Here is a 91109-nt window from a genome sequence, read left to right as displayed (position 1 = left end):
TCACGAGAGCTTCGCGGTTGCTTGCCCGCTCGCCCTGGTCGGCAGCGCCTCATATCCGGTTCTTGTTCATCGGCCCGCGGCTTCGATCCGCGCTTCCTCCCCACGGTCGGTCGCCCTTCCGCAGTTGCGCTTCACTTCGCTCGCCGTGATCAGCTTACGGTGGGACTTCCACCCACAAGAGAACGCCCATGCTGGGCGCACAAGCAAAACGGCCGCCGGAGTTGCCCCCGGCGGCCGTCGCTTCAAACCGATCCCCTCCGCTCGCGCGCCTCAGCGGAAGCTGAGCGTGACGATCTCGTACATCTTGGAGCCGCCGGGGGTGGAGACCTCCACGCTGTCGCCGACGGACTTGTTGATGAGGGCGCGGGCGAGCGGGGCCTGGATGGAGAGTAGGCCCTGCTTGATGTCGCTCTCGTCCTGGCCGACGATCTGGTAGGTGATCTCCTCGTCGGTGTCCTCGTCGGCGAGCGTGACGGTCGCGCCGAACTTGACGGTATCGCCCGAGAGCTTGGCCGGGTCGATCACCTCGGCGCGGCTGATCTTGTCCTCGAGTTCGGCCACCCGACCCTCGATGAAGCTCTGGCGCTCGCGCGCCGCGTGGTACTCCGCGTTCTCGGACAGGTCGCCGTGCTCGCGGGCCTCGGCGATCTGCTTGATGACGTTGGGCCGCTCCACGCTCTTCAGGTGCTTCAACTCTTCAACAAGGCGGTTGTAACCCGCCGCGGTCATCGGAACTTTTTCCATGGGTCGCGGTCCACTACCGATTTCAGCCGAAAACATCGTCAAACGGGGCAGCAGGGAAAGAGACGGCGCGGCGGGGATGCCGCCGCGCCGTCTCGAACCCTCAATACGATCCGTTAAGGTACGACTGAAGCGGCGCGACTTCAAGACTGCCATTCCGCAGCGCCTCGATGGCTTCCACCGCCGCGCGCGCGCCGGCCACGGTGGTGTAGTACGGAATGTTGTAGGTCAGCGCCGTGCGCCGCAGGCTGAAGCTGTCGGCCAGCGCCTGCGCGCCCTCGGTGGTGTTGAGCACGAGCTGCACGTCGCCGTTGATCATCGCGTCCACGATGTGCGGCTGGCCCTCGACCACCTTGTTGATCGGCTCGACCGGCAGGTCGGCCGCGCGCAGCGCCTTGGCGGTGCCAGCCGAGGCGATGATGCGGAAGCCCATGGCGTGCAGCTTGCGGGCGACCGGCACCAGGGCCGGCTTGTCGCGGTCCTTGACCGAGATGAAGACGCAGCCAGTGATCGGCAGGTTCACCCCGGCGCCGAGCTGCGACTTGGCGAAGGCCAGGGCGAAGCTGTGATCCAGCCCCATGACCTCGCCCGTGGACTTCATCTCCGGGCCGAGCACGATGTCCACGCCGGGGAAGCGGGCGAAGGGGAAGACGGCTTCCTTCACGGCGGTGTGCGGCGGGTTGGGGCCGTTCAGCGTGAAGGAGGACAGCTTTTCCCCGGCCATGACGCGGGCGGCGATCTTGGCGATGGCGGTGCCGGTGGCCTTGGCGACGAAGGGCACCGTGCGCGAGGCGCGCGGGTTGACCTCGAGGATGTAGACGTCGCCGTCCTTCACCGCGAACTGCACGTTCATCAGCCCGACGACCTTCAGCGCGCGGGCCAGCGCCTCGCCCTGGCGGCCGATCTCGGCGATGACGTCCTTGGCCAGCGAGTAGGGCGGCAGGGCGCAGGCGCTGTCGCCCGAATGGATGCCGGCCTCCTCGATGTGCTCCATGACACCGGCGATGTAGACCTCCGTGCCGTCCGACACCACGTCCACGTCCACCTCGATGGCGTCCTGGAGGTAGCTGTCGATCAGCACCGGGTTCTTGCCGGACACCTTCACGGCGGTGCCCATGTAGCGCTGGAGCCCGGCCATGTCGTGGACGATCTCCATCGCCCGGCCGCCCAGCACGTAGGAGGGGCGGATGACGACGGGGAAGCCGATGGTCTCCGCCACCTTCTCCGCTTCTTCCAGCGAGCGGGCCAGCCCGTTGGCCGGCTGCTTCAGCTTCAGCTCGTGCAGCAGCTTCTGGAAGCGCTCGCGGTCCTCCGCCAGGTCGATGGCGTCCGGCGAGGTGCCGAGGATCGGGATGCCCGCCTTCTCCAGCGCGGCCGCCAGCTTCAGCGGGGTCTGGCCGCCGAACTGCACGATGCAGCCGAGCACCGTCCCCTTGCTCTGCTCGACGCGCACCAGCTCCACCACGTCCTCGGCCGTCAGCGGCTCGAAATAGAGGCGGTCGGCGGTGTCGTAGTCGGTCGAGACGGTCTCGGGGTTGCAGTTGACCATGATCGTCTCGATGCCGGCCTCGCGGAGCGCGTAGACGGCGTGGACGCAGCAATAGTCGAACTCGATGCCCTGGCCGATTCGGTTCGGGCCGCCGCCGAGGATGACGACCTTGCGGCGCTCCGTCGGGTCGGATTCGCACTCGGCCTCGCCGCTGCCGTCCGTCTCGTAGGTCGAGTACATGTAGGGCGTGCGCGAGGCGAATTCGGCGGCGCAGGTGTCGATGCGCTTGTAGACGGGCTTCACGCCGGCGGCGCGGCGCGCCTCGGACACCTCGTCCTCCGTCGTGCCGGTCAACTCGGCGAGGCGGGCGTCGGCGAAGCCCATCTGCTTCAGCCGCAGCCAGCCGGCGTGGCTGGTGGGCAGGCCGTCCGCGCGGATCGCCGCCTCGCGGTCGGTGATGGCCTTGATCTGCTCCAGGAACCAGGGGTCGTACTTGGAGACCTGCTGGACCTCGGCGACCGAGAAGCCGTGGCGGAAGGCCTGGGCGATGACCAGCAGCCGGTCCGGAGTCGGCTTGGCGAGCGCGCCGCGGATGGTGGTGGGGTCCGGCTCATCCAGCCCGCCGATCTTCAGCTCGTTGAAGCCGGTCAGGCCGGTCTCCATGGAGCGCAGCGCCTTCTGCACCGATTCCTGGAAGGTGCGGCCGATCGACATGGCCTCGCCGACCGACTTCATCGAGGTGGTCAGCAGCGGTTCGGTGCCGGCGAACTTCTCGAAGGTGAAGCGCGGCATCTTCGTGACGACATAGTCGATCGTCGGCTCGAAGCTGGCCGGGGTGGTGCCGGTGATGTCGTTGGTCAGCTCGTCCAGCGTGTAGCCGACGGCGAGCTTCGCCGCGATCTTGGCGATCGGGAAGCCCGTGGCCTTGGAGGCCAGCGCCGAGGAGCGCGACACGCGCGGGTTCATCTCGATGACGATGAGGCGGCCGGTGTTCGGGTTGACCGCGAACTGCACGTTCGAGCCGCCCGTCTCCACCCCGATCTCGCGCAGCACCGCGATCGAGGCGTTGCGCATGATCTGGTATTCCTTGTCCGTCAGCGTCAGCGCCGGTGCGACCGTGATCGAGTCGCCGGTGTGGACGCCCATCGGATCGATGTTCTCGATGGCGCAGACGATGATGCAGTTGTCCGCCTTGTCGCGGACGACCTCCATCTCATACTCCTTCCAGCCCAGCACCGACTCCTCGATCAGCACCTCGCCGACCGGGCTGGCGCGCAGGCCGCCGCGCACGATCTCCTCGAACTCCTGACGGTTGTAGGCGATGCCGCCGCCGGTGCCGGCCAGCGTGAAGCTCGGGCGGATGATCGCCGGCAGCCCGACCAGCTCCAGCGCTTCCAGCGCCTGGTCGAAGGTCTTGACCATGCGCGAGCGCGGGCTTTCGAGGCCCAGCGCGTCCATGGCGTCGCGGAACAGGATGCGGTCCTCGGCCTTGGCGATGACGTCGCGCTTGGCGCCGATCATCTCCACGCCCAGCCGCTCCAGCGTGCCGTCGTCGGACAGCGCCATGGCGGTGTTCAGCGCGGTCTGGCCGCCCATGGTCGGCAGCAGGGCGTCGGGGCGCTCCTTCTCCAGGATCTTCGTCACCACGGCCGGGGTGATCGGCTCGATGTAGGTGGCATCGGCGAGGCCCGGATCGGTCATGATGGTGGCCGGGTTCGAGTTCACCAGGATGACCCGGTAGCCCTCTTCGCGCAGCGCCTTGCACGCCTGGACGCCGGAGTAATCGAACTCGCATGCCTGGCCGATAACGATCGGCCCCGCGCCGACAATGAGGATGGATTTGATATCAGTGCGCTTGGGCATGGGTCCGCTTCTCGACGTTCGGTCAGCAAAAGCCCCCTCCCTTCGTGGCGCGGAGGGAGAAGGCGGGGGTGATGTCGTTGCGAGGCCCCTTTATAGGGATTAACCCCGCCCTGGGGAAGTGCCGGGTGCGATCAATGTGCGCATGCCTGAAAATCGCGCGCGGGCACGCATGCGAGGCAAGGATAGGACAGGGGCCCGCGGGCCGGGGATGCCGAAAACCCACAGGGCTGGGACAAAGCGCCGGGCGAGCGAGGCGGCGCTTGAACCCCCGCCGAAAGCCCGGCATCAATCGGGCTATTCCCGTCTGGAGTTCCGCCCCCATGAGCCACGCCTTTGCGAAGGACAGCCGCGCCTGCGCCGCCTGCATCTCGTGGGCCGGCGAGCGCGCGCTGTCGGACGACCACACGCTCGTCCATGTCGAGCGCTACAGCGTCGAGGGCGAGTGCCGCACGGCGAGCAGCCAGGACTACCGGAAGGTCACCAAGGGCTATCACACCTGCACGGCCTGGTCGGCCCTGCCGATGATGAAGAAGCACGGCGGCCTGCCGGAGCGCCAGCCGCCGGCATCCCGCCCGGAACCGGCCCTGGCGCTGGCGGGCGCCGCCCCCGTAGTGGCCGTGCAGGCGCCGGTGCAGGCCCCGGTGCAGGCAATGGCACAGACGGTGGCGCGCCCGGCGCCGGTCCAGCCCGCGCCGCAGCCCGTCACGGTGCCGGTCCCCGCGCCGGCCCCGGCGGCAGCGCCGGAGCCCGTGATCTGCCGCTCCGACCGGCTGGAGCTGGACCGCATCCCACCGGCAGCGCAGATCCTCCACGCCTACTGGCTGCGCCTGCGGCAGAAGCGCGGCGCCCTGCCGCGCGCCGCCGAGATCGACACCGCGCAGCTGCGCGACGGGCTGCCCCGCCTCGCCCTGCTGGAGCCGGTGCCCGGCAGCTTCGATTTCGTCTACCGCTCCTGCGGCCGCTCCCTCCAGCGCCGCATGGGCCTGCGCCCGGCCGCCCGGCTGGTGAGCGCCTGCCATCCCGCCGACGCGGCACTCCGCCTTCAGCGCGACCTGCGCGCCTGCCTCGCCGAGGGCGATGCCCAGGCCTTCCTCGTCCGCGACGACCCCATGCTGCCGGGCGTGCGCTTCGTGGACCTGCTCCTCCCGCTCGCCGACGCCGACGGCCGCCCGGCCATGGTGCTCGCCTACCGGCATGTGCCGGGGGCGTGAGGTTGCCTTTTGGATTGATGCAGCAGCAGGCACTGCCATACACTGGAATGCGGAGTGGTTCGCTGGTGTCTGGTCCGGCCGTGCGCTTGATCAGCGTCGTGATCACCCGAAGGCCGAAAGCCAACGGTTGAAGATCACACTCCGCTCCCTTTCGGAGAACACGCCACGAACTGCGCTCGTCGCTTTGGATGTTCTCAATCAAAGCAGAGCAGAAAGCCTTCTCCCGTCCCGGGAGAGGGCCTCTCGCGCAAACGGAGTTTGCGCTGTCGGCGGCAGGCGAATGCTTTAGGCATTCGCCAAGAGCCGGGGTGAGGGTGGAAAATTAGGCAAGGAGCCTCTGGCTCCTTTGTGGCGTCCTCCGGACGCCGGCCCTCACCTTCCCAGCCCTTACGGGCTGGGCCCCTTCCTCTCCCCGGAGGGGAGAGGGAATTCACGGCCGACCGACATCAAAACAGCTGGTCCGTGCCCTGTCAATACAGCGACTTCAGCAGCCGCTCCGCCAGCGACCGGCTGTACTCCTCTCCGCCTTCCTGGCCGTTGCTGGCCTCGGCCAGCAGGGCGCCGGTGGAGGGGAGGGTGGCGCGGTCGATGCGGCTGTCCGGGTTCCAGAGGCCGCTGCGCAGCAGGGCGCGGGCGCACTGGAAGAAGACGGACTCGATGGTGACGACGGCCACCGTCCTCGGGGCCTTGCCGTCCACGGCGAAGCTCTCGCGGAGCGCCGGGTCGGCGGTGACGCCGGCGCGGCCGTTGACGCGCAGGGTCTCGTCCATGCCGGGGATGAGGAAGAGCAGGGCGACGCGCGGGTCGCGGACGATGTTGCGCAGGCTGTCGATGCGGTTGTTGCCGCGCCGGTCCGGGATCAGCAGCGTGCGCTCGTCCGCCACGCGGACGAAGCCCGGCGCGTCGCCGCGCGGGGAGCAGTCCAGCCCTTCCGGACCGGATGTGGCCAGCACCAGGAAGGGAGAGGCCTCGATCAGCGCGCGGTAGCCGGAGGTCAGAAAGCCGACCTCCTTCCTCAGCGACGGCGCGCCGGGCGAACCGTAGAGCGCGTCCAGTTCGGCGGGATCGCTGATGAAACCCGAATCGGACGCGCTCATGGGACTCTCCCTTATCTTTCCAGCAGGAAGTAGAGGAAGTCGAGGACCGGCGCCTCCCGGCCGAACTGGCTCAGCAGCGTGTGAGCCTGGCCGCGGTGGTGGGTCTGGTGATTGAAGACGTGCGTCAGCACCGGGCCGAGCGGCATCTCCACCTCCTGGCCCCGGAAGTTGCGGTAGGCGAGGATGCTCTCCAGCCGGGCCTCGTCCAGACTGGAAACGAGGCGGAGCATGCGCTCGTCCTCCGCCTCGCGGGCGGCGCGCAGCTCGTCGAGCCCGTCGAAGAGGATCTCGTCGAGCGACGACGGCTGCGGACCCGTGCCCTCGATGCGCCGCAGCCAGATGCGGTCGGCGACCAGCAGGTGGTTCAGCGTCCCCCGCAGAGAGCCGAAGAAGGCTCCGCGGTCCTCTCGGTACTGCGCGTCGGACAGCGCCGCCACGCCTTCATAGAGGCGCCGGTTGGCCCACCGGTTGTAGCGGGCCAGCCGTTCGAAATGCGCGGCGCCGTCCATGGCCGGCCGCCCCCTTACACGCCCGCGCGCTTGGCCGAGAGGCCGGCGGCGGAGAGCAGCACCTCGCGCTTGCCCTGGTGGTTGGCGGCGCTGACCACCCGCTCGGTCTCCATGCGCTCGACCAGCCGGGCGGCACGGTTGTAGCCGATCTGGAGCTGGCGCTGGATGAAGCTGACCGACACCTTGCCCTCGCGCACCACGAGGTTGACGGCCTGCATGTAGAGGTCGTCGCCCGTGGCCCCGCCGGCGCCATCCTCCTCCTCGTCGGCGAAGGCCTCCTCCTCCTCCTCGGTGATGGCGGTGACGTAGTTGGGGGCACCCTGCGCCTTCACGAACTGGACGATCTCCTCGACCTCCGAGTCCGAGACGAAGGGGCCGTGGACGCGGGTGATGCGGCCGCCGCCCTGCATGTAGAGCATGTCGCCCTGGCCGAGCAGCTGCTCCGCCCCGGCCTCGCCGAGGATGGTGCGGCTGTCGATCTTGGAGGTGACCTGGAAGCTGATGCGGGTCGGGAAGTTGGCCTTGATGGTGCCGGTGATGACGTCCACCGACGGGCGCTGGGTCGCCATGATCAGGTGGATGCCCGCCGCGCGCGCCATCTGCGCCAGCCGCTGGATCGCCGCCTCGATCTCCTTGCCGGCCACCAGCATCAGGTCGGCCATCTCGTCCACGATGACCACGATGTAGGGGAGCGCCATCGGCTCCTGCGGGGTCAGGTCGAAGACCGTCTCGGCGTCGCCGCCCGCCGGGCTGCGGCGCGGCATCTTCTCGCCGTTGGCGATCATCTCCGCCATGCGGGCGTTGTAGCCCTCGATGTTGCGCACGCCGAGCTTGGACATCGCCTCGTAGCGGCTCTCCATCTCGCGCACGGCCCAGCGCAGCGCGATCACCGCCTTCTTTGGGTCGGTGACGACGGGGGTCAGCAGGTGCGGGATGCCGTCATAGACCGACAGCTCCAGCATCTTCGGGTCTACCATGATGAAGCGGCAGCGCTCCGGCGGCAGCCGGTAGAGCAGCGAAAGGATCATGGTGTTGATCGCCACCGACTTGCCCGAGCCGGTCGTGCCGGCCACCAGCAGGTGCGGCATGCGGGCGAGGTCGGCCACCACCGGCTCCCCGCTGATGTCCTTGCCGAGCGCGATGGCGAGCTGCGCCTGCGTGCCGCGGAAGGTGTCGTGGTCGAACATCTCCCGCAGATAGACCATCTCGCGCACGGGATTCGGCAGCTCCACGCCGATGACGCTGCGGCCGGGCACGATGGCGATGCGGGCGGTGATCACGCTCATGGAGCGCGCGATGTCGTCGGTCAGGTTGATGACCGTGGCCGACTTGGTGCCGGGCGCCGGCTCCAGCTCGTAGAGCGTCACGACGGGGCCGGGACGCACGTCCATGATCTCGCCGCGCACGCGGAAGTTCCGCAGCACCGTCTCCAGCGTGCGGGCGTTCAGCGCCAGCACCGTCTCGTCATGCTGCTGCGGCGGGCGCGGCGGCGGCGCCTGGAGCAGCCTGACCGAGGGCAGGGCGTAGCCCTCGCCCGGGACGGACAGGGGCTCGTCAGGCTCCACCGGTGTCCCCGCCACCGTGATGGCGGGAATGCCCGGATAGGGCAGAACCGTGGCCGAGTGTAGGGGCTCCGCGACGGCCGGTTCCGGAGCGTGCGGGGCCTCGGCCACGGAAGCCGGTTCGGCGGCTCGCGGGGAGGAGGCGGTAACCGGGGCGGCCTCCTGCTCGGTGGGGCGCGCCTCGTAGGCCCACTCCACGCCGGACAGGAAGGCGAAGCCCGCCACCACGGCCAGCGGCTCCTCGGCGAGGTTGGTCGAATAGACCGTGCCGGCGCGCGGCGTTCCCGGCAGCACCTCCACGTCCCACAGCAGTCGGCCGTCCGGCCGGGCGTTGGGGACGAGGTTGAAGGGGCGGCCGTTCAGCGCGCACCACAGATTGAACTCGTCGGCGGTGACGACGCCCGACTGGGTGAGGGGAGCGGAGAGATGGGGCGTGCGCGTCATGCCGGGAAATCCGGTTGCTGTGTGGAAGTGGGCTTGCCGTCCTGGAGGCCGTCCTCCGTCCGCGGCGTTTCGCCGCGTGGCGCGTCCCCAGGCGGCTCGCCGGGCAGCGGTTCGCCGGGCAGCGGCTCGGCGCCGATGGGGGCGGCGCCGGCCGGTTCGGCGCCGATCGGCGCGCCGTCGGCCGGCGGTGCCGCGTCCGGTTCATCCGGTCCAGCGGACGCGTCCTCGGCCGGAGCGCTCCGCTCCGCCGGTGCGTCCGTCCGGGCCGGATCGGCCGGTTCCGAGTCCACCGGTTCCGTTTCCGCCGTCTCGCCGTTTCCGGGCTGGGCGGGCGAAACGTCCGGCGCCTCTTCGGCGGCCGGCGCGAGGGACGACTCGGCCACGTCGGGGGGGGCGATGTCGGCGGGAGCGATTTCGGAGGGGGCGATCTCGTAGGCGGCGACCAGCAGCTTGTCGATCTCCTCGCCGTCGCTGGACATGGGCAGGACCAGCCGCTCCCAGGTCCGCGTCACGCCGCTGAAATCGGCCGTGTAGACGCGCGCGATGGGCAGGCGCTCGCGCCGTACCGTCGCGTATTCCGGGTAGAGGATGGCGCGCTGCTCCGCCGGCAATTCGTCCAGCGTGGCGCCCAGCCGGGAATGGCCGAAGGCCTCGGCCAACGCCTTGCCGTAATAGGAATAGACGAAGTCATCCTCTCCGATGACTTCGAAGACGACAATATTGTCCTTCCACGGCCGCAGATCGGCCGGAGCGATCGAGGAGGACACGGGTGGTGTCCCCTGCGCGCTCTTGGTGAGCCAGAAGTCGAGCAGGCCGCTCAGGGCGGGCGTGGCCAGCTCGTTTCTTTCCTTCATCATGGTGTTTGATGCGGTGTTCGCGGGCGGCGCCCGGGGGAGAACCCCTGGAGCTTTCATGGACCGCCGGAACCATACCCGCAACGCCCGCCGCGAAGCAACCGCGAGGGATTACCCCCTTCGCCGGGAAGCAAGCCTGTCTCCCGAATGTCTCACTCGGGTTTGCCCCACCCCCGGCCGGGGGCTCGCGTCACACCGGGCAGGTCACGCCGGTGCCGCCCAGGCCGCAATAGCCGTCGGGATTCTTGGCGAGATACTGCTGGTGGTAATGCTCCGCGTAGTAGAAGGGCAGGGCGTCGGCGATCTCCGTGGTGATGGGGCCGTAGCCGGCCTCCCGCAGCCGGGCCTGGAAGGCCTCGCGCGTCGCCTCGGCGGCCCGGCGCTGGGCCTCGTTGTGGACGTAGATGGCCGAGCGGTACTGGGTGCCGACGTCGTTGCCCTGGCGCATGCCCTGGGTCGGGTCGTGCGCCTCCCAGAAGGCGCGCAGGATCTCCTCGGTGCTGACCTTGGCCGGGTCGTAGACGACGCGCACCGCCTCGGTGTGGCCGGTCCGGCCCGAGCAGACCTCCTCGTAGGTGGCGTTGGGCGTGTAGCCGCCCTGGTAGCCGACCGCCGTGGTCCAGACGCCGGGGATCTTCCAGAACTTGCGCTCCGCCCCCCAGAAGCAGCCGAGCCCGAGGTCCAGCACCTCCATCCCCGCCGGGAAGGGCGGCTTCAACGGGTTGCCGAGGATGAAGTGCCCGGCGGGCACCGCCACCTCCTCGCCGCGGCCCGGCAGGGCCTCCTCCGGGCGGGGCATTTCGGGGGACTTGCGCAGATACTGGGCGAACATGGGGGTGCCTTCCTTCCGGCCGGATCCCTGGGGATCCAACATCTTGCGGCGCGATGGCGACTCAATTTCGTGCGCTCCGCCCCGCAATACAAGCCCACCCCCGCCGCCGTCCGGAACCCGGCGCGGGCGTGGCGGTTGGCGGCATGCACCACGGCCATGGAGGGATGCGCTGAAGCCGCTCCTGCACCCGCAGCTCGTCAACCCGCCCTTCGGGGACCCCGGCCTGCTCGTGGACCTGCGGTTCGAGCGGCGCTGCCTGCTGTTCGACCTCGGCGATCTGGAGCCGGTGCCGGCGCGGCGGCTGCTGCGCGTCGGCCACGCCTTCGTCTCCCACGCCCACATGGACCATTTCGCCGGATTCGACCGGCTGCTGCGCCTCTGCCTGGGGCGGGAGAAGGCGCTTCACCTGTTCGGCCCGCCGGGCTTCGTGGACAACGTCGCCGGCAAGTTCGCCGCCTACACATGGAACCTGGCACCGGGCTACGCCGCCGACTTCGCCGTCACCGCCACCGCGCTGGAGGAGGACGGCTCCGCCCTGACCGCTGCCTTCCACAGCCGCCGCCGCTTCGTGCGCGAGGGAGAGCGCCGCATCCGGTTCGAGGACGGGGTGCTGGTCCGGGAGGAGGCGCTGACCGTCCGCTACGCGACACTCGACCATGGCATCCCGAGCCTCGCCTACCGCGTCGAGGAGCCGGCGCACGTCAACGTCTTCAAGGACCGGCTGGAGGCGATGGGCCTCGCCGTCGGCCCCTGGCTGCGCGCGCTGAAGCGCGCGGTGCTGCGCGGCGATCCGGACGACCGGCCGGTGGCGGCGCCGGGCCGCGACGGGACGGAGACTGTGCTGCCCCTGGGCCGGCTGCGGGCGGAGGCGCTGTTGGTCACGGCAGGGCAGGCCATCGCCTATGTGGTGGACACGGCCTTCACGCCCCAGACGGCGGCGCGCATCGCCGATCTGGCGCGCGGGGTGGACGTGCTGTTCATCGAGTCGCCCTTCCGCGCCGCCGACACGGAGCTGGCCGCTCTCAAGCGGCACCTGACCACCGGACAGGCCGGCCGGCTCGCCGCCATGGCCGGGGCGAAGCGGGTCGTGCCCTTCCATTTCTCCCCGCGCTACCAGGGGCAGGAGGAGGAGATGCGGCGGGAGGTCGAAACGGCCTTCCGCCATCCCATGTGAAGGAAGACACAGGTGAAAGAGGACCCATTTCAAAGACAGGCGTGCCGCGAGGGACCCGCCAGCGGGCTCCCGCGTTGACCGCACGCAACCGACGCTCAAGGGACAACCCCGGATCAGGAGAGGAAGCATGCAGATCGACGACGCCACCCGGACGCGCCTCCGCACCCTCGGCAAGCAGAACGGCAACCGCATCAGCGTGGAGCAGCTCGGCCAGATCCTGCCGGTGGACAACCTGTCGCCGGGCGAGATCGCCGTGCTGGTGGAGGAGCTGGAGCGGGAGGGGATCGACGTCGATCTGGACGAGGAGTGGCTGAAGAACCGCCCGAAATCCTCCGACTACAACCGCGGCGACGGGGTCGTTACCATGGCGAGCTACGCCGCCCCGGCCGTCTCCGCCCCCGGCGCGGTGCCCTCGAAGCACGGCTTCGCCGACGACGGCCCCGGCGAGCGCACCGGACACGGGCACGGCCATGGGCACGGCTCCAGGAAGGCCCCGACCTGGGACCATGACGGGGTGGACCTGCTTCCCATTGCCTGCGTCGCCGGCGTGGCGCTGGTGCTGATGATCGCGCTCGCGCCGTAGATCGACGCCCCGGGCCTACCGCCCCGCCGCCAGCGCGTGAATGATGATGGCGGCGGTGGCGGCGACGTTCAGGGACTGGACGAGGCCGCTGCCGGGGATGGTCACGATCTCCTCGCAGGCGGCGAGCGTGGCGGCGGGGATGCCCTCCTCCTCGTTGCCCAGAATCACGGCGGCGGGCTTGGCCCCCTTGGCGAGGCCCGCCACGTCGGTCACTTGGCGGCCCTGGCCGAGCGCCGTGCCGACCGTGCGGTAGGTGCCACGCAGCCGCTTCAGCGCGAGCGGCAGGTCGGTGGCCTGGTACAGCTCCACCCATTCGAAGCCGCCCTCGGCGACGCGGTAGGCGGCCTCCGACGGCAGGGCCTGGCCCGGATGGCCGGACACCACGAGGCGGCGCAGCCCGAAGAAGGCGGCGGTGCGCAGGATGGCGCCGAGATTGTGCGGGTTGCCGACGCCGTCCAGGATCAGCAGGGGCTGCCCGTCCTCCGCCGCCCAGCGCCGCGCCGCTTCCGTGTCGAAGGCGGGCACGGGGCGCGGCGCGATCAGGGCGACGATGCCGCCATGCAGCACCGTGCCGGCGACCTTCGACAGCTCCTCCGCATCGACCATCCGGTAGGGCTTGCGCGCCGCCGCCAGCGCCTTGCAGAAGGCGCCGGCCTGCGGCTTGAACCGCTCCTCGAAGAACAGCCGCTCCACCCGTGCCGGCTCATGCTCGAACAGGGCCGAGACGGCGGGCAGCCCGGCCACGCGGAACAGCTTGCGCGGCTCCTCGCCGCCCGCATGGCTGCCGGGTCCAGCGCCCGGGCGGGCCGGCGGGCGGCCGGGAGCGTGGTCGGGCTTGCGGGCGCGGGAAGGGGCGGGCGTGCGCCCGCGCGGCGGCGCCGGTCTCGGCATCTCTGGTCTCTTGAACGGAAAATCGCCCTGATGGCGGGGGCGGCATTCTGGACGAAGCCGCCCCCTTCCTCAATGCCCGCTTCTCGCCGGCAGCGCGCTCAGTGCCGGCGGTGGCGCGGCTTGGCGAGGCTGGAATAGGCCGTGGCGGCGGCCACCGCGACGCCGGCCATCACCACGGGCGACATCCAGGAGGGCGGCGGGGTGCGGAAACCGCCCTCCACGCCGCGCCCGGCCTCGACCGGCTCGAAGAGGTTGCCGTCGGTCCTGGGGGCGGGCGGGGTCCGCTCGAAATGGCGCTTCATGCCCAGCCCGGCGACCTTCTCCACCAGCCGGGGTGCGACCGCGTTGCCGAGCCGGGCCAGCGGGGTCAGCAGCCCGACCATCGCGTGGCGGCGCGGCTTGAGCGCGACCTCCACGATCGTCTCCGCCACGTCCATCGGGTCGTCGTAGAAGGGGCTTTCCGGTTCCAGCTCGTGGCCGGTGTAGTTGGCGGCGTGCCGCATGCCCGGCGTGTCGGTGAAGGACGGGTAGACGCCGCAGACCTGGATGGCGGGGGTGTCGGCCAGCTCCGCCCGCAGGCTCTCGATCAGCCCTTCCAGCCCGAACTTCGCGGCGGCGTAGGCGGCGGCGAAGGGGGCGGGGGTGAAGGCGCCGACCGAGACGGTGTTGATCAGCACGCCCCGGCCCTGGCGGCGGAAGACCGGCAGCACGGCATGGGCGCCGTAGAGCGGGCCGAACAGGTTCGTCTCGATCACGCGGCGGTGCGCCTCGACCGGCGTCTCGTCGAAGCGGCCGAGCGCGCCGGTGCCGGCGTTGCTGACCCAGACGTCGATCCCGCCGAAGGCCTCCTCCACCCGCGCGGCGAGATGCCTCAGCGCGTCCGGCTGGGTGACGTCGGTCGGCACCACCAGGGCGGCGGCACCGAGCGCGCGGCACTCCTCCGCCACCTCCTGAAGCAGCTCGACCCGGCGTGCCGCCAGCGCTACCCGTGCCCCACGCCGGGCGAAGGCGATCGCGGTGCCGCGCCCGATCCCGCTCGACGCGCCGGTGATCACCACCGACGCACCCTGCAAGCTTTCCATCCTGTCCACTCCCGCGAGTTCACGTTTCGCAGGGCAACAGCGTGGAGCGGCAAAGGGTTCGATGACGGGGCTACATCACGTAGCGGACCGCGACGAAGCCGCCCATCACCAGCACGAAGAACAGGGTGGCGAGCCAGGCCAGGTTCCGCTCGATGAAGGCGCGGATCGGCGGGCCGAACCACCACATCAGCCCGGCGATCAGGAAGAAGCGGGCGCCGCGCGACACGACCGAGGCGACCATGAAGGTGGTGAAGCTCAGCTCCGCGACGCCGCTGGCGATGGTGATCACCTTGTAGGGGAAGGGGGTGAAGCCCGCCCCGGCGACGATCCAGAAGCCCCAGGCCTCGTACAGCCCCTTGAACTGCTCGAACTTCTCGGCATAGCCGTAGAAATCGACGATGGCCTGGCCGATCGCCTCCCACAGGAAATAGCCGATGGCGTAGCCGGCCGCTCCGCCCAGAACCGAGGCGGCGGTGCAGACAGTCGCGTACCACCAGGCCCGCTCGCGCCGCGCCACCGCCATGGGCAGCAGCACCGCGTCGGGCGGCACGGGGAAGAAGGAGCTTTCGACGAAGGAGACGAGAGCGAGAGCCCAGGTGGCGTGGCGGTGGCCCGCCAGACGCAGGGTCCAGTCGTAAAGCGCGCGCAGCAAGGATCGTCCTATCGAAAGGGGTGGCTGGCGCGCTTGTACCAGCGCTGGGATGCGGCGTCCACGGATCGACCGGACGCGGCGGCGGCGCACAAGGGGAGCGCCGAAAGATAGGGGCGAGGAAGGGGGTATCTGGGCCGGTGGTGCGGGCGGTCGGACTCGAACCGACACTCCTTTCGGAACCGGATTTTGAGTCCGGCGCGTCTACCAATTTCACCACGCCCGCATGGCCGGGAAAAGCTGACCAGCAAGGGCTGATCGAACCGGAGACGGTTGCTATATAAAGGGAAATCGGCCAGCCGCCAAAGCCTTTTTGTTGTGGCGTTCCCGTCGGGGCTGGCCGTCGCCGAAATGTGATTCGCCCCGTCTGGCCGCGCGCGGCCGGCCGCGTTAAGCTCCCCGCCCATGACGACCCGCACCACCTTCGCCGATCAGGCCGCCGATCCGACCGCCCCCGCCCTGCTGCTCGCGCTCGCCAGCGCCGGCACGCTGGGAGCGGCTCTCTTCTTCCAGTACGTGCTGGGCTATGCCCCCTGCGTCCTGTGCATCTGGCAGCGCTGGCCCTATGTGGGGGTGATGGCGCTGGCCGTCCTGGCGCTGCTGTTCCGGCGGCGGGGCAGGGCCGGGGCCCTGCTGCTGGGGCTGTGCGGCCTGCTTCTGCTCGCTGGGGCGGGGGTGGCCGTCTTCCATGTGGGGGTGGAGCAGCACTGGTGGGCTGGCACCGCCGGCTGCGGCGCCACCGGATCGGCCAGCTCGCTGGAGGAACTGCGCGCCCAGGTGATGGCGGCGCCGGTGGTGCGCTGCGACGAAGCGGCCTGGTCGCTGTTCGGCGTGTCGATGGCCGGCTACAATGTCCTGATCTCGCTGGCCCTGTCCCTCTTCGCCTTCGCGGCGGCACGCGCCGCGTGGCCCATGTCCCCGGTTTCCAGGAAAGCCGCATGACGACCCCGAACGCCCACAACGCCGTTTCCACCGTCTCCGCCGTCTCCCCCGCGCCGAAGCCGGCCCCGAACCCGGTCATGGCGAACGCGCCCCGGCCCAAGCGCGGTGCTCTTCCCGGCGACCCGCGGCCGGACCAGCGGCTGGCGCGGCTGGTGCGCGTGGACCATGCGGGGGAGTACGGCGCCAAGCGCATCTACGAGGGGCAGATCGCCGTCATGGGCAAGGGCCGGCACGGCCGGCTGCTGCGCCACATGGCCGCCCAGGAGGCGGTGCATCTGCGCTATTTCGAAAACCAGCTCGTGCAGCGGCGCGTGCGGCCGACCCTGTTGCAGCCCTTCTGGCATGTGGCCGGTTATCTGCTGGGCGCCGGGACGGCGCTGCTGGGAGAGCGCGCGGCGATGGCCTGCACCGTGGCGGTGGAGGAGGTCATCGACGGCCATTACGAGCGGCAGCTCGAGGAACTCGGCCCCGAGGAGGCTGAGCTGAAGGACTCCATCCGCCAGTTTCAGGCGGAAGAGCTGGAGCACCGCGACCACGGGCTCGCCAACGAGGCGGAAATGGCGCCCGCCTACCCGGCGCTCTCCGCGGCCATCAAGGCCGGCACCCGCGCCGCCATCTGGCTGTCGGAGCGGTTCTAAAAGCGTTCTGAGTTGTTCTTAAGTATCAGTTTTACGAGAAAAGGGGGAGGCGGCATGAGTGGAGGGCGTGCGTCAAAGAGCAAGGCGAAGCATGTTCCTCGCGCGCTCGAAATAAAAGGCATGTACTTAAACCCAGTTACTAATGAGGTGGAGATCAATTACACTGGCGTTGCTGGATGGTACATTCTTAAGGTTCCTGTTGAGGAAATATTCAAAGCGGAAGATTGGTTCATAAGTATTAGGTCGCATTTAGGGCAGGCTATGCGGGCACGAAGAGAGGGAAAGGATGAGTAGATTAGGTAAATTCTACAATGCGCGCTATATCTTCTAGGCTGCCAAGTTCTACGAAAAATGGGCTCATCTCTGCATTATGATAAGCAGGAGGGATTGCGACTAAGCGGTGCTCTGACTGATACATGTATTCGAAATCTTTAATGAAGTACATTTCCGGAGAGTTCCCAGGAAGTAAAGTTGTTATGAAATAAGGGTCCATGTATTCTGCTGGACCCATGCTTACGTGCCAATTTTGTAATTTCTGTGATACTGCATTGACTAGACGGGTTTTAAACTCCTCCTGATTATGTATGCAGATACATGCATTGCATCCAAAGTCAAAAAAATATCTTAGATCAAAGCTCACGGAAATGCAAAAAAGGTAGTGATCGCTCGGCTTTTTCTGGTCAATGAACATATGGCAACGTTCGGGTGCAATTCTAAGATAGTATGGATCTATGAACCCAAGATCGTAATCATAAGGCGATATAAAAGATTTTATTGTCAATTCATCATCTTTGATCGCTGAATTATATGAGGCGTTATTGTAGGAAGATGCTGGCGCGATCCGCATAAGGCCCTTACGAAGAAAGCTTTCCGCATACTCTTTCTGAGTGTATTTATAGTAGCCCGGTTTGCCGCTCCATGCCTTATGCAAGGAAGCATTCCTTTTTGCTATTTCGAGTGAACCCTTCTGTAGAAAAGGAATGCCCGACAAATCCGAGTCCAAATCTACAGGATCAATGCCGCGGCGCGAGCACTCTGTTATTAAGTCAGTCATTTTCTGTGACCAAAGCACACTCTTCCCTCCTAAGCCATGAACTGAAATCAGGCCTTCTGGAGAGACTGTGGTAAGATTTCTCATTATGACAGCCAGTCGCTGCCCGAGGGCATCTTCCTTCAAAAATCGTAGATACGGCCTGATGCGGTACTGAAAAATCCAGCCGTCATTTCGAGAAAACCGTTTTTCTTTTATAGGCAATTTTCATTCAACCTTCTGCTTCTGCGGAAATTTGCTTAAAGATTTGTCTTTGCCCTATATGGGGAGAATTATCATACAAAAAATAAGCAATCTTTAGAAAGACAGAAATTTACTTAGATGTGTCGATGGGCGTGCGCAGATTAAGGCTTGCACACTGTTTTCTATCATCTTCCACGGATCTGTGACGCATCCTTATAGAGCTAAGGTGCGTACAAAAGTAATATTAACCCTGAAATTTAGGATTTTATAGCATCCTAAGTCATAGACCCTCCAATCTCGAGCAAAACCGCCTCAGAGCGGATCCAATTCCGAGTCCCAATAAAGAAAATCCCGCCAACTTTCGTGAAGAAAATTTGGCGGGAAGGCTCGTCCATGCTCTTGCAGCACGTAGGCGGTCGGCTGGAAGGGAGGACTTAGGGGTATCATTCCGCAGACATGCGGCATCCGGTTTCCCTTGGCCAGATTGCAGGCCGAACAGGAGGTCACGACATTCTCCCAGGTCGTGCGCCCGCCGCGCGAGCGCGGGGTGACATGGTCGAAGGTCAGTTCCTGGGTCGGGAAATGCTGGCCGCAATACTGGCAGGTGAAGCGGTCGCGCAGGAACACGTTGAATCGGGTGAAGGCCGGTTTCCGCGTCGCCGGGATGAACTCCTTCAGGGAGATCACGCTTGGAAGGCGGACCTCGAAGCTGGGGGAGCGCACCACGCGGTCATATTCGGAGATGATGTTGACCCGGTCGAGGAAGACGGCCTTCACGGCCTCCTGCCAGGACCAGAGCGACAGCGGGAAGTAGCTGAGCGGGCGGAAGTCCGCGTTCAGCACCAGAGCCGGACAGTGATCGGGTGATGGAGCCAATGGCCACTCCCTGACTTGCGTCTCGACTGCACCCCTGCCGGCCGAAGGGCCGGCTACGAGAGGTACACTAGATACATAGATTATTTGGAGAAAGAACTCAATATGTCGGGGTGTTTCGGCGCGTAATCGTAACCAAAGCGTCAAGCAGCCTTCATCCTCACCTTCGAACGGATGAGTCCTCACCCGGCCGGAGGTGTGACAAATAGAGATTCGCGGCGCACCGGCGGAATCCCGCTTTGGCTGGTTACGTGGCGTTAACCATAGGCTGGCAAGGTGACCCGGTATTCCACGGGGAAACATCATGAGCGCCACGATCATCGATTTTGCCGACAAGCTCCGCGAACGTGAAGAGCGGGACCGCCAGCGCCGCATCGACGCCTTCGACCAGGAGCTTCGGCGCCGTCTGGCGCTCTACCTCGAGGGCGAGGAAATCCCGGTCGAGCCGATCAAGGACAATCCTTATTTCTGATCGGGCCCTATTTCTGATCGGACCCTATTTCTGATCGGGGCTTGTTCATGATCCGGGTCCGCTCCTGATCAGGTCCATCGGCTCTTGTGGTCCCGGGGGGAACCGCCGGGGCCGGTGGGTGCGTCCGAAAAGTCGCGGTACACCGCCCCTCAAGGCTTCGGCTATAAGGCGGGCATGACCGAGACCGTCACCCGCTTCGCCCCGAGCCCGACCGGGCATCTGCATCTCGGGCACGCGCATTCGGCCCTGTTCGGCTGGCGCGCAGCCCGCATGGCCGGGGGACGCTTTCTCCTGCGCATCGAAGACATCGACGCCGGGCGCTGCCGGCCGGTCTTCGAGTCCGACCTCATGGACGACCTGGCCTGGCTGGGGCTGGACTGGGATGGGCCGGTGCGCCGGCAGTCGGACCATTTCGACGACTACCGCGCGGCGCTCGCCCGGCTCCAGGCGCTGGGTCTCGTCTATCCCTGCTTCTGCACCCGCAAGGAGATCGCGGCGGAGGCGGCCCGCGCCGGACAGGCGCCGCACGGGCCGGACGGGCTGCTCTATCCCGGCACCTGCCGGCACTTGCCCGAGAGCTTGCGCGCCGAACGGCTGGCGGCCGGCGGCCCCTACGCCCTGCGGCTTGACGTGGCGGCGGCCAAGGCGCTGGCCGGCCCGCTGCGCTGGCACGACCGGGCACAGGGCTGGCAGGAGGCGGCGCCGGAAATCCTCGGCGACGTGGTGCTCGCCCGCAAGGACACGCCGACCAGCTATCACCTGAGCGTCACGGTGGACGATGATCTGCAGGGGATCACGCTGGTGACGCGGGGGCAGGACCTGTTCTTTGCGACCCACCTGCACCGGCTGCTCCAGGCGCTGCTCGGGCTCGCCGTGCCGGACTATCACCATCACGGGCTGCTGGTGAACGAGCGCGGCGAACGGCTCGCCAAGCGCGACGGTGCCAGATCGCTGCGCACGCTGCGCGAGGCCGGGCACAGCCCCGCCGAGGTGCGGGCGATGGCGGGATTCCCGGATTGAAGGGGATGGGAAGGGCGAGGCACTTCTGCCGCAAATAGACTTGCGCGTCATCCCCGCGAAAGCGGGGATCCAGGAGTCTCGCGCAAGTCGGATCAGGCCGTAATTCTGGGTCCCCGCTTTCGCGGGGATGACGGCTCATTTGTGATGTACTGCGGAATGGCGACCACAGGTGCTGGACTTCGCTGAGTGGCTTTCGCCCTGCTCACCAGCTCCGCCGCAGCCCCTTCACGATCTCCACATAATCCGGCTCCTCCGGGGTGAGCCAGCCGTGGCGGACGAGGAAGTCGATGACCACGAGGTTCACGTTGAACTTCCAGTCCCCGCTGGTGCGGACCGATTCGGCGACGCGGTCCAGCGGCCACAGCTCGAAGACCTCGACCTCGCCGTCGGTGTTGCGCGGCACGACGTCGGGGGAGAGTTCCAGGTCATAGACGAAGAGCGTGTCGGGCTTCAGCCCGAGCCGCGAGTCCATCAGGTAGGAGATGACGCCCACGGGCACGGCGCGGGCCGCCAGCTCCGGGCCGATGTCCGCCTCTTCCCGGGCTTCCTTGGCGAGGTTCTCGGCCAGGGACAGGCCAATGGGCTGCCCGCCGGCGATGAGGTTGTCGTACTGGCCGGGCGCGATCTCCCGGTCGCGGGCGCGGCGGCCGACCCACATGGACAGGCTGCCGTCTTCTCCCCGGACATAGCCGTTGACGTGCAGCCCGAAGGAGGCGACGCCGAAGGGCGCCACGATGGCGCGGTCCACCCGCAGCAGCGGCTCCGCCCCCCACCTCTCCATCACCGGGTAATATTCGTTGCGCAGCGAGGCGAGGTCGCCGCGCTCCAGCAGATATTCGGCCGCGTGCTGCAGCACCGTGGAGCGCGCCTCGAAGTCGCGCAGCTCCGGCGCCAGCGTCACATGGCCGGGGGTGGTGACGAAGCCGGGATCGACGCCGGGCAGCTCCTCGGCGAGCGCGTGGCGGACCCAGCCGAGCCGCCGCCCCTCCAGCACGAAGGGACGGTAGGCCGAGAAGTCGTGCGCGTTGCACGCGCGGATGTGGTCGAGGAAGCTCATGGATCCGGTGTATCCCCGCCTCACCCCCAGCGCAATGCTTCTTCCGGAGGGGCGCGCCGCCGGTGCGGCACATTGCCGCCGCCGCGGGCTCCCGGCCGGTACCTTAGGATGAAGGGGTTTTCCCGGCACCGGGCACCGCGCGGGCAAGCCGTTGATTTGGTTCGGGCAACGGATGGTTGTGGCGAAGGCTTGGCCGTTCGGCTGCCTCCAAAAGGCCTAAATTTCGCCTTGTCGATGTACGGAGATTCGCCTCACCATCTTCCATAGGAATGGGTGGATCAGCGGCCCGCACCGTGCGTTAATCGAATCCAGGAGAAATCAGGCCTTAGTCGCCCCGGCACGGCAGTGAGTTTTTAATCTTTGCAGGTTCATTCTTTTTGTTAACCTCGGCTGTCGTTTCGGCGACGGCGGACGGATTGCTCCGGAGGATGATGGCGTGATCGAATGCGGTCAGCGAATCCCGAACGAGCGGCAGGCGGCACCCCCCGCCTCGGCCGGGAGGATGGCTCCGTCACGGCATCAACAACGCTTTACGAAAAACATCAGTTTTTTTGAATGGTCTTTTGAACGTTCCTTCGGACGTTCCGGCCCGGCGCCAGTAACGGCGGGCCCAAGCGGCTGCGGTACCACCGCGAGCATTTCGCCGCAGGATGAGGTTTGGCTGGAAAGCTCAAGGTCCAGCACCACATTCAGATTCAGCACATTCAGGCACAGCGGTTCCGCGAGGTCGCCTCATTTGGAAAGCAATCGCACAAAACTGCTTGTTTTCGGCAAGGAGCGGATCCGTCAAGGGGGCGCTACCCCCCTGACCGATCGTTTCGCGCCGGCTCTGCTTGCGCCGGAGGGTGTCCCACCCGATGGCAGCCCCAACGCATCGGACTAAGAAATACGGAGCGAGGAATGTTCCCGGCCGACGAACTGTTCACGCGCTACACGCAGTCCTACGAGGGGCGCCGCGAGACTGAGATGAGCCTCATGGAATATCTCCAGGCTTGTCGCGACGATCCCATGATGTATTCCTCCGCACCGGAACGCATCCTCGCCGCCATCGGCGAGCCGGAGGTGGTCGACACCGCCAAGGATCCGCGTCTGGGGCGGATCTTCATGAACCGGACCATCAAGGTCTATCCCGCCTTCTCCGACTTCTACGGCATGGAAGAGACGATCGAGCGCATCGTCGGCTTCTTCCGCCACGCTGCCCAGGGTCTGGAGGAGCGCAAGCAGATCCTCTACCTGCTGGGCCCGGTGGGCGGCGGCAAGTCCTCGCTCGCCGAGCGGCTGAAGTCGCTGATGGAAAAGCACCCGATCTACGCGCTGAAGGCCGGCAAGGAGATCAGCCCGATCTTCGAAAGCCCGCTCGGGCTCTTCAACCCGGAGGAGATGGGCGAGATCCTGGAGGAGCGCTACGGCATCCCGCGCCGCCGCCTGACCGGCCTGATGAGCCCCTGGGCCGTCAAGCGGCTGGACGAGTTCGGCGGCGACATCTCCAAGTTCAAGGTGGTGAAGCTGCACCCGTCGAAGCTGCGGCAGATCTGCATCTCCAAGACCGAGCCGGGCGACGAGAACAACCAGGACATCTCCTCGCTGGTCGGCAAGGTCGACATCCGCAAGCTGGAGATGTACAGCCAGAACGACCCCGACGCCTACAGCTTCTCCGGCGGCCTGAACCGCGCCAGCCAGGGCGTGCTGGAATTCGTCGAGATGTTCAAGGCCCCGATCAAGATGCTCCACCCGCTGCTGACGGCGACGCAGGAGGGCAACTATGTCGGGTCGGAGAACATCGGCGCCATTCCCTTCCAGGGCATCATCCTGGCCCACTCGAACGAGGCCGAGTGGCAGACCTTCAAGAACAACAAGAACAACGAAGCCTTCATCGACCGCATCTGCGTGATCAAGGTCCCCTACTGCCTGCGGGTGGCGGAGGAGAACAAGATCTACGAGAAGCTGGTCCAGACCTCCGACCTGGCGACGGCCCCCTGCGCGCCGGCGACGCTGGAGATGCTGGCGCGCTTCTCGGTCCTGTCGCGCCTGCGCGAGCACCCGAACTCCAGCTTCTATTCCAAGATGCGGGTCTATGACGGCGAGAGCGTCAAGGAGACCGACCCCAAGGCCAAGTCCATGCAGGAGTACAAGGACCAAGCCGGCGTGGACGAGGGCATGGACGGCATCTCCACCCGCTTCGCTTTCAAGGTGCTGGCGGCGACCTTCAACTACGACAGCAACGAGATCGCGGCGGATCCGGTCCACCTGATGTATGTGCTGGAGCAGTCGATCAAGCGCGAGCAGTTCCCGGAGGACACGGAGAAGCGGTACCTGGAGTTCATCAAGGCCGAGCTGGCCCCGCGCTACGCGGAGTTCATCGGCAACGAAATCCAGAAGGCCTATCTGGAATCCTACCACGACTATGGCCAGAACCTGTTCGACCGCTATGTCGATTACGCGGACGCATGGATCGAGGACCAGGACTTCAAGGACTCCGACACGGGCCAGCTGCTCAACCGCGAGCTTCTGAACCAGGAGCTGACGAAGGTCGAGAAGCCGGCCGGCATCGCCAACCCGAAGGACTTCCGCAACGAGGTCGTCAAGTTCGCGCTTCGGGCGCGGGCGGCGAACGGCGGGCGCAACCCCTCCTGGACCTCCTACGAGAAGATCCGCGAAGTGATCGAGAAGCGCATGTTCTCGCAGGTCGAGGATCTGCTGCCGGTCATCAGCTTCGGCTCGAAGAAGGACGGCGACACCGAGAAAAAGCACACGGAGTTCGTGTCGCGGATGATGACGCGCGGCTACACCGAGCGGCAGGTCCGGCGTCTCGTGGAATGGTACATGCGCGTCAAGCAGGCCGGCTGACGGCCCGAAGCGCGGCTTACTAAGGCAGGAGGGGTTCCCCCTTGATGAACATCATCGACCGACGCCTGAACCCGCAAGGCAAGAGCCTGGCCAACCGCCAGCGCTTCCTGCGGCGCGCCAAGGAACAGGTGGTCAAGGCGGTGCGGGATGCCTCGGGCAAGCGGGGCATCCAGGACATCGAGAACGGTGAGAAGGTCACCATCTCGACGGGTGGCGTGCGGGAGCCCTCCTTCCACCGCTCCGGCTCCGGGGGCGTGCGCGACTACGTCGTCCCCGGAAACAAGGAGTATGTGGAAGGCGACACGATCGCGCGCCCCGAGCAGCAGGGCGGCGGCCGCGGCAACGAGGGCAGCGCCGACGGGGAGGGCGAGGACGATTTCCGCTTCGTCCTCAGCCGCGAGGAGTTCCTGGACATCTTCCTGGAGGACCTGGAACTCCCCGACCTGGTGAAGCAGAAGGTCAAGCAGTCGGAATCCTACTCCGTCACCCGCGCCGGATATTCGGTCACGGGCTCGCCGGCCAACCTCAACCTGGTGCGCACCATGCGCAACAGCCTGAGCCGCCGCATCGCGCTCAAACGGCCCAAGCCGGCGGAGATGGAGGAAATGGAGCGGCTGCTGGCCGAGGCGGAGGCGCGCGGCGAGGATCTGGAACGGCTCCAGGAGATGCGCGAGCAGCTGGAACGCTTCCACATGCGGTCCAAGCGCATCCCCTTCATCGACCCGATCGATGTCCGCTACAACCGCTTCGAGACGGTGCCCAAGCCGATCGCGCAGGCCGTCATGTTCTGCCTGATGGACGTGTCCGGCTCCATGACGGAGCACATGAAGGACCTCGCCAAGCGCTTCTTCATGCTGCTCTACCTGTTCTTGAAGCGGCGCTACCGTTCCGTGGACATCGTCTTCATCCGCCACACCCACGAGGCGAAGGAGGTGGACGAGGAGACCTTCTTCTACTCGACGGAGACCGGCGGCACCGTCGTGTCCACCGCGCTGGAGGAGATGCAGCGCGTCGTCCAGGAGCGCTACCCGGAGAGCGAGTGGAACATCTACGCCGCGCAGGCGTCGGACGGCGACAACATGTCGTCGGACAACGCCCGCTCGGCGGCGCTGCTGCGCGACGTGATCGTGCCCATGTGCCAGTATTTCGCCTACATCGAGGTGGCGGCGGAGCACAACATGGGGCTGTCCGCGCTCGGCCGCGAGACGGAGCTGTGGCGCACCTACAAGACGGTGCAGAGCCCCGAGCTGCCGCTCGCCATGCGGCGCGTGCGGTCGCGCCGCGAGATCTTCCCGGTCTTCCGTGACCTGTTCGCCCGCGAGAAGGCCGGCGCCTGAAGCCGGCCCGACCCCTAGGGAGTGCCCAAGAATGAGCGCCGTCATCAGCAAGCCCGAAGGCCTCCTCTACGACGGGGCCGACTGGGACTACGACAAGATCAAGCGGGTCTACGACGCGATCGACCACATCGCGATCAAGGAGATGGGCCTCAACGTCTACCCGAACCAGATCGAGGTCATCACGGCCGAGCAGATGCTCGACGCCTATTCCTCGATCGGCATGCCCCTGATGTACAAGCACTGGTCGTTCGGCAAGCATTTCGCCCGCGACGAGATGATGTACCGCAAGGGCTTCCGCGGCCTCGCCTACGAGATCGTCATCAATTCCAGCCCCTGCATCAGCTACATCATGGAAGAGAACACCATGACGATGCAGACGCTGGTGATCGCGCACGCGGCCTTCGGGCACAACCACTTCTTCAAGAACAACCAGCTCTTCCTGCAATGGACGGACGCCGAGGGCATCCTCGACTATCTGGAGTTCGCCAAGGCCTACATCGCCCAGTGCGAGGAGCGCTACGGCTACGCCGCGGTGGAGCGGGTGCTGGACGCCGCCCACGCGCTGATGAACCAGGGCGTGCACAAATACCCGAAGAAGCGGGCGCTCGACCTGCGGCTGGAGCAGAAGCGCGAGCGTGAGCGCCAGCAGTACCAGGACGAGACCTTCAACGACCTCTGGCGCACGGTGCCAAAGCCGGCCCCCGGCCAGAAGCCGCCGCGCAGCGTGTCGGAGCGCAAGAAGCTGCTCGGCCTGCCCGAGGAGAACCTGCTCTATTTCCTGGAGAAGAAGGCTCCGCGGCTGGAGCACTGGCAGCGCGAGATCCTGCGCATCGTCCGCCACGTCTCCCAGTATTTCTACCCGCAGAAGCAGACCAAGCTGATGAACGAGGGCTGCGCCACCTTCGTCCATTACCACATCATGAACCGGCTGCATCAGACCGGGCGGATCAGCGACGGGGCGATGCTGGAGTTCCTGCATTCGCACACCTCGGTCGTCTTCCAGCCGGAATTCGACGACCAGCGCTTCTCGGGCATCAACCCGTACGCGCTGGGCTTCGCGATGATGCAGGACATCTCCCGCATCGCCGAGAACCCGACGGAGGAGGACCGCTACTGGTTCCCGGATCTCGCCGGGAGCGGCGACGGGCTGGAGGCGGTGCGCCACGCCTGGGCGAACTACCGCGACGAGAGCTTCGTCCTGCAGTATCTCAGCCCGCACATGATCCGGAAGCACAAGCTGTTCAGCGTGCGCGACGACGCCGAGGATCCCTATCTGCTGGTCGAGCACATCCACAACGAGCGCGGCTACCGCAACGTCCGCAAGCTGCTGGCCCGCCAGTACGACCTGGGCTATCTGGAGCCGGACATCCAGATCGTGGACGTGGACCTGGCCGGCGACCGCAAGCTGATCCTCCAGCACCGCGTCACCAACGGCGTGCTGCTGGACGAAAACGACGCCAAGGCCGTGCTGCGCCACATCGCCAACCTCTGGGGCTACGAGGTCCAGCTCGTCGAGGTCTCGGCCACGTCGGAGGCGGTGCTGAAGGAACATGCCGTCGCGGCACCCAGCGGGAGCGTGGCGTAAGGTCCGGAGCTCTCTTCGGGCGCTTGCCTTGAGACGAAGAAGGCCCCGCCGCTTGTTCCAGCGGCGGGGCCTTTCCTTTGGGGCGCGCGTCTCTTTCGCCGGCTATTGCAGCGTCACGTCCAGGAACATCATGACGCTCAGGCCCACCATCAGGCCGGCGGTGCCGACATGCTGGTGCCCCTTGCGGTGGGTTTCCGGAATGATCTCGTGGGAGATCACGAACAGCATCGCGCCTGCGGCGAAGCCGAGGCCCCAGGGCAGCATGAACTGGCCGGCCGAGGCCGCCGCCACGCCGATGAAGCCGCCGATGGGCTCGACCATGCCCGTCGCGAGCGCCAGCAGGCAGGCCACCAGCCGGCCGTAGCCGAGCGCCACCAGCGAGGCGGCGACCGCCAGCCCTTCCGGCATGTTCTGGAGGCCGATGGCGAGCGCCAGGGTCCAGCCCCGCGTCGGATCGCCGCTGCCGAAGCCGACCCCGACCGCCAGCCCTTCGGGCACGTTGTGCAGGGTGATGGCGATGACGAACAGCCAGATCCGCCGCACCTGCGCGGTCATCTTGCCCTGGCGGCCGGCGATGAAATGCTCGTGCGGGGCGTAGCGGTCGATGGCCCACAGGGCGCCCGCGCCCAGCAGGATCGCCGCGATCACGACCAGCGCCGCCAAGGGGCGGCTGTGCAGCACCTTCTCCCCCTCTTCCAGGCCCGGAATGATCAGGGAGAAGAAGGAGGCGGCGAGCATCACCCCGGCGGCGAAGCCGAGCAGCGTGGTCTGCACCTTGTCCGAAAGGCCGCGGACGGCGAGAAGGGGGAGGGCGCCGAGCCCGGTCGCGGCGCCCGCCGCGGCACTGCCGCCGACGCCGATCAATATCGTGGACCAATCCATGGGGTGTGAAACACGCGGGAAATGGGATCGGCTTCGATCCGGGGGAGAGAAGGGGAGGGAAAAGCTAGCGGCGCGGTTTCGCGCGCGCGGTCGGTTCCGCCTCCAGCGGGTTGTCGGGCCAGTAATGCTTGGGATACTGGCCCTTGAGGTCGGCCTTCACCGCCTTGTAGGCGTTGGACCAGAAGCTGGCGAGGTCGCGCGTCACCTGCACCGGGCGGCGGGCCGGCGACAGGAGGTGCAGCAGGAGCGGCGCCCGCCCGCCGGCGATGCGCGGCGTTTCGGCCAGCCCGAACATCTCCTGCAACCGCACGGCAAGGACCGGTTCGTCCCCGGAATAATCGATCGGCACGCGGGATCCGCTGGGCACCTCGACATGGGTCGGCGCCTCCTCGTCCAGCCGCTTCTGCATGGCCCAGGGCAGCAGGGAACGCAGGGCGCTGGACAGGTCGATCCGGTCCAGATGCGCACGGCGCGACAGCCCGTCGAGGAAGGGCAGCAACCAGTCCTCAAGCGTATCGGTCAGCGCCGCGTCGGAGACGTCGGGCCATTCCTCGCCCTCCATGCGGCGCAGGAAACCCACGCGCGCCTGCCACTTGCGCAGTTCGTCCGTCCAGGGCAGGCAGGCGAGACCCATCTCCCGCACGCCTTCCAGCAGGGCGGCGGCGATGCGGTCGGCGGGTGGCTTGGGCAGCCGCTCGTCCTTCAGCACCAGCGCGAACAGCATCCGCCGCCGCCGCGCCAGCACCGCCTGCTCGCGCCCGTCCCAGATGACGATCGTTTCGGTCCGGATATGATCGGCGAAGGCCTCCTCCAGCTCCGCCAAGCCCAGCGGGGCCGCCAGGAAGATGCGGGATTCGCGCGCGGCGCCGTCCAGGTCGGCGACGGCGAGCCAGTCCTCGGCGGCGAGCGGCTCCGGCTCCGCGAAGAAGGCGCCACGCCCGCCCGACAGGCGGTACTGGGCGGCGGCACCGCCCGTTCCGCTTCCGGAACGGCGCTGGCCGATGCGGTCGGGGTAGGCCAGCGCCACCAGCAGCCCGGTGGAGGACACCGCCCCCTGGCCCGCCCTGGCGCCGAGCTGCCGCTGCCACTGGCGCGCCTGCCTCAAGGCCTGCTGCGCCCCGCCGCGCTCGACCGACAGGCCGCGCCCGGCGCGCAGCCGCCCCTCGTCGTCCAGCCCGCGCAGCAGCTCGACCCGCAGCCGCAGGTCGGCGTCGCGGAAGCCCGGCTGCGCCTTGACGATGTCGCGCTCTCCCAGCAGCGCCGCCACCTCGCAGGCCAGCCCGCCGAGCCCCAGTTCCTTGCCCTTCAGCATCATGTGGGCCAGCCGGGGATGCACGCCGAAACCGGCCATGCGGCGGCCGTGGGGGGTGATGCGGCCGTCGGCGTCCAGCGCGCCCAGTTCGCGCAGCAGCTCGCGCGCCTGGGCCAGCGAGGCCGGCGGGGGCGGGTCGAGCCAGGCCAGCGACCCGGCATCGGCCACGCCCCAAGCCGCCAGCTCCAGCGCCAGCGGGGCGAGGTCGGCGTCGAGGATCTCGGGCGCGGTGAAGGGGGCGAGCGCCCGGTGCGCGGGCTCCGGCCAGAGGCGGTAGCAGACGCCCGGCTCCAGCCGGCCGGCGCGGCCGCGCCGCTGCTCGGCCGACGCCTGGGACACCTTGGCGGTGACCAGCCGGGTCATGCCGCTGCGCGGGTCGAAGCGCGGCACGCGCATCAGCCCGCCGTCCACCACGACGCGGATGCCCTCGATGGTCAGGCTGGTCTCGGCGATGGGGGTGGCCAGAACGATCTTGCGGGTGCCCGGCGGGCTCGGTGCGATGGCGCGGTCCTGCACCTCGGCCGGAAGGTCGCCGTAGAGCGGAACGACCAGCGTGCCGGGGCCGAGGTCGGCGCCTTCAAGCTGGCTCTGCACGCGCCGGATCTCGCCGGCGCCGGGCAGGAAGACCAGCAGGTTGCCCGTCTCCTCCCGCAGGGCGCGGCGCACGGTGGCGGCCACCGCGTCGTCGATGCGGGCGCCCGGCGCCGGGGCGTCGAGGTGGCGCGTCTCCACGGGGAAGGCGCGGCCCTCGCTGGTGACCATCGGCGCGTCGCCGAGCAGCGCCGCCACGGGTCCGGCGTCCAGCGTCGCCGACATCACCACCAGACGCAGGTCGTCGCGCAAGGCGCCGCGCGTCTCCTGCACCAGCGCCAGCGCGAGGTCGCTGTCGATGCCGCGTTCGTGGAACTCGTCGAACAGCACCGCGCCGACGGCGGGAAGCTCGGCGTCCTCCTGGAGCTGGCGCAGGAAGAGGCCGTCGGTCACCACCTCGATCCGCGTCCTGGGTCCGACCTTGGTGTCCAGCCGCACGCGGTAGCCGACCGTTTCGCCCACGGATTCGCCGAGCATCGCCGCCATCCGCCGGGCGGCGGCGCGGGCGGCGAGCCGCCGCGGCTCCAGCACGATGATCTTGCGCCCCTTCAGCCAGGGCCGGTCGAGCAGCGCCAGCGGCACGCGCGTGGTCTTGCCGGCGCCCGGCGGGGCCTGGAGCACGGCGACGCCGCGCCCGTCCAGCGCCTCGACCAGGGCGGGCAGGACGGGATCGATCGGCAGGGGCGGCAGGGGCGGCGGCGCGGGCGGGGGAAGGACAGGCGGGTTCATGCCCCCTGTGCTGGCGCGAAACCGTCCGGAAATCAATGGTCCTGTTCGGTCCGCGCCGGCGGCGGGATCAGTCCGCGACCTTGAACAGCTTGTGCAGCTTGGCGACGGAGATCAGCCGGCGCACGTCGTCGCGGGCGCCGCGCAGGGAGAAGTCGAGCTTCTTCTTCTCGGCCGTCTCGCGCGCGATGATGAACATGCCGAGCCCCGAGGAATCCACGAAATCGAGCCCCGACAGATCGAACACCATCCGGTGGCCCGGCGGGCCGTCGAAGGCGGCGATCACGTCGCGGAAGGATTCATGGTCGGCGAAGGTCATGCTGCCTTTCAGCTGGATTTCGGTGCCGGCATCGGCGTTGCGGATCGAGAAGTCCATGGCGGGGCTCCGCTGCTGTTTTCGGTTCCGGCCGCGGCGCCGGCGGAGCACATTAGTGCCCGGCTTTTTTGTTACGCCGTTGAAGGTTTGGTTTCGATTTTTTGACATACCGGCATATGGCGAACGGCCAGGGTCAAGATCCGGCGAAGACCCGGACGGAGGCAGGGGAGGGGGCATGCTGGAACGGGAGAAGGTCTGGGCGCGCGGGCTGAAGCGGGACGTGCTCGCCCTCTATCTGGCCGGGCGGGATCCGCGCGTGCCCTGGCACGCGAAGGCGCTGGCGCTGGCGACCGCCGCCTACGCGCTCAGCCCCATCGACCTGATCCCCGACTTCATTCCGCTGCTGGGCTATCTGGACGATCTGGTGATCCTGCCGCTCGCCATCCTCGCCACCGTGCGGCTGATTCCGCCCTCGGTCATGGCCGATCTGCGGCGGGAGGCCGACCTCCGTCTTGCCGGACGGCGGCCGCGCAGCGTGGCGGGGGCGGCCGTCATCGTTGGCCTATGGCTGGCTTTCTCCCTGGCAGCACTGTGGCTGCTTTGGTGACATCCGCGGCGGCCGTGGCTCCGGCGCTGTCGGCGCGGGCCTCGCCGGCCGCGCTGGCGGGGATGACGGTGCCGCTCAGCGCCACCTCGTCGGCGGGCGTGATGCCCAGCGTCTCGGCGATGGTGCCGGCCATCCAGGCGGAATAGGCCTCGCGCCCCTTGGGACCGAGCCCGCCGTTTCCGCAATAGTCCGCGTCCCGCCGGATCTCCTCCGGGAAGCGCCAGAGCGGCAGGGCGGTGCCGGCGGCGGTCTTTTCCAGCAGGGCCGGGTCCGGCGCGCCCGCCCGGCGCAGCCGCTCCTCCAGATCCGGAGAGCGGCGGAGCTGCACCAGCGCCACCCGTATCCCGGCCTGGCCGGCCCGCTCCGCGAAGCCCTGGAGCCGGGCGAAGGACGTCGAATCGGCGCGGACGTCCAGCGCGCCGCTCATCCGTTCCGCGACTGCCCCGGGCGTGGCCATCGTGGCCGGCGTGGCGCCATTCTGCGCGGCACCCCCATCGGGACAGGCCCGCCGGTACTGCACCGCCATCTGGTCCTGGAAATACTCCTGTCCTTCGAGCGCGAAGCCGGTGACCGCGTCCATGTAACGCCACGCGTCCGCGGTCGCGTGGCGCTCGCGGAAGCCGAGGTCGAGATCGAGCAGAACGAGGTCCGGCTTCAGCGCCAGGATGCGGTCCAGCATCGGCGTGAAATCGTCGAACTCGGCGTCGTCCTTCACGATGCGCAGGAAATGCAGGTTCCCGATCCCCTCGCGCCGCCCCAGCTCCGCCATGGCGCGCTCGTCGAGCGTGGCGTCGCGCAGCGCGCCGTCGCCCAGCGCCACCACCGTGATGCCCTCGATCGTGCGCGAGGACCGGTCGGCCACGGCGGCGATGCGGTTCAGGTTGTACCAGGCGAAGGGCTGGTCGTAGAGCCGGTATCCCGTCCAGGCCGCCCCCAGCGCCCCGGCGGTCAGCAGCACCGGCAGGGCGCAGGCGAGCGCCAGAATGCCGAGGCGCCGCCCACGCCTGCCCGCGCGCGGAGAGGCCACGGGTACCGTGGTGGTGGTGGCCTCGATGTCCGGGCGCCCAATTTCAGGGAGGCCGATGTCCGGGCGACCGATGTCCGCGCGCAGGGGCGCGCCCTGGGCCGCCGGTTCAGCCGGAGGCGGGTTCGGTCGGGGCGGTTGCGGTTGGTCGGACTCCTGCATTGTAAACATGCTCTCCCTGGCCGGCGCACCTTGTGTCAACCGCGCCGGACAGGGTCTGTTTCGGTGCCCAGCGCATGACGGGTCGCCTTTCCTGTCGGACGGTGTCGGCGAAAACGCCGTACCGCAGATAACGCGGGGCGAGGGATCGGTTCCACGCCGCGATCGTGGCTATCCCCTTCGCCAAGGGGAGACGCCCATCCTTGCCGGACCGAAACTGGTCACCGCTCCCATGGGGCGCTTGCCGATTCCGGACTGCTCCTTTTTGGTGTAGTATTTCACCTGATCCGCAAGGGCGGTGCATGACAACGGTGCCGCCGCGGGCGGGCGGAAGCGATTGGGACACAGAATGGAAATCCGGACCTTCCAGATCCCCGACAGCGGCCCCGAGGAGGCGCAAGCCCACCTCTCCGCCTTTCTCGGCACCGTGGACGTGCAGCGCGTGGACACCGCCTACGCGCCCGGCGGCTGGCGCGTCCTGGTCCTCTACAAGGACCAGAAGCGCCGCGAGGAGTCCAAGCAGATCGAGGCGGCCATCGCCGAGGCGCTGAACGGCTGGCGCGACCGCGCCGCCGCGCGCGAGGGGGTCGCGGCGCACGCCGTCCTCGCCGACGAACTGCTGCCGGAGATCGCCCGCTTCGCCCCGACCACCGAGCATGAGCTGTCCATCATCGCCGGCGCGCGGGGCGGGGCCGCCCCGCTGCACGGCGGCGAGATCGTCCAGGTCGTGCGCAGCACGCTCGACGAGCTGGTGGACTGAGGGCGCTGCCGCGCCGCCCTCACGCCGGTCCGTCATTGACCCAGCACGGCGCCGACGGCGCGCGCCGGCTCGTGAGCGTCGCACAGGATCTTGATGATGGCGAGGATCGGCACGGCCAGAAGCGCGCCGGGCACGCCCCAGATCCAGCCCCAGAACAGGATCGAGATGAAGACCGCGATGGGGTTCAGCGACAGCCGGCGGCCGACGATCATCGGCGTCAGGAAGTTGCCCTCCAGCGTGGTGAGCGCCACGAACAGCAGCGGCGGCATCAGGATGTTGAACAGCCCGTCGAAGGTCAGCAGCGACACGATGAACAGCACGCCCGTCATGATCGCCGGCCCGATGAAGGGTATGTAGTTGATGAGGCCGGCCATGGCCCCCCACAGTCCCGGGTTGGGCACGCCGAGCGCCCACATCACGGCCGCCGTGGCCAGCCCCAGGAAGAAGTTGATGACGGTGATGGTCGCCAGATAGGCGGCGATGTTCTGCTGCACCGTGGCGGCGACGATGGCGTAATGGACGCGGTCGTCCACGTCGCGCATGGTGCCGATCAGCGCCTCCAGCGTCTGGCGCCCGCGCGCCAGGAAGAAGTACAGCAGCACCTGCATGATCACGACGTTGGTGATCACCATCTCCACCTGTTCCAGGATCTGCTCGGCCAGGCTCGGGCCGCGCACCACCACCTCGCGCGGGGCGCCGGCGTCGCCCTCCGACGCGATCCTCTCCAGATGGCGGGAGGCCTCGCGCGCGCGGTCGATGCCCTCGCGGATGTCGCCCAGCTTGAACTCCAGCTCGCTCACCACGCGCGGCACCCGCTCGATCCAGTCGGCGGCCGGCTGGGACAGGGTGTAGGCCCCCAGCCCGCCCAGCCCGAAGACCAGGACCACCATGACGGCGGCCCCGAACCATTCCGGAAAGCCGATCCGGTAGAGCGCGCGCACGCAGGGGCGCAGCAAGAGGCTGAGGATCAGCGACAGCATGATCGGCAGCAGCACGTCCCGGCCGAAATGGATGGTGTAGAGCACGGCGATCACGAAGATCCCGACCAGCACCACGCGCATCGGGTCGCGCGGGTGGCGGGCCGGCGGCACGGGGTCGGTCACGGGCGGTGCCGGCTCCTCGATGGGAGGGGTGCGACGGGGGGGATCGAAGGTCCGCTCGACCATGAAGGCGGTGCGCTCCGGGCGGGCGGCGCTTGACGGCTGGGCGCCCCCTCCCATTTAGGGGTATCCTGGGGTCGAGCCATCGTCCCCGGCCCGTCCAGCCCCGGAGATCCCTGATGCGCAGCCCGATTCAGTCCAATAACGCGCGCGGCGGCCTGTTGGTTCTTGCCCTGTCCCTGCTGGCGCTGGCGCCCGGCGCGGCGCGGGCCGACGAGGTGGTCGGCCGCTTCTCCAACGACTGGACCGGCAACGGGCTGGAGGTGCAGGCGGTGGCCGATCCCAAGGTGCAGGGCGTCACCTGCCATCTCGTCGATTTCGACCGCAGCATGCTCGACCGGCTGACCAAGGGGAACTGGTTCGAGGACCCCTCCAACGCCTCCATCGCCTGCCGCCAGACGGGCCCCGTCACGGTCGGGGACATCGAGGTCTCGGCCAAGGGCGAAGAGGTCTTCTCCGAGCGCAAGAGCCTGGTCTTCAAGTCCATCGCCATCCGCCGCATCTACGACCGGGCGAACGACACGCTGGTCTATGTCGTCTACAGCCGCCAGGTGAAGGACGCCTCGGCCAAGATGTCGATCTCCACCGTGCCGCTCTTCAACACGCAAGCCGCCTGGACCAAGGGCAAGCCGTCCAAGTAGGGGCGGCTGTCCGGCTGTCCGGCTGTCCGGCTGTCCGGCTATGGTTCCAGCCGCCCCAGCCGCACGGCTGTCTGGCCGGCGCGCGGGCGGCGGGCGGGCATGATCAGGACGCAGCCGTCGTAGGGGGTGAGGACCGGGCGGTCGCCGTCCCAGCCGATGGGCGTGCCCGCCCGCTCCAGCACCTCCATGCCGACGAAGGGGGCGGCGAAGCGGAACTCCGCCTCGCCCGCCGTCACGGCCTCGGTGACTTCCACGAAGCGCTGGCGGTCCGCGCGGCGGCGCAGGTGGGGCGCGGCCAGGGCGGGGTCGATGGCGTCGAAGGCCAGCAGGAAGCGCAGGCAGCTTTCCAGCGCGACGGCGGCGGTCTCCTTGCGCCAATGCTGGCCGCATTCCACCAGCAGGGCGGTCCGCACGCCCCCGGGTGCCGCGAAGCCGCCGTAATCGATCAGCCGGCGCCCCGACGCGTGCCCCTCGTCCGCGACGATCCAGGCCGGATGCCCCATCCGCACGGCGAGATCGCGCCCACGCGCCGTGCGGCCGCAGAGGATCAGCGGTGCCGTGTCGTTGCTCATCGAATGCAGGTCGAGGATCGCGTCGGCGGATTCGTAGACGGGCCGCAGCTCGCGGGCACGGCGCAGCTCGACGCTGTCGCGGCGGCCGTCCAGCAGCGCCGGCGACCAGACCCGATTGAAATCCTCGTCCAGGCAGCGCGACAGGTAGGGGTGCGCCGGGTCGAAGGTGGCGTAGGCGGCGGTGTTGGCGAAGGCCAGCGTGAGCCGCCCGCGGCTGGGCCGCAGCCCCATGCGGAACAGCCCGTCGATGGCGATGGCGCCGGAAAGCTCGTTGCCGTGGACCAGCGCGTTGATCAGCAGATGCGGCCCGTCCCGCCCGCTGTCGAGCGTCGTCACGTAATCGACGCCGGTGTTGCCGCGGCGGTAGGGCGCGATGTCCGGCGGCGTCAGTTCGACCACCGGCGGAAGCGCCGGGTCCAGTCCGGGATCGGCGCCCGGGCTCGAATGCGTGTCGATCAGTGGCAAGGCGTGGGCAGGCCCCCGGTCGTTGGGTCCGTCCCGGACGGCCCCCGGCCGCACGGACGAACCACCAATATGACGAAGGCCTCCGCAACCTTCCAGCCCCCTCGCCACGCCGCGGCGTTCCGCCGCCCGCGACGCCATCATCAGGGCGTGAACTGCTCCTTGAGGATGCGCTCCTCCAGGTTCAGTTCGGGGTCGAACAGCAGGGTCAGGGCGACCTTGCGCTGTTCGGCGATCTCCACCCGGATCACCTCGCGCACCTCGGTGCTGTCGGCCACGGCGCTGACCGGGCGCTTGACGTTCTCCAATATGTCGATGGTGATCCGCGCCCGGTGCGGCAGCAGCGCGCCGCGCCAGCGCCGGGGGCGGAAGGCGCTGATGGGGGTCAGCGGCAGGATGCCGGCGCCGAGCGGCACGATGGGGCCGTGGGCCGACAGGTTGTAGGCGGTGCTGCCCGCGGGGGTGGCGACCAGCACCCCGTCGCAGATCAGCTCCTCCAGCCGCACCACCCCGTCGATGCTGATCTTGAGCTTCGCCGCCTGGCGGGTCTCGCGCAGCAGCGACACCTCGTTGATGCCCAGCGCCTCGACCGTCTCGCCGTTCACGCGCGTGGCATCCATGCGCAGGGGGTGGAGCGTGACACGCTGGGCCTGGGCGATCCGCTGGGGCAGATCCTCCTCCCGGAAGGTGTTCAGCAGGAAGCCGACCGAGCCCCGGTTCATGCCATAGACCGGCTTGGGGCTGAAAGGGTCCTGCCGGATGGCCCGGTGCAGCGTTTCCAGCAGGAAGCCGTCGCCGCCCAGCGCGACGATGACGTCCGCCTCGTCGAAGGGGGAATTGCCGTAGCGGTGCGCCAGCCGCAGGCGCGCGCTGCGCGCCTCGTCGGTGTCGGCGCAGGCGAAGGCGATGCGGAGGTCGTCCGGCGCGATGGTGAGGTCGATCATGGCAGCAGGACCATAGCGCAAGACCGGGGTCCCGCGACAGCCCGGCGCGCGGTCGCCGGCTTTTCCGTCCCGCGGCTGCGGCGTTCCGGGCCTACTCCGCCGGCTGGCAGACGGTCGCCTGGAAGTCGGCGGTGGCCTGCCCCATCCGCTTGGCCAAGGCCCGCACCTCGGCCGCGGCGTCGGCGTAGCCGGTCCCGCCCTCCTGGCCGGCGGGGCGCAGGGCGTTCAGCGTCGCGTCGATCACCATCAGGCTGGTCCGGTTGCTCATGCGGCTGAGCTGCGCGACCAGATCTCCGGTGCCGCCGGTGGTGCCATCCGCGTTGGTCGTGCTGGACATCTGCTGTGCCTGTCGCGCCGGTGATCTGGAAATGGGCGGTGAATACGGGCGCACTCTAGGCCGGCGCCGGTTAAGGCGGGGTTAAGCGCAAGTCAATCGCTGTCAAGGATGGGGAAAAAGGCGGCCCCCCTGGACCAAAGTGGGGGGGTGCGGGACCGTTCGGACCACGGACAATGCGCCCTCGCCGCTTGTCGAGCCGGGCGGCGATGTGGATAATGCGCTGAAACAAGAGCGACTTTCCGTTGCACAACAAAAAGCTCTTCGGACCCAACCAGAAGCGCAAAGGAACCGCGACCCCATGACCGACCAGACCTATTTTCCCGTCAAGCCCGAGGTTGCCGCGGCGGCCTGGGTGGACGAGGCGGCGTACAACCGGCTCTACCAGCAATCCATCACGGATCCGGAGGGCTTCTGGGGCGAGCAGGGCAAGCGGCTCGACTGGATCAAGCCCTACACGAAGGTGAAGGACGTCAGCTACACCGGCGACGTCCACATCCGCTGGTTCGAGGACGGCCAGCTGAACGTGTCGGCCAACTGCATCGACCGCCATCTCGCCACGCGCGGCGACCAGACGGCGATCATCTTCGAGGGCGACGACCCCGGCGTCTCGCGCCACATCACCTACCGCGAGCTGCACGAGAATGTCTGCCGGCTCGCCAACGTGCTGAAGAAGCACGGGGTCAAGAAGGGCGACCGCGTCACCATCTATCTGCCGATGATCCCGGAGGCCGCCTATTCGATGCTGGCCTGCGCCCGCATCGGCGCCATCCATTCCGTGGTGTTCGGCGGCTTCTCGCCCGACAGCTTGCGCGACCGCATCGTCGACTGCGGCAGCCATTTCCTGATCACCGCGGACGAGGGCCTGCGCGGCGGCCGCAAGGTGCCGCTGAAGGTCAACGCCGACAAGGCCGCGGCCCAGTGCCCCGACCTGAAGACCGTGCTGGTGGTCAAGCACACGGGCGGCGAGGTCGCCTTCCAGGAAGGGCGCGACCTCTGGTACGGGGACGAATGCGCGTCGGTCTCCGCCGACTGCCCGGCGGAGCCGATGGACGCGGAGGACCCGCTCTTCATCCTCTACACCTCCGGCTCGACCGGCAAGCCGAAGGGCGTGCTGCACACCAGCGGCGGCTATCTGGTGTACGCGTCCATGACGCACCAGTACGTCTTCGACTACAAGGACGGCGACGTCTACTGGTGCACGGCCGACGTGGGCTGGGTCACGGGCCACAGCTACATCCTCTACGGCCCGCTCGCCAACGGCGCCACCACCCTGATGTTCGAGGGCGTGCCGACCTACCCGGACGTGTCGCGCTGCTGGCAGGTCATCGACAAGCACAAGGTCAACATCTTCTACACCGCCCCCACCGCCATCCGCGCCCTGATGCGCGAGGGCGAGGCGCCGGTGAGGAAGACCTCGCGCGCCAGCCTGCGCGTGCTGGGTTCGGTCGGCGAGCCGATCAACCCGGAGGCCTGGCTCTGGTATCACAACGTGGTCGGCGAGGGGCGCTGCCCGATCGTGGACACCTGGTGGCAGACCGAGACCGGCGGCATCCTGATCACGCCGCTGATCGGCGCGATCGGCCAGAAGCCGGGCTCCGCCACCAAGCCCTTCTTCGGCGTGAAGCCGGAGATCGTGGACAACGACGGCCATGTGCTGGAAGGCGAGACGGAGGGCAACCTCTGCATCGCCGACAGCTGGCCCGGTCAGATGCGCACGGTGTTCGGCGACCACGAGCGTTTCGTCCAGACCTACTTCTCGACCTTCCCCGGCAAGTATTTCACCGGTGACGGCTGCCGGCGCGACGCCGACGGCTATTACTGGATCACCGGCCGCGTGGACGACGTGATCAACGTGTCCGGCCACCGCATGGGCACGGCCGAGGTCGAAAGCGCGCTGGTCGCCCACCCGAAGGTCGCCGAGGCCGCCGTCGTCGGCTACCCGCACGACCTGAAGGGCCAGGGAATCTACGCCTACGTCACGCTCAACGCCGGCGAGGAGCCGACGGAGGCGCTGCGCAAGGAACTGGTGAACTGGGTCCGCAAGGAGATCGGCCCGATCGCCTCGCCCGACCTGATCCAGTGGGCGCCCGGCCTGCCCAAGACCCGCTCCGGCAAGATCATGCGCCGCATCCTGCGCAAGATCGCCGCGAACGAGCACGAGGCGCTGGGCGACACCTCCACGCTCGCCGATCCGGGCGTGGTCAACGACCTCGTCGAAAACCGCATGAACCGCGGCTGACCGGCGCCGGAACGGTTGGTGTTTCAGGACCGGGGGCCTTCGCGGCCCCCGGTTCCTTTTTCAGGCCTTGAGGCGTGGAACGGCATGGCCCGCGCTTCTGTTGGACGCCGGAAAGCCGGACGTCCGAAGGTCGGAGCCCCGGCAGGCGGACCAGCGCGGAAGGGGACGGCGGCCATGCGCATTCACCATCTGAACTGCGGGACCATGTGCCCGCTCGGCGGCAAGCTGTTCGACGGCGTCAGCGACGGGATCACCGCCAACCTCGTCTGCCACTGCCTGCTGATCGAAACGGAGCAGGGCTTGGTGCTGGTGGACACCGGTTTCGGCATCGACGACGTGCGCCAGCCGCTCTCCCGCCTCAGCCCGCTCTTCGTCACCACCAACAACGTCCAACTCCGCGAGGAGGACACCGCGCTCCGTGCCGTGGAGCGGCTGGGCTTCTCCGCCGGCGACGTGCGGCACATCGTGGTGACGCATCTGGACTTCGACCATGCCGGCGGCATCGAGGATTTCCCCAACGCCACCGTCCATGTCTTCGCCCGCGAGCTGGAAGCGGCGCGCGGCGAGCGCAACGGCATCATCGCCAGCCAGCGCTACCGCCCCCGCCAGTGGGACGAGGCCGTGAACTGGCAGAGCTACCGACCCGGCGGCGAGGACTGGTTCGGCTTCGAGGCCGTGCGCGACCTGAAGGGCCTGCCGCCGGAGATCCTGCTGATCCCCCTGGTCGGCCATACCTGGGGCCATTGCGGCGTGGCGGTGCGGGACGGGCAGGGCTGGCTGCTGCACGCCGGCGACGCCTATTTCTTCCACGGCGAAATGGACCTGGACGCCCCCCACTGCCCGCCGGGCTTCGCCGGTTACCAAAGGATGATGGAGGTGGACCGCGACTCCCGCCTCGCCAACCAGGAACGGCTGCGCGGCCTCCTGCGCGGCCATGGCGGCGAGGTCCGCGTCTTCTGCTCCCACGACCAGGAGGACCTGAAGCGCTTCGGGTGATCTTTAGCCGTCAACTGGGTGAGTTGCGTGGCCTTTTGGCGCTATTGTCTGGAATAGACAGCCATGTGCTGGTGGTGCAGCATGGGGGAGCTAAACATAGAGAGATGTAGGCTCCATGGCTGTCGCGCGCATTTTGGCAACAGTGCCTGGAAAGCCTCCGCAGCCCTGGGGCGACGAGGAAACTGAAAGCCTTACGGTCGCGCGCGAGCGTTTTGCTACGGCGGTCGCTGTAGCCCCTGTCGGTACCATCATCACCATGGAAGTGGGTGGACGAGAAGTGACCCGCTGCCGGGTCGAGCAGCCCGCGACGCTCCAGCGCCCGCGGCTTGACTTGGACGAGTTTGATGAGCATCTGGTCCGTGTGAAAACGGACGAACTCCGCGTTCCAAAAGGCTCAAGCGCCTACCTGCTTCGGCGTGGTGGAGGAACCGTACGCCTCCTTATCGACGGCGGGACCGCCCTTGTCGCCGACAATGAGATCGGACCGGCCGGCAATGCGCGGCCTTTCGTGCCGCAGCGCCTGCGCCTTCCTTACGGGAGGTGGACGGAACCGGACGGTGCAGTGGTATTGTTCTCGCGGGACTATGCACCGCTTTGGCGGTTACGGCCCAATACCGTGCCGGAGCCGCTACCGCCCTGGCTCTGGATCCAGCACGAGGGCCGGGAGGAGTGGCTATGGCAGGGTGCCAAGACCCCATGGTCCGATCCTGCGACTGCCCGCGCCATGGAGGCGCTGTTGTGGGATGCGGGCGTTCGGGAGAATCCTCCTCTGGTCGACGCGCTCATTCCGCTCTTTAGCGGTGAGGCGGAGGAGATCCGCGAAGCGGTGCGATGGCTTGGCGGGCGAACCGGCTATTGAGACTACGGCTGGATGCTCGGAGGCCATGAGCCAGCAAGCGGCCTTTTCAACAGAAGGTTGAAGCCTCACCAGGAGAAGGAAGCGGCTTGCTGAGCGCTCAAAGGCTGTGTACGAGCTGCTCCGTCTCTCTATAAAAATTCGAATTTTTTGAAAATTAAAACGGAATGGAAGCCGGCTCATGGCGGTCGCGTTGACGCAGGATCAGAAGGAAGCGATCTGGTTTGTCATGCGCCGCAACTTCGGCCCGGACGTGAAGCTCTGGGTCTTCGGGGCGCGTGCGCTCGGTGACGACCGGGGAGACATCGATCTCTATGCCGAAGTGGCGGACGACACCGAGGAGATCATCATCCCTCGGGAGCGTTCCCGCCGGCAGATCGAGGCCCTGGTGGACGAGAAAATCGATCTGATCGTCCGCCGCGCGAACGGTGAGAAGACCACTTTCGATCTCGTCGCCAAGAAGCGCGGCGTGCCGCTCGATTACTGAGGGGTCGTTCGGCCGCCTCTTCACCCCGCGCCCACGGCCTCGCACCAGGGCTGGCGTTTCTCGCCCTTGTAGGGGCGGGCGAGGCCGGCCTTGATCAGGGACTGGGAGAGTTCGAGGCCGTCGGGGGTGACGATGCGGGCGCGGACGCGGTTGCCGAACTTGTCGGGCTGCACGTCCATCAGCGCGACTGGGCCGGTGCCGACGAGGCGCCGGGTCAGGTCCTTGGCCTCGGCGGCGAGCTTGCGCTCACGGTCGCAGCGGGCGCGGGACTCGGGCGTGTCGATTCCGTCCACGCGGACGTTGGTCTCCACCACTTGGCCAAGCCAGATCAGGGCGCGCACGGCGATGGTGTCGCCATCAATGACCTCCAGCACCTCGGCCGGGATCGGGCCGGGCAGCACTGCGGGGCCGGCCTCGGCTATGGTCCCGGCGAGCAGGGCAAGCGCCAGCAGGGCAGCACGCCTTCCACCCGACACAGCCGACCTCCCCGCAAGAATGGATTACCTCTGCATATCAGGGTAAGCCCGTCAGGAAGGCTCGGCAAGGCAAAAGGGAATTCGGTCCTGCACGCGTTCGTGTGCGGGCATCCCGCAAGCGCTCGTAGGCGGCAGGTCCTAGGGAACCATCCCTTCGATCAGAAGTCGGAGCAGCGGCCCTTGAACTCCCAATCGCCGAAGCGGGTCGGTTCCGGTCCCTTGGGCCCGCCGATCTCGCCGGGCATCTGTTCGGGGATGGCGGCGACGGAGTCGCCCTGCACCGCGTCGGCGGCGGGGGGCGTGGCGTCGGCCTTCTTGTCGGGGGTGGGGGTCTTGTCGGTCATGACACTCAATATGGGTTCTGGCTTGGCCGGTTTCAGCCCGCGCGGCCGCCATCGGACCACCGGCCCGACCGGGATCTGGTGCCGAGCCCATATCACCGCCGGCGGCGCCCGGGAAGCCCCGGACGGCCGCTCCACGGGAAGAGCGGAGTCGTCCACGGCGCGTTTGACAAGCGGGGTCCGGATTCACATTCTACGCCGATGCTCCTATCCCCTGGATATGACCCCGCCGCTCTCGTCCCGGCGGAGCTTGCCCTGGCCGGCCTGTTCGACGGCGGCTGGCTTTTCGAGGACCATTCCCGGTCGCCGCGCGAGGCGCTTCCGCTGCGGCTGGAGGAGGCCGGCCGGAACGGCGCCGACGGCTTCGGGCGTTTCCGCGCGGCCGCCGAATCGCTCGTCCTGGAGGCGGAGGCGCGCGGCGGGACGGGGGCCGCGCTCGACGCGCTGATCGACGGTCTGCTGCTTCTCGAGACCGTCCGCATTCCCCGGGCGCTGGAGGAGGCGGAGCGCGCCATCGACCGCTTCACGCAGGAGGTCGCCTACAAGCGGCGGGACCTGATGCCCCGCCTGCCGGGCTTCCTCGCACGGACGCGCGCGCTGCACCGGGAGGCGCGGGTCCTGTGCCGCGACCTGCGCTGGCGCCTGATGGTGCTGCGCGTCCGCACCGAGCCGACCATTCCGGACGGCCCGATGCAGGGACGGAACACCGACTTTTCCCGCCTCGATGCGGGCTGAAACAGGGGCCGAGCCATGGCGCGCTACGTGAAGAGCGACCGCTTCGACGAGCGGGTGAAGCGGGCGCTGCCGCCGGACGAGCGGGTGCGCGCCGACCGCACGCTGAAGCGGCTGGGCGAGAACCCGCCGCCGGCCGAGATCGAGTTGCGCCCCATGGAGGGGCAGGACGGGCTGCTGTGGGAGATGCGCGCGGGCGGGGCCAACCGCTTCATCCTGCGGCGCTGCCGGGACCGCGAGGGCGACTATTTCCTGGTCGAGGACGTCGGTTCCTACGAGCGGGTGGAGGAGTAGGCCCGCGGCCCCGGCATACTCGGCCATCGACAGTTGCCTTCCGGCGTACTACATCCACGCCCATGACCGAATCCACCCTCGCCGCGCGCGGCATCGCCCTCGATCTGCTGCGCGACGTGCTGCGCAAGAACGTTCCCTTCGACGACGCCTTCGACGCGCATCCCGAGATGGCATCGCTGGAGCCGCGCGACCGCGGCTTCGTGCGGCTGCTGGTCGCCACGGTGCTGCGCCGGCTCGGCCAGATCGACGCGCTGATCGAGGGAAGCCTCGCCAAGCCCGGCCTGCCCAAGGCGACGGTGCTCGACCTGCTGCGGCTCGGCACGGCTCAGCTCGTCTTCCTCGGCACGCCCCCGCACGCGGCGGTGGACACGGCGGTGGAACTGGCGGCGGCGCGCGGGGCGGAGCCCTACAAGGGGCTGATCAACGCGGTGCTGCGCCGGATCACCCGCGAGGGCGCGGAGCTGGCCGCGGCGCAGGACGCCGGGCGTCTCAACACGCCCGACTGGCTCTGGCTGAGCTGGCGCCAGCATTACGGCCTGCCGCGCACCCGCGCGCTGGTCGAGGCGCATCTGCACGAGGCGCCGCACGATATCACCGTCAAGGCCGATGCGGCGGGCTGGGCCGAGCGGCTGGAGGCACGGCTGCTGCCGACCGGCACCTTGCGCCGCGCCACCGGCGGTCCGGTCACCGAGCTGCCGGGCTTCGAGGAAGGGGCCTGGTGGGTGCAGGACCTCGCCGCCTCGCTGCCGGCCAAGCTGTTCGGCGACCTGACGGGCCGGCTGGTCTACGACCTGTGCGCCGCACCCGGCGGCAAGACCGCCCAGCTCGTCGCGGCTGGCGGGCGCGTGGTGGCGGTGGACCGTTCGGCCAAGCGGCTGGAACGGGTCACCCAGAACCTGTCCCGCCTCAATCTGGAGGCGGAGGTCGTCGCCGCCGACGTGGCGACCTGGAACCCCGGCCCGCCGGCCGACGCCGTGCTGCTCGACGCGCCCTGCTCGGCGACCGGCGCCATCCGGCGCCATCCGGACATCCTGCGCATCAAGCAGCCCGAGGACATCGCCAAGCTCGCCCGCGCGCAATCGCGGCTGCTCGCCCACGCGGTTGACCTCGTGAAGGTCGGCGGCACGCTGGTCTATTGCACCTGCTCCATCCAGCCGGAAGAGGGGGAATTGCAGATCGACCGCATCCTCGCCCAGGATCCGCGGGTGGAACGGCTGCCCGTCACGCCCGGCGAGCTGGGCGGCCTGTCCGAGCTGATCAACGGGCGCGGCGAGGTCCGGTCCTTGCCCGGCATGCTGCCCGAGCTTGGCGGGATCGACGGTTTCTTCGTGGCGCGGCTGCGGCGTATATCGGAATAACTTACCGCCGGCTTGCGGTGCACGCGGCTTATTGTTAACACACAGGGGATGCCCCCCACCGACCGCCTTCCCGTGATGACCAGAGCGCTCCGCCGACCAGCCCCGACCCCGTCCGGGGCCTGCCGCATGGTGGCACCATGACGAAGGCGCGCCGCCGGTACAGCGGTTTTCGGGGCGGAATGGCGCAGATCGCCTTCGGCAACCCCTTCTATTCCCTGACGCTGGGCGGCCGCGCGCCGTCCGTGCTGGCCGCGGTGCCGCCCGATCCCTGGCCGGGCGACGCCGGGCAGGGTGCGGCCATCCTGTCGGGCGTGCTGCGCTTCGCAGGCCAGGGGCTCGGCATGGACCCGAACGGCGCGCCCAACTGGGCTCCGTCCAACGCGACGCAGGGCTGGCTGGCCGCCCTGCACGGGTTCGAGTGGCTGCGCGACCTGCGCGCGGTCGGCGGCGACGCCGCCCGGCGGCGCACGCGCCAGCTCGTCCTCTCCTGGCTCGACGGCAACGCCGCCTGGAGTGCCGAGAGCTGGGCGCCCGACGTGCTGGGTGCCCGCATCGCCAACTGGATCGGATTGCACGATTTCTACTGCGCGTCCGCCGACGACGAGTTTCGCGCCCGAGTCTTCCACAGCCTGGCCCGCCAGACCCGCCACCTGACCCGCGTTGTTCCCGGCAATCTCGGCGGGGCCGAGCTGATCACCGCGCTGAAGGGCATGATCTACGGCGGCTTCTGCCTGCCCGACCACGAGAAGGCCGGGATGGAGGCGCTGCGCCAGCTCGACCGCGCGCTGCCGCGCCAGATCCTCGCCGACGGCGGCCATGTGGAGCGCAACCCGTCGGTCCAGCTCCGCATCCTGCGCGACCTGATCGACATCCGCGCCGTGCTGCGCGTCGCCCATGTCGAGCTGTCGGAAACGCTCCAGCACACCATCGACCGCATGACGCCGGCCCTGCGCTTCTTCCGGCACGGCGACGGCGGGCTCGCGCTCTTCAACGGCGGGGCGGAGGAGGACGCCGCCCTGGTGGACACGGTCCTGGCCCAGGCCGACGCGCGTGGCCGCCCGCTGAAAAGCGCGTCGCACACCGGCTTCGAGCGGCTGATCGCCGGCCGCACGCTGGTGCTGATGGACAGCGGCTCCCCCCCGCCGCCCGGCCTGGACGCCCGCGCCCACGCCGGCACCCTGTCGATGGAGGTGTCCGTCGGCAAGGAGCGCATGATCGTCAATTGCGGCAGCCACCCGCTGGACAGCGGCCCCTGGCGCCCGGCGCTGGCCGCCACGGCGGCCCATTCCACGGTCACGCTCGCCGAGACCAACAGCTCCGAAGTGCTGGAGGCCGGCGGGCTCGGCCGCCGGCCCACCCATGTCGCCAGCGAGCGGCAGGAGTCCGACGGGGCCGTGCTGGTGGTCGCCACCCACAACGGCTATGCCCGGAACTTCAGCTTCCTGCACCGGCGGCGCGTCTATCTCGCCGACAACGGCGAGGACCTGCGCGGCGAGGACACGCTGGAGCCGGTCATCGGCGCCACGCCGGAGAACCAGCCCTTCGCGCTGCGCTTCCACCTGCACCCCTCCGTGCAGGCCGCCTTCCTCGGCAACGGGGTGGTGCAGCTCCTGCTGCCGAGCGGGGCCGAATGGCGGCTGCGCGCCACCGGCGGCAACATCGTGCTGGACGAGAGCATCTATCTCGGCGGCGGCGGCGAGCACCGGCGGACCACGCAGGTCGTGATCCACGGGCATACCGGCTCCGACGGCACCACGGTGAAATGGGCCTTGCGCCGCGAGCGCAAGGGGGCGTAAATCGCGGCCATTCGCGGCGGCCGGCCCGATTTCGCGCTGTTTTCAGGGTGAAAACCGGACGGGAGACCTGGGAAGACCGGGACATGCGGGGCGGGCGGGGCGATGGTCCCGGCCGGCGCCGCGCTGTCCGCCCTGTCGCCTCCCGCTGCGACCGGTTCGACCCCGACAGCAGGATTGCCCCATGAGCCCGCCGAAAGCCGCCCATTCCCCCGCTCCCGACACCGTGCGCATCACCCGCGCGCTGATTTCCGTGTCCGACAAGACGGGGCTGGTCGCCCTGGGGCAGGCGCTCGCGGCCAGGGGCGTGGAGATCCTCTCCACCGGCGGCTCCGCCCAGCGGCTGGCCGAGGCCGGCGTGCCGGTGAAGGAGGTCTCCGACCACACCGGCTTTCCCGAGATCATGGACGGCCGCGTCAAGACGCTGCACCCGCGCGTCCATGGCGGCATCCTGGCCCGCCGCGACATCCACGCCGACGCCATGGCCGCGCACGACATCCCGGCCATCGACCTGGTGGTCGTGAACCTCTACCCGTTCGAGTCGACGGTGGCCGGCGGCGCCGACTACGCCAACTGCGTCGAGAACATCGACATCGGCGGCCCGGCCATGATCCGCGCGGCGGCCAAGAACCACGACTTCGTCACCATCGTCACCGAGCCCGAGGATTACGAGGCGGTGATCGCCGAGCTGGCGGCCACGGACGGCTGCACCACGCTTGCCCTGCGCCGCCGGCTCGCCCAGCGCGCCTACGCCCGCACCGCCGCCTACGACGCCGCCATCTCCGGCTGGCTCGCCGGCCAGCAGGGCGAGGTCTTCCCGCCGCGCACCGCCCTGTCCGGCAAGCTGGTCCAGACCCTGCGCTATGGCGAGAACCCGCACCAGCAGGCGGCCTTCTACGCGACCGGCGAGCAGCGCCCCGGCGTCGCCACCGCCATCCAGCTCCAGGGCAAGGAGCTGAGCTACAACAACCTCAACGACACGGACGCCGCCTTCGAGCTGGTGGCCGAGTTCGAGCGCCCGGCCGTCGCCATCATCAAGCACGCCAACCCCTGCGGCGTCGCCCAGGGCGAAAGCCTGCTGGAGGCCTACAAGTCGGCCCTGCTCTGCGACCCGGTCAGCGCCTTCGGCGGCATCATCGCCGTCAACCGCCCGCTGGACGCCGCCACGGCGGAGGAGATCGCCAAGCTCTTCGCCGAGGTGGTGATCGCGCCGGACGCCGACGAGGCCGCCCGCGCCGTGCTGGCCTCCAAGAAGAACCTGCGCGTCCTGCTGAGCAAGGACATGCCGGACCCGGCCGAACCGGGCATGATGATCAAGCAGCTCTCCGGCGGCTTCCTCTTGCAGAACCGCGATTCCGGCCGCGTCAGCCCGGCCGACCTGAAGGTCGTGACCAAGCGCGCTCCGACCGAGGCCGAGATGGCCGACCTGCTCTTCGCCTTCCGCGTCGCCAAGCACGTCAAGTCGAACGCCATCGTCTACGCGAAGAACGGCGCCACCGTCGGCGTCGGCGCCGGCCAGATGAGCCGCGTCGACTCCGCCCGCATCGCCGCCATCAAGTCGGGCGAGGCCGCCAAGGCCGCCGGCCTGTCCGAGCCGCTGACCCGCGGCTCGGTCGTGGCGTCGGACGCCTTCTTCCCCTTCGCCGACGGCCTGCTGGCGGCGGCGGAAGCCGGTGTCACGGCGGTGATCCAGCCCGGCGGCTCGATCCGCGACGACGAGGTGATCGCCGCCGCCGACGAGAAGGGCCTCGCCATGGTCCTCACCGGCATGCGCCACTTCCGGCACTGAGCCGTTTGCCAGGATTGCGTACGGAGCGGGCGGGGCCTTCGGGCTCCGCCCGTTTTCAATTCTTGGGTCGGTGAACTTCCGGCGGTTTTGGCCGCTGCTTGTGAAAATCCATCACAAGGCGTGAAAAACAGGAAGAATCGGGCCTGATCCGTGAAAAGCTTGAAGCCGTGCACCCGGCTTCAGCGCCGGCCGAGCATCCGGGCGAACAGCTCCGCGGCGGTGGGCGGTGCCGAAGGCTTGGCTTCGTCGCGCGGGGGAACCTCCGCCGGCTGGCCTTGCGCGGCGGGCCGGTTCAGCGCCTCGTTGATGCTGGCGAAGGCCTCGATGTCCTTGATGTGCAGCATGCGGCTTTACTCCGTCCTTCCAGGAATGTTCAGGGCGGGGGTGACGGCGCGGCTTCGGCGCGCGCCGGCTCGCGAACGGTGAGCATAAGCGCGAAGCCGATCACGAAGAAAGCGACAACGCTCGCCATGCCGGCGCGCTGGCTGGAGAAGGCCTGGGTGGCGAGGCCGAAGGCGAGAGGGCCGAGGAAGCCGACGGCCCGGCCGGTCAGGCTGTAGAGCCCGAACATCTCGCCCGCCATGCCCGGCGGCGACAGCCGCGCCATCAGCGACCGCCCGGCGGCCTGGGCCGGCCCGAAGAAGGTGCCGAGCCCGAGGGCCAGGATCCAGAACCACAGCTTCTCCTCGACCAGCAGCAGCGGCACGCCGAAGCCGGTGAGTGCCGTGAGGCTGATGAGGATCGTCGGCTTGGCGCCGATCCGGTCGTCCACCCAGGCGAAGGCGACCGCCCCGAACCCTGCGCAGACGTTCAGCGCGATGGCGAAGAGCACGATCTCCTGGAAGCTCATCCCGAAGGTGCCGGCGGCGAACAGGCCGCCGAAGGCGGTGATGGTGCTGATGCCGTCGCGGAAGAAGGCGCTGGCGATCAGGTAGCGCAGGACCTGCTTGTAGCGGCGCAGCTCCAGAACCGTCCGGCGCAGGGTGGCGAGTCCCTCGCGCACGGACGCACCCAGGGGGCGCCCGGTGGCCGGCTCGTCCGGCACCAGCAGGAAATAGGGCAGGGCGAAGAGCCCGTACCAGGCCGCCACCAGCAGGCTGGTCGCCCGCACGTTGGCTTGATCCTCCTTGCCGAGCAGCCCGAACAGCGGGGCCTCGGCCTGCACGAAGACGAAGAGCGCCAGAACGAGGCAGCTCAGGCCGCCGAAATAGCCCAAGCCCCAGCCCCAACCCGACACGCGGCCCAGCCGGTCCTTCGGCACCAGCCCGGGCAGGCTGGCGTTGTAGAAGACGTTCGCCAGCTCGAAGGAGACCGTCGCCACCACCACGCAGGCCAGCGCGAGGAAGGCGTCGTCCGGGGTGGGCCGCACCCACCAGAGCAGGGCGCTCGCCACGACCGTCACCGCCGTGAAGCCGGCCAGCCAGGGCTTGCGCCGTCCGTTGCGGTCGGCGATGGCGCCCAGAACGGGGCTCAGCAGCGCGATCAGCAGGCCGCACAGCGTCATGGCGGCACTCCAGCGGGCGGCACCCGACACCTCGTCGCCCACCACCCCGCGCGCGAAATAGACGGCGAAGATGAAGGTGGTGATCACCGTGTTGTAGGCCGAGCAGGCCCAGTCGTAGAGGCACCAGGCGGCGATGGCGCGCCAGTCGCTCGTTCGGCCGGCGGCGGGGGTGGGCGGCATGAGGGGCTCCTGTCAGGCGCGCCGCAGTCTAGCCCAAGCCGGCGTCCAGCCCAAGCCACGGCCCGGCTCCCGTCCTCAGGCGAGGTTCTTGTAGAAGAAGGTGGTGTCGCAGGGGCGCCCGTCGGGATGGAGGGCGAAGCCGGGAATCACCCCGACCCGAGTCCAGCCCATGCGCCCGTAAAGCCGCTCGGCCTCCTCCGAGCCGGTGTCGAGCACGAGCAGCGTCTTGCCGGCCGCCCGCGCCGCCTCCTCCGCGGCCCGCATCAGCGCGGCACCGACACCGCGCCGCCGGGCACGGCGGTGGACCAGCATCTTGGACAGGTCGGCGCGGTGCGGCTGGTTTTCCGGCTGTCCGAGAATCAGCTGCACCGTGCCCAGGGTCTCGCCATTCGCGGGGTCCTCCGCGACCAGAAGGGCGCGCTCGCCACGCGCGACCCCTTCGGCGACGCCGCGCCAGAAGGCCTCGGCCTTCTCCCGGCCGAGTGGCGCCATGAAGCTGACCGAGGCGCCGCCCGCGACGCAGTCGATAAGGACCTCCGCCAGGGCGGCGACCCTCCCGTGGGCCTCCTCGCCCGAGAGCGGGCGGACGAGGATGGCGTCGTCGCGGGGTGCGGCTTCGGTCATGGTCGTTCCTCGTCTCCTGGCGCCGGACCAGCATGAAATCGCGCATCGGCGGCGTCAACGGCCCGGCGAGCCCGTGCTATCTTGCCCCGGCCGGGCCTCGCGTGCCCGGACATTGCCGAGGACCCGGACATTGCCGAGGAGACGACCGTGACCATGCCGAAGGCCGTTTTCACCGCCGCGCTGCTCGGCCTGACGCTGGCGATGCCGCTGGCCGGCTGCGGCGCGTCCGGCGCCTTTTCCTCGCAAGGGGAGGGCCAAACACTGACCGTCGCCCGCCCTGACAGCGAAGCGGCCTGCCGGGAGGCTGGCGGGCGCTGGGCCAAGGGGGGGCGGCGCGGGCTGGAGCTGTGCTTCATGCCGCTTTCCGACGGCGGCAAGGCCTGTACCGCGCGCGGCGACTGCGCCGGGGAGTGCCTCGTGACCGAGGCCGGCGCCCAGTGCCAGAAGAGCGGCCCGATCTTCGGTTGCTACAGCTACCTCGACGACCAGGGGCGCAAGGGGACGATTTGCCGGGACTAGGCCGGCTTCAGACCATCGAGCCGCCGACCACGCCGAAGGAGATCTGGTTGTTGTCGTAGCGGGCCAGGATGCGCAGCCGGTCGCCGGGGGCGACCGGGATCGGGCTTTCCAGGAAGGTCATGGCCTGCTTCCAGTGGTTGGTGCGCGAGCGGCTCCCCGAGCGGTAGGTGACCTCCTCGTCCATGAAGAGGTCGAACCAGAAGGCGACGCCATGGACGGTGCCCTCGGCGGTGACCTCCACCTCGATCTCGCGCTCGCCCTCCTCCGGCATGTTGCGGGTGAAGTCGAAGTCCAGCGCGGTGAAGTCGGCGGACAGGGGCGTGTGGGCGTCGGCGGCGAGGTCGATCTGCTGGTAGCCGGGGGAGCGGAAGACGTCGAAGCTCGACATGTCGAAGCCGTCGATGGTCTTGACCGGGTTGATGCGCGCCAACTCCGGCGTCTCGACCAGCATGGCGTAGACCGTCGAGGCGCGCGGGATGATGGCGCCGCCGGGCTTCACCAGATGGGTGCGGGCGTGCTGGAGCACCGACAGCATGCGCGGGGCCAGCATGCCGATGTTGATCAGCTCCGACACGAAGACGTCGGCCTTCTCCGGCATGTCCTCGCCCATGACGAGCTGGGTGGACAGCTTCGGCACGACCGAGACGCGGTCCTCGTAGCCGTTCCGGGCCACGGTCTCCTTGGCGACGCGGGCGAGGATCGGGTTCACCTCGCAGGTCACCACCTTCCCCGCGCCCGCGCGCGCGGCCATCATGGCGACGATGCCCGATCCGGTGCCGATCTCCAGCACCAGGGAGTCGGGCTTCACCGCCCGGCGCAGCGCCGCGTCGTAGGCCTCGTTCCGTTCGAAGTCGTTGATCATCGGCAGGTGCCAGCCGGGCACCGCGCCGGAATGGATCAGCCGGCGCGTGAAGGCGACCAGCGGGTGGTCCGGGTCGATGGCGCGGGCCGCCTCGATGACCTCCACCGCCTCGCCCGCTCGGTCAAGGCTCTGCAGCGCGTGGGCCAGCCCGACATGGGCCGGGATGAAGCGGGGTGCCGCCGTCAGCACGGCGCGGAAGGCCTCGGCCGCCTCCTCCAGCGCGCCGCGCGTGGACAGCAGTTCGGCGAGGTTGTAGCGGGCGTCGAGATAGCCCGGCTCCAGCTCCAGCGAGGTGGCGAAGGCGGCTTCCGCCTCCTCCAGCCGGCCCAGCTCACGGAGCGTGGCGCCCAGGAAGTTGTGCATCTCCGGCGCGCCGGGGCGCAGCTCCAGCGCCTTGCGGAAGGCGGCCTCCGCCTCCTCCGGCCGGCCCAGCGCCTTCAGCGCGTTGCCGAGGTTGCCGTGCAGCTCCGGCAGCCGGTCGTTCACCGCCAGCCCGCCGCGGAAGGCGGCCTCCGCCTCCGCCGCGCGGCCGAGCTGGAAGAGCAGGCTTCCCCGGCTGTTGTGGAAGGAGGCGTCGTTGCCGTTCTCCCCGATGGCGCGGGCGAACAGCTCCAGCGCCGGTTCCGGATGGCCGGTGTGGGCGGCGATCAGGCCGAGCAGGTGCAGGGCGTCGGCGTTGTGCGGGTCCGCCGCCAGGATCCCCCGGCAGGCAGCCTCCGCCCCGGCGAGGTCGTCCGCCCGGAACCGGCGGATGGCGTCTTTCAGGTCGGGGGCGGTGTCGGTCATGGCGGAGGCTCCGGATCGGCGAAAAGCTCTGGTCGTGGCGCACTTTAGCGGGAAAGCCGCCGTTGCTACAGCCATAATGCCATGCCCGCCGGAGCTGTGTGCCTACCCGCCCACCGGATCTAAGCCGGGCGCTTCTACCGGCCGACCTTCCGAACGCGAGCATGCCCGCTCATCGGCATCGACATTCATTCGTATGGAGGGTTGGCGTTGAGCCTTCCGATGAATGAGCTACGAGGCTCTTGGAAGTATGGCAAAAACACCATATCCTTCCGCACCGAAAGGCCGTGAAATCCTTTGGATGGGCAGCAGTCTCAAAGACATTTCACGCTTCGATCCGGATCTGAAGGGAGCGTTCGGATACCAGCTTCGCCAAGTGCAGAACGGGGAAACTCCTTTCAACGCCAAGCCGGCGGAAGTGCCGGGCACGATGAAGCTTGTGGAGAACGACGACACAGATACTTACCGGGTCGTGTACACGGTGAAGCTTAAGACAGCTGTGTATGTGTTGCATGCATTTCAGAAGAAATCGAAAAGCGGAATAGCAACGCCACAGAGGGACATCGACTTGATCCGGAAACGTCTGGCGAGCGCGGCGGAACTGGATCGTGAACGCGAGGAGGAACGGAGGAATGGCTGATTTCACCGTAAGCAGCGGCAATGTCTTCGCCGACCTTGGGTTCACCGCCGAGCAAGCCGAGGAGATGGAGGTCAAGAGCGGCCTCATCGGCCACATCGCGGCGGCCATCCATAGTCGGGGACTGACACAGACGGAGGCCGCAGCCCTGGTCGGCACGGATCAGCCGACCCTGTCCAAGGTGTTGCGGGGCCGCATGCACAGCGTGAGCGTCGAGCGTTTGACGGCTTGGCTGAACAGGCTGGGCTATGACGTGACGGTCACGGTGACCGCCAAGCCCGAGACGGCCGGCCGTGGACATTTCTCGGTCGATCTCGGCGCGGGATGACGGCCGGGCCTGTCCGGATTGGTTCCGGACAGGCCCGGCGGCCTCATGCACGCCCCCGTTACCCCGCCGTCAGCCCCCGGAGCTGCCGGTTGGCGACGGCGAGCATGGAGAGGTCGATGCCGGGCTGGGTGCGCAGCTCCGAGAGGAGCTGTTCGACCCGCTCGACCACCGGGCGGCGCTGCTCGGTCCAGCTTTCCACCAGCGCGTCCGCCGCCGAGGCGGAGCCGCCGGACTCCAGGATGCGCAGGGTCAGCTGCGTCTGGTGCGCGAACAGGTCGTCCAGGATGGCGGCCACGGCCTGCTTCTGCCAGTGGTTGTCGGTCTTGGCCATCGCCGCCTTCTCGCGCAGCCATTCCAGCCCGAAGCGGCGGCCGAGCTGGAAGAACACCGCCGCAACCGCCGCGACCTCGCGGCCCGTCCGACCGGCGATCCGCACGATGTCGGGGGCGGCGGCGAGCACCGGCAGCGCCGCCACGCGGCCGGCGAGGACGTCGGGCACGCCCTGCCCGGCGAACTCCCGTCGGCGGTCGGCGAACTGCTGGATCTCGTCCGGGTCGAGCACGTCCTCCAGCCCGCCGGCCAGCGCTTCGATGCCGGGGCGGTAGGCGGCCGTCTCCGCCGCGATGTCCAGCGGGTGGGCGGCGTTCGTCAGGAACCAGGCGGCCGTACGCTCCATCAGCTGCACCGTCTCCAGCAGCATGGCGGTCTGCACGGCCGCCGCGACGCGGTTGTCCAGCCCCTCGATCTCCGCCCACAGTGAGCGCAGGCCGAAGGCGTCGCGCACGATGGCGTAGGCGCGCGTCACGTCGGCCGGGCCCATGCCGGTCTTCTCCATGATCTCCTTCACGAAGGTCGGGCCGCCCCGGTTGGACAGGCTGTTGGTCATGACGTTGGCGATGATCTCGCGCCGCAGCCGGTGGCGGGCGATGGCGTCGGCGTGCCGCTCGCGCAGGGGGCCGGGGAAGTAGCGCAGCAGGTCCTCGGTCATGAAGGGATCGTCCGGCAGGTCCGAGGCCAGCAGGTCGTCGTAGAGCGTCAGCTTGGCATAGCCCAGCAGCACCGCCAGCTCCGGCCGGGTCAGCCCCTGCCGGTTCGCCGTGCGCGACGCGATCTCCTCTTCGTCGGGCAGGAACTCGATGGCGCGGTTCAGCCGGCCCGACCGCTCCAGCGCGCGGATGAAGCGCGCCTGCGGCTCGAGCTGGTCGGCCCCGCGCGCCTGGGCGAGCGACAGGGCCTGGGTCTGGTGGTAGTTGTGGGCGAGCACGAGGCGCGCCACCTCGTCGGTCATGCTGCTCAGCAGCTCGTCGCGCTGCTTCAGCGTCATGTCGCCGCGCGCCACCACGTCGCCTAGCAGGATCTTGATGTTCACCTCATGGTCGGAGGTGTCCACGCCCGCGGAGTTGTCGATGGCGTCGGTGTTCAGCCGGACCCCGTTCATGGCCGCCTCGACGCGCCCGCGCTGGGTGACGCCGAGGTTGGCGCCCTCGCCGACGACCCTGGCCCGGATGTCGCGCCCGTCGATGCGAAGCGCGTCGTTGGCCTTGTCGCCGGCGTCGGCGTTGGTCTCGCGCGACGCCTTCACGTAGGTGCCGATGCCGCCGAACCACAGCAGGTCCACCCTGGCCGTCAGCAGCCGGCGCATCAGCTCCGCCGGGGGCAGGTGGGTCTCGGCGATTCCGAAGCGCTCGCGGATCTCCGGCGTCAGCTCCAGCGACTTGGCCGAGCGCTCGTAGATCCGTCCGCCCTTGGACAGCAGGCCCGCGTCGTAGTCGGCCCAGGAGGAGCGGGGCAGGTCGAACAGCCGCTTGCGCTCGGCCCAGCTCGCCGCCGGATCCGGATCGGGATCGACGAAGACGTGGCGGTGGTCGAAGGCGGCGAGCAGACGGATGTGTTTCGACAGCAGCATGCCGTTGCCGAACACGTCGCCCGACATGTCGCCGACCCCGACGCAGGTGAAGTCCTGCGTCTGGATGTCCTGGCCGATCTCGCGGAAATGGCGCTTCACCGACTCCCAGGCGCCGCGCGCGGTGATGCCCATCTTCTTGTGGTCGTAACCGGCCGAGCCGCCGCTGGCGAAGGCGTCGCCCACCCAGAATCCGTACTCCAGCGACACCGCGTTGGCGTAGTCGGAGAAGGTCGCCGTCCCCTTGTCGGCGGCGACCACCAGATAGGGGTCGTCCCCGTCATGGCGAACGACGCCGGCCGGCGGCGCGACCGAACCGTCGGCGGCGAAGTTGTCGGTGATGTCCAAGAGGCCGCGCATCAATGTGCGGTAGCATTCCACGCCTTCGGCGAGCCATGCCTCACGGCCCGCCGAGGCCGGCGGCGGGCGCTTGACCACGAAGCCGCCCTTGGAGCCGACCGGCACGATGACCGCGTTCTTGACCATCTGCGCCTTCATCAGCCCGAGGATCTCCGTCCGGAAATCCTCGCGCCGGTCGGACCAGCGGATGCCGCCGCGCGCCACCTTGCCGCCGCGCAGATGCACGCCCTCCATGCGCGGGCTGTAGACGAAGACCTCCACCATCGGGCGCGGCAGAGGCAGCTCCTCGATGTTGCGGCTGTCCAGCTTGAAGGAGAGATAGGGCTTGGGCCGGCTGTCGGCCCCCGGCTGATAGGCGTTGGTGCGCAACGTGCAGCGGACCAGGTTGAGGACGCGGCGCAGGATGCGGTCCTCCTCCAGGTCGCCCACTCCATCCAGCGCCCGTTCGATGGCCTCCACATGGGCGGCCTCGGCCTGCCGCCGCTCCCCAGAGCCGTCGCCGGGGCCGGCAGCGGTGGCGGACGGATCGAAGCGGGCGTGGAACAGGGCCAGCAGCTCGCGGGCGATGGCCGGATAGGCGGCCAGCGTGTTCTCCACCAGATCCTGCCCGTAGGGCAGCCGCGCCTGGCGCAGGTACTTCGCGTAGGCGCGCAGGACGGCGACCTCCCGCGCGGTCAGCCCGGCGCGCAGGACCAGCCGGTTGAAGCCGTCATCCTCCATGCGGCCGTCCCACACGGCCAGCAGGGTCTGCTGGAACGTCTCCTTCACGGCGGCGATCTCGGCCGGCGCGCCGGCCTGCCCGCGCGCGGCGAAATCATGGATCCACACGGCCGGGGCGCCATCGGCCCCGGCGATCTCGTAGGGCACCTCGGTGATGACCTTCAGGTCCATGTGCTCCAGCATCGGCAGCACGTCGGACAGCGGCACCGGGGTGCCCTCGCGGTAGATCTTCACATGCAGGGTGCCGGGTTCGGCCTCCAGCGGGCGGTAGAGGTTCACGGCGAAGCCGCCCTGGGCCGCCGCGCGTCCGATCCAGTCGATGTCCTGGACCGCGGTCTCGGCCGGGAAGTCCTCCCGGTAGCCCGCCGGGAAGGCGTCGGCGTAGCGGCGCAGCAGCGCCAGCCCCTTCTCCTCGCCGTGCGCCTGGATCAGGGCGGAGGCGAGCTGGTCGGCCCAGCCGCGCACGACGCGGGCCACCTGCGCCTCCAGCTCCGCCGGATCGAAGGCGGGAAGCTTGCCGGGCGACGTGCGGACGATCAGGTGCAGCCGGGCCAGGGCGTTCTCGGAGAGCTGCGTGTAGAAGGCCGTACAGCAGCCGTCCAGCGCCTTCTCCAGGATGGTCTGGACCTGCCGGCGCAGGGCGGTGTCGTAGCGGTCGCGCGGGATGTAGACGAGGCAGGAGACGAAGCGTTCGAACGGGTCCTTGCGCAGGAACAGCGCGGTGCGCTGGCGCTCCTGCAGGTGCAGGATGCCCATGGCGATGTCGAACAGCTCGTCAGGGCGGATCTGGAACAGCTCGTCGCGCGGGTAGCTCTCCAGGATGTTCAGCAGCGCCTTGCCGTCGTGGCTGCGCGGTTCGAATCCGGCGCGCTCCACGATCTCGGCGGTCTTGCGGCGCAGGTAGGGGATCTCGCGCGGGCTGCGGTTGTAGGCGGACGAGGTGAAGAGCCCGGCGATCAGACGCTCGCCGACGACCCGGCCCGTCTCGTCGAAGCGCTTGATGAGGATGACGTCCATCGGCACCGGCCGGTGGACGGGGGAGGCGCGGTTCGCCTTGGTGACCATCAGGACGCGCGGGTTGCGCAAGAACTCCCGCACTTCCGGCGGCAGGGTGACGTAGTTGCGCAGGCCGTCGAAGACGGTGACCTGCTCGTCGCGCAGGATGCCGAGCCCGCTTTCGGGCACGAGGTTGAGCGAGGTCTGCGCGCCTTCCGCCCCCTCCTCGAACCGGTATTCGCGCAGGCCCAGGAAGGTGAAATGGTGGTCCTTCAGCCAGCGCAGGAAGGCCATCGCCTCCTCCACCTCCTCCGGCGGGACGGAGCGGAAGGCGGCCACGGACTCCTCCATCGCCTCGCCCACGCGGTCGAGCATGGCGCCCCAGTCACCGACCGCCGCCCGCACGTCGCCCAGCACGCGTTCCAGCCCGGCGCGCGCGGCCTCCAGCGCCTCGGGCCGGCTGACGGCGCCGATCTCCACATGCATGAAGGATTCGGGCCTGGTCTCCGCCGGCGCCTCGGCCGGCCCGTGCAGACCGGTCAGCCACCCCGCCTCGTCGCGCGCGACCCGCACCACGGGATGGATCACCAGATGGACGGTCAGCCCCTGGCGCGTCAGCTCCGCCACGACGGAATCGACCAGGAAGGGCATGTCGTCGTTGACGATCTCCACCACGGTGCGCGGCGACTGCCAGCCATGCTCTTCCATGCGCGGGTTGTAGACGCGCACGGCGGCCCGGTCGGGCTCGCGCCGCTGGCCCCACTGCCAGATGGCGAGTGCCGCGCCGTAGAGCTGCTCGGCCGGGGCCTGGAGGATGTCGTCGGGGGGGACGTTGTCGTAAAACTGCCGGACGAAACGCTCGGCGGGACCGGCGCGGTCGCGGTCCAGCCGCTCATGAAGGTGGCGGACGACCTGGTCGGTCAGTTTTTCCTTCAGCTGTTCGGCCTTGAGCGCCATGCGCTGTTCCTTCCCGGTTCTTCCAGTCGCGGCCGGTCTGGGCCGACCTTGGGCGACAGGGTAGCCGATCCGCCGGGGCTGGCAACCGGCGCGCGGGCATGGAGGCCTCTAAAATGCTCTTACGCCCAAAGGACAGGTTGTGGCACCGGCGGGCCGGCTCCGATGTTAGAAGCTTCTGTTAACGAGTTGTTAACCTTTCCGGGGCGGTGGGGGAGCGGCGCATGGATATGGCCTTGGCGGACATGGGCCTCGGCGTGCTGGCGGCGCTTCTGCTGGCCGGCGGCTCGGGCCTGGCCGGCTGGACGCTGCGCGCCCGCCGGGACGGGCCGGCGCCCGTCGCCCGGCCATCACAGGAACTCACGGTCGCCACCCCGGCACCGGCCGTCGCGGACGATGGGCCGGAGGCGCTGAACCGCGCGCTGCTCGACTCCGTCCGGGATGGCGTGATCGTGCTGGACGAGGGCGGCGGCATCCGGGCGCTGAGCCGATCGGCCGAGCGCCTGTTCGGCCGCGGCCTCGAATCGCTGCAAGGGCAGGGGATCGAGTCCCTGCTGCCCGAGCCTGCCCTGCCCGAGCATGGGCTGACCGTCGGCGAGAGCTGCCGGACCCAGGGGCGCCACCGGGACGGGCGGTTCTTCCCCCTGGACCTCACCGTCGGCGGCGAGGCGCTGGTGAATGGCGAGCGGCTGATGACCCTGCTGGTCCGCGAGCCCGCCCGCCCGCCCGTGCAGCGGCCGCCCGCCCACCGCCCCGCCGCCCGCCCGGCGGCATCCGGCGTGGCCGTGTCCGGAGAGGACGGCGGCCTGGCGCTGCGCCGCGCCAAGGAGGAGGCGGAGCGCGCCGCCGCCGCACGCACCAAGTTCCTGGCCGCCGCTGGCCACGACCTGCGCCAGCCGGTCCAGTCGCTGATCTTCTTCACCTCGGTCCTCGCCTCCCGCCTGCCGGAGGGGCCGATGCTGAAGATGGTGCGCAACATGGAGACGGCCGTCGACTCCATGAAGACGCTGCTCGACAACCTGCTCGACGTGGCGCGGCTCGACGACGGAACGGTGACCGTCTCGCCGGCGGACTTCCCCGCCGACAGCGTGCTGGGGCCGGTGCTGAACGGGCTGACGGCGACGGCCGAGCGCAAGGGGGTGGATCTGCGTGTGGTGCCCTCCAGCGCCATGGTGACCACCGACCCGGCCCTGCTCGGCCGCATGCTGCGCAACCTCGTGGACGGTGCCCTGCGCGGCACGGAGGACGGGCGGGTGCTGGTCGGCTGCCGGCGGCACGGCGGCCTACTGCGCATCGAGGTGTGGGACACCGGCAACGGGGAATCGCCCGGCCTGACGGAGGAGGGGCCGGAGAAGGGCATCGCGCTCGGCTTCGCCGTGGTGCGGCGGCTCGCGGCCCTGATGGGGCTGACGGTCGGCGCGCGGCCACTGCCGGGGCGCGGCGCCCTGCGCTGGGTCGAGGTGCCGCTCCAGCCCGTCGCCCGGCGCGACGTCCGCCGCCCGGTGCGCGCCGGCGAGGGCGCCGACGCGTCGCGCGGCACGTCCTCGCGGGGAACGATCGTCCTGATCGACGACGAGCCGGTGGTGCTCGCCAGCCTCCAGATGGTGCTGCAGGGCTGGGGCTACGAGGTGATCGCCGCCTCTTCTGCGGCGGAGGCGGTCGGGCTGCTGTCCGAACACGGCCGCCCGCCCAGCATGATCCTCAGCGACTATCGCCTGCGCGAGGGCCGCAACGGCGCCGAGGCCATCCGCGAGTTGTGCGAGCTGTTCCACCAGCCGATCCCCAGCATCATCATCACCGGCGACACCGCCCCCGACCGCATCCGCGAGGCGCGGGCGAGCGGCATCAACGTCCTGCACAAGCCCGTCACCCCGCCGGCGCTCCTCAACGCGCTGACCCAGACGATGGGAAGCGCGTAGGAACACGCAACTCCGAGGCAAGGTCCGGGCCGTCCGTTTGCTCCTTTCCGGGGCTGGATTTTCGCGGGTTCTGACGTATCTTGAAGGCATGAACGCACCGACCAAAAAGCCGAAAGCCCTACTTGGCTCCCAGCAGCGGAGGACCCGTTCGCGCTTTCTCGCGGTGAGGCTGCGCAAGGCCCTGGAAGGCATTGCAGTGTCTCGCAACGGCACCGTCGTCGGGCCTCGCGTAACCATGATTGAGCCGAAAGCGGTCATTGCTCCCAAACGCGGGGGCGTGAAGCTGGGGCAGCACGCGCATCTTGGCCTGAAGCTGGAGGACTGACGCGTCCTCCCGCATGCCCGTTCTGCTTCTCGATACGCAAGCACTCTTCTGGGCGCTTTATGCTCCGCAGCACTTGCGTCCTGCGGCAAAGGGTGCGCTTGAGGATCCCGACAACGAAATTTACGCCACCCTGGTTTCCGCTCAGGAAATTGCAATGAAAATTGCTTCGGGGCGGTGGGAAGATGCCCTGGATCTTCTCGAAAACTTCGATGCACGCGTAACGGGGGCAGGATTCGGCCTCATCGTGCAAGAGGCCGCCGATTATTCGAACGTTCTTCATTTGCCGATTGTGGCTGGCCACAGGGATCCCATGGACCGGCTCATCATTGCACAGGCCATGGCACGACGCATGATCCTTGTGTCGGCCGACCAGTATGCAGCGACTTACCTGGGCACCGACGGCGTGATCGACGCCGGCCAAGCTCCGCGTGTTTCCGAACCGCGTCGGCATATCGCTGCACGGGCGGCGTTCCGGAACATCAGTATCCAATCTCATCGTTCATGACGAAGACCACTATAGCCTCGCCGTTCAGCGCGGCGAGGCCATGAAATGTTGAAGCCCGGGCGCTCCGGCGGGCACCGCCCGCCGGTTTGCACCCCCCTACCGCAGCACGGGCATCAGCCGTCCCATGGCTTCTTCCACCTTGTCCAGCCGGCTGGCGAAGCAGAGGCGGAGCGCGCCCTCGCCGCCGGGGCCGAAGGCGACGCCGGGGGCGAGGCCGATGTTGGCTTCGTCCACGATGCGCTTGGCGAGCGCAAGGCTGTCCGTCTCGCCCTCGACCTGGAAGAAGGCGTAGAAGGCCCCGGGAGCCGGGCGCACGCGGACGCGGGGCGAGGTGGCGAGCGCCTCGCAGACGAGGTCGCGGGCGGCGCGGTACTGCTCGCGCATCCTGGCGATGAAGGGCTCGCCCCCCTCGATGGCCGTCACGCCGGCGATCTGGATGAATTCCGGAATGCCGGAGGTGGAGAACTGCACGAGGTTCGCCATGACCTTGCCCAGTGCCGGCGGTGCGATGATCCAACCCATGCGCCAGCCGGTCATCGCCCAGGACTTGGAGAAGCTGTTGACGACGAACAGCCGGTCCTCCGGCTCCGACACCTCCAGGAAGGAGGGGGCGGCGACCCGGTCGTCATAGACGAGGCGGGAATAGACCTCGTCGGAGATCACCCAGATCCCGCGCTCGCGGGCGAAGGCCATGACGCGGGCCATCTCCTCGCGCGACATGGTCCAGCCGGTCGGGTTGCTGGGCGAGTTGATGAAGATCGCCTTGGTGCGCGGCCCGCAGGCGGCGAACAGCGTCTCCAGATCGAGCGTCCAGCCCTCCTCGCCGAGCGTCATGGAGACCTGGCGCGGCACGCCGCCCATGAGGTAGGCGGCGGAGACGACGTTCGGCCAGACCGGGCTGACGATCACCACCTCGTCGCCCGGATCGACCAGCGCCTGCATGATCATCATGATCGCGGTCATGCCGGAATGGGTGACGGTGATGCGCTCCAGGTCCATCGGGCGCCCGTGCACCCGCTCCAGATAGGCGGCGATCGTCTCGCGCAGGTTCAGCACGCCGCGCTGCAGCGTGTAGAAGACGCGCCCGTCCTGGATGGCCTTGTAGGCCGCGTCGCCCACCGCCGCCGGGGCGGGAATGTCGCCCTCGCCGAACCACATCGGGATCATGCCGGGCCGTCCGCGCCCGTAATCGGCGACCTGGACGATGGCGCTGGCGGGAAGGGTCTGGGCGCTGGGGCGGAGGCCGTAATCGGCGACGGTGAGGGACGGCATAATCAACCTGCGAGGTGGCAACAAACCGGCACTCTAAGCCATGATGGGCGCGTCCAGCCAGCCGCCGTCACCGCGGCCGGCGGGCGGAATCCATTTTTTCGGGGATGTGTGGCCTCCATGATCGACACCATCGCCTTCGACGGCGACGACACGCTCTGGCACAACGAGTCGCTCTTCTCCATGACGCAGGAGCGTTTCCGCACCCTGCTGGCCCACGCCGCCGGCCAGGACGGATCGGCCTTCGACGCGTCGGACATCGACCGGCGCCTGCTGGCCGCGGAGACGGCGAACCTCCGCTTCTATGGCTACGGCATCAAGGGCTTCGTCCTGTCGATGATCGAGACGGCCATCGAGGTGACCGGCGGGCGCGTGCCGGCGCGCGACATCCAGACGCTGATGGAGTTCGGAAAGTCCATGCTGGCCCATCCGGTGGAGCTGCTGGACGGGGTGGCCGAGACGGTCGAGGCGCTCGCCTCAAGCCACCGGCTGCTGCTGATCACCAAGGGAGACCTGTTCGACCAGGAGAGCAAGATCGCCCGCTCCGGCCTCGCCGAGCGCTTCCACGGCGTGGAAATCGTCAGCGAGAAGGACCCGGCGACCTACCGCCGCATCCTGGAGCGGCGCGGCGTCGATCCGGCGCGCTTCCTCATGGTCGGCAACTCCGTCCGGTCCGACATCCTGCCGGTGGTGGCGGTCGGCGCGCGGGCCGTGCATGTCCCCTACCACCTGACCTGGGCACATGAGGAGGCGGAGCCGCCGGCGGAGAACTGCTGGCGCCTCGGCTCGGTGCGCGACCTGCCGGCCCTGCTGGCCACGCTGTGAGGAAGGACTCCATGACCCTGACGACGCTGAACCCCGCCGCCGAGCCCGAGTCCGGCGCCCCGGCCGAGGACCGCATCCTCTCCGGCGCGCCGGTCTTCACGACCTGGAACGAGTACGAGTCGCCGGACGGCAAGCGTTTCGCCGGGCGCTGGCGCTCCACCCCCGGCGCCTGGCGCATCCTCTACGACGAGTGGGAGTATTGCGAGATCCTGGAGGGCGTCAGCACCGTGCGCCACGCCGACGGGCGGAGCTGGACCTTGCGGGCGGGCGACCGCTTCGTCATCGAGCCGGGCTTCGAGGGAAGCTGGGAGGTGCTGGAGACCACGACCAAGCGCTACGTCGTGATCCTGCCCTGACCGGGCGGCAGGCTCAGCCCATCCGGACGAGGATCTCCGTGACCGCGATGGCGAGGACCAGCGTCACGACGCCCAGCAGGATCCGGGCCAGCTTCCGGGTCTTCACCAGGACCCGGCGCGAGCGCTGGCGGCGCTGTGCCGCGGCCCTCGCCTCGGCGCGCAGCCTGGCGTCCCGCCGCCGCTGCGCCAGCCTTTCGTCCAGCCAATCCGCCGTGCTCATGGCGTCCTCCTCCGGAACAGACCGCACCGCAATAACCAGACATTTGTATAAAATTTTAGAATAAAACGCAAGAATTAGGAGCAGGGCGGCCGGGGGGATCCGGCCGGGCGCATGGTTCAGGAGCGGGAGGATGGCTCGAACGCAGGGGAAGAGCCGCCGCCGTTACGCCACGCCTTCGGCGGCCACCCGTTCCACCGCGCGCAGGGCCTCCTCGACCTCTTCGGCGAGCGCGATGAGCGCCGGCCAGCCGGCGCCCGTCTCGGCCTCCCGTTCGAGCCGCTGGGCGGCGGCGGCCAGGGGCTTGGCGCCGGCGTTCAGGGCCGATCCGCGCAGATTGTGGGCGCAGCTCCGCACCGCGTCCGTCTCGCGGCCGGCCATCGCCGCGGCGAGCGTGGCCATGACGCCACGGCTGACCGACACGAAGTCGTTCAGCATCTCCGCCATCAGCGCCGTGTCGTCGCCGCACAGCCGCCGCAGGCTTTCGATGTTGACGGGCGCCGCCGGAGGGGCCGCGGGCGCCGGCGCCTCCCGCCCCGGCACCCAGCGCGCCAGCGCGGCGCCGAGCTGCGCGAGGTCGAGCGGCTTGCTGAGCACGTCGTCCATCCCCTGCGCCAGGAAGCCGTTGCGGTCACCCGATGCCGCGTTGGCCGTGATGGCGATGATGGGCAGCCGGTCGCCGCCGGCGGCCTTCTCGGCCTCGCGCACGCGGCGGGTCAGCTCGTAACCGTCCATCTCCGGCATCTGGATGTCGGTCAGCAGAGCCGCGTAGGGCTTCTTGGCCAAGGCTTCCAGCGCCTGCGCCCCGCTCTCCGTCAGGTCCGCCGCGTAGCCCAGCGAGCTGAGCTGGAGCAGCACGATCTTGCGGTTGATGGCGTTGTCCTCGGCGACCAGCACGAGCCGGCCGCGCGCTTCGGCCTCCTCGGCGCTCGGCGGTGCCATGGGGCGGGGAACGGCCAGCGAGTCGAGCGCCATGGCGGACCGGGAGGCGGCGTTCCCCTCGGCGCCCACCGAGGCGGCGCGCCCGGCACCCTCCGCCACGGCCTGGAACAGGGCGGAGCGCCGAAGCGGGCGGGAGATCACGGTCTGACCGAATCCGCGGACCGGCGCTTCCGGGCCGGGGTCCTTCAGGATGACGACGGGAAGCTGCGGCTCCCCGGCACGCCGGCCCAGCAGCTGCGGGGCGCTGGCCGCGGCCGGCGTGTGGAGGGTGTCATCGATCACCACCACGCGTGGCGCATGGCCGGCCAGCATGGCGGCGTGGCCCTGGGAGGTCAGCTCCTCCGGCGTGGCGGCGGCGAAGACGCGCGCGCCGGCCGCTTCCAGATAATCGATGACGAAACGGCGCTCCATCGGCGCCGGCATGCCCACGAGGACGGTCAGGCCGGAGAGATCGGGACCGGTCTCCGGCGGTCCGGCCGCGATGTCCATCGTCAGGTCCACCCAGAAGGTCGAGCCGTCGCCGGGCGTGCTCTCCACCCCGATCTCGCCGCCCATCAGCGCCACGAGGCGGCGGCAGATCGACAGGCCGAGCCCGGTGCCGCCGAAACGGCGCGCGGTGGAGCTTTCCGCCTGTGTGAAGGGTTGGAACAGCCGTTCCCGGACCGACGCCGGGATGCCGATCCCGCTGTCCGCCACCTCGATCCGCAGGCGCGCCTGCCCGTTGCCGCGCGACGGGTCGACCGACATCAGCGTCGCGCGCAGCACGATGTGGCCGGCCTCGGTGAACTTGATGGCGTTGCCGCCGAGGTTGAACAGGATCTGCCGCAGCCGCACCGGATCGCCGGCCAGCGCCGCGGGGATGGCCGGGTCGATGTAGGTCAGCAGCGGCAGCCCCTTGGCGCGTGCCGAGGGCGCCAGCGTCTCCGCCACGCTCTCCACCACGCCGGCGATGGACACGGGCAGATGCTCCAGGTCCATCTTGCCGGCCTCGATCTTGGAGAAGTCGAGGATGTCGTCGATGATCCGCAGCAGCGAGATCGCGGACTCGCGCATGGTCGCGACGGTGTCCGACTGCATGGAATCCAGGCTGGTGCGCTCCAGAAGCTCCAGCATGCCGAGCACGCCGTTCATCGGCGTGCGGATCTCGTGGCTCATGGTCGCCAGGAAGGCCGACTTGGCGGAGGTCGCCTGCTCGGCCTGTTCCTTGGCGGCCTTCAGATGGCGTTCGGTCTGCTTGCGGCGGGTGATGTCATAGACCCAGGCGAGGAAGGCCGGCCGCCCTTCCAGCTGGGTCCAGTCGCCCGACACGAGACCCCAGAAGGTGGAGCCGTCGGCCCGGCGCAGCAGCACCTCGGCGTCGCTGATCGCGCGCCGGAACGGAACCTCCTCCTCGGCCGAGCCGAACTCCTCCCTGGGAGCGTGCATGGACTCCACGCGGGAGCCGATCAGCCGGTCCTTCGAGGTGCCGAGCAGCGACACGAGCCGGTCGTTGCAGAAGACGATGACGCCGTCCTCGTCATAGGCGCAGACGCCGGCGGGGCTGGATTCCAGGATGGCGTGGATCTGCGCGCGGCTTTCGGTCAGCTCGCGCGTGCGTTCGGCCACCCGGCGCTCGATGGAGTGGATCTGGTCGTAGGAGCGCAGGGCCGCGATGACGGCCGTGAACAGCCCCTCGGCCGACAGCTCCGCCTTGGACTTGTAGTCGTTGATGTCGTAGTGGGCGATGACGTCGCGTTGCGGCATCTGGCCGGGCTGGCCGGTCCGCAGGACGATGCGCACCTTCCGGTCCCCCAGATCGTCGCGGATCCAGCGGACGAGGCGCAGGCCGGAGTGGTCCTCCTCCATCACCACGTCCAGCAGAACGAGCGCGATGTCCGCGCGCTGCTGGAGGATCGAGCGCGCGCCGGAGGCGGAGTAGCTGCTGATGAGATCGAGCGGCCGGCCCATGAAGGTGACGTCGGCGAGCAGAAGCCGGGTCAGCGCGTGGATGTCGGAATCGTCGTCCACGACCAGGATGGGCCAGGGACGGTCTTCGACCGGCACGGCGCCGTCGCCGGGGCCGTCGTCCTCAACCTCCCGTGCGAACTCGATCATGTCCTCGTGCACGTGCTCGGCCCTATCCCCGCCAGCCCTGTCTTCGCCGTCACCGTCCCCGCCGGTCATGTCTCCGGGCACGCCGCCGGGCGCCCCGGGAGTCGCGGTTCCGCCCGCCGCGTTCGCGACCATGCGAGGCCGCCCGGCGCCGGTCATGCCGCCCTCGTCGCCTTGCCAGTCCGGTTCGCCGCCCGCGGGCTGCTGGAACAGCCGCGACAGGTCAGGCCAAAGTTTCGGTTTCCACTGCATCAAAGGCCACTGTATCGACGGTTGCCGCGTTCTTCCCCACGGCCGTCCCGGCCGCCTTGTTTCCGCCGGCAAGGGGGCCACCGTCGGTATGCGAACGGCGAAGGTAGTGCCCTTGCCCGGCGCGCTGTCAACCGATATCCGGCCGCCCAGAGGCTGGGTCACGAGATTGAACACGATGTGCAGTCCCAGCCCGCTTCCGCCGGTGCCGCGCTTGGTGGTGAAGAAGGGTTCGAAGATCTTGGACAGGTGGTCGGGCTCGATGCCGCATCCGTCGTCGGTGAAGCGGATCTCCACCTCCTCGGCCAACGGCGGTCCCGCGTCGGGGATCTCCGCCTCCCAGGCCGCCGGCCCCCAGTCCGCGGCGGCGGCGCGCGGCTCGGCAACGCTCACCAGGATGGTGCCGTCCGTCCGCCCGGCGAAGGCGTGGGTCAGGGCATTGATCAGCAGGTTCGTGACGACCTGCGACAGGGCGCCCGGATAGCTGTCCATCACGATCCCGTCCGGGCAATCGACGGCGACCCGCTGGGCGCCGCGCCGGAGCTGCGGACCGAGCGAGGTGACCACCTCCTCCAGATAGCCGCGCAGCTCGAAGACGCGGCGCTCCTGGCTGGTCTGGTCCACCGCGACCTGCTTGAAACTCTGGATCAGCTCGGCCGCGCGGGTCAGGTTCTGCTGGATCAGCCGCGTGGCCTCGTTCGCCGTCTCGACGTAGGAGGACAGCTCCGAGCGCCGGAGCGCGCCGCCCTCGAAGGCTTCGGTCAGCGCCCTGGTCCGGGCGGTGAGATGGGTGGCGCAGCCGTAGGCGATGCCGACCGGCGTGTTGATCTCGTGCGCGACGCCGGCAACCAGCAGCGCCAGGGACGCCATCTTCTCCGCCTGGACCAGGCTTGCCTGGGTCTGAGTCAGGTCGGCGTAGGCACGTTCGAGCGCCTGCATGGCGTTGAACACCTCCTCGGCGGAACGCGCCTCCACCGTGACGTCGGTGAAGGTGCGGACGAAGCCGCCGTCGGGCAGCGGGTTGGAACGCACCTCGACGATGCGGCCGTCCGGGCGCCGGCGCTTGAAGGTGAAGGGCTGCTCGGACGCGTGGCCCAGGCTGTCCAGGTGCAGGTCGGGGTCGTCGACCATCTCGTCGAACTCGCCGCGCCCGCGCTGCAGCCGGACGAGTTCCGGGTAGGAGGGATTGTTGGCGAGGAAGGCCGGCGGAACGTTCAGAAGCTCGGCCGCGCGGCGGTTGGACATGACCAGCCGCAGGCTGCGGTTGACCATGATGATGCCCTGGTCGGTGTTGTCGAGCGTGACCTGGAGGATGTTGCGCCCGCGCGCCAGCTCCAGGTCGGCCTGGACCCGCTCCGTCACGTCGGACATGGTGCCCGTCAGGCGCACCACGCGGCCGTCCTCGCCGTGCTGCGCGGTGGCGCGGTCCTCGATCCACATCCAGAAGCCGTCGCGGTGGCGCAGCCGGTAGACGAAGCCGTGGGCATGCCCCCGTTCCGTCGCGCGTCGGCGGAATTCCGCCTGGACGCGCGGCCGTTCGTCCGGGTGGATCAGCGACTCCCAGCTCTCGACCGACATGGGCAGGTCGCCCGGCCGGTAGCCGAGCAGCGCCGGGAACTCCGGTGACCACCAGAACTGCCGGCTGCGCAGGTCGTAGTCCCACACCGACGAGCGCGTGCCCGTGATGGCCAGCGCCAGGCGCTCGTCGCTCTGCCGGAGTGCCGCCTCTTCCCGCGTCAGCCGCCCCAGCATGCCGTTGTAGGCGGCGATGACCCGGCCCAGCTCGTCGCGCGAGGACCAGTCCACCGGCTGCCGGCGGTTCTGGGATTCCGCCATGCGGATGGAGTCGACGAGGCGGCGCAGCGGCTCGCCGATGGTCAGCCGGTGGGCGGCGAGCGCCGTTGCCACGGTCGCGAGCAGCATCGCGAGCAGGAGCCACGCCGTATTGGCGATCTCCTCCGCGATCCGCGCGTCCAGCGAGGCGGAGGTGAAGTGCAGCGTCAGGGTGCCGAGGTGGCGGCCCTGGAAGGTGATCGGCCGGCGGACGCTGTCCTCCTGCCCCTCGCCGGCCGAGCCGGCGCAGCCGGGCTCCGAAGCGCGCCCGGAGGGTGGTTCCGGCGAGGGAAGGGTGGCGGGGCTGCCCGGCGGCCAGACGTAGGTCCTGTGCGAGAGGTCGTCGGACACCACGATGCAGCTCAGCTCCCGGTTCCCCGCGATCGCCTGGAGCAACGCACCCGTGGAGTCCTCGTCCATCGACCAGAGCGACTGGGACAGGGTCTGCGCGTTGATCTCCGCGATGATGGCCATGCGGTCCCTGAGCGCGCCGCGGCGCTCCTCGTACTTCCCGTAGAAGAAGAATGAGGAGCAGCCGGCCATCGTCAGAGTCAAAGTCGGAATCAGGATCAGCAGGAACTTGGCCGACACCGTCGGCACCTTCCGCCAAGCCCGTCCCATCACCGTCATGCCGAGGCCTTTCACGCCGGCCGTCCTCCAGGCGTGACCCCTGGCTGGACGGCATAGTCCTATCGGCAGTTTACCTCCCGGAGGGCGGGGACGTCCATGGTCGCTTCTCGCGCCAGGAAATGCAGACATAGGAATGTGGACCGGCGGTTGAAATCTTTTTCGGCGTCGCGAAAGCTCTCTTGAGCGTAATAAGCCTTTTGAACTAGTATTTATTCGAATTCGTATGATGCGCGCCGCAGAAGGCGGCGGGCCTCTGCGGGCCGGTGTTCGGCCCCGCCGGGCATTCCGTGTATGACGAGGGCAAGATGCAGTTCCGTTCCAAGACCACGATGGACGTCACGGAGGCGTACCTGTCCGGCCGGATGGAGTTCACCGACCACGAGAAGCTGCGGGAACTCATCAACCTGCTGGACAATATACCGTCCCGCTGCTTCATCCTCGACGTCGAGGATCTCGAATTCATCGACTCCGCTGGCCTCGGCATGCTGCTGATCCTCGAGGAAGAGGCCAACGAGCGGCAGATTGACCTGTCCATCCGCCATCCTCGCGGCAGCGTGCTGCGTTCCCTGATGCTCGCCCGTTTCCATGATATCCTCACTGTCCTGCAGTGAGGATCCGGACGCCGGACGTCCCTTCTGCGTCGCCCGCGAACGGCTGCCCGCCGATCTGGCGTTGCGCGCGGCGTCCCGTTTCGGACTCTCCGCGGGCGGGAACGCGGACCGTGCGGAAGCCACCCTCCTTCCGGCGGGCTCGGACCGCGAGCGGTGGCTGGCGGCACTGGAGCATGGCGCCTTCTTCGCCGTCGAACTGACGGAGCAGGGCGACGCCCAGGGCGACTGGGCCGGGGTCCCGCCGGTCACCCAGGGCTTCTATCTGTCCCTGACCACCGCGACGGCCTACGGGCTGCAATGCGCGGTCCTGGTCTGCGACGCGCTGGCCCGGCGCGGCGTTCTGACCGACGAACGCAGGCCGGCGGTGGAGCTGTGCCTGCACGAGGCGATCGCCAACGCCATCCTTCACGGCAACATGGGCATCCCCAGCGCGCCCAAGGAAAAGCCCGAGGGGCACCGGCTGTTCAGCCAGCTGATCCAGGACCGGCTCGGCGACGGCGCGGTCCGCGGCCGGAGGCTGGACCTGTTCGTCCGCTGGGAGGATGGCACGCTGTCCATCGCCGTGCTCGACCAGGGCGGGGGGTTCGACAGCTCGGCCCTTCCCGAAACGGCGCGGCGCGGCGCGCGGTCGGGCCGCGGCTTCCTCTTCATGCGCTCGCTCGCCCGCGCCGTCACGGTGACGGACGGCGGCCGCTGCACCCTGCTGCAGTTCGATCTCTGACCCCAGCCCCGCCATGAACCTTCCGCTCACCGGCAGCCGCGTCCTCATCGTGGACGACAACGCCTTCAACCGGCGCTCCCTCGCCCTGGTGATCGGGCGGCTCGGCATCACGGACATCGAGTTCGCCGAGAACGGCGAGGAGGGGTTGGCGAAGATCGACGGCTTCCGGCCGGACCTCATCCTGCTCGATGTCGAGATGCCGGTCATGGACGGGCTGGAAATGTGCCGCAGCCTGCGCCGCAACGCGACACACGAGCAGCTTCCGGTTCTTTTCCAGACCGCCTACGACAGCGACGAGGAGCAGGTCCGCTGTTTCGAGGCCGGCGGCACCGATTTCATCTCGAAGCCGATCAAGCCGGGCGAATGCGCGGCCCGGGTCCGCCACCAGTTGGAGAAGCGGCGGCTGTTCAACGACCTCGCGGCCTTCCGCGAGCGCGTGGAGCGGGAGCTTCGGCTGGCCCAGTCGATGCAGCTCTCCCTGCTGCCGGAGCCCGCGCGCGTCGATGCCATCGCTCACGAGTTCGGGCTTACGCTGGATGCGCATTTCGAGACCTCGTCGGAGCTGGGCGGCGATTTCTGGAACGTCTACAAGCTCGGCGAACGCCGGGTCGCCTTCCTCATCGTCGATTTCGCCGGGCACGGCATCACGGCGGCGATCAACACCTTCCGCCTGCACATGCTGATCGAGCGGATTCCGATGAACGACATCACGCCGTCGGACTGGCTGTCGCGGCTCAACCTCGCGCTGAAGGACGTGCTGCCGGTGGGGCAATTCGCCACGGCCTTCTTCGGGGTGCTCGATCTCGCGACCGACCGGCTGACCTATGCGGCGGCCGGCTCCCCAAAACCGGTGCTGGGCACCGGCGGCAGCCTCGAGATGCTCGATTCCGCTGGGCTGGTGCTCGGCGTCTCGCGCCGTGCCCGGTACGAGGACCGCACGCTGCGCCTGCCGCGCGGCGGCTTCCTGTTCCTCTACAGCGACGCGCTGATCGAGGCGGAGCCCGATCCGGCGCGGCCGGACCTCGCCCCGATCACCCAGGAAAGCGTGCCGGATCTCGTGGCCGCGGCGCTGGCCGCGGCGCCGAAGGCGCCCCTGCGCCACATGCTGGACCGCTTCAACGCCGGGGCGCGCGCGCCCCTGCGCGACGACCTCACGGCCATCTGGATCCAGCGCAAGCCCTGACCGGGCCGGGAGCGGCCGAGAGAGCGGGCAAGGGGGCCGGGTGCTGCTTCCGCCTTTCCCGGCCGCCTTGCCTCTCCCGGTGTCTCAGGCCTCGTTCTCGGCCGAGCCGCGCCGGCGTGCCCAGCGCAGGCTCTTGCGCGCGATGATGGCACCGCCGATGACCACGATGATCAGGAGCAGGATCTTCATGCCGTGTTCGCCAGCCGCCGCCGCGGCCTCGCCGAACAGGTAGCCGGCGCCCGCGAAGCTGCAGGCCCAGATGCCGGCCGCGATGAAGTTCCAGAACATGAATTTCGTGACGGGCATGCGCGAGGTGCCGATGGCGACCGAGGCCACGTTGCGCACGCCGTAGATGAAGCGGAAAACCAGGATGAAGCCGACGCCGTAGCGCGCGAGCCAGCCCAGGATGCGCTCGGACTTGGCCTCGGCCGAGGGGAAGCGGGCGAGCGCCTTGGCGCCCCATTTCCGGCCGATCCAGTACCAGCACTGGTCACCGCAGAAGCTGCCGATCCACACCGCCGCGATCAGCCAGTACAGGTTGATGATGCCCATGTGGGCACCCATGCCCCCGAAGATGACGAAGGTCTCACCTTCGAAGAAGGCCCATAAGAAAGCGATCGGGTAGAACCAGTCACCCCATCCCTGAAGCCAGGCAATCCAATCCAACAGAACTCTCCCGGAAAACTCGCTTCCTCCCAGCCCGGCTGCGCCCGCGAACGCAATTTCGGGTCAGGCTGTCCCGCCCTTCGCCCGATCCAGGCGCCGGATCATGCCACAGACGCGGTCGGAATGCCCGACATGAATCCTGGCGAAAGAATGGCGAAACGGTCTTCCGGGAAGGGCCGTCAGGCGTCCTCGCCGGACAGTTCCCCGGCGGCCTGGCGCGCGGCGCGCAGCAGGGTCTGGTCGGGCTCGAACGGGCCGGCCTCCTCGTCCCAATGGTCGGGGGCCACGCGGCGCTTCAGCTCGCGCGCGGCTTCCAGCAGCAGATGGGCGAGGCGCTGGTCCGGCAGGGCCTGGACGAGCGCGCGCAGCTCCGCGTTGGTGAGCGCGGCCGGCTCGAAGGCCGGCGGAGGCGGGGGCGGGGCGGGGGGCGCCAGCGGCAGGGCGGCGGGCTGCTCCCGGACCGGCGCCGGGGCCAGCGCCGCGGCCTTCCGCCGGGCGGCCCTGCCGTCCGCCGGAGCGGCGGCCAGGGAGCCGGGAAGAGGCGCCGGCACGGCTTCGCGCACCACGTCCACCTCGACGGGCGCTGCGAGGTTTGTGGCGCGGGACCGGCGCGCCGGCTTGCGCACCCGTTCCGTCTCGGGCAGGTCGTCGAAGAGGAGGGGTTGCATGCTCATCCGTTCACTCGCGGTTTGCGAAGTGTTCACGGTTCATTCTATGGATCGCGGCCCGCTTGTCGAGGGTAAAAAGCCGGGGCTACCCCTCGCAACCGTCACCCGGTCCGCCCGGCCGGGCCGTCCCTCCGGGCCGGCGCGCCGCTTCCGGCAAGGCCTCCAGGAAGCGCGCGGGGCGCAGGATGCGGGTTCGGCCGATGCCGCGCACCGACAGGAGCTGCCGGTCCACCGTGACCAGCCAGTCCGCGTCGCCCGCCAGCGCCACCGCGAGGAACATGTCGTCCTCCGGGTCCCGGCACAGCCGGCCGATCTCGGCGGGCCGGACCAGCCGCGACCGGGCGGTGAAGGCGGCGACGCTCCGCTCCCGCTCGGCGGCGGGTTTGTAGCGCTCGAAGTCCGGACGGGTCAGGACGGCGCGCAGTTCGGCGAGCGTGTCCTCGGACGCCAGAAGCTCGCCCGTGGCCAGCGCCGTCTCGACGCAGTTCCGCACGGCCTCGTCGCGGCGCGAGACGCCCTCGCCGAGCAGGGCGTAGGCGACCAGCACGTTGGTGTCGAGAACGGCGCGGAAAAGCGGTTCCGCTGGCATGGTGTGCGGGCCGTGCATGGGGATCGTTCCCTTTGCGGCATCGTCCGGCGTCCGTCCGGACGCCGGGCTCAGCGTGCCCCGATGACGACGACGGGATTCAGCCCGCCGATGCTGCTCCGCAGATCCTCGGCGGCGCGTTGCGCCTCGGCGCTGCTGGGGTAGCGGCCGACGCGCACGACGCGCCAGTTCCGCTGCTCGGAGTCGGTCCAGGCCAGCGTGTAGGCCTCGATGCCGCGCGCCTGGAGGCGGCGCACCAGCGCGTCGGCGTTCTCCGCCACCTGGAAGGAGCCGAGCTGGATGGTGAAGCGCCCGCCGTTCCCCTGCGCCGGGACGGCCGGAGCCGCCGCCGCCGGAGCGCGGGGGGATGCCGCCGGCTTGGCCGGCTGCGTCGCCGCGGCTGGCGGCGGGGCCGTTTGCGCGGGAGGCGCTGGAGGCGGACCACTCCGGACCGGAGCGCTTTGAGTTTGAGCACTCTGAGTCTGAGCACTCTGGGCAGGGGCCGGCGGAGCGGGTTCGGCCGCCGGTGCCTCGGCCACGGGCGGCGCCGGCTGGGGCGCGGGGGCCGGAGCGGGCGCGGTGACAGCAACCGGGCCTGCCGCCGTGGCGGTCTCGGGCTGGCGGGTGTCGGCGGCGGGAGCGGTCGTGGGCGACGGGGCCGATACAGGCGACGGGGGCGATGCAGGTGCCAGGGCCGACGCAGGTGCCGGATCGGCCGGCTTCGCGGCCGGTGCCTCGGCGCTCCGGGGGGCGGCGGCGGCGGGCGCGGGCGGCTCGGGAGCGGTGGCGGCGAGGGGAGGCGTGCTCTGCGGCGCGGGAGCGGCGGCGGTTGCCGGCGGGGCGGTCGGCGCGGGCGCTTCCGGCATTGCGGGGGGCGGCGCCAGGACGGCGGGTGCGGCCGGGTCGGACGGGGCGAGATCGGGGCGGGCGATCAGCGCCTGCGGCCCGCCACCCTGGTTGCCCCCACTCTGACTGCCCTCGTCCATCACCTGCGGCGCCTCGGCGACGGAGGACGCATCCTCGCCGCCCCGGCCATCCAGCATCACGACCGCGAAGCCCACGCCGGCCGCCGCGACCAGGGCGGCGGCGATCATGCCGAGCGGCAGGCGGCGGTCCGCCTTCCTCTCCGGCCCATCGTCCAGCGCGTCGTCGTCCAGCGGGTCGGCGCCGTGATCGTCGGCCGCGTTCGGCGGCAGGTCGTCGTTCAGCGCGCGCAGGAGCTTCGCGATGTCCTCGCGGCTGGCCTCGGCGGGCTCCGTTCCGGTGGAAGCGGTTCCGGCGGGCCGCCGGCCGGGGGTCTTGTGCTTGTCCTTGACGCTCACGGCGGGGGGAACATCCAAAAGGTCGGCGGGGAGGAGAAGGCCCGCCCGCGCAATGGACGCGCGCCGGGGCCTCGGGAATCGATTCCCGCTCTTTCTACCGTAAATTCCACAGGGTTAAAACCCGCATGCGGACCGGCGCCCGTGAGAAAGATCGGGCGCCGGTCCTGCGGGCTCAGGTCCGTGGGGTTCAGCCCTGCGGAGGCGGGCCCGGCTGGCGCGGGGCCTCGGAGACACCGGGTGCGGCACCCGGACGGGGAGCGGCCGGCGGCACCTCATGCTGGATGGTGGTCGTCGAGGCGGCCGGGGCGGGCTTGTCGTCCTCATCGTCCTTCATGCCGGACTTGAAGGCCTTCACGCCCTTGGCGAGATCGCCCATGACCGACGGCAGCTTCCCGGCCCCGAACAGGAGCAGGATGATGACGAGAACGATGATCCAATGCCAGATGCTGAAGCTGCCCATATCCGTAAGGTTTCCCTTGTTTTTACTGCCGTTGTCTATGTGAGGCGAGGGGGCGTGCCGGGCAAGAGCGCCGGGGCAAATCCTCCACTCCCGCCGTTTCGTTATCGATCCCCGCGATAGGGATGCTCGGCGATCCAGTGCCGGGCGATGTCGAGCCGGGTGGTGACCCACACCCTGTCATGGCCCCGCACGTAATCGAGGAAGCGGGCGAGTGCCGCCGCGCGGCCCGGCCGCCCGACAAGGCGGCAGTGCAGCCCGACCGACATCATCCTCGGTCGCTCCGCGCCCTCCGCGTAGAGCACATCGAAGCTGTCCTTGAGGTAGCTGAAGAAGTGCTCGCCCGTGTTGAAGCCCTGGTTCGTCGCGAAGCGCATGTCGTTGGCGTCGAGCGTGTAGGGCACGATCAGCTGCGGGCGGCCGTGGCGGTCGTCCCAATAGGGCAGGTCGTCGGCGTAGGAGTCGGCGTTGTAGACGAAGCCGCCCTCCTCGGCCACCAGCCGCCAGGTGTTCGGGCTGCAACGGCCGAGATACCAGCCGAGCGGCCGCTCCCCCGTCACGCGGGTGTGCACCTCGATGGCGCGCAGCATGTGCTCGCGCTCCTCCTCGGCCGACCGGTGCTGATAGTCGATCCAGCGCCAGCCGTGGGTGGCGATCTCCCAGCCCGCGGCCTTCATGGCGGCGACGGCGTCGGGGTTGCGCTCCAGCGCCATGGCGACGCCGTAGACGGTGACCGGCATGCCGCGCTCGGTGAACATGCGGTGCAGCCGCCAGAAGCCGGCGCGCGAGCCGTACTCGTAGATCGACTCCATGTTCATGTGCCGCATGCCCTGGATGGGCTGGGCGCCGACGATCTCCGACAGGAAGGCTTCCGAGGCGGCGTCGCCGTGCAGCACGTTGTTCTCGCCGCCCTCCTCGTAATTGACCACGAACTGCACCGCCACCCGCGCCCCGCCCGGCCAGTTGGCGTGCGGCGGCTCGGCTCCGTAGCCGATCATGTCGCGGGGGTAGGCGTCCGTCATCTGCGGGGCTCCGGCGGTGGTTCGGGCGGGAAGGGAAGGGGATCAGGGGGCCGCGGTCTTGTCGGTGGAGGCCGCGCCCTCCTCCGGGATCTGGTGGCGCAGGATCACGGGCGTCTGGAAGGCGCTGAAGACCAGCGTCAGCGGCATGATGCCGAAGACCTTGAAGTTCACCCAGGCGTCGGTGTCCATGCTGCGCCAGACGATCTCGTTCAGCACCGCCAGCAGCAGGAAGAAGAAGGCCCAGCGCAGGCTGAGGATGCGCCAGCCCTCGTCCGTCAGGCTCAGCACCGTGCCGAGCAGCCGCTTCATGACGTTGCGGCGCATGGCGTAGGACACGAACAGCACGGCGGCGAAGAGCAGGTTCACCAGCGTCGGCTTGATTTTGATGAACAGGTCATCCTGGAGCCACAGGGTCAGCCCGCCGAACAGCAGCACGAAGCCGGCCCCGACCACGGGCATGATCGGCACCTTGCGCTCCATGCGCCAGGAGACGAGAACCGCCGCCAGGATGGCCACCATGAAGACGGCCGTGCCGACCATGATCCCGCCCTGCGCGTTGGCGATGAAGAAGGCGGCGAGCGGGCCGGCTTCCGTCAGCAGTCGAAGATACTGGTTCATGCCGACTCACATAGCCCGAACCGCGCCCGGGCGGAAGAGGGAAGGGATGGAACGATCAGGTAGCGAAGGGGTTTTGGCTCGCCATTACGCAGGCAGCGTAAATACCCTCTTCCAGAACGGGCTGCGATTTGCACCCTATTGGCAATGGCGCGACTGGGAAAACAACAAATTAACCGTCATCCCCGCGAAAGCGGGGATCCAGAGTTCCCCAAAGCGGCATGCAATGGGAAGTTCTGGATCCCCGCTTTCGCGGGGATGACGGCAAGTTCACTTCCCACAATAGAAAATTTGCTTGCGTGGTATTTTGAGCCAGGAGGCGTCCTACTGGAACGCCACCTCGGCGAAGCTGCGCAGCTTGCGGGAGTGCAGGGTTTCCATGCCGTGCTCGCGCAGCAGTTCCATGGCGAGCACGCCGATCTTCAGGTGCTGGTCCACGCGGTCGCGGTAGAAGCGGTCGGCCATGCCCGGCAGCTTGAGCTGGCCGTGCATGGGCTTGTCCGACACGCACAGCAGCGTGCCGTAGGGCACGCGGAAGCGGAAGCCGTTTGCGGCGATGGTGGCGCTTTCCATGTCCAGCGCGATGGCACGGCTCTGGCTGAAGCGCATCAGGGGCTCGCGGTGGTCGCGCAGCTCCCAGTTCCGGTTGTCGATGGTGGCGACGGTGCCGGTGCGCATGATGCTCTTCAGCGCGTAGCCGTGCAGGCCGGTGACGCTCTCCACCGCCGTCTCCAGCGCCCGCTGCACCTCGGCCAGCGCCGGGACGGGGACCCAGGTCGGCAGGTCGGCGTCCAGCACATGGTCGTCGCGGACATAGCCGTGCGCCAGCACATAGTCGCCGAGCCGCTGGGTGCCGCGCAGGCCCGCGCAGTGGCCCAGCATGATCCAGGCGTGCGGGCGCAGCACGGCGATGTGGTCGGTGATGGTCTTGGCGTTGGACGGGCCGACGCCGATGTTCACCAGCGTGATGCCGTTCCCGTCTGGTCGGGTCAGGTGGTAGGCGGGCATCTGCGGCAGGCGCGCCAGCTTGGCGAGGCTGGCCGGGGCGTTCGGGTCGAGGTTCCGGTTGTGGGTGACGCCGTCGCCCGGCTCGATGAAGCGGTCGTACTGGCGGCGGTATTCGGCGAGTGCCGGGTCGTCCGTCGGCTCCATGATCTCGCGCGACATGCGCACGAACTCGTCCACGTAGAACTGGTAGTTCGTGAAGAGGACGAAGTTCTGGAAATCCTCGGGATATGTGGCCGTGTAGTGGCGCAGCCGGTGCAGGGAGAAGTCCACGCGGGGTGCGGTGAACAGCGCCAGCGGCTTCTCCGCGTCCAGCGCCGCCTCGTAGGTGCCGTTGACGATGGTGTCGTCCATGCGGGCGAGGTCGGGCAGGTCGAACAGGTCCGGCAGCAGGTTCAGCCGCTCCGGGGCGATGTCGCCCTCCACATGCATGCCGTTGGCGAAGGCGAAATGGATGGGGATCGCCTCGGTGCTGACGCCGACCTCGAGCGGCACGCCGTGGTTCCGCAGCAGCAGCGAGAGCTGTTCGCGGTAATAGCGGTCGTACAGGTCGGGGCGGGTCAGGGTGGTGGCGTGGGCGCCCGTGCCCTCGATGAAGCCGTAGGACAGGCGCGTGTCGATCGACGCCGCCGTCGTGGTGGTCATGCGGACGTAAGGATAGAAGGCCTGGCGCCGCTCCATCCCGTCCTCCCCGCGCGTGAAGGCCTGGAAACGGTCGCGCAGGAAGCCGGTGTTGGCGTCGTAGATCGCGCGGACCTGGGCCAGCGCCTCGTCGGCGTCGGTGAACTGGCCGACGGGGCCGGGCTGGTAGGGGGCCGTGGCGGTCGTGGGCATCACTTCTCCAGGCCAAGCAGTGAACGGGCGAAGGCGTCGGCGTCGAAGGGGCGCAGGTCGTACACCCCCTCGCCGACGCCGATGGCGTGCACGGGGATCTTGAACTTCTCGGCGAGCGCGACCAGCACGCCGCCACGCGCCGATCCGTCCAGCTTCGTCAGGATCAGGCCCGAGACGTTGACCATGTCGCGGAACACCTCGACCTGGCTGTGGGCGTTCTGCCCGGTGGTCGCGTCCAGCGTCAGCAGGGTGGTGTGAGGCGCGGTTTCATCGACCTTTTTGATGACGCGCACGATCTTGCGCAGCTCGTCCATCAGCCCGGCCTTGTTCTGAAGCCGGCCGGCCGTGTCGATCAGCAGCACGTCCACGCCCGCGCGGCGCGCCTGTTCCAGCGCGTCGTAGGCGAGGCCGGCGGCGTCCGCCCCGGTGTCGCGCGCGATCACCGGGCAGCCGGTGCGCTCGCCCCAGATCTTCAGCTGGCTCACGGCGGCGGCGCGGAAGGTGTCGCCGGCCGCCAGCATCACCGACTTGCCCTCCGCCCGGAACTGGCGGGCGAGCTTGCCGATGGTCGTGGTCTTGCCGGTGCCGTTGACGCCGACCACCAGGATGACGTGCGGCTTCAGCGACGCGTCGATCTCCAGCGGCCGGGCGATGGGGCCGACGATCCGCGCCACCTCGGCGGCCAGGGTCGCGCGGACCTCCTCCGGCGTGACCTCCTTGCCGAAGCGGGTGCGCGCCAGCTCCGCCGTGACCTTGGCCGCCGTGGCGGGGCCGAGATCGGCGGTGATCAGCAGCTCCTCCAGCTCCTCCAGCGCCTCGTCGTCGAGCTTGCGCTTGGTGAAGATGCCGGTGATGCCCTCGGTCAGCTTGCTGGAGGACTTGGACAGACCCTCCTTCAGCCGGGCGAACCAGCCCTTCTTCGGCGGCTCCTCGTCGAGCGCGGCCGGAGCCGGGGCCGGAGCCGGGGCCTCGGCGCGCACGGGCTCCGGCGGCTGCGGGTTCACCACCTCCGGCTCGTCCTCGCGCACCTCCGGCTTGTCGGGCGGGGCGAGCGGGGGCGGGTCGGGCGTCTCCACCGCCGGGGGCGGGGGAAGGTCGGACGGCAGTTCGGGGGCCGGCTGCGGGGCCGGTTCGGCGGCGGGCGGTGCCGGCGCCGGCTCCTGCGCCACGGGTTCAGGGCTGGCGGCGGGCTCCGGCGCGACGGGCGCGGCCTCGTCCTTGCGGGTTTCTTCCTCGGGCTTCTTGCGGCCGAACCAGCGCAGGATCATTGGGTGTCCGATGTCTGAGGTTGGGGGTTACGCCGTGACCGGAGAACCGGTGAGCTTGCCGTCCCGGATTCCCGTCACCACGGCGCGCACCAGCGCGCCGGGCGTCTGCGGGGTGCCCAGGCGGATCTCGGCGAAATGCTCGGTGCGGCCGAGGTCGTCCTTCTCGACCAGCACCTCGACCGTGCTGCCGAGCAGGGTGCCTTGCGTGCGTGCCTCGACCACGGCGCCCAGCGCGCGCAGGCGGGCGGCGCGCTCCTTGCGGATCGCCCCGTCCACCTGCGGCATGCGGGCGGCGGGGGTGCCGGGGCGCGGGCTGTAGGGGAAGACGTGCAGCCAGGTCAGGCCGCATTCCTCGACCAGCCGCAGCGTGTTCTCGAACATCTCCTCGGTTTCCGTCGGGAAACCGGCGATGAAGTCCGCGCCGAACACGATGTCCGGGCGCAAGCTGCGCACGCGCTGACAGAAGGCGATGGCGTCGGCGCGCATGTGGCGGCGCTTCATGCGCTTCAGGATCATGTCGTCGCCGGCCTGGAGCGACAGGTGCAGATGCGGCATCAGCCGCGGCTCGGTCTCGATCAGCCGCCAGAGGTCGTCGTCGATCTCGATGCAGTCGAGCGAGGAGAGGCGCAGGCGCGGCAGTTCCGGCACGGCGGCGAGCAGACGGCGGACCATCTGGCCCAGCGTCGGCGTGCCCGGCAGGTCGGGGCCGAAGCTGGTGATGTCCACGCCGGACAGCACCACCTCGTTATAGCCGGCGGCGACCAGTGCCCGCACCTGCTCCACGATGGCGCCGATCGGCACGGAGCGCGAGGGGCCGCGCCCATAAGGAATGATGCAGAAGGTGCAGCGGTGGTCGCAGCCCTGCTGCACCTGGATGAAGGCGCGCGCCCGGTCCTCGAAACCGCCGATCAGGTGGCTCGCGGTCTCCTTCACCGACATGATGTCGTTGACCAGCACCTTTTCCGTCGGCGCCAGCCCCCAGCTTTCCGGCTGGAGCTTTTCCTGGTTGCCGAGGACCTGGTCCACCTCCGGCATGGCGGCGAAGCGCTGCGGGTCGATCTGGGCGGCGCAGCCGGTGACGACGATGCGCGCACCCGGCCGTTCCCGCCGCAGCTTGCGGATGGTCTGGCGCGCCTGCCGCTCGGCCTCGGACGTCACGGCGCAGGTGTTGACGATGACGAGGTCTTCCAGCCCCGCCTGGCGCGCGTGCGCCCGCATCACCTCGGACTCGTAGCTGTTGAGGCGGCAGCCGAAGGTGACGATCTCGGGATCGGCGAGGTTTCGGGTGTCGTCGTGGGAAAGGGTGTCGGTCATACCGGTACCAGTTCGGACGCAAGGCGCCCGGTGAAGCTCAGTGCGACGGGGCCGGTCATCAGGACGCGGCCGTCGTCGAGCCAGTCGATGGTGAGGGTGCCGCCGTCCAGCAGGATGTCGGCCTTGCGGCCGGTCAGGCCGCGGCGGGCGGCGGCGACCAGCGTGGCGCAGGCGCCCGTGCCGCAGGCCCGCGTAACGCCCGATCCGCGCTCCCACACGCGCATGCGGATCGCGGTGGGGGAGAGGACCTGCGCGAATTCCACGTTGGTGCGCTCGGGGAAGGCGGGGTGGTGTTCCAGCGGCGGGCCGACCCGGTCCAGCGGAACGGCGTCGGCGTCCTCCACGAAGAAGACGGCGTGCGGGTTGCCCATGTTGACGGCGACCGGATCCCGGTAGCCGTCCTGCTCAATGTCGAGGCGCAGCGTGTCGGCCGGGCCGGCGAGCGGGATCTGCTCCCAGTCGAGCCGCGCCGGGCCCATGTCCACGGTGATGCGTCCTTCCTCGGCCCGGTAGGCCTCCAGAAGGCCGGCACCCGTCTCGAAGGTGACGCGCTCCGCCCCGGTCTCCTCCAGCAGCAGCCAGCCGATGCAGCGCGACGCGTTGCCGCAGGCCGAGACCTCGCTGCCGTCGGCGTTGTGGATGCGCATGAAGCCGCCCGACCCTTCCTGCGTCGCCGCTTCCAGGACGATGAACTGGTCGCAGCCCACGCCGGTCTTGCGGTCGGCGATGGCGCGCACCTCGGCCTCGGCCGGGCGGTACGGCGTGTTGCGGGCGTCGATCACGACAAAATCATTGCCGAGACCATGCATTTTCAGGAATTCGCGCGTCATGACCGCCGTTATATGGCGAGGAGCGGGCCGGAGTCCATGGCCGGCGGACCGCCGAAGACCGGCCATCCCCTGCGCGCAACACTTGGGTCCGCCGGCTTTCGTGCCTGGCCGGTTTTCGCGCCTGGCCGGTTTTTTGCGCCTGATTGACGGGCCGGATCAGCCCTGGCGGAAGACCAGCCACCGCGACGTGAAGAAATTGAACAGGAGACCGGCCACCGATCCCGCGCAGACCGCCAGCACCGGATAGGCCGCAACGACGGCGACATTGGCTTCCAGCCCAAGCGAGACCGCGATGTTCACGGCCCCGCCGATGCCGTTCGCGGCGGCGAACTTGGCCCATTGCCGGTGCGGCGGCTCGCGCACCGCGTCCCGGAAGGTGAAGCTGCGGTTCAGCGCCCAGGTCGCCGTCACCGCGCAGAGGAAGGAAAGCGCGCGGGCGACGGGGAACTCCGCGGCCCCGCTCCACAGGATCGCATAGAGCACCGCCGTGTCCACGGCCAGCCCGCCGACGCCGACGAGACCGAACCGCATGAATTGGACGAGGAGCCGGCCGCGCGGGCGGTCCAGCAGCCGGCCGAGGCGGGAGGCGATGGCGGCGATCATGGAGGTTGGCTGTCGCGTGGGGTCATGGGGCGCCCATCATACGATTTTCATGAAGTCCCGATCTGTGGTCAGACTTCCGCTCCACGGGGCGCGGGGCCGCAGTCGCGGCCCTATACCGGGTTCGGAGGTCGGAATTTTCCGAACCCGGTATTAGACAGCACAAAGACATGGCGCAATCCAGGCCGGCGTGCGGCCGAGCCGGGCATCGCAATGCTGGTCCGAGACCCCCGAAAAGGGCCATCCGGATAAGATCCTTGCGTTTCGTTGTACCCTCTCTTGCGCATTCGTGCTATGCGTGCCTCCGTCGCGGCAAGCTTCCTCTGGCAATGGCGGATAGGCTCTGCTATTCACCGGGCACCGCAGGCGCACCCCTGATTTCTTTCGCGCGACAGGATTCTGGCGATGGATAAGTTCACTGTTCTCACCGGTGTCGCGGCACCGCTTCCGATGATCAACATCGACACCGACATGATCATCCCCAAGCAGTTCCTGAAGACGATCAAGCGCACCGGGCTCGGCAAGCACCTCTTCGACGAGATGCGCTACACGGCCGACGGCCAGGAGGTCGCGGAGTTCGTCCTCAACAAGCCGGCCTACCGTGGGGCCAAGATCCTGGTGGCGGGCGACAATTTCGGCTGCGGCTCCTCGCGCGAGCACGCGCCCTGGGCCCTGCTGGACTTCGGCATCCGCTGCGTTATCGCGCCGAGCTTCGCCGACATCTTCTACAACAACTGCTTCAAGAACGGCATCCTGCCGATCCGCCTTACCAAGGAGCAGGTGGACCTGCTGCTGGACGACGCCTCGCGCGGCGCCAACGCGGTCATCACCATCGACCTGGAGCGCCAGGAGATCACCGGTCCGGACGGCGGCAAGATCACCTTCGAGGTCGAGCCGTTCCGCAAGCACTGCCTTCTGAACGGCCTGGACGACATCGGGCTGACCTTGCAGAACGTGTCGTCCATCGACAGCTACGAAAGCAATCTGGCCGGCGACCGGCCCTGGATCCGGATCTGACCGGACCTGTACGTGCGACGACCTGAACAACTGGCGCCCAAATAAGGAGTGCGTGCGCAATGCCCGCCAATAAGAAGCTTCTCGTTCTTCCCGGGGATGGAATCGGTCCGGAGGTCATGCGCCAGGTGCGCCGCGTGATCGACTGGATGGACCGCAAGCGTGGCGTGTCCTTCGACATCACCGAGGGGCTGGTCGGCGGTGCCGCCATCGACGCCCACGGCGTTCCTCTGACGGACGAGACGCTGGCCGCCGCGATGGCGTCCGACGCGGTGCTGCTGGGCGCCGTCGGCGGCCCGAAGTGGGACAAGGTCGCCTTCGACAAGCGCCCGGAGGCCGGCCTGCTGACCCTGCGCAAGGAGCTGGCGCTGTTCGCCAACCTGCGCCCGGCGACCGTCTTCGACGCGCTGGTCGACGCCTCGACCCTGAAGCCGGAGATCGTCAAGGGCCTGGACATCATGTTCGTCCGCGAGCTGACGGGCGGCATCTATTTCGGTGAGCCGCGCGGCATCGAGGATATGGGCAACGGCGAGCGCCGCGGCGTCAACACGCAGACCTACACCACCACCGAGATCCGCCGCGTCGCCGCGGTGGCCTTCGAGCTGGCGCGCAAGCGCGGCAACAAGGTCCACTCGCTGGAGAAGGGCAACGTGATGGAATCCGGCCTGCTGTGGCGGCAGGAGGTCACGCGGCTGCATCAGGAAGAATATTCGGACGTCGAGCTGCACCACATGCTGGCCGACAACGCGGCCATGCAGCTGGTGCGCAACCCGCGCCAGTTCGATGTGATCGTCACCGACAACCTGTTCGGCGACATCCTGTCGGACGAGGCGGCCATGATGACCGGCTCGCTCGGCATGCTGCCGTCGGCGTCGCTCGGCGCCGCGGACGCCAATGGCAACCGCAAGGCGATGTACGAGCCGATCCACGGCACCGCCCCGGACATCGCGGGCAAGGATCTGGCCAACCCCTGCGCGATGCTGCTGAGCTTCGCCATGGCGCTGCGCTACAGCTTCGACCGCGCCGAAGAGGCCGGCATGATCGAGGCCTCGATCCAGCGTGTCCTGTCCGGCGGCATGCGCACGGCTGACATCATGGCTCCGGGCATGGCGCGCTGCTCGACCACCGTGATGGGCGACTCCATCCTGCGGGAACTCGACAAGCTCTCCGCCTGACGGCGTGACCGTTCAGGCCGGCCGATAAAAAGAACCCCTCTCCCGGCGACGGGAGAGGGGTTTTTCTATGCCCCCGGGCCGGTCATTCCGCCGTCCGGTCGGCGCTGCGGCCGCCGTGGCTGGCCTGCCCGCCCTTGCGGCCGGCAGCGGCCGCCAGGGACGGATCGCGGGAGAAACTGCGCGAGGTGGCGGGGACGCTGCGCCCGCCCTTTCGCCCGGCTTCCGCCGCCAGTTCGGGATTCTTCGAAAAGCTGCGCTTGCCCGCCGGCACGCTTTCCCCGCCTTTGCTGGCGATCTCGCGTTGCCGGTCGGGATCCATCGACGCGAAGCCGCGGCTCGACGTGCGGCCATTGTCCTTCGAGGCCATCTGGAACCTCCACCTCTGCTTCAGTCCAGCAAACCGGAGGGGGCCGGGATGGTTCCCGAAGGGATGAGTCTTCCCGATGGCTTTTTCCAAAAGCGGGGTACGTCGCCCGCGCCCGTGATTCTGGCGAGCGTGATTCTGGCGAGCGTGATTCTGGCGCCCGTGATTTGGGCGTCCCGGTCCTTCAGGCGCCTTCCAGGCCGGCGATGGCTTGCGCCAGCGCCACGAGCCGCCGGGCGTTCTCGACATGCAGGTTCTCCACCAGCTTCCCGTCCACCAGCACCACGCCTTTGCCCTCGGCCGCCGCGCGGGCGTGGGCGTCGATGATGCGCCGGGAATAATCCAGCTCCTCGGCCGTCGGGGCGAAGGCCTCGTTGCAGGCGGCGATGGTCTTGGGATGGATCAGCGTCTTGCCGTCGAAGCCCAGCTCGCGCCCCTGTCGGCAGGACTGGCGGAACCCCTCATCGTCCTCCAGGTCGAGATGGACGCCGTCGAGGATGGCGAGGCCGTAGGCGCGGGCGGCCAGCAGGCAGAGGCCGAGGCTGGTGATCATCGGCAGCCGTTCGCGCGTGTGGGCGGCCTGGAGGTCCTTGGCGAGGTCGGAGGTGCCCATGACCAGGGCGCCCAGCTTCGGCGAGGCCCCGGCGATCTCCTTCGCGTTCAGCATGCCGAGCGGCGTTTCCATCATGCACCAGATGCGCTGGCCCTCCGGCGAGCCGTGGGCGCGCAGCACGGCTTCCGCCTGGCGGACGGCGTCGGCGCTTTCCACCTTGGGCAGCAGCACGGCGTCCGCCCCGCTGGAGGCCGCCATGACCAGGTCCTCGTAGCCCCAGGGGCTGTAGGGGCCGTTGACCCGCACCGCCAGCTCCCGCCCGCCGTAGCCGCCGGCCGCCAGCGCGTCGCGGATGGCCTGCCGCGCGCCCGCCTTGGCGTCGGGGGTAACGGCGTCCTCCAGGTCGAGGATCAGCCCGTCGGCGGGCAGGCTGCGGCCCTTTTCCAGCGCGCGCGGGTTGGAGCCCGGCATGTAGAGCAGGCTGCGGCGCGGGCGGACGGTCATGGCCATGGCGGTTCCTCTCGGCAGGTCTTGTCGGCGCAGGTCTTGTCGGCGGCTTGCCCATCGGGTGCCGCCGCCATGCTTAGCCCCGGCGGCGCGTGAAGACCAGCCCTGCGAGGCGCCGTTTTTCACGGCGGGAGGTTTACGGAAGCCCTGGCTTGGCATAGCTTTGCTGGCCATGCAGACCGTCATCTCCATCCAGTCCCATGTTGCTTACGGCTATGTAGGCAACCGGGCCGCCGTCTTCCCGCTCCAGCGCCTGGGGCTGGACGCCACCGCCGTGAACACGGTGCAGTTCTCCAACCACACCGGCTACGGCAAATGGACCGGCCAGGTCTTCACGGCGGAGCACATCGCCGAGATCGTGGAGGGCATCGCCGCGCGTGGCGTGCTGCCGGCCTATGACGCGGTGCTGTCGGGCTACATGGGCGACGTCGGGCTGGGCCGGGTGATCGTCGAGACGGCGGCGCGGGTGAAGGCCGCCAACCCCAAGGCGGTCTATTGCTGCGACCCGGTGATGGGCGACGTCGGGCGCGGCTTCTTCGTGCGGCCGGGCCTGCCGGAGTTCATCAAGGAGCACGCCGTCCCCGTCGCCGACATCCTGACGCCGAACCAGTTCGAGCTGGAGTATCTGGCCGACCGCAAGGTGGAGACGCTGTCCGACGCGATGGAGGCGACGGCGGCCCTGCGGGCGCGCGGCACGCGGCTGGTGCTGGTGACCAGCCTGACGCGGGCCGACGCCGACCCCGACCGGATCGAGATGCTGGCCGACGGGGCCGAGGGCGCCTGGCTGGTCTCCACCCCGCGCCTGCCGCTGGACCCCGCGCCGAACGGGTCCGGCGACGCGGTGGCCGCCCTCTATCTCGCCCATTACCTCAAGACCGGCAGCCCGGCCGAGGCGCTGGAGCGGGCGGCGGCGGCGATCTACGCCATCTTCCAGGAAACCCAGCGGCGCGGCACGCGCGAGCTTCAGCTGATCGCCGCCCAGGACGAGTTCGTCAACCCGAGCCGGACCTTCTCCGCAGAACGGGTGCGCTGACGCCCTGTCCTGCCCCGAAGGGGCGGCGCGCAGGGGTTCGGTACGGTCCGGGCGGGTGTTCCGCGTTGCGGTGGGCGGGCGCATCCGCTACCTAAGGAATCCCTTGTCCTGATCCAAAGCGAATCCATGTCCGAAGGACCGCTTACGGTATACCGCGCCCGGCGCGGCGACGGCTCCCTGCGTCCCGACCCGGACCAGGCGCTCGCCGCCGAGAAGTTCCAGAGCCTGTACAACGCGCTGAAGGGCTATCGCCCGCAGCCGGCCACGGTGAAGACCGGCTGGCTGGAGCGGTTCGGGCTGGGCCGCCGCGCCGACCCGGAGCCGCCGCCGCAGGGCCTGTACCTGTATGGCGGGGTGGGGCGGGGCAAGTCCATGCTGATGGACCTGTTCTTCGACACCGCCCCGGTCGAGAAGAAGCGCCGCGTCCATTTCCACGAGTTCATGCTGGAGGTGCACGACCGGCTGCACCATCTGCGCCAGTCGATCCCCGACGCCAGCGAAGCCCTGCCCGAGCTGGCCCGCCGGCTGGCCGACGAGGCGTGGCTTCTGTGCTTCGACGAGTTCCACGTCACCAACATCACCGACGCCATGATCCTGGGCCGGCTGTTCACCGCCCTGTTCGAGATGGGCGTGGTGGTGGTGGCGACCTCCAACTGGCCGCCGGACATGCTCTACAAGGACGGCCTTCAGCGCGAGCTGTTCCTGCCCTTCATCGACCTGCTGAAGCAGAAGCTGGACGTGCTGTCGCTGGAAGGCCCGACCGACTACCGCATGGACCGGCTGAGCGGCAAGCCCGTCTACCACTGGCCGCTCGGCCCCGAATCCGACCAGCGCCTGAAGGAGGCCTTCGCCGCGCTGACCGACGGCGCCCCCGGCGCCCCCGTCCGCCTCGCCGTCCAGGGCCGCCGCGTCGAGATCGAACGCGCCGCCCATGGCGTCGCCTGGGTGAATTTCTGGGATCTCTGCGGCAAGCCCTTCGGCGCCGCCGACTATCTGGCCATCGCCACCCACTTCCACACGGTGCTGATCGACGACGTGCCGACGATGAAGGACGAACTGCGCAACGAGGCCAAGCGCTTCATGACGCTGATCGACGCCCTCTACGAGCACAAGGTCAAGACGGTCATCACCGCCGACGGCCCGCCGGACCGGCTGTACCCCGAAGGCACCCACGCCTTCGAGTTTGAACGCACGGTCAGCCGCCTGATGGAGATGCAGAGCGAGGAGTACATGCGGAGCCGGCATATACAGTAATTGAGATAGAGCACATATTCTTGGTCCTTATATTTTATGGACTCAGGGCGGTGCTAATGAGTTTGAGGATCGGTGTGATGCATATAGTTGCTTTAGCTGCAATGGGATACGAATTTATGCATATCGGTTTCGCGTGATTAATAAAAAATAAGACGCGAGCGGGGATAAACTATAAAAATGCGGTCGCGAGTCGTTTGCTCTTTTGCTAAAAACAGCGTAAGCAAAAGTTCGTTTGTGCTTTTAAAAAATGATTGCCGCCGCTAATGCGGTGCTTTTGTATACAAAACATGAGTCCTCTTACGTTTTGCAGCATGCTGCGTTTTGCTGAGCGCGAGCTTCGAGGGCGAATGCTTTTTTTGCGCTGCCTCGATTGTAGTGGTAGCGCTTGCGTGTATGCCCTTGTAAGTAAATATGATTTAAAGCCGTGCTCTATTGATTTGCCTGATCCGGAATGTCCCCAGCAATATCCATAAGCGCTTCCTCCAAAAGTGTAGGACCCCTCCGCGCTGCAGACTGACGGAAATAGGTAACTACCAATATGTGAATGGCGGACACTAATTCGTTAGAGGTTACTTCGTGCGCGAAAATTCCTGCTTTTTTCGCGACACGAGCCCTGAGTTGTTTGACCACATTATCCACTGAGTCGGATTCCCGGTGTGCGATGTCTTCAAGTCCTCTCCAGTAGGTTGTTTCTAAGGACAGCCGTAGATCTTTACCGTCGAAATCGAAGTGCCTTGTCTCAGAAACGGCAGGATCAGGGGGCAGAGGGGCGGCGAAATCCAGCACATTACTCTCCACTATAGTTGGATATCCCGGCCGCGTGATGCGGCCGGGAGAAAATGATAGATGTTAGGCTGCCTGACGGACCACAAAGCAGCCGGCACCGGCCATCAGTTCCGACCTAAGGGATTGCGTGCCTTGCGTAACGAAGCATCCCGCACCAGCGTTCAGTTCAGAGGTGTTTTTGGCAGCTTTTTTGACAACAAAGCATCCCGCTCCTACATTTACATCGGCAGAGTTTTCTGCTTCCTTTCGTGCCACAAAGCACCCCGCGCCAGTCGCGGACTCATTAGGTGGAATACTCCGCTTTTCAAAGAAGCAGCCTGCTCCGGCGGAGTCCGTTGCCTCCGCCCGGG

At 68.8% G+C, this 91109-nt stretch carries 84 protein-coding genes and 1 tRNA gene (1 of these 85 running past the window's edge); 37 read left to right on the top strand and 48 right to left on the bottom strand.

What is annotated here, in order from left to right; all coding sequences use genetic code 11:
• Positions 1 to 270: 270 nt before the first annotated feature.
• Positions 271 to 744 (bottom strand): transcription elongation factor GreA, encoded by a 474-nt coding sequence (gene greA, locus JUB11_RS06215; protein ID WP_207457303.1) that lies wholly within the window; start codon positions 742 to 744, stop codon positions 271 to 273.
• Positions 745 to 844: 100 nt separating this feature from the next.
• Positions 845 to 4093: a carbamoyl-phosphate synthase large subunit gene (gene carB, locus JUB11_RS06210; RefSeq protein ID WP_207457301.1), complete on the bottom strand. Its 3249-nt coding sequence runs from the start codon at positions 4091 to 4093 to the stop codon at positions 845 to 847.
• Between the two features lie 320 nt (positions 4094 to 4413).
• Between carB and JUB11_RS06205 the strand changes: the two genes are divergently transcribed.
• Complete coding sequence (locus JUB11_RS06205; protein WP_207457291.1) at positions 4414 to 5304, top strand: hypothetical protein; 891 nt, start codon at positions 4414 to 4416, stop codon at positions 5302 to 5304.
• A gap of 470 nt (positions 5305 to 5774) precedes the next feature.
• Here the strand turns inward: JUB11_RS06205 and JUB11_RS06200 are convergent, their stop codons facing one another.
• The 5 genes from JUB11_RS06200 to msrA all read right to left on the bottom strand — a co-directional run bounded on the left by JUB11_RS06200 (position 5775) and on the right by msrA (position 10602).
• Positions 5775 to 6401 carry a pyridoxamine 5'-phosphate oxidase family protein gene (locus JUB11_RS06200; protein WP_207457289.1) on the bottom strand — a complete coding sequence of 209 codons (627 nt, stop codon included), beginning with the start codon at positions 6399 to 6401 and terminating at the stop codon, positions 5775 to 5777.
• Between the two features lie 11 nt (positions 6402 to 6412).
• A complete protein-coding gene (locus JUB11_RS06195) occupies positions 6413 to 6910 on the bottom strand; it encodes a DinB family protein (RefSeq protein WP_207457287.1) in 498 nt (165 codons plus the stop codon).
• Between the two features lie 14 nt (positions 6911 to 6924).
• Positions 6925 to 8916, bottom strand: coding sequence for a DNA translocase FtsK (locus JUB11_RS06190; protein WP_207457285.1), 1992 nt, complete (start codon positions 8914 to 8916; stop codon positions 6925 to 6927).
• Positions 8913 to 9773, bottom strand: coding sequence for a hypothetical protein (locus tag JUB11_RS32640; protein WP_247886876.1), 861 nt, complete (start codon positions 9771 to 9773; stop codon positions 8913 to 8915). Before JUB11_RS32640 ends, JUB11_RS06190 begins: the two co-directional genes overlap by 4 nt.
• A gap of 187 nt (positions 9774 to 9960) precedes the next feature.
• Positions 9961 to 10602, bottom strand: a complete 642-nt coding sequence (gene msrA, locus JUB11_RS06180; protein ID WP_207457283.1) for a peptide-methionine (S)-S-oxide reductase MsrA — start codon at positions 10600 to 10602, stop codon at positions 9961 to 9963.
• Between msrA and JUB11_RS06175 the strand changes: the two genes are divergently transcribed.
• Together JUB11_RS06175 and JUB11_RS06170 are read left to right on the top strand one after the other, a co-directional pair.
• Entirely contained in the window at positions 10502 to 11776 is a 1275-nt protein-coding gene (locus tag JUB11_RS06175) for an MBL fold metallo-hydrolase (RefSeq protein WP_348771367.1), read from the top strand. The two genes, msrA and JUB11_RS06175, sit on opposite strands and share 101 nt — an antisense overlap.
• 127 nt (positions 11777 to 11903) lie before the next feature.
• Positions 11904 to 12359, top strand: a complete 456-nt coding sequence (locus JUB11_RS06170) for a hypothetical protein (protein WP_207457280.1) — start codon at positions 11904 to 11906, stop codon at positions 12357 to 12359.
• 15 nt (positions 12360 to 12374) lie between these two features.
• On the opposite strand, the gene JUB11_RS06165 is transcribed toward JUB11_RS06170, so the two are convergent.
• The 4 genes from JUB11_RS06165 to JUB11_RS06150 form a co-directional block, all read right to left on the bottom strand.
• The gene (locus JUB11_RS06165; RefSeq protein ID WP_207457278.1) at positions 12375 to 13250 is read right to left on the bottom strand and encodes an RNA methyltransferase; all 876 of its coding nucleotides are present in this window, start codon (positions 13248 to 13250) and stop codon (positions 12375 to 12377) included.
• A gap of 98 nt (positions 13251 to 13348) precedes the next feature.
• The gene (locus JUB11_RS06160) at positions 13349 to 14332 is read right to left on the bottom strand and encodes an SDR family oxidoreductase (RefSeq protein WP_207457276.1); all 984 of its coding nucleotides are present in this window, start codon (positions 14330 to 14332) and stop codon (positions 13349 to 13351) included.
• Between the two features lie 70 nt (positions 14333 to 14402).
• Positions 14403 to 14984 (bottom strand): YqaA family protein, encoded by a 582-nt coding sequence (locus JUB11_RS06155; RefSeq protein WP_207457273.1) that lies wholly within the window; start codon positions 14982 to 14984, stop codon positions 14403 to 14405.
• A gap of 138 nt (positions 14985 to 15122) precedes the next feature.
• A tRNA-Leu gene (locus JUB11_RS06150) sits at positions 15123 to 15207 on the bottom strand.
• 179 nt (positions 15208 to 15386) lie between these two features.
• Here JUB11_RS06150 and JUB11_RS06145 point away from each other — a divergent pair.
• Together JUB11_RS06145 and JUB11_RS06140 are read left to right on the top strand one after the other, a co-directional pair.
• A complete protein-coding gene (locus JUB11_RS06145) occupies positions 15387 to 15923 on the top strand; it encodes a disulfide bond formation protein B (RefSeq protein WP_207457271.1) in 537 nt (178 codons plus the stop codon).
• 77 nt (positions 15924 to 16000) lie between these two features.
• Complete coding sequence (locus tag JUB11_RS06140) at positions 16001 to 16561, top strand: demethoxyubiquinone hydroxylase family protein (RefSeq protein WP_207457356.1); 561 nt, start codon at positions 16001 to 16003, stop codon at positions 16559 to 16561.
• A 295-nt stretch (positions 16562 to 16856) separates the two neighbouring features.
• On the opposite strand, the gene JUB11_RS06135 is transcribed toward JUB11_RS06140, so the two are convergent.
• Together JUB11_RS06135 and JUB11_RS06130 are read right to left on the bottom strand one after the other, a co-directional pair.
• Positions 16857 to 17699 carry a hypothetical protein gene (locus JUB11_RS06135; protein WP_207457269.1) on the bottom strand — a complete coding sequence of 281 codons (843 nt, stop codon included), beginning with the start codon at positions 17697 to 17699 and terminating at the stop codon, positions 16857 to 16859.
• Positions 17700 to 18107: 408 nt separating this feature from the next.
• The gene (locus JUB11_RS06130) at positions 18108 to 18671 is read right to left on the bottom strand and encodes an HNH endonuclease (RefSeq protein ID WP_207457267.1); all 564 of its coding nucleotides are present in this window, start codon (positions 18669 to 18671) and stop codon (positions 18108 to 18110) included.
• Positions 18672 to 18972: 301 nt separating this feature from the next.
• On the opposite strand from JUB11_RS06130, the gene JUB11_RS06125 reads away from it, so the two are divergent.
• Positions 18973 to 19140 carry a hypothetical protein gene (locus tag JUB11_RS06125; protein WP_207457265.1) on the top strand — a complete coding sequence of 56 codons (168 nt, stop codon included), beginning with the start codon at positions 18973 to 18975 and terminating at the stop codon, positions 19138 to 19140.
• A 174-nt stretch (positions 19141 to 19314) separates the two neighbouring features.
• Positions 19315 to 20160 (top strand): tRNA glutamyl-Q(34) synthetase GluQRS, encoded by an 846-nt coding sequence (gluQRS, locus tag JUB11_RS06120; RefSeq protein ID WP_207457263.1) that lies wholly within the window; start codon positions 19315 to 19317, stop codon positions 20158 to 20160.
• A 202-nt stretch (positions 20161 to 20362) separates the two neighbouring features.
• On the opposite strand, the gene JUB11_RS06115 is transcribed toward gluQRS, so the two are convergent.
• On the bottom strand, positions 20363 to 21217 hold the full coding sequence (locus JUB11_RS06115; RefSeq protein WP_207457260.1) for a DUF4743 domain-containing protein: 855 nt from the start codon (positions 21215 to 21217) through the stop codon (positions 20363 to 20365).
• Between the two features lie 900 nt (positions 21218 to 22117).
• Here JUB11_RS06115 and JUB11_RS06110 point away from each other — a divergent pair.
• Genes JUB11_RS06110 through JUB11_RS06100 form a run of 3 tightly spaced genes read left to right on the top strand, consistent with a single transcriptional unit; the run spans position 22118 to position 26986 of the window.
• Positions 22118 to 24064 (top strand): PrkA family serine protein kinase, encoded by a 1947-nt coding sequence (locus JUB11_RS06110; RefSeq protein ID WP_207457258.1) that lies wholly within the window; start codon positions 22118 to 22120, stop codon positions 24062 to 24064.
• A gap of 44 nt (positions 24065 to 24108) precedes the next feature.
• On the top strand, positions 24109 to 25401 hold the full coding sequence (locus JUB11_RS06105) for a YeaH/YhbH family protein (protein WP_207457354.1): 1293 nt from the start codon (positions 24109 to 24111) through the stop codon (positions 25399 to 25401).
• 31 nt (positions 25402 to 25432) lie between these two features.
• Positions 25433 to 26986: a SpoVR family protein gene (locus JUB11_RS06100; RefSeq protein ID WP_207457256.1), complete on the top strand. Its 1554-nt coding sequence runs from the start codon at positions 25433 to 25435 to the stop codon at positions 26984 to 26986.
• Between the two features lie 102 nt (positions 26987 to 27088).
• Here the strand turns inward: JUB11_RS06100 and JUB11_RS06095 are convergent, their stop codons facing one another.
• The 3 genes from JUB11_RS06095 to JUB11_RS06085 form a co-directional block, all read right to left on the bottom strand.
• Entirely contained in the window at positions 27089 to 27868 is a 780-nt protein-coding gene (locus JUB11_RS06095) for a ZIP family metal transporter (protein WP_207457254.1), read from the bottom strand.
• Positions 27869 to 27932: 64 nt separating this feature from the next.
• Positions 27933 to 30500, bottom strand: coding sequence for an ATP-dependent helicase HrpB (gene hrpB / locus JUB11_RS06090; protein ID WP_207457251.1), 2568 nt, complete (start codon positions 30498 to 30500; stop codon positions 27933 to 27935).
• 67 nt (positions 30501 to 30567) lie between these two features.
• Entirely contained in the window at positions 30568 to 30873 is a 306-nt protein-coding gene (locus tag JUB11_RS06085; protein WP_207457249.1) for an STAS domain-containing protein, read from the bottom strand.
• A gap of 175 nt (positions 30874 to 31048) precedes the next feature.
• Here JUB11_RS06085 and JUB11_RS06080 point away from each other — a divergent pair, with 175 nt between their 5' ends.
• The gene (locus tag JUB11_RS06080) at positions 31049 to 31420 is read left to right on the top strand and encodes a DUF1232 domain-containing protein (RefSeq protein WP_207457247.1); all 372 of its coding nucleotides are present in this window, start codon (positions 31049 to 31051) and stop codon (positions 31418 to 31420) included.
• Here JUB11_RS06080 and JUB11_RS06075 read toward each other — a convergent pair.
• Complete coding sequence (locus tag JUB11_RS06075) at positions 31365 to 32606, bottom strand: hypothetical protein (protein WP_207457245.1); 1242 nt, start codon at positions 32604 to 32606, stop codon at positions 31365 to 31367. The genes JUB11_RS06080 and JUB11_RS06075 overlap by 56 nt on opposite strands.
• Before the next feature lie 346 nt (positions 32607 to 32952).
• Between JUB11_RS06075 and JUB11_RS06070 the strand changes: the two genes are divergently transcribed.
• A complete protein-coding gene (locus tag JUB11_RS06070) occupies positions 32953 to 33363 on the top strand; it encodes an HRDC domain-containing protein (RefSeq protein WP_207457243.1) in 411 nt (136 codons plus the stop codon).
• 32 nt (positions 33364 to 33395) lie between these two features.
• Here the strand turns inward: JUB11_RS06070 and JUB11_RS06065 are convergent, their stop codons facing one another.
• Positions 33396 to 34583: an AI-2E family transporter gene (locus JUB11_RS06065; protein WP_247886874.1), complete on the bottom strand. Its 1188-nt coding sequence runs from the start codon at positions 34581 to 34583 to the stop codon at positions 33396 to 33398.
• Between the two features lie 59 nt (positions 34584 to 34642).
• Between JUB11_RS06065 and JUB11_RS06060 the strand changes: the two genes are divergently transcribed.
• The gene (locus JUB11_RS06060; protein WP_207457241.1) at positions 34643 to 35164 is read left to right on the top strand and encodes a CreA family protein; all 522 of its coding nucleotides are present in this window, start codon (positions 34643 to 34645) and stop codon (positions 35162 to 35164) included.
• 38 nt (positions 35165 to 35202) lie between these two features.
• On the opposite strand, the gene JUB11_RS06055 is transcribed toward JUB11_RS06060, so the two are convergent.
• The 3 genes from JUB11_RS06055 to JUB11_RS06045 form a co-directional block, all read right to left on the bottom strand.
• Complete coding sequence (locus tag JUB11_RS06055; protein WP_247886873.1) at positions 35203 to 36201, bottom strand: succinylglutamate desuccinylase/aspartoacylase family protein; 999 nt, start codon at positions 36199 to 36201, stop codon at positions 35203 to 35205.
• Positions 36202 to 36341: 140 nt separating this feature from the next.
• Positions 36342 to 37142, bottom strand: coding sequence for an NAD kinase (locus tag JUB11_RS06050; protein WP_207457239.1), 801 nt, complete (start codon positions 37140 to 37142; stop codon positions 36342 to 36344).
• Between the two features lie 91 nt (positions 37143 to 37233).
• On the bottom strand, positions 37234 to 37479 hold the full coding sequence (locus JUB11_RS06045; protein WP_207457237.1) for a hypothetical protein: 246 nt from the start codon (positions 37477 to 37479) through the stop codon (positions 37234 to 37236).
• Positions 37480 to 37777: 298 nt separating this feature from the next.
• Here JUB11_RS06045 and acs point away from each other — a divergent pair, with 298 nt between their 5' ends.
• The 4 genes from acs to JUB11_RS06025 all read left to right on the top strand — a co-directional run bounded on the left by acs (position 37778) and on the right by JUB11_RS06025 (position 42057).
• Positions 37778 to 39718 carry an acetate--CoA ligase gene (acs, locus tag JUB11_RS06040; protein ID WP_207457235.1) on the top strand — a complete coding sequence of 647 codons (1941 nt, stop codon included), beginning with the start codon at positions 37778 to 37780 and terminating at the stop codon, positions 39716 to 39718.
• Positions 39719 to 39892: 174 nt separating this feature from the next.
• A complete protein-coding gene (locus tag JUB11_RS06035) occupies positions 39893 to 40714 on the top strand; it encodes an MBL fold metallo-hydrolase (protein WP_207457233.1) in 822 nt (273 codons plus the stop codon).
• A 115-nt stretch (positions 40715 to 40829) separates the two neighbouring features.
• Positions 40830 to 41573: a hypothetical protein gene (locus JUB11_RS06030; protein ID WP_207457231.1), complete on the top strand. Its 744-nt coding sequence runs from the start codon at positions 40830 to 40832 to the stop codon at positions 41571 to 41573.
• Between the two features lie 178 nt (positions 41574 to 41751).
• Positions 41752 to 42057 carry a nucleotidyltransferase domain-containing protein gene (locus JUB11_RS06025; protein WP_207457229.1) on the top strand — a complete coding sequence of 102 codons (306 nt, stop codon included), beginning with the start codon at positions 41752 to 41754 and terminating at the stop codon, positions 42055 to 42057.
• Positions 42058 to 42077: 20 nt separating this feature from the next.
• On the opposite strand, the gene JUB11_RS06020 is transcribed toward JUB11_RS06025, so the two are convergent.
• Both JUB11_RS06020 and JUB11_RS06015 read right to left on the bottom strand, forming a co-directional pair.
• Complete coding sequence (locus JUB11_RS06020; RefSeq protein WP_207457227.1) at positions 42078 to 42533, bottom strand: thermonuclease family protein; 456 nt, start codon at positions 42531 to 42533, stop codon at positions 42078 to 42080.
• Between the two features lie 158 nt (positions 42534 to 42691).
• Positions 42692 to 42877, bottom strand: coding sequence for a succinate dehydrogenase assembly factor 4 (locus JUB11_RS06015; RefSeq protein WP_207457225.1), 186 nt, complete (start codon positions 42875 to 42877; stop codon positions 42692 to 42694).
• 198 nt (positions 42878 to 43075) lie between these two features.
• Here JUB11_RS06015 and JUB11_RS06010 point away from each other — a divergent pair, with 198 nt between their 5' ends.
• From JUB11_RS06010 to purH, 5 genes are all read left to right on the top strand, one after another.
• Positions 43076 to 43609: a hypothetical protein gene (locus JUB11_RS06010; protein WP_207457223.1), complete on the top strand. Its 534-nt coding sequence runs from the start codon at positions 43076 to 43078 to the stop codon at positions 43607 to 43609.
• Positions 43610 to 43624: 15 nt separating this feature from the next.
• Positions 43625 to 43900 carry a hypothetical protein gene (locus tag JUB11_RS06005; RefSeq protein WP_207457220.1) on the top strand — a complete coding sequence of 92 codons (276 nt, stop codon included), beginning with the start codon at positions 43625 to 43627 and terminating at the stop codon, positions 43898 to 43900.
• A 62-nt stretch (positions 43901 to 43962) separates the two neighbouring features.
• Positions 43963 to 45258, top strand: coding sequence for a 16S rRNA (cytosine(967)-C(5))-methyltransferase RsmB (gene rsmB / locus JUB11_RS06000; RefSeq protein ID WP_207457218.1), 1296 nt, complete (start codon positions 43963 to 43965; stop codon positions 45256 to 45258).
• A 137-nt stretch (positions 45259 to 45395) separates the two neighbouring features.
• Positions 45396 to 47054 carry a heparinase II/III family protein gene (locus JUB11_RS05995; protein ID WP_207457216.1) on the top strand — a complete coding sequence of 553 codons (1659 nt, stop codon included), beginning with the start codon at positions 45396 to 45398 and terminating at the stop codon, positions 47052 to 47054.
• Between the two features lie 181 nt (positions 47055 to 47235).
• Positions 47236 to 48840, top strand: coding sequence for a bifunctional phosphoribosylaminoimidazolecarboxamide formyltransferase/IMP cyclohydrolase (gene purH, locus JUB11_RS05990; RefSeq protein ID WP_207457214.1), 1605 nt, complete (start codon positions 47236 to 47238; stop codon positions 48838 to 48840).
• Positions 48841 to 49019: 179 nt separating this feature from the next.
• On the opposite strand, the gene JUB11_RS05985 is transcribed toward purH, so the two are convergent.
• From JUB11_RS05985 to JUB11_RS05975, 3 genes are all read right to left on the bottom strand, one after another.
• Positions 49020 to 49184, bottom strand: coding sequence for a hypothetical protein (locus tag JUB11_RS05985; protein WP_207457212.1), 165 nt, complete (start codon positions 49182 to 49184; stop codon positions 49020 to 49022).
• A 29-nt stretch (positions 49185 to 49213) separates the two neighbouring features.
• A complete protein-coding gene (locus JUB11_RS05980) occupies positions 49214 to 50524 on the bottom strand; it encodes an MFS transporter (protein ID WP_207457210.1) in 1311 nt (436 codons plus the stop codon).
• Positions 50525 to 50599: 75 nt separating this feature from the next.
• Positions 50600 to 51148 (bottom strand): GNAT family N-acetyltransferase, encoded by a 549-nt coding sequence (locus tag JUB11_RS05975; protein WP_207457208.1) that lies wholly within the window; start codon positions 51146 to 51148, stop codon positions 50600 to 50602.
• A 153-nt stretch (positions 51149 to 51301) separates the two neighbouring features.
• Here JUB11_RS05975 and JUB11_RS05970 point away from each other — a divergent pair, with 153 nt between their 5' ends.
• A complete protein-coding gene (locus JUB11_RS05970) occupies positions 51302 to 51667 on the top strand; it encodes a hypothetical protein (RefSeq protein WP_207457206.1) in 366 nt (121 codons plus the stop codon).
• Between the two features lie 7 nt (positions 51668 to 51674).
• Here the strand turns inward: JUB11_RS05970 and JUB11_RS05965 are convergent, their stop codons facing one another.
• Positions 51675 to 53315, bottom strand: coding sequence for a tetratricopeptide repeat protein (locus tag JUB11_RS05965; protein WP_207457204.1), 1641 nt, complete (start codon positions 53313 to 53315; stop codon positions 51675 to 51677).
• Between the two features lie 223 nt (positions 53316 to 53538).
• On the opposite strand from JUB11_RS05965, the gene JUB11_RS05960 reads away from it, so the two are divergent.
• Entirely contained in the window at positions 53539 to 53952 is a 414-nt protein-coding gene (locus JUB11_RS05960; RefSeq protein ID WP_247886872.1) for a type II toxin-antitoxin system RelE/ParE family toxin, read from the top strand.
• Positions 53945 to 54277 carry a helix-turn-helix transcriptional regulator gene (locus JUB11_RS05955; RefSeq protein WP_207457202.1) on the top strand — a complete coding sequence of 111 codons (333 nt, stop codon included), beginning with the start codon at positions 53945 to 53947 and terminating at the stop codon, positions 54275 to 54277. Before JUB11_RS05960 ends, JUB11_RS05955 begins: the two co-directional genes overlap by 8 nt.
• A gap of 58 nt (positions 54278 to 54335) precedes the next feature.
• On the opposite strand, the gene JUB11_RS05950 is transcribed toward JUB11_RS05955, so the two are convergent.
• The gene (locus JUB11_RS05950; RefSeq protein WP_207457200.1) at positions 54336 to 59213 is read right to left on the bottom strand and encodes an NAD-glutamate dehydrogenase; all 4878 of its coding nucleotides are present in this window, start codon (positions 59211 to 59213) and stop codon (positions 54336 to 54338) included.
• Positions 59214 to 59434: 221 nt separating this feature from the next.
• Between JUB11_RS05950 and JUB11_RS05945 the strand changes: the two genes are divergently transcribed.
• The 3 genes from JUB11_RS05945 to JUB11_RS05935 all read left to right on the top strand — a co-directional run bounded on the left by JUB11_RS05945 (position 59435) and on the right by JUB11_RS05935 (position 61959).
• Positions 59435 to 61129: a response regulator gene (locus JUB11_RS05945; RefSeq protein ID WP_207457198.1), complete on the top strand. Its 1695-nt coding sequence runs from the start codon at positions 59435 to 59437 to the stop codon at positions 61127 to 61129.
• 88 nt (positions 61130 to 61217) lie between these two features.
• Entirely contained in the window at positions 61218 to 61454 is a 237-nt protein-coding gene (locus JUB11_RS05940; protein WP_207457196.1) for a hypothetical protein, read from the top strand.
• Between the two features lie 13 nt (positions 61455 to 61467).
• Positions 61468 to 61959, top strand: coding sequence for a type II toxin-antitoxin system VapC family toxin (locus tag JUB11_RS05935; RefSeq protein WP_207457193.1), 492 nt, complete (start codon positions 61468 to 61470; stop codon positions 61957 to 61959).
• A 96-nt stretch (positions 61960 to 62055) separates the two neighbouring features.
• On the opposite strand, the gene JUB11_RS05930 is transcribed toward JUB11_RS05935, so the two are convergent.
• Complete coding sequence (locus JUB11_RS05930) at positions 62056 to 63231, bottom strand: pyridoxal phosphate-dependent aminotransferase (protein ID WP_207457191.1); 1176 nt, start codon at positions 63229 to 63231, stop codon at positions 62056 to 62058.
• A 117-nt stretch (positions 63232 to 63348) separates the two neighbouring features.
• Here JUB11_RS05930 and JUB11_RS05925 point away from each other — a divergent pair, with 117 nt between their 5' ends.
• Positions 63349 to 64053, top strand: coding sequence for an HAD family hydrolase (locus JUB11_RS05925; protein WP_207457189.1), 705 nt, complete (start codon positions 63349 to 63351; stop codon positions 64051 to 64053).
• 11 nt (positions 64054 to 64064) lie between these two features.
• Positions 64065 to 64409 (top strand): cupin domain-containing protein, encoded by a 345-nt coding sequence (locus tag JUB11_RS05920; RefSeq protein WP_207457187.1) that lies wholly within the window; start codon positions 64065 to 64067, stop codon positions 64407 to 64409.
• Between the two features lie 13 nt (positions 64410 to 64422).
• On the opposite strand, the gene JUB11_RS05915 is transcribed toward JUB11_RS05920, so the two are convergent.
• Both JUB11_RS05915 and JUB11_RS32635 read right to left on the bottom strand, forming a co-directional pair.
• On the bottom strand, positions 64423 to 64629 hold the full coding sequence (locus tag JUB11_RS05915) for a hypothetical protein (RefSeq protein WP_207457185.1): 207 nt from the start codon (positions 64627 to 64629) through the stop codon (positions 64423 to 64425).
• A gap of 162 nt (positions 64630 to 64791) precedes the next feature.
• Positions 64792 to 70386, bottom strand: coding sequence for an ATP-binding protein (locus JUB11_RS32635; RefSeq protein ID WP_348771365.1), 5595 nt, complete (start codon positions 70384 to 70386; stop codon positions 64792 to 64794).
• A 290-nt stretch (positions 70387 to 70676) separates the two neighbouring features.
• On the opposite strand from JUB11_RS32635, the gene JUB11_RS05900 reads away from it, so the two are divergent.
• From JUB11_RS05900 to JUB11_RS05890, 3 genes are read left to right on the top strand one after another with little or no spacing between them, the layout of a single operon-like run.
• Positions 70677 to 70982 (top strand): STAS domain-containing protein, encoded by a 306-nt coding sequence (locus tag JUB11_RS05900; protein WP_207457183.1) that lies wholly within the window; start codon positions 70677 to 70679, stop codon positions 70980 to 70982.
• Positions 70957 to 71703 (top strand): ATP-binding protein, encoded by a 747-nt coding sequence (locus JUB11_RS05895; RefSeq protein WP_207457181.1) that lies wholly within the window; start codon positions 70957 to 70959, stop codon positions 71701 to 71703. The genes JUB11_RS05900 and JUB11_RS05895 overlap by 26 nt, the downstream gene beginning before the upstream one ends.
• A 13-nt stretch (positions 71704 to 71716) precedes the next feature.
• A complete protein-coding gene (locus tag JUB11_RS05890) occupies positions 71717 to 72886 on the top strand; it encodes a fused response regulator/phosphatase (protein ID WP_207457179.1) in 1170 nt (389 codons plus the stop codon).
• Between the two features lie 84 nt (positions 72887 to 72970).
• Here JUB11_RS05890 and JUB11_RS05885 read toward each other — a convergent pair whose 3' ends face one another.
• The 12 genes from JUB11_RS05885 to JUB11_RS05830 all read right to left on the bottom strand — a co-directional run bounded on the left by JUB11_RS05885 (position 72971) and on the right by JUB11_RS05830 (position 84076).
• Complete coding sequence (locus tag JUB11_RS05885) at positions 72971 to 73552, bottom strand: DedA family protein (RefSeq protein ID WP_247886871.1); 582 nt, start codon at positions 73550 to 73552, stop codon at positions 72971 to 72973.
• A gap of 179 nt (positions 73553 to 73731) precedes the next feature.
• Positions 73732 to 74226: a hypothetical protein gene (locus tag JUB11_RS05880; RefSeq protein WP_207457177.1), complete on the bottom strand. Its 495-nt coding sequence runs from the start codon at positions 74224 to 74226 to the stop codon at positions 73732 to 73734.
• Positions 74227 to 74305: 79 nt separating this feature from the next.
• Positions 74306 to 74827 carry a putative toxin-antitoxin system toxin component, PIN family gene (locus JUB11_RS05875; RefSeq protein WP_247886870.1) on the bottom strand — a complete coding sequence of 174 codons (522 nt, stop codon included), beginning with the start codon at positions 74825 to 74827 and terminating at the stop codon, positions 74306 to 74308.
• A 50-nt stretch (positions 74828 to 74877) separates the two neighbouring features.
• Entirely contained in the window at positions 74878 to 76128 is a 1251-nt protein-coding gene (locus tag JUB11_RS33345; RefSeq protein ID WP_207457175.1) for an SPOR domain-containing protein, read from the bottom strand.
• A 187-nt stretch (positions 76129 to 76315) separates the two neighbouring features.
• Positions 76316 to 76588, bottom strand: coding sequence for a twin-arginine translocase TatA/TatE family subunit (locus tag JUB11_RS05865; RefSeq protein WP_207457173.1), 273 nt, complete (start codon positions 76586 to 76588; stop codon positions 76316 to 76318).
• A 101-nt stretch (positions 76589 to 76689) separates the two neighbouring features.
• Entirely contained in the window at positions 76690 to 77607 is a 918-nt protein-coding gene (puuE, locus tag JUB11_RS05860) for an allantoinase PuuE (RefSeq protein ID WP_207457171.1), read from the bottom strand.
• Positions 77608 to 77649: 42 nt separating this feature from the next.
• The gene (locus tag JUB11_RS05855) at positions 77650 to 78225 is read right to left on the bottom strand and encodes a septation protein A (RefSeq protein ID WP_207457168.1); all 576 of its coding nucleotides are present in this window, start codon (positions 78223 to 78225) and stop codon (positions 77650 to 77652) included.
• Positions 78226 to 78546: 321 nt separating this feature from the next.
• Complete coding sequence (locus JUB11_RS05850; RefSeq protein ID WP_207457166.1) at positions 78547 to 80061, bottom strand: AMP nucleosidase; 1515 nt, start codon at positions 80059 to 80061, stop codon at positions 78547 to 78549.
• Positions 80061 to 81329, bottom strand: a complete 1269-nt coding sequence (gene ftsY, locus JUB11_RS05845) for a signal recognition particle-docking protein FtsY (protein WP_207457162.1) — start codon at positions 81327 to 81329, stop codon at positions 80061 to 80063. The genes JUB11_RS05850 and ftsY overlap by 1 nt, the downstream gene beginning before the upstream one ends.
• A 27-nt stretch (positions 81330 to 81356) precedes the next feature.
• Positions 81357 to 82643: a tRNA (N(6)-L-threonylcarbamoyladenosine(37)-C(2))-methylthiotransferase MtaB gene (gene mtaB / locus JUB11_RS05840; protein WP_207457154.1), complete on the bottom strand. Its 1287-nt coding sequence runs from the start codon at positions 82641 to 82643 to the stop codon at positions 81357 to 81359.
• A complete protein-coding gene (gene dapF / locus JUB11_RS05835; protein WP_207457151.1) occupies positions 82640 to 83473 on the bottom strand; it encodes a diaminopimelate epimerase in 834 nt (277 codons plus the stop codon). The genes mtaB and dapF overlap by 4 nt, the downstream gene beginning before the upstream one ends.
• Positions 83474 to 83629: 156 nt before the next feature.
• Positions 83630 to 84076: a GtrA family protein gene (locus tag JUB11_RS05830; RefSeq protein WP_207457149.1), complete on the bottom strand. Its 447-nt coding sequence runs from the start codon at positions 84074 to 84076 to the stop codon at positions 83630 to 83632.
• A 402-nt stretch (positions 84077 to 84478) separates the two neighbouring features.
• Here JUB11_RS05830 and leuD point away from each other — a divergent pair, with 402 nt between their 5' ends.
• Complete coding sequence (gene leuD, locus JUB11_RS05825; protein WP_207457146.1) at positions 84479 to 85090, top strand: 3-isopropylmalate dehydratase small subunit; 612 nt, start codon at positions 84479 to 84481, stop codon at positions 85088 to 85090.
• A 59-nt stretch (positions 85091 to 85149) separates the two neighbouring features.
• On the top strand, positions 85150 to 86262 hold the full coding sequence (gene leuB / locus JUB11_RS05820; RefSeq protein ID WP_207457144.1) for a 3-isopropylmalate dehydrogenase: 1113 nt from the start codon (positions 85150 to 85152) through the stop codon (positions 86260 to 86262).
• 82 nt (positions 86263 to 86344) lie between these two features.
• Here leuB and JUB11_RS05815 read toward each other — a convergent pair whose 3' ends face one another.
• Entirely contained in the window at positions 86345 to 86629 is a 285-nt protein-coding gene (locus JUB11_RS05815; RefSeq protein WP_207457142.1) for a general stress protein, read from the bottom strand.
• Between the two features lie 181 nt (positions 86630 to 86810).
• A complete protein-coding gene (locus tag JUB11_RS05810) occupies positions 86811 to 87689 on the bottom strand; it encodes a CoA ester lyase (protein ID WP_207457138.1) in 879 nt (292 codons plus the stop codon).
• Positions 87690 to 87858: 169 nt separating this feature from the next.
• Here JUB11_RS05810 and pdxY point away from each other — a divergent pair, with 169 nt between their 5' ends.
• Positions 87859 to 88719: a pyridoxal kinase PdxY gene (pdxY, locus tag JUB11_RS05805; protein WP_207457135.1), complete on the top strand. Its 861-nt coding sequence runs from the start codon at positions 87859 to 87861 to the stop codon at positions 88717 to 88719.
• Positions 88720 to 88845: 126 nt separating this feature from the next.
• Positions 88846 to 89973 carry a cell division protein ZapE gene (gene zapE, locus JUB11_RS05800; RefSeq protein ID WP_207457132.1) on the top strand — a complete coding sequence of 376 codons (1128 nt, stop codon included), beginning with the start codon at positions 88846 to 88848 and terminating at the stop codon, positions 89971 to 89973.
• A 429-nt stretch (positions 89974 to 90402) separates the two neighbouring features.
• Here zapE and JUB11_RS05795 read toward each other — a convergent pair whose 3' ends face one another.
• The gene (locus JUB11_RS05795) at positions 90403 to 90759 is read right to left on the bottom strand and encodes a ribbon-helix-helix domain-containing protein (RefSeq protein ID WP_207457129.1); all 357 of its coding nucleotides are present in this window, start codon (positions 90757 to 90759) and stop codon (positions 90403 to 90405) included.
• A gap of 63 nt (positions 90760 to 90822) precedes the next feature.
• Positions 90823 to 91109, bottom strand: partial view of a hypothetical protein gene (locus JUB11_RS05790; RefSeq protein WP_207457124.1) — the final stretch only. It continues 394 nt past the right edge of the window; the window shows 287 of its 681 coding nt (coding positions 395-681); the start codon falls outside the window, past its right edge; it ends in the stop codon at positions 90823 to 90825.

The organism is Azospirillum sp. SYSU D00513 (assembly GCF_017356015.1).
In the GTDB taxonomy this organism is placed as follows: Bacteria; Pseudomonadota; Alphaproteobacteria; order Azospirillales; family Azospirillaceae; genus Azospirillum.
The sequence above is the reverse complement of the archived record's forward strand: the minus strand, read 5'-3'. Positions and strand labels throughout refer to the sequence as shown.

What these genes read in the sequence shown, in the direction of transcription:
- leuB (WP_207457144.1), top strand. Translation starts at nt 85,150, where the DNA reads ATGCCCGCCAATAAGAAGCTTCTCGTTCTTCCCGGGGATGGAATCGGT.
- acs (WP_207457235.1), top strand. Translation starts at nt 37,778, where the DNA reads ATGACCGACCAGACCTATTTTCCCGTCAAGCCCGAGGTTGCCGCGGCG.
- JUB11_RS06030 (WP_207457231.1), top strand. Translation starts at nt 40,830, where the DNA reads ATGGCTGTCGCGCGCATTTTGGCAACAGTGCCTGGAAAGCCTCCGCAG.
- JUB11_RS05815 (WP_207457142.1), bottom strand. Translation starts at nt 86,629, where the DNA reads ATGGCCTCGAAGGACAATGGCCGCACGTCGAGCCGCGGCTTCGCGTCG.
- JUB11_RS05915 (WP_207457185.1), bottom strand. Translation starts at nt 64,629, where the DNA reads ATGAGCACGGCGGATTGGCTGGACGAAAGGCTGGCGCAGCGGCGGCGG.
- JUB11_RS05985 (WP_207457212.1), bottom strand. Translation starts at nt 49,184, where the DNA reads ATGCTGCACATCAAGGACATCGAGGCCTTCGCCAGCATCAACGAGGCG.
- leuD (WP_207457146.1), top strand. Translation starts at nt 84,479, where the DNA reads ATGGATAAGTTCACTGTTCTCACCGGTGTCGCGGCACCGCTTCCGATG.
- gluQRS (WP_207457263.1), top strand. Translation starts at nt 19,315, where the DNA reads ATGACCGAGACCGTCACCCGCTTCGCCCCGAGCCCGACCGGGCATCTG.
- JUB11_RS06035 (WP_207457233.1), top strand. Translation starts at nt 39,893, where the DNA reads ATGCGCATTCACCATCTGAACTGCGGGACCATGTGCCCGCTCGGCGGC.
- JUB11_RS05830 (WP_207457149.1), bottom strand. Translation starts at nt 84,076, where the DNA reads ATGATCGCCGCCATCGCCTCCCGCCTCGGCCGGCTGCTGGACCGCCCG.
- JUB11_RS05865 (WP_207457173.1), bottom strand. Translation starts at nt 76,588, where the DNA reads ATGGGCAGCTTCAGCATCTGGCATTGGATCATCGTTCTCGTCATCATC.
- JUB11_RS06095 (WP_207457254.1), bottom strand. Translation starts at nt 27,868, where the DNA reads ATGGATTGGTCCACGATATTGATCGGCGTCGGCGGCAGTGCCGCGGCG.
- JUB11_RS06060 (WP_207457241.1), top strand. Translation starts at nt 34,643, where the DNA reads ATGCGCAGCCCGATTCAGTCCAATAACGCGCGCGGCGGCCTGTTGGTT.
- JUB11_RS06140 (WP_207457356.1), top strand. Translation starts at nt 16,001, where the DNA reads ATGGCGAACGCGCCCCGGCCCAAGCGCGGTGCTCTTCCCGGCGACCCG.
- JUB11_RS06065 (WP_247886874.1), bottom strand. Translation starts at nt 34,583, where the DNA reads ATGGGAGGGGGCGCCCAGCCGTCAAGCGCCGCCCGCCCGGAGCGCACC.
- JUB11_RS06165 (WP_207457278.1), bottom strand. Translation starts at nt 13,250, where the DNA reads ATGCCGAGACCGGCGCCGCCGCGCGGGCGCACGCCCGCCCCTTCCCGC.
- JUB11_RS05880 (WP_207457177.1), bottom strand. Translation starts at nt 74,226, where the DNA reads ATGAGCATGCAACCCCTCCTCTTCGACGACCTGCCCGAGACGGAACGG.
- JUB11_RS05965 (WP_207457204.1), bottom strand. Translation starts at nt 53,315, where the DNA reads ATGACCGACACCGCCCCCGACCTGAAAGACGCCATCCGCCGGTTCCGG.
- JUB11_RS06125 (WP_207457265.1), top strand. Translation starts at nt 18,973, where the DNA reads ATGAGCGCCACGATCATCGATTTTGCCGACAAGCTCCGCGAACGTGAA.
- JUB11_RS06135 (WP_207457269.1), bottom strand. Translation starts at nt 17,699, where the DNA reads ATGAGAAATCTTACCACAGTCTCTCCAGAAGGCCTGATTTCAGTTCAT.
- JUB11_RS06145 (WP_207457271.1), top strand. Translation starts at nt 15,387, where the DNA reads ATGACGACCCGCACCACCTTCGCCGATCAGGCCGCCGATCCGACCGCC.
- JUB11_RS06100 (WP_207457256.1), top strand. Translation starts at nt 25,433, where the DNA reads ATGAGCGCCGTCATCAGCAAGCCCGAAGGCCTCCTCTACGACGGGGCC.
- JUB11_RS06105 (WP_207457354.1), top strand. Translation starts at nt 24,109, where the DNA reads ATGAACATCATCGACCGACGCCTGAACCCGCAAGGCAAGAGCCTGGCC.
- hrpB (WP_207457251.1), bottom strand. Translation starts at nt 30,500, where the DNA reads ATGAACCCGCCTGTCCTTCCCCCGCCCGCGCCGCCGCCCCTGCCGCCC.
- JUB11_RS05945 (WP_207457198.1), top strand. Translation starts at nt 59,435, where the DNA reads ATGGATATGGCCTTGGCGGACATGGGCCTCGGCGTGCTGGCGGCGCTT.
- JUB11_RS05920 (WP_207457187.1), top strand. Translation starts at nt 64,065, where the DNA reads ATGACCCTGACGACGCTGAACCCCGCCGCCGAGCCCGAGTCCGGCGCC.
- pdxY (WP_207457135.1), top strand. Translation starts at nt 87,859, where the DNA reads ATGCAGACCGTCATCTCCATCCAGTCCCATGTTGCTTACGGCTATGTA.
- JUB11_RS06115 (WP_207457260.1), bottom strand. Translation starts at nt 21,217, where the DNA reads ATGAGCTTCCTCGACCACATCCGCGCGTGCAACGCGCACGACTTCTCG.
- JUB11_RS05935 (WP_207457193.1), top strand. Translation starts at nt 61,468, where the DNA reads ATGCCCGTTCTGCTTCTCGATACGCAAGCACTCTTCTGGGCGCTTTAT.
- JUB11_RS06195 (WP_207457287.1), bottom strand. Translation starts at nt 6,910, where the DNA reads ATGGACGGCGCCGCGCATTTCGAACGGCTGGCCCGCTACAACCGGTGG.
- ftsY (WP_207457162.1), bottom strand. Translation starts at nt 81,329, where the DNA reads ATGATCCTGCGCTGGTTCGGCCGCAAGAAGCCCGAGGAAGAAACCCGC.
- JUB11_RS05875 (WP_247886870.1), bottom strand. Translation starts at nt 74,827, where the DNA reads ATGCACGGCCCGCACACCATGCCAGCGGAACCGCTTTTCCGCGCCGTT.
- JUB11_RS05980 (WP_207457210.1), bottom strand. Translation starts at nt 50,524, where the DNA reads ATGCCGCCCACCCCCGCCGCCGGCCGAACGAGCGACTGGCGCGCCATC.
- JUB11_RS05975 (WP_207457208.1), bottom strand. Translation starts at nt 51,148, where the DNA reads ATGACCGAAGCCGCACCCCGCGACGACGCCATCCTCGTCCGCCCGCTC.
- dapF (WP_207457151.1), bottom strand. Translation starts at nt 83,473, where the DNA reads ATGACGCGCGAATTCCTGAAAATGCATGGTCTCGGCAATGATTTTGTC.
- JUB11_RS06170 (WP_207457280.1), top strand. Translation starts at nt 11,904, where the DNA reads ATGCAGATCGACGACGCCACCCGGACGCGCCTCCGCACCCTCGGCAAG.
- JUB11_RS05810 (WP_207457138.1), bottom strand. Translation starts at nt 87,689, where the DNA reads ATGGCCATGACCGTCCGCCCGCGCCGCAGCCTGCTCTACATGCCGGGC.
- JUB11_RS05930 (WP_207457191.1), bottom strand. Translation starts at nt 63,231, where the DNA reads ATGCCGTCCCTCACCGTCGCCGATTACGGCCTCCGCCCCAGCGCCCAG.
- JUB11_RS06010 (WP_207457223.1), top strand. Translation starts at nt 43,076, where the DNA reads ATGCTCCTATCCCCTGGATATGACCCCGCCGCTCTCGTCCCGGCGGAG.
- JUB11_RS06205 (WP_207457291.1), top strand. Translation starts at nt 4,414, where the DNA reads ATGAGCCACGCCTTTGCGAAGGACAGCCGCGCCTGCGCCGCCTGCATC.
- JUB11_RS06175 (WP_348771367.1), top strand. Translation starts at nt 10,502, where the DNA reads ATGAAGTGCCCGGCGGGCACCGCCACCTCCTCGCCGCGGCCCGGCAGG.
- JUB11_RS05940 (WP_207457196.1), top strand. Translation starts at nt 61,218, where the DNA reads ATGAACGCACCGACCAAAAAGCCGAAAGCCCTACTTGGCTCCCAGCAG.
- JUB11_RS06110 (WP_207457258.1), top strand. Translation starts at nt 22,118, where the DNA reads ATGTTCCCGGCCGACGAACTGTTCACGCGCTACACGCAGTCCTACGAG.
- JUB11_RS32640 (WP_247886876.1), bottom strand. Translation starts at nt 9,773, where the DNA reads ATGATGAAGGAAAGAAACGAGCTGGCCACGCCCGCCCTGAGCGGCCTG.
- JUB11_RS06080 (WP_207457247.1), top strand. Translation starts at nt 31,049, where the DNA reads ATGCTGGAACGGGAGAAGGTCTGGGCGCGCGGGCTGAAGCGGGACGTG.
- zapE (WP_207457132.1), top strand. Translation starts at nt 88,846, where the DNA reads ATGTCCGAAGGACCGCTTACGGTATACCGCGCCCGGCGCGGCGACGGC.
- JUB11_RS05925 (WP_207457189.1), top strand. Translation starts at nt 63,349, where the DNA reads ATGATCGACACCATCGCCTTCGACGGCGACGACACGCTCTGGCACAAC.
- JUB11_RS05895 (WP_207457181.1), top strand. Translation starts at nt 70,957, where the DNA reads ATGATATCCTCACTGTCCTGCAGTGAGGATCCGGACGCCGGACGTCCC.
- JUB11_RS05960 (WP_247886872.1), top strand. Translation starts at nt 53,539, where the DNA reads ATGAGCTACGAGGCTCTTGGAAGTATGGCAAAAACACCATATCCTTCC.
- JUB11_RS05855 (WP_207457168.1), bottom strand. Translation starts at nt 78,225, where the DNA reads ATGAACCAGTATCTTCGACTGCTGACGGAAGCCGGCCCGCTCGCCGCC.
- JUB11_RS05890 (WP_207457179.1), top strand. Translation starts at nt 71,717, where the DNA reads ATGAACCTTCCGCTCACCGGCAGCCGCGTCCTCATCGTGGACGACAAC.
- JUB11_RS05995 (WP_207457216.1), top strand. Translation starts at nt 45,396, where the DNA reads ATGACGAAGGCGCGCCGCCGGTACAGCGGTTTTCGGGGCGGAATGGCG.
- JUB11_RS05955 (WP_207457202.1), top strand. Translation starts at nt 53,945, where the DNA reads ATGGCTGATTTCACCGTAAGCAGCGGCAATGTCTTCGCCGACCTTGGG.
- JUB11_RS05900 (WP_207457183.1), top strand. Translation starts at nt 70,677, where the DNA reads ATGCAGTTCCGTTCCAAGACCACGATGGACGTCACGGAGGCGTACCTG.
- rsmB (WP_207457218.1), top strand. Translation starts at nt 43,963, where the DNA reads ATGACCGAATCCACCCTCGCCGCGCGCGGCATCGCCCTCGATCTGCTG.
- puuE (WP_207457171.1), bottom strand. Translation starts at nt 77,607, where the DNA reads ATGACGGACGCCTACCCCCGCGACATGATCGGCTACGGAGCCGAGCCG.
- carB (WP_207457301.1), bottom strand. Translation starts at nt 4,093, where the DNA reads ATGCCCAAGCGCACTGATATCAAATCCATCCTCATTGTCGGCGCGGGG.
- JUB11_RS05950 (WP_207457200.1), bottom strand. Translation starts at nt 59,213, where the DNA reads ATGGCGCTCAAGGCCGAACAGCTGAAGGAAAAACTGACCGACCAGGTC.
- mtaB (WP_207457154.1), bottom strand. Translation starts at nt 82,643, where the DNA reads ATGACCGACACCCTTTCCCACGACGACACCCGAAACCTCGCCGATCCC.
- JUB11_RS06075 (WP_207457245.1), bottom strand. Translation starts at nt 32,606, where the DNA reads ATGCAGGAGTCCGACCAACCGCAACCGCCCCGACCGAACCCGCCTCCG.
- JUB11_RS06190 (WP_207457285.1), bottom strand. Translation starts at nt 8,916, where the DNA reads ATGACGCGCACGCCCCATCTCTCCGCTCCCCTCACCCAGTCGGGCGTC.
- JUB11_RS06085 (WP_207457249.1), bottom strand. Translation starts at nt 30,873, where the DNA reads ATGGACTTCTCGATCCGCAACGCCGATGCCGGCACCGAAATCCAGCTG.
- JUB11_RS05850 (WP_207457166.1), bottom strand. Translation starts at nt 80,061, where the DNA reads ATGCCCACGACCGCCACGGCCCCCTACCAGCCCGGCCCCGTCGGCCAG.
- JUB11_RS06200 (WP_207457289.1), bottom strand. Translation starts at nt 6,401, where the DNA reads ATGAGCGCGTCCGATTCGGGTTTCATCAGCGATCCCGCCGAACTGGAC.
- JUB11_RS06050 (WP_207457239.1), bottom strand. Translation starts at nt 37,142, where the DNA reads ATGATCGACCTCACCATCGCGCCGGACGACCTCCGCATCGCCTTCGCC.
- JUB11_RS06045 (WP_207457237.1), bottom strand. Translation starts at nt 37,479, where the DNA reads ATGTCCAGCACGACCAACGCGGATGGCACCACCGGCGGCACCGGAGAT.
- JUB11_RS06015 (WP_207457225.1), bottom strand. Translation starts at nt 42,877, where the DNA reads ATGACCGACAAGACCCCCACCCCCGACAAGAAGGCCGACGCCACGCCC.
- JUB11_RS06070 (WP_207457243.1), top strand. Translation starts at nt 32,953, where the DNA reads ATGGAAATCCGGACCTTCCAGATCCCCGACAGCGGCCCCGAGGAGGCG.
- purH (WP_207457214.1), top strand. Translation starts at nt 47,236, where the DNA reads ATGAGCCCGCCGAAAGCCGCCCATTCCCCCGCTCCCGACACCGTGCGC.
- JUB11_RS06160 (WP_207457276.1), bottom strand. Translation starts at nt 14,332, where the DNA reads ATGGAAAGCTTGCAGGGTGCGTCGGTGGTGATCACCGGCGCGTCGAGC.
- JUB11_RS06025 (WP_207457229.1), top strand. Translation starts at nt 41,752, where the DNA reads ATGGCGGTCGCGTTGACGCAGGATCAGAAGGAAGCGATCTGGTTTGTC.
- greA (WP_207457303.1), bottom strand. Translation starts at nt 744, where the DNA reads ATGGAAAAAGTTCCGATGACCGCGGCGGGTTACAACCGCCTTGTTGAA.
- JUB11_RS05970 (WP_207457206.1), top strand. Translation starts at nt 51,302, where the DNA reads ATGCCGAAGGCCGTTTTCACCGCCGCGCTGCTCGGCCTGACGCTGGCG.
- msrA (WP_207457283.1), bottom strand. Translation starts at nt 10,602, where the DNA reads ATGTTCGCCCAGTATCTGCGCAAGTCCCCCGAAATGCCCCGCCCGGAG.
- JUB11_RS06005 (WP_207457220.1), top strand. Translation starts at nt 43,625, where the DNA reads ATGGCGCGCTACGTGAAGAGCGACCGCTTCGACGAGCGGGTGAAGCGG.